This window comes from Paenibacillus sp. MSJ-34 (assembly GCF_018918005.1).
Lineage (GTDB): Bacteria > Bacillota > Bacilli > Paenibacillales > Paenibacillaceae > MSJ-34.
The window spans coordinates 1-110219 of record NZ_JAHLPR010000013.1; the positions used below are offsets into that span (position 1 = coordinate 1).

The following is a 110219-nucleotide window of genomic DNA, read 5'->3' on the forward strand; positions in this document are numbered from 1 at the left end:
ATTGATACACCAAAAAGCTTTCGACCTATGATCTGCCCATATTAATTACCCCAAAAACGGATACAGTTTGCAACTCTATTTTCATTTATGGCGATGGTCGTCAGGCCATGGGGGATTTGTATGAAATTTCGAACATAATCGACGGACTGAACTCACACGCCGCTCGTTTTGTATGATATTTCGGCTACATTTTGTCATCCCTATGCCGAGTCATCATCCCAACCCGGTTTAAATTTAATGCAACGCCATTGGCAAATAGAGGAACGTATGTCCGCGTCACCTGCCGGAAGGTGGCGATATATCACAATGTTAGCGCACCACACCCGCGTATCACAGCACCATCACACCGCACCGCACGTTTCGCACCGCTACGCATCGCAACGTGACTCACCGCATCAACCTGCCGCGGCATGCTTAGTACCTGCCGCCCAATCGCAGATCGAATGATTCGACCCCACCCGTCACCCATCCTTCGCCATCCTATGTTTCCCGTACAGCGTCATGCGAACCCAGATGACGTTCAGCAGCAGGAACACGCCGGACATAATAAAGATGCCCTGAATGCCGATCCAGCCGGACAACGCCCCGGCGACGATCGGGCCGACCATATTGCCGAGGCTCAGCGTGCTGCTGTTAAAGCTGTATGCCCGGCTTTCCATCCCGTCCGGCGTATATTTGCGGATGAGAGAGTTGACCGTCGGAAGCAGGCCGCCCATGAAGACCCCGAGCAGGAAGCGAACGATCAACAGCTGCCAGACCGCCCCGACGAAGGCCTGCGGAATAATCGTCACGGCCGCGCCGATCAAGGAGAAGGTCAATATTCTATGCGCCCCGATTTTATCGCTCCATCTGCCAAGCAGCGGCGAGGCTACCATGTTGGACATCCCGGTAATCGAGCTGACAAAACCGGCGAGCAGCGCGAGATTTTCTTTCGAGCCGTGCAATTGCTGCACATAGATCGGAATCAAAGGAGCGGGTCCTTGCATCGCGAATTGAATGAGAAACGTAACCGCCAACAATGCCATCAAAGGCTTCACTTTGCTGAGCTGGGCAAATCCCGCCATCACCGATATTTGCGGTTTATGCACCGCTTTCTCGCGGTCGAACGATTCTTTTACCGTCAATAGAGCCAATAATGAGGCTAGAGACAAAAGCGCCCCCGTTATGTAAAAGATCGGACGATAGCCGACGGCATCCGCGAGCGCCCCGCCGATAAACGGGCCGAGAATGGTGCCGGAGACCGCGCCGGATTGCATAATGCCCATCGCGAAGCCCATCTTCTCCTTCGGAGTCGTGGCCGAAACGAGCGAGATCGCGGCGGGATTGAATCCGGAAATCGTTCCGTTGAGCATGCGCAGAATGAGCAGGTGCAACGGCGTTTGCGCAAATCCCATGAGCACCATAACGAAGGACATGCCGAATCCGGACCGGAGCAGCATAATTTTGCGCCCGTATTTATCCGCCAATTTCCCCCACAGCGGTTGAAATATAAATGAAGTAAAAAAATTGCCCGCAAAAATAATACCGGACCATACCCCGATTTCATGCAAATCGGTCAGCCCGAGATCTTCCTGCAAATATAAAGATAAAAACGGCATAATCATCGTCATCCCGGCCATGACGAGAAATTGCCCGAACCATAATACGATCAAATTGAGCTTCCATCTTTGCAAAGTGACCGCCACTTCCTTTCCGTGTTGACTGATCATGACGATAATTATATTATATCACAGTCTGCGACTTCATCTTTCCAAGGCGTTTGTGATATCCGTCACAAGATTGTCAAAGGAAGCAGGCTTATTCATGTTGTTGGGGGATCGGAAAATAGGCATAATGTATTTTAGGGAAATGGTACGAGGTGCAAAATAAAGAAAAGAGGTACGACGAATGGCTTATAACGATCGATTTATTCGCGCTTGCGGCAAACAAACGGTGGATAAAATTCCGGTATGGTACATGCGTCAGGCCGGCAGATACGATCCAGACTATCGTAAAATCAAAGAAAAATACAGCTTGCTCGAAATATGCCGCCAGCCTGAACTGGCCGCGGAAGTTACGCTAATGCCCGTCCACAAATTAGGCGTCGACGCGGCGATACTATACTCCGACATTATGAATCCGGTTGCTTCGCTAGGCGTTGATTTTGATATTGTAGCCAATATCGGACCTGTCATACATAATCCGATTCGTTCGGCGCAGGATGTCGCCAATTTACGGCCGATCGATGTGGAAGGAGATTTGGGACATGTCATCGAGACGATACGCATATTGGATCGAGAACTCCAAGTCCCGCTCATTACGTTCGCCGGCGCTCCGTTTACGATTGCCAGTTATTTGATCGAAGGGCGCCCGTCCCGGAATTATATTCGTACGAAAGAAATGATGTACGGCGCGCCGGACATTTGGTTTGCGCTCATGGACAAGCTCGGCGATATGGTGATCCAATACTTGCGGGCGCATGTCGCCGCGGGCGGCAAAGCGTTCCAATTGTTCGACAGTTGGGTCGGCGCATTGGCTCCGCATGATTTCGAGCGTTATGTTTTGCCGACGATTACCCGGATTTTTACGGAATTGCAGCATTTGGACGTGCCGAAAATTTATTTTCCGGGCGTCAGCTCGGGCGAATTGCTTCCGTCCTTGCGGAAGCTTGAGGCCGACGTGATCGGGCTGGATTGGCGCGTGTCGATTCGGGAAGGGCGGCGGAGATTGGACAACCGGTTTGCCGTGCAAGGCAATTTGGATCCGCTCGTCTTAACCGCGCCTCAATCTGTCATCGAAGAGCATGCGCGGAACATTATCGATCAAGGCGTCGAGCAGCCGGGATTTATTTTCAATCTGGGTCATGGCTTGTTCCCGGAAGCGTCCTTGGACAAATTGCGGGAACTGACGGCATATGTTCATACTTATTCGGAAACGGCTTTGAAACAAAACTAAAGAAAGAGGGATGGAAATGGCGCATACGAAAATCGGCGTACTGGTAATGTCGTACGGCACACCGGAAAGCATGGATCGGATCGAAGATTACTATACTCATATTCGGCGCGGAAATAAGCCTTCCCCCGAGCAGCTGCAGGAGCTAACGGACCGTTATGAAGCGATCGTAGGCGGCGTTTTTCCGTTAAGGGAAAATACGGACAAGCAAGTTGCGGCTTTGGAGGAAACGTTAAACCGCGGGCGGGGGGAAGGAGACGTACAATTCGTTTGCTACCAGGGCTTGAAACATGCCAGTCCGTTTATTGAAGACGGCGTGGAGCGCATGGTGAAGGACGGTATTCGCGAGGCGGTTGGCGTCGTGCTTGCGCCGCATTATTCGGTCATGAGCGTAGGGGCGTACAACCAGCGGGCCCAGACGAAGGCGGACGAACTCGGATTGAAAATATCGTTCGTGAAGAGCTATCACGACCATCCGAAGCTGATCGAAGCGCTGACGCGGCGGGTCGAACATTCATTGCAGCAATTCGAGCGGCAAGGGGAGGCGCGCGATCAAGTTCGCGTCCTGTTCAGCGCACATAGTTTGCCGGAGAAAATTGTCGAGATGGGCGACCCCTATCCGGAGCAGCTATTGGAAACGTCCCGCCTCATCGCGGATCGAGTCGGGTTGCCGCAATGGCAGTTTACGTGGCAAAGCGCCGGAAGAACGGCAACGCCGTGGCTCGGTCCGGACGTGCTTGATACGATGAGCGCGCTCGCCAAGGAGGGGACGAAAAACATTCTCGTTGCCCCGATCGGGTTCGTCTCCGACCATTTGGAAGTGCTGTACGATCTGGATATCGAAGCGCAGGCAATGGCAAAAGAGTTAGGCATCAAATTTGCGCGGACGGAGTCTTTGAACACCGATCCGTTATATATGGAGACGTTGGCCGATGTTGTAAGGCAGCAATGGGAAGGGAATGAGTAGACCATGGCGGAGCAAGCGCATCGTTTTGTCGTCATCGGCGGAGGAATCAGCGGATTAACCTCCGCTTTTTATATCAATCAATATTGCAAACGGCATCGGATTGCGGCCGAAATTACGCTCTTGGAAAAAGGGAGTGCGCTCGGCGGCAAAATCAACACGCTGCATCGCGACGGCTTCGTGATCGAGAAAGGCCCGGATTCGTTCCTGGCGCGCAAACAAGCGATGATCGACCTCGCGCGGGATCTCGAGCTTGAGCATGATTTGGTCGCAACGAATCCGGAAGCGAAAAAAACGTATATTTGGCATGAAGGGAAGCTTCGAGGAATGCCTCCGGGACTCGTGCTCGGCATTCCGACGGAAATCGGCCCGTTTATGCAAAGCGATCTCGTCTCGATGCCTGGCAAGCTGCGCGCTTTAATGGACTTGTTCATCCCGGCGCGCACTTCGGATTCCGGCAACGGACCGGAGGACGAATCGCTCGGAGCGTTTATTACCCGCCGCCTGGGCGGCGAAGTGTTGAAAAATATTGTCGAGCCGCTGCTCGCCGGCATTTATGCGGGCAATACGCATAAGCTCAGCCTGCAGGCGACGTTCCCGCAATTCCAAGAAGCCGAAATACGATACGGCAGTCTAATCCAAGGAACGAGGATCAATCGGCAAAAACCTGTGATCCCGGAAGGCCAGCCGGAAATCGCCAAGAAAACGGTGTTCTTGACGTTCCGCCAAGGGCTGCAAAGCATCGTGCACGGCTTGATACGCGAGTTGTCGGCATCGTCCGTTCGGTTATGGACCGATACCGCGGCAGAGAAGCTGCAGCCATTATCCGAAGAGGAGGGGCGCGGCTATCGCCTTGAACTGGACGACGGACGCCGGCTCGAGGCGGATACTGTGATTGCCGCGACGCCCGCGTTTGTAACCGCGCCGTTATTGGCGCCGCATCTCGATGTGGATACGTTGCAGCGGATCAATTACGTGTCCGTCGCTAATGTCGTCTTGGCCTTCGAGCGGGAGGACATCGCCCAAGTGTTGGACGGCAGCGGCTTGCTCGTGCCGCGGGGCGAAGGTCCGGCCATTACGGCCTGTACATGGACGTCGGCCAAATGGCTGCATACGAGTCCCGACGACAAGGCGCTGCTGCGCTGCTATGTCGGCCGCGACGGCGAGGAGCACTACGTCGATCTGCCGGACGAAGAGCTGATTGCGCTCGTGCGCAACGATTTGCGCCATATTATGGGCTTGACGGCGGAGCCGCTATTTACGGAAGTGACACGATTACGGCGTTCGATGCCGCAATATCCGGTGGGACATATTCAAGCTCTCGCCGCTTTCCGTTCGCAATTAAGCGGGACGCTTCCCGGCGTCTACATTACCGGCGCGGGATACGAGGGCGTAGGTTTGCCCGATTGTATTCGTACGGCGAAAGAAACGGCGGAGCAGGCGGTGAAACAAGCGGCGGAACGGGCGAACGCTTAAGCGTACGTGGACGCGTGATTAAAATTTATCGCTCGGCAATATCGGAGGGTGTTCTATTTATCGGGACAATACTGGTATAATGGAAATAATATGCTTTCTATCCATTGAGAGATAAGGAGATGCCATGTATAGATCCCGTTCGGAAGCGTTCCGGCTTCAAAAACAAAGGCAGAGACGCAAAATTCGCAAGCTGCTCTTGCTGAATCTGTCGATGATCTTTCTCATCGTCATATTGGCCGTCTTTTTATGGCAACGCAGCGACGGCATCAATGCCTTGCCGACGCAGCATCCTTCCGGCTCCGGCGCGAACGGCCCGCAGGCGGAAGGCAGTTCCGGCCCGCCGTCCGGGCAAGCCGAAGAAGAACTCGGCGGAGGGGTCGACGAACCGTCCGGAGAATCGGAAGCGCCGGCGGCAGAGGCCGAAACCGAAGACGAGCCGATCAAACTAACGTTTACCGGCGACGTGTTGCTCTCGGGCAAAATCGACAAGCTGATGCGCGAGCATGGATACGATTATCCGTACCGCTATGTGGCGCCGATTTTTCAACAAGACGATTTAACCGTTGTTAATTTGGAGACGCCGGTGACGGAACGCGGCACGCCGGCCGTAGATAAAATGTTCGTGTTCAAATCGTCGCCCAAAGCGATTCCCGCATTGGCCGAAGCGGGGGTAGACGCCGTCAATTTGGCCAACAACCATATATTGGACCAGGGAGTCGAAGGGCTGTTCGATACGATCGATGCGTTGGACGAAGCCGACATCAAGCATGTCGGAGCGGGGAAAGACGCGGATAGCGCATTCCGTCCCGTTTATTTCGAGCGGAAAGGGATGAAGATCGCGCTGCTGGGCTTTTCGCGCGTCGTGCCGGAAGTAAGCTGGAAGGCGAGCGCCAAGCGCCCCGGCGTTGCGGAGACGTACGATTCGACCCGAGCGGTCGAGGCGATCCGCGCGGCGAAGGAAGAGGCCGATATCGTGCTGGTCATGGTGCATTGGGGCGAGGAAAAGAAAGATTTGCCCAATAAATTTCAAAAAACGCTTGCCCATCAGTATATCGACGCGGGAGCGGATTTGATTATCGGCAGCCATCCGCATGTGTTGCAAGGGTTCGAGCAGTATAAAGGCAAATGGATCGCCTATAGCTTGGGCAATTTTATTTTTACGAAATCATCCCACCCGAAAACATGGGAAACGGCGATTATGCATGCGGAATGCTCGAAAGACGGGAACATCTCGCTCAGGCTGACCCCTTACCATGCCGAATTGGGGCAAGCGGTGCCGATGGACGAGGAGACGGGAAAAGCGTTGCTGCGGCGCGTGTCCGACATTTCATTCGGCGCCAAAGTGCGTGATGACGGAACGATTGTTGCCTTAAGCGACAGCGGCCGATAAAACAGCAGATCTAGATCCCTTCTGCGGCAGCGGGGGTCGATCGGGACAGGAAAGGTGAATACATAACATATGGAACAGATTCGAAACGTATATTGCGTCGGAAGAAACTACAAACTGCACGCCGCCGAGCTTGGCAACGAACTGCCGAAGCAGCCGATGATCTTTATGAAGCCGACTCATGCGGTCGTTCCGCTTGACCAGGCGGAGATCGTCTTGCCGTACGACCGCGGCGAAGTGCATTACGAAGCGGAACTTGTTATCCGTATCGCCCGCGATTACCGCCCCGGGGCGGGAGCGGACGAACTGATCGACGGGCTGGCGCTCGGCATCGACTTCACGCTGCGCGACGTCCAAACGGAATTGAAGCGACAAGGCCATCCCTGGATGGCGGCGAAAGGATTTATGAATTCGGCCCCGGTTACGCCGTTCATCTCGTTCCCCGGGATCGATCGGTTAAACGAGACCGATTTCACGCTGCGGCTCAACGGTGAGGAAGTGCAGCGCGGCAACGCTCGCGATATGATTTTCAGCGTACAGACGGTGATCGATTATATCGCCGGGCATTACGGCATCGGAGCGGGGGACTTGATTTTTACCGGAACGCCGGCCGGGGTCGGCCGCGTTCAAGCCGGAGACAAGTTCGAACTGTATTGGGGGAGCGAACGGCTGGGCGCTTGTATGATGAAATAAGGGGGGGACGCGATGACAACTTGGCTGATCGGTTTCGCCTGCAGTTTGGCGGTTTCTGGCGCCGCTTATTGGAAGCATGCACTCTCCCGGTCCGGCGCGATGGCGGCAGTTGTGATGGGAACGGTTTATTACGCGGCAGGGAGTCTCGTTTGGTTCGGGACGCTCCTTGCTTTTTTCATCTCTTCCACCCTTCTGTCCAAATGGAAAAAACGAAAGAAAGAGCGTTATGAAGCCGCATACGAAAAGACGGGAAGGCGCGACGCGGGGCAAGTGCTCGCAAACGGCGGCATCGGCATGCTGTTATGCGTCGTGTACGCCTTATTCCCTCATCCGGGCTGGCTGTTCGCGTTCATCGGCGTGATGGCGACCGTAAACGCGGACACATGGGCGACCGAAGTCGGGAGTTTAAGCCGGGCACGGCCGCGCTCGGTGCTTACTTGGAAGCCGATCCCTACAGGCACGTCGGGAGGAATATCGGCGTTAGGCACGGCGGCGTCTGTTCTCGGAGGAATATGGATCGGCACGATTGCCGATGCGCTGATCTGGCTCGAATACGGGGATGCGTTCCGCTTATCGTTCGTTTATGCCGGGGCGATCGCGGGCACATGCGGCGCATTCGCCGATTCGCTCTTGGGCGCCGCTTGCCAGGCGATGTTCCGCTGCGAAACATGCGGCAGGACGGTCGAGCGCCGGAACCATTGCGGCAGGCCGACCGTCCTTGTGCGCGGAGCCCGCTGGTTGAACAACGATTTGGTCAACGCGGTAAGTTCGTGTCTTGGCGGCTTGATCGGATTCGTTTGCGGCGTGTTGATCTAACGGCTCCGATCATTGACGCAACCTTCATAAAAGGATAATATTGCTATAAATCTAGTAATATAATAGAAATGGGATTTGCTAGGGTGAGGGGACGGGAGTCGTGAATCAAGCGCAAACGGAATTTCGTTTTCAAAAATACGTATATCACGGGACGTCGTCCGTTTATCTCGAGTCTTTCGCAGCCAAACTGCTCAACTCGGAGAAATGGCTGCCGAACCGCGATTTCGGATCGGCCTTGTACACGACGATCAGTTTGGAGCAGGCGGAAATTTGGGCGCTCCAAACTGTACAGAAAATGGGTTTCGATGATACAATAGATATGAAGCCGTGTGTATTGAAGATCGCCATCGATGCGGCCCGTTTGCGGGAATTATCGCCTCGAATGCTTGTTTTCATGGGCGATTCCATCGAGTGGGCGCGATTTATATACAGACATCGCGTCAATACGGATCGTTCATCCGATCCGTGCGGAACCGATCATCCCGATTTGATCATCGGACCGATGGGGGACAACGATACCGGGGCGATTGTCAAAATGGGCCAGTTGTCGGGCAAAGACGACCGTTGGTTCTACGATCAAATTATAAGGGATAGAAATCATCGGAAGTTGGATACGCTACAATTAGGCAATCAAATCGCGTTTTGCAGCGAGGCGTTATCGCCTTGTTTACACATAGCGGGATATTATCTATTCGAATACGGAAGGTGGGAGTACCATGCAACCGGGCGAAAAGGCATACGAACAACTCGATTATTACGAACAAGGAATCGTTAACAATCTCATGTCTGCCTACGGGCATTCCGCAGAGGATGCGCTGCGGATCGTCAATGAATATTTGCCAGTCCTGCATGCGCTGGATCGTTACGACAACACGGAAACTTATGCGGAGCGATTCCATTCCGCCTTTCAACGGAACGTCTCGGGGAAGAACTGGCTTGCCCGCATCCGCAAATTGTCCGCGGAGTTGAACCGCAGCGGCGATTATCGAACGAAAATCCAGTAAGCGAGAATACGATTGAAAGGACGCCGTCAGGCGTTTTTTTATTGGCAGCGTGCCGGAAATCAAATTTCCCCACGAAAGGTTGTTTAAGCTCTGTCACTAACAATTTAATAGAACTGGGTTATGAGGGATTCGGAGAAATTGGTGTGGGGAGATTAATCCTTAACCTGAGCAAAAGGGATTTCCACAAAAGGGGGCGGAAGAAGGAAAGCGCCCGGACCGATGCTGTGACGAAAATCATTGCGGCGCGGACGGAATGAAACGGTTTTGTGAACAATATGTATAATTTTGTCCTAAAGAATTGCTTTTCGGTGCATGGAAACGTACAATCAGGATATCCGTACCAATTGCAGGGAATAACGGATATGTTGTTGACGCCAGAATGGAGGGAAAAATGAATATGTTTAATATTTTTTATCAATCTCACGCAGGTTCGTGGGCCATATTGATTGTGCTGTTTCTATTAAGCTGCATCTTTCAACGGCAAAAGGTTACCGGAATTTTGTTGAAAATTTTTTACTTGATTATGCTCGTGTCGGGAATCGGTATGCTCGTAATGTTGAAATTCCCGCTGATGTACGTAATCAAAGGCTTGTTGGCGATTGTGGCGATCGGCATGATGGAGGCGATTATGGGCCGCTTGCGCAGAAAACAGCCGACCGCCGTTTTTTGGGTGATTTTAGTCGTCGCACTCGCATTGGTCATATTGCTAGGTTTCAAAGTTTTGCAATTTTAACAAAATTATTGATTGTAATGAGATGCGGGGTTTGACGGAATATGATCAAAAAAATGTTCTATCTGTTTTGGACGACGATGGCGCTCGGGATCGGCTCGGGCGTTTTGGTGTGGGCTTTGCTGCGGTCGATCGATCCGACGTTTATTTTTCTGGACGATAAAATAAGCAAATATGAAATTTCCTCGCTGTTTTTAGGGGTTGCGACCATTACGTTAATTAGCGTAATCGGTTTTATCGCTTTTTTGTTCGGCAGATTTTATATTATCGGCATTTTGCGCAACCGGCTAAAAGCGTGGAATTTTATCCAAATCTTTTTTATCGTGCTGACGTTGTTCGACCTGTTCTACATCCGTTTGAAAAAGTTCTCGAGCGGAGAGGAAAGCCTTGGAGCTTATATTTGGCTGCCGCTCGTCATTCTTCTTGTCGCCGTAGCGGTCACCTATTGGAAGGTCCGGCTCACCAACAAGCACGCGATCTTGCCGACGCTCTTCTTTATGATCGTTATTACGACGCTGGAACTGCTTCCTTCGTTATCGGTCAATCGTATCGAATATATTGTGTACATGCTCGTTCCGCTCGTCGTATGCAATGCGTGGCAAATTCTTACGCTGCATAAATTGGTAGGCGAGAAAGCATAACGGCATCGCGCGCCAACCTTGACCTAACCGGGCTTCCGCCGGCTGAAGTCAAGGTTTTTTGCGTTGTCCCGTTTATGTTACAATGAGAGAATACGACTTTATTCAAGTAAAAGTAGGGATTATAATATGAACTTATTGACGATCGAACATATATCGAAAAGCTATGGCGACAAAATATTGTTCCAAGACGTATCCTTCGGCATAGCGGAGGGAGAGAAGATCGGCATTATCGGAGTGAACGGAACGGGCAAATCGACGTTTTTGAAAGTGATTGCGGGCTTGGAGCCTCCCGACAGCGGTCAAATTTCCGTAGGAAATCGGGTGCGCATTCAATATTTGCCGCAACAGCCGCAATTCGATCCGGAGGCGACCGTCCTGCGGCAAGTGTTCCAAGGCGATTCGCCGCAAATGCGCGCGGTGCGCGAATATACGGAGACGTTGGAATTGCTCGCATTGAATGAAAACGACAAAGCGCTGCAGGAGCGATTGGTTTATTGGAGCGGTGAAATCGACCGCTATGACGCTTGGCAGTTGGAGAGCGAAGCGAAGACCGTGCTGACGAAGCTGGGCGTAACCCGTTTTGACGCGCGGGTCGGCGAGATGTCGGGCGGACAGCGGAAGCGGGTCGCTCTGGCCGCGGCGCTTATTCAGCCGTCGGATTTGCTCATATTGGACGAGCCGACGAACCATATCGATAACGCCTCCGTCATTTGGCTGGAGCAATATTTGCAGAAACGCAAAGGCGCGCTGCTCATGATTACGCATGACCGATACTTTTTGGACCGGGTGGCTGGCCGGATGCTGGAGCTGGATCATGGGCGCATGTTCAGTTACGAAGCGAATTACACCCGATTTCTCGAACTGAAGGCGGAACGGGAGGAGCGGGAAGCGGCGTCCGAGCAGAAACGGCAAAATTTGCTGCGAAACGAGCTGGCATGGATACGCCGCGGCGCGAAGGCGAGAACGACGAAGCAGAAAGCCCGCATCGACCGCTTCGAGCAGTTGCAAGCCCAAGAGACCGCCCATCGAACCGATACGCTCGACGTCTCTGTCGCTTCATCCAGGCTCGGCAAAAAAATAATCGAAATCGAGCATCTGTCCAAGAAGGCGGGCGATCGGACGTTAATTCGCGATTTCAGTTATATCGCGGTAAGAGACGACCGGGTCGGCATCGTCGGGACGAACGGAAGCGGCAAGACGACGCTGCTCAACATGATCTCCGGCGCCATGCCGGCGGATAGCGGTTCGATTGCGATCGGGCCGACGGTGAAGCTCGGCTACTTCTCGCAAGAGCATCAGGAACTGGACGAGGACTTGCGCGTGATCGAATACGTACAGGAGGAGGCCGAAGTCGTCCATACGGCGGACGGATCCGTCATTACGGCAGCGCAAATGTTGGAACGGTTTCTGTTTACGAGAGCGATGCAATGGACGAAAATCGCCAAATTGTCGGGCGGCGAGAAACGCCGGTTAGTACTGTTGCGGGTATTGATGAGCGCGCCGAATGTGCTGCTGCTCGACGAGCCGACGAACGATTTGGACATTCAGACGCTCGCCGTGTTGGAGGACTATTTGGACGAGTTTCCCGGCGTTGTGTTCGTCGTATCGCATGACCGGTACTTTTTGGACCGTACGGTCGATAAAATCGTCGCCTTCGAGGGGGACGGGGTTCTGCGAACGCATGTCGGCAATTATAGCGAATATGAACAATATGCCGGCAAACTTGCGGCGGACGCGGTGCCATCCGATAAAGCATCGGCCGGTGCGCCAAACGGCAAACCTTCCCGTCAAGAGCGGGAAAAGCAGGAACGACTGCGCTTTACCTATCAGGAACAGCGCGATTTCGAACAAATCGACGGCTGGATTGAGGAGACGGAACAGAAGCTGCGCGATATTGCGGAACAGATGGAGGCGTCGTTCAGCGACTCCGTCCGGCTGCAAGAGCTGGTGCAAGAACAAGAGTCGCAGGAACAGAAGCTGGAACAACTGATGGAGCGCTGGACGTATTTAAACGAATTGGCGGAAAAGATCGCGCAATCCAAATAGCCGGGAGAGCGACGTTGGCGGTAGAGGATACCAATTATTCCACTGGCGTTGCATTGAATTTTGCTAGCTGGGACGGTGTCGTTACATTTAACGGATTTCCAAGGTCTTATTTTTCAAATTTCAGTCGATTTTCGGAATTAACGGATTTTCGAACCGTTAACATGCCGCGGCCGGCCCGGAAATGCTATAAATAATCGTCCAGCACCATCACTTCACTGCAATCATCTGATAGACCTCCCGGAGATCGCCCGGAAGCGATATTTCCGCGCTGCGCATTTGCGAGGAACCGTCGCCGTCGAGGAATATGCCTTCTTTGCCGAGATCCGGGGCGATTCGTTCCAGGATGGCGGTTCGGAATTGTTCGGCGGTGCATGGGGTAGGGGAGACGATCAAGTACAGAGATCCGGCCTCGTCATATATCATTCCTGACCGCATGTGGAGGCTGTCGGCGAGAGGCAGCCCTTGTGCCGCCGCCTCGCCGGTCCAGGATGCTTCATCTTGTAAATTCATGCTGACGCCTCCCTGCGCCCAATAATTCGCTTGATCGGTGACAAGCAGTTCGTCGGCCGAACGGACAGCCTGAACCGACAGCCGATTGGCTGCGGCATCCCATACCAAGGTTCCGCGGGCATATTTGACGTTGAACCAACCGGAGCCGTATTGGCCTGGCTCCCCCTTAACAGGCCTATGATTTTGTACGGCGATGGAGAGAATGTCGCCCTCATAGAAAAAGCCGCCGTTGATTCCATACGATTTCGTTTCGGCAACGTTCGCGGCGACCGCTTGAAGCTCGATCCGGTCAGGCGTCGTTCTCATATAATGGAGGCGGACTCCGTTCGATGCGGTCGTACCCGCGTACGTATAAGTGCGAGGGGGCTCCGTATCGGCCCGGATCAGGCTAAGCGTCGCGAGCAAGCAAGCCGCAACGGCCAATGCCATCCGCCGTCCGGCTTTGCGCCGCCGAGTCGCTGCGGATAATTCCATTACGCCTCTTGCGCGTAGGCGGCAAGCAGGCGCGCCGTATTGGCGATCGCCTGAATATGCGTCCGCTCCATCGCATGCGAAGCGTGCACCCCCGGCCCGATTAAGGCGGCGCGGATATTATGTCCGGCCCGCAGCGCGGCCGAAGCGTCGGAGCCGTAATGCGGATATATATCGACGGCATAGGGGATGCCGTCTTGCTCCGCCAGCGAGACGAGGCGGCTGACCATATCGTAGTCATACGGTCCGGAAGAGTCTTTGGCGCAAATGGAAACATCGAGTTCCGTCGTCGTCAAATCGTCGCCGATCGCGCCCATATCGACGGCGATCAGTTCGGTAATTTCCCCGGGAATATAGGAGGCGCCGTGCCCGATTTCCTCGTAGTTCGTAATGATCGCCCGCAACGTTCTCGCCGGCGTCCAACCTTCGCGCCGAATCGATTCCAACAAGCCGAATATGGCGGCAACGCTCGCTTTGTCGTCCAAATGGCGCGATTTAATATAGCCGTTCCCGAGCAGGACGGCGCGCGCATCGAATGAGATGAAATCGCCCGGCCGAATGCCAAGCTTTGCGACATCTTCCTTGGTGCGGACCGGTTCGTCGATTCGAACTTCCATATTCGCTTCCTCGCGCTTGAAGTCGCGGGCGTCCGTATAGACGTGCACGGAAGGATGCGACGTTAAGATCGTGCCTGTGTACGTTCTGCCGTCGCGCGTGTGAATGAGGCAATATTCATTCTCAATGGATTGCATCATATAGCCTCCGACAGGCGTTAAACGCAGCGTTCCCGTCGCGTTCACGGAGCGGACCATCGCGCCCAGCGTGTCGGCATGCGCCGTCAATCCAAGCGCCCCTGCATGGTCCCGCCCGGGCACCGTCACGATGATTCCGCCTTTATGCGTCATTTCGGCTGCAAATCCGAGCCGCTCGGCTTCCGCGCCGATCCGTTCCATAATCCGTTTCGTATAGCCGGTCGGACTCGGTATGTTCAATATTTCTTCCAGAAACGATAGTATGTATTCACGATTCATTTGCGGATTCATTGCCCTTCTCCTTCTTGGACTGTTCTGCTTCTTCGTCCGATTGCTCTTTCGGATGTTCGTCCGATTGCTCATCCGGGAAGCTGTAACCGGTCGCCTCCAGAACTTGCTGCAATTTCCCTTCCGCGAGCTTCCATTTTTTCTGCAGCTTATATTGCAGAAAAATGCCGTACGACCCGACGATCACGCCGCCCAGCAGCGTGCAGCCCAATATGAGCAGTATAAGCGGGAGCTGTACGTTGCCGAACAACAGATTCACCCGAACCGGTTCGACGTTGATGACGGCGAATACCGCCGTAATGAGCGCAAAGATCAATCCCGCAAGCAATGACCATTGAATTCTCATAATAACCATGCCTCCTGTCGCATAAAATCCCTTGCCGGAAGACAAGGGACCGAATTTCATCCGCTAGCCGCGTTACGTGCGCGAATATGGTTGAATGTGTTCATTATATCATAACCGCAAGCCTGACGAATACGGTTTTCATCATAAATAGACCCTATCCGCGAACGGGAATTCGCGGATAGGGCAACCGTTTCGAAACATTATTGCACCAAATTCTCCATATCTTCGATCAATTGCTCGAATACGCCCATCGCTTCGCGAATCGGTTCCGGCGTGGACATATCGACGCCGGCGCGTTTCAAAATATTGATCGAATAGTCGCTGCCGCCGCTCTTCAAGAAACCGAGATAGCGTTCCACGGCCGGGGCGCCTTCCTCCAAAATTTGTTTGGCAAAGCTGGTCGCCGCCGAGAAGCCGGTAGCGTATTTATACACGTAAAAGCTGGTATAGAAATGGGGGATGCGCGCCCATTCCATTTCAATGTCTTTGTCGACCGTCATTTCGCTGCCGTGATATTTCACGTTCAAATCGTAATAGATTTTCGACAGTTCCTGCGGCGTCAGCGATTCGCCTTGCTCAACGCGTTCGTGAACGATTTTCTCGAACTCCGCGAACATCGTTTGGCGGAACACCGTTGTGCGGAATTGGTCCGCATAATAGGTGAGCAAATACAGCTTCGCTTTCGGATCGTCCGATTTTTTCAGCATATAGTCCATGAGCAGCGCTTCGTTCAGCGTCGAGGCGACCTCTGCCAGGAAAATCGTATATTGCGCGTCGCGATAGCCGAGATTCGTATCGGAATAATACGAATGAAGCGCGTGACCCATTTCATGCGCCAGCGTGAACATGCTGTTCAAATTGTCTTTATGGTTGAGCAGCACGTACGGATGCGTGCCATAGGCGCCCCAACTGTAGGCGCCGCTTCGTTTGCCTTCGTTCTCGTATACGTCGATCCAGCCCTCGTCGAATCCTTCCTGCAAGTGCTGCAAGTAATCGTCTCCGAGCGGCTTCAGGCTTTCCTTGACCGTTCGCTTCGCTTCTTCATAAGTAATATCGAGCTTGTATTCCTCGACAAGCGGGGCGAACAGGTCGTACATATGCAATTCGTCGACTTTCAGCAGCTTCTTGCGCAGTTTCATATAGCGATGCAGCAGCGGTAAATGATCGTGGATCGTATCGATCAAATTCGTATAAACTTCTTTCGGAATATTGTCGCCGAAGAGCGACATTTCAAGCACCGAAGGATATTTGCGCGCACGAGCGTAAAAAATATTTTTCGTTACATTCGCGTTTAGCGTTGCGGCGATCGTGTTTCTCTGCTTGGCATAGGTGGCGTAAACGGCCTGGAACGCATTTTTGCGCACCTCGCGGTTGCGGCTCTCCAAAAATTGAATGTAGCTGCCATGTGTCAGCTCGACTTCCTTGCCTTCTTCGTTTTTTACTTTCGGAAACTTCATGTCCGCGTTATTGATCATGCCGAATATCGTGTTCGGCGCCTGGGACATATTGCCGACTTGCGCGAGCAGCGCTTCCTCCGCTTTGGACAATACATGCGCTTTTTGCCGCTTCATTTCCGTTAAAGTCAGCCTATATTCGCTAAGAGAAGGATCGTTAATGAATGAATCCAGTTTCTCGTCGGACAGCCCAATAATTTCCGGGGTAATAAAAGATAATGCCTCGCTTACTTCGACGCTCAACCTTTTCGCTTTATCCGACAACGCTTGATATGTAGGTTCCGCGGTGTCCTCGTGATGCCGCATATTGGCGTATACGTACAAACGCTCCGTATGAAGCGATATATCGTCTTCCAAGGAGAAGCATTGTTTGACGGCTTCGGAATCGGACAGCTTGCCTTGAAATTCGGCGATTTTCCCAAGCGATTTTTTGACGATTTGATATTCTTGATCCCATTCTTGTTGATTCGCGAACAAATCTTCCAATTTCCAGCGGTGTTCCGCCGGCACTTCTGTACGTTTCAGGACTTGGCTCATAGATATCCTCCTTAAATTTGGTTCGATGCGGTCTTGGGCGGTTTCGCCGCGAGCGGCCGAGGGCAACCCGTTTTGCAACAAGCTAACGACTAGCAATAGATAAATGGTTCGGCGCACTGGAATCTCCTATGTACAATTTTGTCCATAGTATGACCCGGCAAGCCGAGATTTATCAAATATTTCCGGCGCCTGCATTCAAAAAGCTGTATACGATAAGAAAAAAAGCGAATGCGACCAGCACCAAAGCGATAATCGAGATTCCGCGCCGCATCTGCGGCGGAATGGAATCTTTCTTCATGACGACGACGGCGCCGAGCGAAAAAGCCAAAATGATAAATATGATTAGAGTAGTACTGTTATCCAACGAACTCACCTCTCGTCACGCGGTTATACTTGTTTGAAGGCGTCCATGATGTCTTGCCATTCTTGCGGACGGTCCTTAAACTCTTCCTTCGGAAACCGGTTGTTTGCCCATTGCATTAACGCGGGCCGGCTTAGAAACGTATGGCATTCCTCGCCCCATTGATCCGATATTTCCCGCAAAACGATATATTTGCCCTGCACTTCGACGGTCATCATGTTCCATTTGTCTTTTTTATATATTTCATGTTTTTTGATCATAACAGGCACTCCGTTTCCCGAACTCGAATCGATCATTTCTTTTTGTGTAAAATGATAACTCACCCTAAGTAGGAAAGCAAATGAATTTCGCGGTTTTATGATTGATGAATCGGATAGAAAATGGTATTTTGAAATGAGCGGACCGGAATCGGCGACCGAAGCGAGGATCCGGGCCGGCTGAGCAGAGTTGAGTTGAGAAAAGAAGAGGAGAGATGAGCATGGGAAAATTGCGAGAGTATGAGCAAGTCGGCGTTGCGGTGACATGCCGCTCGTTTGACGAGTATGCGAGCATGTTCGCGCTGCGGGAGACGGATTTGAGCCAAGGCCCTATATTAGATGTCGCGGGCGGAGCTTCCTCCTTCGCGGCGGAGGCGAACCGGCGCGGTTATGAAGCGGTAGCCGCCGACCCGTCGTACGTACGCGACGCAGACCAATTTCAGAGCGAGACGCTGCGGGAAATTGAAGAATCGACCGCCAAATTGAGCCGGATTCGTGAGCAATACGATTGGAGCTACTACGGAAGCCTTGACAAGCACCGCGAAGGCCGGTTGCGTTCCGCCCGGATATTTCATGAAGATTATAAGCCGGACGTTGCGGCTGTTGGGGACGGCAGGGGAACGTCCGGTTCCAAGGCCTATGTCGCGGCCGCGCTGCCGGAACTGCCCTTCGCGGACGATTCGTTTTCGCTCGTGTTGTGCAGCCATTTCTTGTTTCTGTATGCGGATCAATTCGGCGAGCAATTTCACCGGGAGGCGGTACGGGAATTGGTACGGGTATGCAGGCCCGACGGCGAAGTGCGGATTTATCCGCTTCTGTCGCTCCGGTGGGAGACGTATCCCGGATTGGAATCGCTCGCGGAGGAGCTGGTCTCGGCGGGGCATCGGGTCAACCGGATGAAGAGCGCCCTTCCGTTTATACCCGGCTCGGATGAAATGCTCCGCATCGGCAAGCGTGGCGGACAAGGCCGTTATAAATAATCGCGGAGGACCATTGCTTTTCATGGGAAATAGAGGTATAATATTGATATTCGCCATAGATGGCGATATTTTTAGGAGGTTGTTCATTTGAAAGGAACAGTTAAATGGTTTAACGCTGAAAAAGGCTACGGATTTATCCAAGTAGAAGGCGGAGACGATGTATTCGTTCACTTCTCGGCGATCCAAGGCGAAGGTTTCAAAACTTTAGAAGAAGGCCAATCGGTTGAATTTGAAATTACAGAAGGTAACCGCGGACCTCAAGCTGCTAACGTCATTAAGTTATAAGAAACAGCTCCGGGTGAACCGGGCCCGCTTATAAATAGTGTCATAGCAATCGGGAAATAGCTCTCAGATATTCTGGGAGCTATTTTTGTTCTATCCGCCCGGCGGAAGCGGCGATAAAAATCCCCGCCGACTCATTCGTCCGACGGGGAACCCGCAATTAATCGACAATTTTTAAAATTTCGCTTACTTCCTTGCGCGGCAGCTTGTCCGGGTGAATAGCCGGGTAACCGAGCGCTATGACCATATTGATTTGGCGATCGTCCTCAATGTTCAAAAACGACTTGAGCTGCGGTTCCGCCAGCAATACCGGACCGGTCATCGGACAGGTGGCGAGCCCTTTGGCATAGGCGGCAAGCATCAAATTTTGCGCGGCCAGACAGCTGCTTTTGATCCCTTCCTCGAGCCAAACCGCTTCGTCGACGAGACCGATCGGATCGAATATTCGATCGCGAAATTTAGACGTATACGGCGTTGCCAAACAAACGATCAGCGCCGGAGCGTCGGAGAATGCCGTCGCATAAGGGCCGAACGATTTCGTCAGCAGCTTCGCTTCCCGACCGAGCCCTCTCGCTTCGGCTTGAGCGGCGCGCAGATGAAGCTGTTCCCATGTCATTTCCTCGATCCGGCGAATTGTATCCCGGTTGACGACGGCGACAAATTCCCAAGTTTGCGAATTCGTGTCGCTCGGGGCGTAACGCGCGCAATCGATGATGTCTTCGATATCCGCAACGGAAACCGCCTTGTCTGTAAATTTGCGTATACTTCTGCGTCCTTGCAGAATCGTTTTTAACTCTTCAAAATTCATCGTTTCCCCGCCTTTTATTACTTGGTCCTAAAATGTACTCTCATTATACCCTGCTGAAACCGAATTGAAAAGAATAATCCGATTATATTTTTTCCCTGGCAAACAAGTGGCGTCCCATAAACCCGGCCGCGGCCAGGAATGCAAGCACCATCGCCGTCGAGTAGAACGTATCCTTACCGACGGCACCGTACAGCGCGCCGCCGAACATGCCGCTGATCAATCCGGATACGCTGGACCACATCACGGTGTATAGGGCCAAGCCCGTCGATCGGTACTCGATCGGAATAATTTGCGTAATATATCGTACGGAAGTGAAATAGGCGACTCCGAACGTGACGCTATGCATCGATTGTATGGCAATCGCCCGGTACGGATCTTGCGTCAGGCTCATCAGCAAAAAACGGAGGCCATACATGACGGCGGCGAAAGCAAGCAACGGCAATTCCTTAAACTTTTGGCCGTATTTGTTCAGCAGAAGAAAGATCGGTATTTCGCTAAGCGAGGAAACCATCAGCGACCATCCGATGACGCTTTCGTTCGCCCCGAGGTGGCGGAGCGACAAAGAGAAGAATGCCTCGTTCATACGATGGGCTATCGCAAGGCATAGAATAAACGCGAAAAACCAGATCACTTCGCGTTGACGCAATACGTTGAGCAGGCCTGAAAACTCCACCTTTTTGGCCGATCCGCTTTTATCTTTGACCGTAAAGACGATGGACAGCGAAATGGCGGACAGCGCGATGCTCACCCAGATGGTCGTATGCGAACCGAACTGCTGGAACAGAAATCCGAAGATGACGGATGCGCAAGCGAAGCCGATCGAGCCCCAGACGCGGATGCCGATAAAACTTTTGCCGTAACGCTGCATCGTCAATATCGCAAAATTGTCGGATAACGGATAGATCGGATAGAAGAAAAAATAAAACAGCATGATGACGATACATACGACGGCGAAAGCGGTCGATTGGCTCAAAAGAACGCCCATCAGCAGCTGGCCGGCCAAGAGCAGGATGAGCACCTTTTTGATCGTCCGGTACCGGTCGCTCGCGAGTCCCCATAACAGGTTGGAGAAGATGGATACAAGCGGGCCGAGCGAGTAGAGAAAGCCGATTTGAACGCTCGAAAATCCGAGACGGTCGTAATATAGAGGGAAAAAATTGGTCACGAGCGATGTTGACATAAAAATAGAAAACATGAAGGCGCTAAGCCAATACGTTTCCGGCGCGCCGCCGCTCATGATTCGGGCGTCCGTGTGCTGCTGCAATGATGGCTGTGACAAAGCTTGATGCTCCTTTCGTTTGACAAGCGATTCCGATCGCGCCGCCCTTAAAAAAAGAGAAGCGCCGAGACGGCCGCTTGTAATGAAAGCCATATTTATCATGATGAACAAGGCGGGCTATGCCCGTATCTGAAGGCTTATCGCGAATTGTGACGCAGATGACATTCAAAGTAGACCCGTTCCCTTATAATCATAAAAAATAATAACTATAGTATACCATGTCCCGCAGTCTCGATGGCGGAAATTTGTCACTTTTACAGGGGTAGATTTCAGAACTGCGGAATGATAGAGTAAAACATGGAATGTATGCGAAAGGCGGAGAGGATATGAATTATGCGTTTCAAACCGACGAACGCCTAGGAATTCCGCTTCCGGTTCTCCATATGGAGTGGGAGCAATATTCCGAGAAGGAGCGTTCCGATATTATATATAAGTGGGAAGTGATACGGGGGCGCATACCGAATCGGGTAGCCCAACTGGAACGTATCATTAATGAGAAACAGGCTTTGCTGTACGAAGAAGAGGATTTCCCGACTTCGTGCCGGTTGAATTCGGAAATTGCGGAACTGGCAAGCTGCATCAACGATTTGCATCTTTGGTACCGCGTCAATCAGGACGTTGCCGCCAAAATTCACCGGTAAGCGCGGAACGGCCGCTTCCGGGCGGGGGAATAGGACCGACAATTTGTGCTATGCCGAGGATCGTAATATAATAAGAGGAAGATCGTGATCACCTCTAATTCAAAATGTGGAGGCACTCATCATTGAACGTTAAAGCTACCCGTCGCCAAGTTCCGCAAAATCCGATTGCGCTGATGTATCGCGTTTACAAGCATATTTTGCCGGAAGTGCGGTCGGAGCTCGATCGAGTCCGGCAGGACGCCGCATCGATTCCCGATCCCGAACTGCGCAAACAGGCGCTTGCCAGTATCGCGACGAAGCAATTCCATTGCCAAGGAGGGGCCGTTTATGCCTCCGCCCGTTTGGACGAGCGTAACATTCTTATCCCTCTTATTGTCGCATTTCAAACGATAAGCGATTATTTGGACAATTTATGCGACCGCAGCACGTCGATGGATCCGGTCGATTTCCGCCGCATGCATCAATCGATGCTGGACGCGATCGATCCGGACGCTTCGCTCTGCGATTATTACGAGTTTCATGCCGAACGCGACGACGGCGGGTATTTGCAGCGCCTCGTCCAGACATGCCGCCGCTGCATCGCCATGCTGCCCTCGTACCGTCATGTGATGCCGTACGTCCGGGAATTGGTCGGCCTATATGTCGATTTGCAAGTGTATAAGCATATTCGGCATGATTTGCGCGAACCCGAGTTGTTGCGCTGGTGGGAGACGCATCGCCAGAAAGCTCCTCATTTGTTTTGGAACGAATTCGCCGCGGCGACCGGTTCGACATTGGGCGTGTTTTTTCTGTTTCAAGCGGCGGCCGATCCCGATTTCGACGAAGCGGCCGCGCGGCAGTACAAAGATTGTTATTTCCCGCATGTCTGCGGCCTGCATATTATGCTCGATTATTTAATCGACCAGGAAGAAGACCGGGTGGGCGGCGACTTGAATTTTTGCAATTATTACGAGAAGACCGATACGCTTGTGGACCGAATCGTATATATCGTCGACCGGGCCATTCAAGATGTGGCGTTCCTGCCGGCTCCGCGTTTTCACCGCATGATTATTGAAGGGCTTCTCGCGTTATATTTGTCCGACCCGAAAGTCAGCTCGCAACGGGATGTGAAAACCGTCTCCAGGCGATTGATGCAGAACAGTCCGGTGACTAGACTATTTTTCTGGTCCAACAGCCTTTGGATACGTAAATATATGTAATTGATATTATAGGAGGAAATCAGATGTCAGCAGTCAAAAAAATTGCCGTATTAACGAGCGGAGGAGATTCGCAAGGAATGAACGCAGCTGTTCGTGCGGTCGTGCGCAGCGGTTTGTTCTATGGTTTAGAGGTTTTTGGGATTCAACGCGGATACTACGGGCTCATTAACGACGATATTCGTCCGATGGATTTGCGCAGCGTCGGCGACATTATCCAGCGCGGCGGAACGGTATTGCAATCGGCCCGCTGCCAAGAATTTACGACGCCGGAAGGACAGCAGAAAGGCGCGGATATTTTACGGTCGCACGGCATCGACGGCTTGGTCGTTATCGGCGGCGACGGTTCGTACCAAGGCGCGAACAAGCTGAACAAGCTCGGCATCAAAACGATGGGCTTGCCGGGAACGATCGACAACGATATTCCGTGCACCGATTTCACGATCGGCTTCGACACGGCGGTAAGCATTGTGGTGGATGCGATCAATAAATTGCGCGACACGATGAGCTCGCATGAGCGGGTGTCGATCGTGGAAGTCATGGGCCGCCATTGCGGCGATATCGCCCTTTATGCGGGATTGGCGAGCGGCGCGGAGACGATCCTTGTACCGGAAGTGCCGTTCAGCCTTGACGAAATTGCCGCCCGGATGAAGCAAAACTTCGATCACGGCAAACGCCACAGCATTATTATCGTTGCCGAAGGCGTAGGCCGCGGCGAAGACATCGCTCAAGGCATTATTTCGCGTTGCGGCATCGAGCCGCGCGTCACTGTGCTCGGCCATATCCAACGCGGCGGTTGCCCGACGCATAACGACCGGATTCTGGCCAGCCGGTTGGGCGATTTTGCCGTAAGAAAATTAATCGAAGGCTACTCGGGCCAAGCTTGCGGCATCATTAACGGCGAATATGTAATGACGGACATCGACAAGGTCGTCCAGACCAAAAAGACGTTCAATATGGAGTTATACGAGCTTGCATCCCGGCTTTCGCAATAATCGCACCAATGTAACAAGCCTTACGGGACGCCATATGGCGCCTGTAAGGCTTGTTTGCGGCAGCGGTTACGGGCTCATTCGCTCAATCGCCTGCAAAATTTCGTCGGTCGGCCGCAGCCCTTTCTCCGCATAAGCGATATTTCCGTTCAAATCGACGGCATAGACCGTGCGCTGCTGCGCGATCAGACCGAGCATTTTGCCGATGCCGTACATTTTGCGTATTCGGTGATCCTTGTCGACGATGAGGGGGAAATCGTACCGATGTTTGGCCGCGAATGCTTGATGCGATTCGATCGTACCGGGATTCACGCCGAAAACGACCGCCCCGTACGCCTCGTACCGGGCTTTGGCATCGCGTACGGCGCATAATTGTTTCGTGCAGCCGGGCGTATCGTCCATCGGGTAAAAAATAAGCACGATCGGCCGTTTGCCGGCATATTGCTCGAGATCCACTTCGCCATGCGTGCTTTCGGCTTTAAATAGAGGCGCTTTGGCCCCGACGTTCAACATCCGTTTCACGCTCCTTTCTATTTATTGTAGTCGGGATACCGTAAATTTGCAAAATAATCCATTCGGAAAGGGGAACCTCCCATGTTTTTATATCGAATCGAAATCGAATTGGAAGATCAAACCGTCGTATTGGCGGTCGCAGCGGAGGAAGACGAGAAGGCGTTCGGCTACGTGGAATCCCATCTCGACCGTCATTTCGTGAAATCGCCCGCGGTGAAGCAAGCGAGCATACTCGAGAAAAAACGAATCAGTCCGGGCGCCGGATATATTATCGAGACGAATCGGTTATAATGGGCAGCGCCGAAAAGGGAAAAGTGTTTATGAGCAAATGCAAAAATCCATTAATTTATTGGCAAAAATCGCTTTAGGAGCAAATATCCAGCAAATCCGGCTCGTTTCTTCGATTTTACTATAATCCTGCTCAGGTATGCGAACAATCGTACGAAACAAGCCGGGCACGCATCGAATCCGTCGACTTAGTTCGAAATTTCATACATACTCGCCGATTTGAGCCCTATTCCCGCAACGGTGTACGAATAATCGTACGAAACAAGCCGCGCACGCATCGAATCCGACTATTTTCGGCTGTTGACGTCGATTTTACGTCTATTTTATAAAAATAGATGGATTTATGCAGTTAGTCGGGCTAAATGCGCCCAAATCCGCTCATCTAAATGGATTAATGCAGTTACATAACGGGGTACTCGCGACTCTGATATATGCGCGAACGAAACACCGTCAGGACGAATGCCCTGACGGTGTTTTGATCATTACATGTTCTTTTTCTCTTTCTCATCGGGGGCGATAAGCTTGTAATCGACATTTTCCGTATAGCGGTTGTTGGCATTCCATAGCAAAAATTCCTCGATGCCCGTATCTTTCAGAGCGCGGAGCTGCTCCTCCAGTTCGTGCTTGCCGTATTTGGTATAATGGCCTTTGCCGAGCCAGCTTGCCGTGAAATCTTGAATCCATGGGCGGATAATCGGTTTTTTATCCTCCACCGGATCAAGCTTCTTATGCGTGTCGATCATCGAACCTTTAATGACCTGGTAGGGCGCAAGATCGGGCTCCTTAGCGCCGAACCATCCCGTCGTATAATGGCTCGGGTAAACCATCGGGCAAATGACGTCGACGTTCTCCGAAATTTTCACGAAATCTTGGCCGATTCCTTCCGCGGCGGGAACGGAGGCGGCGTAACCGAATATATCGACCGATACGCGTATGCCGAGCGGAGCGAGCTCTTGCTTGGCGTATTGGACGAATTCGGTAACGGCGTCGACGCGCGATTTTTCATTTTTGTCGTACAGCAAGGAATCCGCCCGTTTCTCGAATCCTTCCGGAAAACGAACGTAATCGAATTGCACTTCCTTAAATCCGAGCTTGGCCGCTTCCTTGGCGATCGCCACATTATATTCCCATACTTCGCGCTTATACGGGTTCACGAAGCTTTCCTTCTTGTTATTCGCCCAAACCGAGCCGTCGGCGCGGCGGAACGACCATTCCGGATGCTTCTTCGCCGTGACCGTATCCTTGAACACGACGACTCTTGCAATCGGGTATACGTTATGTTCCTTCAACGTATCCATTAATTTATGGATATCTCTTATGTAGGGCTTGGGCGTACCGCTTTTTTTCAATTCCTCGTTATCCGTCATGTATGTAATATATCCGTTGTCGTCCTTAATATCGATGACCATGGAATTCAACTCGGTCGTATCGATCAGGTTCAATAACGATTTCATTCGCTCCCCGCCGGCGCTATGCGCGGTAACGTAAATCCCTTTCACTTTCGGGGCCGTCAATTGCGGATCGATCTTGAAAGGCAGGTTCGCGATTTCGCCCGGCTCCATTCCTTGCTGCGCTTGAAGCACGATCGAATGAAGCGATGCGGTAACAAGCATCGAAGCGGGGCTGTCGCTCGGCTGCTGCGAGCCGCTATAAGTCCCCATCGCCAATAATAATAGTGTCCATATGATGTTCATCGTTCGTTCTCCTCCGATCTCCTCATGTATTCGATTATATCGGAAAATGGCAGGCGTATACAGAGGAAAATTGCAGAAAACTGTAAAAGCTTGTCTATCGGTGCAAGCAACATAAAAATCCCCCATATCGAACCTTATGGTCCGACAGGGGGATTTCGATATTTCCAAAACCGCTTAGTGGATGCAGCCCGCTTTCTGATGTTCGTAAATGCTTTGTTGAATAATTTCCATCGCATCTTCCGGTTCGAGAATGTTCATCCCGTCTCGCAAGACGATCCAGCAATTCAATTCATTTTGCTTAAGGAATGGCAACATATCCGGACACCATTTCAATACGATCTCCGAAAGTTTTACCGTTTCATGTTCCACAAAGATCACCCTTTCCCTCGAAATATAATTATTACGATCGAAAAGCTGTACATCGTGAACTAAAGGGTAAATCGGAAGCGATATGCAAAATGGAACTTGCCTGCTACTTATTATACCATATTCGGTCGAAAAATTGTATACGCATATTCGGCGCGGAAGGAAGCGGACGGGAGGGAAACGTTATGTACCGCGCCTGCGGAACGAGCCGACGACGCCGACCGTTTCGACAATGTTGACGAATGCCTTCGGGTCGATCGTCTTGATGATGCGCTTCAGTTCGGCCAATTCGTAGCGCGTCGTCACGGTCATCAGCATATCTTTTTCTACATGGGTAAACGCCCCTTTTGTCTTAATGATCGTAACGCCGCGGGGCAATGTCAGCAGCTTCTCCAACATTTGCTCGGTGCAGTTTGTAATAATAAAAGCCGTTACTTTGATATGGCTTATATGAATGAAATCGATCACTTTGCTGGCGATAAAAATGGTCAGGACGGAAAATAAAGCCGGATCCCAGTTTTGCTTCAAGTAACCGAGCGCGATAATGACGACAAAATTCATAATCACGAGAATATTGCCGATCGGCAAATCGCGGTACCTTGTCACAATGGAGCCGATGACATCGAAACCTCCGGAAGAGCCTCCGACCCGCATCGATAGGCCGCTGCCGAAGCCGACGAGCACCCCGCCGAAGAGAGCCCCCAATATCGGCTCGGCGTTGAATTGGTGAACAGGGATGACTTGCATCAGCCAAGTCGTCGTAATAACGGAAACCGTGCTGAGCAGGACGAAGCGTTTGCCGAGCAGAAACCAGCCGACGGCGAGAATCGGAACATTGTATACGAAATAGAGGATGCCGATGTTCCAATCGGTGAAATAACCGGTAATCATTGCCACTCCGCCGACGCCGCCGCTAAGCAAATGATGCGGAATAATAAACAGGTTGGAGCCTGCCGCAATCGCCGCCGCGCCTATGATTACGGCGATATAATCCCAAATCCGTCTCACTTGAAATCACCTCGTCATTATTATTTAATATGCATGTCGCTGGTATTCCCTATTTAATTTGTGCTATAATGTATTGGATGTTCTTAAGTAGGGATTATTTTCCATATCCAATGTTTTTTAGGAATGTTTTTGTCAGCTGGTTCATGTATAAGAGTGCGGGTTTCTGTAATAAGACCAGTTTGTTGGGATAGCCTATAAATGTTTATCGCTACTTAAGGATACAGTCAAGAGGAGTGGATTGTCCACCACATAGCACATAGAAGGAGTATGAAGGTATTGAAAACATTCTCAGAATTCAGTCTTGAACCGAAGGTGCTTCAAGCGATTACAGAATTAGGCTTTGAAGAGGCGACGCCGATTCAGGCCAAGTCGATTCCGATTGCGCTCACCGGCAAAGATTTGATCGGACAAGCACAGACAGGAACGGGTAAAACGGCGGCATTCGGCATTCCGCTGATCAGCAAAATCGAAACGACGGAAGAGAAAATCGTGGCGCTCATTATGACGCCGACACGGGAACTGGCCATACAGGTGGCGGAAGAAATCGGCAAGCTTTCGCGCTTCAAAGGAATTCGCTCTTTGCCGATTTACGGCGGGCAAGATATCGTCCGTCAAATCCGGGCGCTGAAGAAGAAGCCGCAAATCATTATCGGAACGCCGGGGCGGCTTCTGGACCATATCAATCGCAAAACGATCAAGCTCGATGAAGTGCGCACCGTTATTTTGGACGAAGCGGACGAAATGTTGGACATGGGATTCATGGACGACATTCAAACGATATTGAGCCTGGTGCCGGAAGAGCGGCAAACGATGCTGTTCTCCGCGACGATGCCGCCGAACATTCAGAAGCTGGCGCAGCAATTCCTGAAAGATCCGGAGCATGTCTCGGTCGTGCCGAAGCAAGTTAGCGCGCCGCTCATCGATCAAGCGTACATCGAAGTGCATGAACGCCAGAAATTCGAAGCGCTCAGCCGCTTGCTCGATATGGAGTCGCCGGATCTCGCCATCGTCTTCGGCCGCACGAAGCGCCGTGTCGACGAATTGGCCGAAGCATTGCAAAAGCGCGGTTATTCCGCGGACGGATTGCATGGCGATTTATCGCAGAATCAACGCGACACGGTCATGCGCAAATTCCGCGACGGCAGCATCGACGTGTTGGTCGCGACGGATGTGGCGGCCCGCGGCTTGGACGTGACGGGCGTATCCCATGTCGTCAACTTCGACTTGCCGCAAGATCCGGAGAGCTACGTGCATCGCATCGGCCGGACGGGCCGCGCGGGCAAGGAAGGAACGGCATGGTCTTTCGTTACGCCGCGCGAGATCGACCATCTGCATTTTATCGAACGGGTAACCCGCCATCGCATTACCCGCAAGCCTTTGCCGACGCTCGCCGAAGCCATTGAAGGCAAGCAGCGCATGACGGCGGAACGGATTCTTGAAATTATCGAAAATGAAGACTACAGCGAATTTAAAGGCATTTCCATCCAACTGCTGGAACAATTCGATTCCGTACAGTTGTTATCGGCGGCGATGAAGCTGCTAACCGGAGAGAAGAAGGACGCGGTGATCGAATTGACGCCGGAAGAACCGATTCGCGTCAAACGCCGCAAACCGGACTTGCGCGCCAGCGGCCGGAAACCTTCCTTCGGGGGAAGAGACAGAGAGCGCTTCGGCGGGGGCTATAATCGCAGCAACCGCGACGGAGGCCGCGGAGGTTACTCGAAGAGCGGATACGGACGCGACGGCGGTTACAGCCGCGACGACCGCAAGCCGCGCACCGGGGATAACCGCAGACCTGCGAAACGTTACGATAAAACGAACGATTTTTAAGCCGCGCATCGGCATAAATACGAAAGAAGACGGAGTCCCGCACTTCGTCTTTTTTCGTGAGATGTAATTGAAAAAAGCTTGCCTGTTGAGTTATATTTATAAGTACATGTTATGTATGCTTCCGAAATAAGTTTTGTTGCGGACGAACCTTTCGGGAAGTATGGCTTACAAAACTTTCAGGAGGAGGATTACGTTGGAATTTAGAGGGATCATGGGCGGTTTTTACCGCATCTCGGAATGGATTATGCGATTATCGGTGACTAATTTGTTATGGCTGTTATGCTCGTCGCCGTTTTTATTTTTCGCGCTGACGAAATTGCTTGTTTCCCAAGCCGAATTTCACAATGAATCTCTTACGATGACTTGGGCGATGGCGATCGTCGCTCCGTTTACCTTGTTCCCGGCAACTGCGGCCATGTTTACCGTCGTTCGCAAATGGGTCATGGGCGAGACGGACGTCAAGCTGCTAGGCACGTTCTTTAAAGGGTACAAGCAAAATTACAAGCAAAGCATGGTCGGAGGAATTTTCTATACGTTATTGTTCGCGATTATGTATATCGACTATACGGTGTACATGACGCAACTGCAAAGCTTTCAAGCGGTCGGTTTCGTAATGCTCGCATTTTTGATCGTTTTGCTGGTCTCGATGTTCAACTTTTTTTCCATGGTCGTTCATTATCATATGAAAACGTTTCAGCTCGTGAAAAACGCCGTGCTGCTCACGATCGTGAAGCCTTTCCGGATTATTTTGACCGTCGTCGTGACGATTGCGGCGGGTTACATCAGCTTGCGCTTTCCGTTTCTGATCATCTTTTTCTTCGGCAGCGTCGTTGCGGCCGTTGCATTTTATAATTTTTATATGACCTTCTTGAAAATGCAGGAGCAACTGCAGAAGAAGGATGCGAACGAGGCGGACGGCGACGATCTGCCGCCGGAGCTGCTGCAGGAAGATAATGGGCGAGACCGTTAGTTTACTTTTCGGGCCGAACCCACTATAATAAGTAATACATCCTGCGATGTTCGTTTCGATTCCACGTTGTTTTGAACCAATGTTGGTTTCTTGGGAGTTCTATATTGCAACGCGGCTGTCACGCCCATACGATGGGACTTCAAAAGCGTTTCTGCGGACACCCACCTGCGAGAGCGGGTTCAGAAACATAAGAATCGGACGGCATAGGCGGGTTTTTTTGTGCAAATCCTCTTTTGTTCTGGGACGAACAGTGTTAAACTATGGATAGTATGTTTACGGAATCAGCAAAGGAGGAAATTCTTTTGTCACTCAAAAGAGTACTGGTCGGAATTATTCGCAGTTTTGATTCAACAAGCGACCGAGCGAAAGATCCGAAATTGAAAACGCATTATTACAATTTATCCAAAGATAGAGCGTGGGAAGAAGTCGGTTCCACTTTAAAAAAGATTCCCGGCTATAAACTGTTGCACGAAGTAGCTTCCGTCGGCGAGATTACGCTGGAGAAACGGACGATTACAGGCAGAACGATGGACATTACCGTCTCCGTCGTACCGGCCGGCCCGATGAAATCGGCGGTCGACATTTATTCGGCTTCCCGCGGGGGCATGGGCGACTTCGGTTCGAACTATCGCGTCATTATGGAGTTGTACTCGGTCCTGGACAAGAAGCTGGCCGTGTATAAAACGACAAATTAAACAAACGATAAGGAAAGCGAGGAAGGGGAAACCTTCACTCGCTTTTTACGTATGACTATATAGGTCGCAACCTTCTCGGTGCTGAAAAGTTGACTTTTTGAACTCTCATTATTCTAGGTTGTTCAAAAAGCTCAGCTGAGCTTATACAAGCGCTTTGACCGCTTCGATCGCTTTGTCGTAATCCGGATGCTCGGTCATTTCTTTCAACACTTCGACGTAGCTGATCTTGTCGTTCGCGTCGATGACGAACACCGCGCGCATGTCGAGCTGGAACTCTTTAATCAATACGCCGTACGCTTCGCCGAAGGAATTGGATTTATAGTCGGACAGCATGACGACTTTGTCCACTCCGGCCGCTCCGCACCAACGCGCTTGCGCAAACGGAAGATCGGCGCTGACGGTCAGAATGACGACATTATCGCCCAATTTGCTCGCTTCTTCGTTGAAACGGCGGGTTTGCGCGTCGCATACGCCCGTATCGATGGAAGGAACGACGCTGATCAACTTGATCTTGCCGGCGTAATCTTGCAACGAAGCTTGTTCCAGCAGATTTTTGTTAAGTTTGAAGTCTGGAGCTTGATCCCCAACCTTTAACTCGGGACCAATTAATGTAAGGGGGTTGCCTTTGAAAGTTGCAACGTTTGTACGTTCTTGTGCCATATTAAAAGCCTCCTTAAAATGATAAAGATTCGGTTACCAAATTTTATTATAGTCTTACCGAAAGCGGATTGTCCAATGAAATGCGATTTTTTTGCCCTGGTTTTAGGAGGGCTGCATCTAAAGTGAGAAAACGAACGGAGTGGTTTGATGATCTTTATACGTTACGAAAGCTTCCGCAAATATATACGGATTTACCCGGTCACATCGCTTCTATTGCTGGCGAACATCGTCATGTTTATCGTGCTTACGACACAGGGCGGTTCGAGGGACAGCGAGACGCTGGTTCGTTTCGGGGCGATGCTGAATGCCGGTCCGTACGCTGCCGAATATTGGCGCTATTTTACAGCGATGTTTCTACATATCGGCTTCGATCATTTGCTGTTCAACTGTTTCGCTCTGTTTGTATTCGCTCCGCCGTTGGAGCGTTTGCTCGGATCGGGGAAATATGCGCTGTTCTACCTCGTGAGCGGCCTTCTGGGCAACGTCGTCAGCGAATTGATGGCTACGGGGGTTCATATTTCCGCGGGCGCTTCAGGAGCGATTTACGGCGTTTACGGAGCATACTTGTTTATCGCTTTGCTTCAGCGCAATATGCTGGATCCGGGGTCGCGGCAAACCGTTTATACGATCCTTGTATTCGGGCTGATCTATTCTTTTATCGTAGCGAATATTAATCTATGGGCCCATGTCGGCGGGCTGCTGGCGGGATTCGTGCTGTACGCGTTGATGCGCGGGAAGGCAAGCGTGTGACGGTCGAAAAATATGGATTGAAAAACAGATAGAAGGATGATAAATTTATCACTGACTATGTCAATGTGGAAGATGTCATAGAACGGAGTGTACATTAAGTGGAATTAAGGCAGTTGCAATATTTCGTAAAGGTTGCGCAAAAGGAACATGTGACGCAGGCGGCCGAAGAGCTGCATGTGGCCCAATCGGCGGTCAGCCGCCAAATTCACCAGTTGGAAGAGGAGTTGGGCGTCAAGCTGTTTCTGCAAAAAGGACGAAACGTACAGCTGACGCCGGTCGGCCAATTGTTTTGCAAAAGAGTAGAATCGATATTGAAAGAATTGGACCGTACCGTCGTCGAAGTGCATGAGTTTCTCGACCCCGAATTCGGGGAAATCCGGTTAGGCTTTCCGCACAGCTTGGGCATTCATCTCGTGCCCGAAGTTGTGGCCGAGTTTCGCAAGAAGCATCCGAACGTGAAGTTTCGCCTGAAACAAGGGATATATCCTTCGATTATCCGCGACGTTATTTCCGGAGAAGTCGATTTGGCTTTCATCTCTCCGTTTCCCGATCAGCACGAGCATGTTACGGGCGAAATTATTTTAATGGAGGAGCTGTTCGCAATCTTGCCGCCGAACCATCCGCTCGCCGGCGAGGAATCGATCGAATTGAATCAATTGCGGGACGAAACGTTCGTTCTGTTCAGTCCCGGTTATTCGCTGCGGCCGATCGTGTGGAACGCTTGCCTGCATGCGGGATTTACGCCGAAGATCGGCTTCGAGGGAGAGGAAACGGATACGATTCGCGGCTTGGTTGCGGCCGGGCTCGGCGTAAGCCTGCTGCCGGAAATGTCGTTGTTTGAAACGAGGACGCTGCAGCCGATCCGGGTTCGCATCAGCAAACCGCGCGTGAGACGGCCGATCGGACTCATTCATCATACCCATGAGAAGCTGCCGCTTGTGGCGAGCGTGTTTCATTCGTTCTTGCTTGAATATTTCCGGAACGAAGAATTATGAAATAGCAACTGCAATAGAAATAGGGGCTCCGCTCAGTAGCGAGAAACTACTTGAGCGGAGCCCCTTATCGCGTCGTTCGGACTTTAATCGCGATTGTTCGTAAAGATCAAAATGTAGCGGATCAACTCGAGCAACGATAACAAAGCGGCGGCTACATAGGTCAAGGCTGCCGCGTTCAGCACTTTGGCAACGCCCCGTTCCTCGTCGTTCGTAATAAATCCTTCGGATACCATCAGCTCGCGCGCGCGGCTGCTGGCGTTAAACTCGACCGGCAGCGTCACGAGTTGGAAGGCGACGGCGGCCGAGAAGAAAATAATGCCCAGGCCGATCAGATTCAGCGCGCCGAAGATGAAACCTGCCAGCAGCAAGAACGGCGCGATGCCGGATGCGAAATTGACGACAGGGAACATTTTGTGGCGCAATACGAGCATCGGATACGATTGCTGGTGTTGAATCGCGTGGCCGACTTCATGGCAAGCAACCGATATGGCGGAAATGGATCTTTCGTAATAGACCGGCTCGGATAGACGGACAACCCGTTTGATCGGATCGTAATGGTCCGTCAATGCGCCGGGCACCGGCTCGATCGGCACGTCGTGAAGCCCGTTGGCGTCCAGCATGCGGCGCGCCGCATCGTATCCGGTCAATCCGCTATAAGTCGGCGTCTTCGACCATTTGTTGAATGTCCCTTTGACGCGGAATTGCGCCCAAAGAGATAGGATGAAAGCGAGAATAATGGGAATGTACATCCAGTTGGCAGACACGATAATTCCTCCTAAAAGTTTTGTAAGCGATACTTCCTGACCAACTTCGTACAAAACTGGCTTCGGAAGCACGTTAACCATTACATAAACGGGCCTTTGCCTAGCAAAAGCAGCAGCGCTTCGATTACGGCCGCGCTTTGCGGCGTTAAGTTCTTGAACAAATGTTTCGCTTGCCGGGGTTTCATCTGATCGATAATCGGGCTTAATTCCTTCACTTCCCGTTCCAACTGCTGCATATGCATCTGCAAAGCCGTAAACCGCTGCGACATTTGTTCCTCGTCCGTCACTTTATTCCATTCGTTCAAGTTGTCCCTGATCTCGTCGAGGGAATATTTCTCGGACTTCATTTGAATAATACGTTTCAGACGGAGCAAGGTTTCATCGTTGTACAAACGATAATTTTTCAAGGAGCGCTGCGCCGGAGCGATCAAACCGAGCGAAGTGTAATAATCGATCGTCCGTTCGCTGACATTCGCCAGTTTCGCCAATTCGCCAATGCGGTACAGGTTCTCTTCCTTCCTTTTTTTCATCGACCCCACCTCACTGTTTCGACTAAGCTTTTTTTCGGTTATCATTATGATACTGAATTCAAACCGTACAGTCAAACGTAACGCTTTTTGTTCAAAAAAAAGGAGCCTTGCGGCATCCCGGAGTTGTTACTTTACTTCTTTGGCCGGTTTGATGAGGAAGAACGTCAGGCCGAGCGCGATAAACGAAAGAATCGAAACGGTGATAAAGATCTTCTGATTCGATATGCCCATCATCCATCCGAACAAGGGCGGGCCGAACGCGACGCCGAGAAAGCGCAGGCTGCTGTAAAGCGATGTAATCATGCCGCGCTGCGACTTCTCCACCGAGCCGGTGATCATCGTGTTCAAGCAAGGGAGGAGAAATCCGGTTCCAATGCTGCTGATCGTAAGCAGCCCGATGAATACGTAAATGTTCCGGAAGAAGAAGATGGACAATCCGAAGGCCAACGTCATCATGGCCAGGCCGATATTCATGAGCCAGCGCATAAGCAGCCCGTTCTTCTTAATGACGCTGCCGGTAATGTAGGCGCTCGTCACCATCGCCAGCAGTGGAATGGCGAGCACGAGACCTTTGACGACGCCGTCGATATTGTAGGGCGGCTTTTCCAATATATTCGACAAATAGAACAAGATGCCGAACAAAATAAATAACGCCAACGCTCCGGCGAGAAACGAAGTGATGAGCCAGCGGCCTTTTTCGCGAAAAATATCGCCGATCGTCTTGACGTACGTGCCGAGCGGCATCGGATCTTTTTGTTTTTTGGGTTCTTTGATGAGCCAGATGATTGCGACTAGCGATAGGGCGCAAAAGACGGGAAAAGCGAAAAACGAAGCGTACCATACGATTAAGGCCAGCAGCGAGCCTAGAATCGGACTGATGACTTTCCCTGCGCCGTTGGACGCTTCCGTTAATCCAAGCGCCTTGCTCTCCGTCGCGTCCTTGTACATATCGCCGATGAGCGCCATCGCGATCGGGGCGGTGCCGGCCGCTCCCAAGCCTTGAATGGCCCGGGCCGTGATCAGGACGGCGTATGAATTCCAAACCGCTCCGAAACCGGCCAAAATGCCTGCTGCGCCGTAGATGATCAATGCGGGAATCATGACCGCCTTGCGGCTGAAACGGTCGGATAAGTATCCGGCGATCGGAATGACGATACCGGCCGTTACGGAAAACAATGTAATAACCAAGCTGCTCTGAAATTGGGATATGCCCATATGCCGCTTCATGTCCGGCAATATAGGAACGAGCATGGAGTTTCCGAGCACAAGCACGAGCGGGACGGAAGCCAAGGCAATAAATTGCCATACGAGCCCTTTGCCGGCTCCTTCCGGTTCCGCCGACGATTCGGACCGGGACGTTTGGTTCTCCTCATTCCCTGCGTCGATGTCGCTTTCGAACGATATCAGAAGTTTTCTTGATTTTGTTTTCGCCATGACTCAGACCTCTCTTGTTGCTTTCTTCATAAGCATACATTTACTGTTCCCGCAACAGAGGAACGGCATTCTTCAAAAAAGTTTTGGCAATGTTTGAAAAGATCATGAAGTAAAGGGTACAATAGTAAATAAAAAAGCGTGAAGAGGAATGGCGATGAAACGAAATGTATTGATCGTATTGGCAATCGTGGCTTTGGCGTGCGTAGCGTTCGTCCAGAACAAAAGCGGGCTTGAAGCCAAGGCGCTGCCGACCGAGACCGGACCGCAAAAGGATATGCTGGCCCCGTCGTTCAGCTTGAAAGGGCTTGACGGCGAGACTTACAACGTTGGGGGCCGGAGCGATAAAGTGCTGATGCTTAATTTTTGGGCGTCATGGTGTTCTCCATGCAAAGCGGAAGCGCCCGATTTGAAATATTTGTACGAGAAATACAAGGATCAATTCGATTTATATTCCGTCAATGTAACGAAATACGATAAGCCCGACAAAGCGAAGGCGTTCGTAGACGAGTACGGCTTGACCAATCCGATCTTAATGGATGAGAACGGGGATGTGTACCAAACGTATCGCGGCATTGCTTTCCCTACCAATTTTTTGATTGACAAGAACGGGGTAGTTCGCGAGGTGATCGTCGGAATAAAACCGGTTAAAGAACTTGAGCGCATCGTGCAAAAATTAATAAAAGAGTAAAAAGAAAAAACCTTAAGGAAGGGAGCGGCTTCCTTAAGGTTTTGCTATTGGTGCGGCTTAATGGTTTACCAAACCAAGGCGCAGCGTGTCGTCGGATTTGACGAATTCGTTCTTGGTTTGGCCGAGCATCGCGTAACGGAAGCTGTCCACGAGCGCTTCCCAACTCGCTTCGATAATGTTCGTCGATACGCCGACCGTATTCCAGGAATTGTGGAAATCGGTCGATTCGATCAGCACGCGCACTTTGGCGGCCGTCGCATCCTGGTCGTCCATGACGCGCACCTTGTAATCGGACAAGTGCATATCCTTTAACGAAGGGTAGTATTGCAGCAGCGCCTTTCTGAGCGCGTTGTCGAGCGCGTTGACGGGACCGTTGCCTTCGGCGGCCGTATATACGCAGTCTCCGTCGATATTAATTTTGACGATCGCCTCCGACAGGAAAGGACGGTCATGCGATTTCTCGACAATTACTTTGAACGATTCCAAGGTAAACACATGCTTGATTTGCCCGCTCGCTTCCCGCAGGAGAAGTTCCAGCGAAGCGTCGGCGCCTTCGAATTTATAGCCTTGATGCTCCAAATCTTTAATTTTTTCCATAATTTTCTTCGTTTGCGCATTGTTCGAATCGAGCTTGACGCCGAGTTCCTGCGCCTTCGATACGATATTGCTTTGGCCGGCCAACTCGGAGATTAATATCCGCTGCTTGTTGCCGACTTTCTCCGGCTCGATATGTTCGTAAGTGCGCGGATCCTTCATAATGGCCGAGACGTGAATGCCGCCTTTGTGGGCGAATGCGGCATTGCCGACATAGGGTTGGTTAACCGGCATATGCACATTGGCGATTTCGCTGACGTACCGCGCAACGTTCGTTAATTGGGCCAACTGTTTTTCATCGATGCATGCGTAGTTCATTTTCAATTGCAAGTTCGGAATGATCGAGCAGAGATTGGCGTTTCCGCATCGTTCGCCATAGCCGTTGATCGTGCCTTGCACTTGGCGGGCTCCCGCCTGCACGGCCGCAAGCGTATTCGCAACCGCCAATTCGCAATCGTTATGCGTATGGATCCCAAGTTTGATCTTTACTTCATTCGATACCGTCGTGACGATCCGGCCGATCTCGCCAGGCAGCGTACCGCCGTTCGTATCGCACATGACGACCCAATCCGCCCCGGCTTCCTGGGCTTTGCGCACAACGGAAAGCGCGTATTCCGGATTGTTCTTGTATCCGTCGAAGAAATGCTCCGCATCCAACATCACTTCCAGCCCGTTCTGCTTCAAGAAAGCGATGGAATCGTAAATCATGGCCAAGTTTTCTTCCAGCGTCGTTTGCAGGGCGGTATGCACATGGAAATCCCATGATTTGCCGACGAGTGTGGCCGCTTTCACGCCCGATTCGACGATGCGGTTCAAATTGGCGTCCTGATGGGCGAGCGTGTTCTTGCGCCGCGTGCTGCCGAAAGCGGTTAATTTCGCCTGCAGCTTCATTTGCTGCGCCCGTTTGAAAAATTCGATGTCTTTACCGTTGCTGCCCGGATTGCCGCCTTCAATATAATGAACACCAAGAGTGTCTAATTTTTGTGCAATTTTCAGCTTGTCGTCCGCGGACAAACTGATGCCTTCGCCTTGCGTGCCGTCCCGGAGGGTGGTATCGAAGATCGCGATTTCGGTTGGCATATTGGACCTCCTTTGCTAGTCTTACATTTCATTCAAATGTATAATGAACTATTATAGCACTTGTTTTATGGAAAGTAGATAGTTCGTTCAAATTTTTTCATAAAACGGTACGGGGGGGAGACCAGGGCGATGAAAGTAAACGATTATTATCCGGTGCGCGGCCGAGTCATACTGCACGTCGATATGAACGCGTTTTACTGTTCGGTGCACGAGGCGGAACAGCCTGAATTGTACCGCGGCAAACCGACGGCGGTGGCCGGCAGCATCGAGCTTCGCAAAGGCATCATCGTAACTTGTTCGTATGCGGCGCGGCGCTTCGGCGTTCGGACGGGCATGACGGTAAGGGAAGCGTCCAAACTATGCCCCGAGCTGATCATTATCCCTCCCGACTTCCATTTGTACCGGCGTTATTCCAAAGCGTTCATGACGATCGCTTATTCCTATACGCCGCTCGTCGAAGCGACGTCGATCGACGAATGTTATATGGATATTACAGGCTCGAAGCAATTCGGCACTCCGTTGGAGATCGCTTCCGAATTGCAAAACCGCATTCGCCTCGAGTTGTCGTTGCCCTGTTCGATCGGAGTGGCGCCGAACAAGCTTTTAGCCAAAATGGCTTCGGATATGAAGAAACCGAACGGCATTTCCGTATTGCGCAAACGCGATATGGCCGGATTGATGTGGGACAAACCTTGCGGCGAAATGTTCGGCATCGGGCATAAAACGGCCCAGAAGCTGAAAAAGCTGCAAATCTACACGATCGGCCAGCTTGCCGCCGCGGACGAGAAGCGGCTTATCGACGCCTTCGGCGTCGTCGGCACGTGGCTGAAGCAGGCGGCGAACGGGATCGACGAAGCTCCGGTCAATCCGCTGCGCGAGACGAATAAGTCGATCGGGCATACAACGACGCTTCCGCAAGATATTAGCCGTCCGGAAGACGTCAGCCGCGTGATGCTGAACTTGGCGGATCAGGTGGCGCGCAGGCTGAGAAGACAGAAGCTGCTTGCCAAAACGGTGCAAATTACGATTCGGACGCCGGAAATGAAAACATTGACGCGTTCGGAAACGCTGCAGACCTTAACCGAGTCGGCGGATGATATATACAAAACGGCATGCGCTCTATACGAGCGCCATTGGCCGGAGCAGCGTCCGGTCCGGCTGTTAGGAATTACGCTGCAAAATTTGAAGCCGAAAGCCGAATCGGCGATTCAACTCGATTTGTTCGACTTTGAGAAGCAGCCGAAAAGAGAGCAATTAAACGAAACGATGGACCGGATTCGCGATAAATACGGGGAAAATGCGATCGTGACGGCCGGAATGCTGGGCGACGATCCCTCCGCCTTGCTGCGCAACGATAAAGTGAGAGGCACCTCGCTGCAAATGGATTTCATCCGTAACGAGAAACTGGACACGGAAACGTAAACATGTTACCTTGAAAAAGGTTTGAACTTGCCTATTATTTGTATTATATTGATGGTGAGGCTTCCAAGAAGGGTGTTCATACAATCAGGAGGGAATATATTGTGGCAAAATTTACATGGGTAGACAAAGATACATGCATCGCTTGCGGCGCTTGCGGCGCTACGGCTCCGGATATATACGATTATGACGACGAAGGGCTCGCGTTCGTGATTTACGAAGGCGACGACAATCGCGGCGTAACGGAAATTCCTGAAGATTTGTACGACGATCTGCAGGACGCATGCGACGGATGTCCGACGGATTCCATTAAAATTTCCGACAAACCGTTCGAATAATAGCCCGGTTATCATACGCATTTATCATCCCTTTGTTTCTTTCGAGAAACGAGGGGGTTTTTTATTTGGCCCTTTTATCCGATAAATGAAGTAAACACCGAATCATCGGAATAAGAGGAGATCAAGCGATGAACAGCTTTTTATATTTGAAAAAATATGTGCAAAGCCATCCCGAAAACCGCATGGCTTGGTATTTGCTCGGCAAAGAATACGAAGCGGCCGGCGCGCTCGGCAAAGCGAACTATTGTTATAATCAGGCGGGACAAGTGTACGAGGCGTTCGAATCGACGCAAATTCCCGCCGATTTGCTGCTGGGCTACGAAGAGCGTCTGCGGCGGAAAATGGAGCGCATGCAGGACCGGAAGAAGCGGAGACGCTTCGTTTTGCTATTGCTGGCAATATTAGCTTTAATCTGCCTGCCTTCGGTAAGCGAGCAGCCTGACCGTACCGTTACGGCATTGCCGGAAACGAAGCCTGCGGGCGCGAATCGGCCGGCGATCTATATCGCCGATATGCAGCGTTCCGAATGGACCAAGGACGCGCTATATCAAATGCTGCTGTCCCGAACGCCGTCGGAATCCGCTTTGCTGGTGCGGCTGAATAGCGAAGACGGCTGGCTGCTATGGGATCATCGGCCTGACGTCGCAGCGTCGATGGAGCGGGAAGAGGGAAGCGGGGCGGTCCGCCTGCAATCGTATGATCCCGCGGTTTGCTTATGCGAACCGGCCGAACCGGCCGCGTTCGAAGATATGGCGGCGCAATGGGCGGTGCGGCAGGAGCATCGGCTTGTGCTGCGATCGGCGATACTTAGTTTCCAAAGGGAGCATGGCCGATTGCCCGAATCTTTGGAAGAACTGACAGGGCCTTATCCGCATAATACAATGTCGGGCATTACGCCGCCTATGCATACGATGTTCGCGTCGATCATCGCCGAGTTCGCGCGGCCCGGTAACGGATCGAGCGATTCGGTTCCTAGCGGAAATGCTGCCGCCGATCCGCAAAGCGCCGGGACGGAACAAGCCTTGCTGCAAGAACCGTTGCGAATTATTGTGGATAAGAACAATTACCGGCTGGCGGTCGTTAGCGGCAACGTGATGCTGCGCAATTATCCGATCGGTCTGGGAGGTTCGAAAACGCCGGAAGGATCGTTCGTCATTACCGAAAAAGTCGTCAATCCGAACGGATCCGCAACCGGCGAATTCGGCAGCCGCGGAATGACGCTTTCCGATACGGATTACGCGATTCATGGGACGAATGAACCGGATAGCATCGGTCTGGACCGCTCCTTGGGATGTGTGCGCATGGGAAGAGAGGATTTGGAAGAATTGTTCGACCTTGTGCCGATCGGCACGGAAGTGATCATTAAAAAGGGAGTTCTGCCGGATCAGGAGAACGTTCCGAAACAACGTTTCCGGAGCGAGCAGCAGCATGACCAGACGAACCCCCATAAAATCTATAGATGGTTATAAGTTCTATGACCCGTTTGAAAATACAAGGAGAAGCGTAACGACAATAACGAGCGCGGCAAAAATGCATCCCACCCAGATGAGCGCTTTCTTGTTTACCTCTTCCTTCGGTTTTTGGGCGATGGTAGGTGGCTTTCTTTTCGTGGACATAATAAACGACCTCTTTCTTTCTAAAATAAAAATAGGCTTACCCCTATTGTAATCGTTTTCCGCTTTATTTTCTACAATGGCTTGTGCGAAAGGGCGGACTTTTCTTTTTTGACGGAAAAAGATAAACTGGTTAATGGAGAAAAACTTGCTGGCTGCAATTTTTGGGAACGGAGTTGGAGAACGTTGCTTTACCAAAATATACTTAAACCCCTTTTTTTTAAAATGGATCCTGAGAAAGCGCATCATGTCGTGATAGGAGGATTACATACAGCGTCCAAAATTCCGGGAATGATTCCGATGCTGCGCGGAATGTACCATGTGAAGGAAACGGAGGATCTTGCCGTCGATTTATTCGGACTTCGCTTCCCTACCCCGATCGGGCTTGCCGCGGGATTGGATAAGAACGCTATCGCGGTCGAAGGCTTCTCTGCGATCGGTTTCGGTTTTATGGAAGTTGGAACGGTCACGCCGAAAGGCCAGCCGGGCAACGATTCGCCGCGTTTGTTCCGATTGACTCCCGACGAAGCCTTGATCAATCGAATGGGATTTAATAATGAAGGCGCCGAGGCGATGGCGCGGCAATTCGCCCGCTACAGGGAAAGGAAAATTCCCGTAGCGATCAATATCGGCAAAAATAAAGCGACGCCGAACGAGCAGGCGTTTGCCGATTATCAATCTTGTATTCGGACATTATACCAATATGCGGATTTTTTCGTGGTCAATATCAGTTCGCCGAATACGCCGGATTTGCGGAATTTGCAGCATGGCAACGAATTGCGCGAACTGCTTCAAGCCGTTACAGAAGAAATGGACCTGCAGCGGAAGCGTCATTCCGATTCGGACAAAGCGGTGCTCGTGAAGATTGCCCCCGATGTGAACGACGCGGAGTTGGAATATATGATCGTCACCATCCAGGAAAGCGGCGTTTCCGGTATTATCGCGACCAATACCACCATTACGCGCGACGGTACGACGCATCCTAACGCCAAGGAAACGGGCGGATTGAGCGGGAAGCCGCTGCGGGAACGGTCCACGGAAGTGATACGGCGAATTTATCGCCAAACGGAAGGAAAGCTGCCGATTATCGGTTCCGGAGGCGTATTCTCCGCCCGGGACGCATATGAGAAGATACGTGCCGGCGCAAGCCTGGTTGAAATCTATACGGCGCTAATATACGAAGGTCCCGGCATAAACCGCGAAGTTCATCGCGGGTTGAGAGAATTGTTGCAGCGCGACGGCTTTCGCCATATCTCCGAAGCTGTCGGCGCGGATGTCCGAGGGCATTAACTGCGATTGTACGTAGTGAGGTCTATTTGAGGTCGGGAGGTATCATGAATGGACGGAAGAGATTGGGGTACGTTTTTGCTGCCTTACGAACAAACGGTGGAAGAATTGAAGGTCAAGTTCAAAACATTGCGCGCGGAATTGAAAAGACGCGAGGAATACGCCCCGATCGAGTTTGTGACGGGCAGGGTGAAAAAAATTTCGAGCATCCTAGAAAAAGCGAAACGATTGAACGTATCGATGGAAGATCTCGAGATCGGAATCGAGGATATCGCCGGCATTCGGATTATGTGCCAGTTCGTCGAAGACATTCATAGGGTGGCGGAATTGATTCGCGCGCGGCAAGACCTGAAATTAATATACGAGAAGGACTATATTACGAATTATAAGGAAAGCGGTTATCGCAGCTTCCATATGATCGTTGAATATCCGGTTCAAACCGCTTTAGGGTTGAAAAAAGTATTGGCGGAAATTCAAATTCGTACATTAGCCATGAATTTCTGGGCGACGATCGAACATTCGTTGAATTACAAATACAAAGAAAGCTTGCCCGATGAAATGCGCGAACGGCTGAAAAAAGCGGCGGAAGCGGCTTTTATTCTCGATAATGAAATGTCCTGCATCAGGCAAGAAATTATGGAGGCGCAAAAAAGCTTCGACGAACGCTCGAATCTTACGTCGAGAGTGTTGAATTTGATCCAAGTTCTATATTACTACCGCAGAGTCAACGAGGCCGCCCAGTTCCAGCAGCGCTTCAACGAATTATGGGAGCGGGACGACAATGAAGCGTTAAAAAAATTGCACGCAGAACTATTGGACGTTGTCGATGCTGCGAATAAAGGCAGGCGAAACGATGACGTATGATCCGTTGTTTGTTCAATTCATCGTATATTTTAACGTAAAACGCGATTACTTCGAATGCCACGAAGTGATGGAGGAGCTTTGGCTGGAAGAAGGGCGGGACTTATTGTATCAGGGGCTTCTGCAAGTCGCCGTCGCTCTGTATCATCACCGCAACGGCAATATCTCAGGCGCAACGAAATTGTTCCGCGGCGCCGTCGAGAAATTGGAGCGGTATCCTGAACGAATTCTAGGCATTGAATTGGGCCTGCTGCTGAACGATGCCCGTGCATACCTTGCCAAGCTGGAGCGATATGAAGAAGCTCCGTTCGCGCACTACGACCTGAACATCGTCATCGCCGATCCGCTGCTGGAACAAAACGTGCGCGCCACGGCGCTCGAAATGGAATGAACAAAAACAAACCGTTTCATCTTGGATGAAGCGGTTTGTTTGCGTTTGACGCCGCTTTGCTGCAACATGCTCGGACCGGGCGTTTTTGACATCATAACTCTGACCAATACGCCAAAGCGAATACCACGTGGCGGAGGGGCGATCGTTTCTTGCTGGAATGAACAGCATCAACACTATAACAAAGAACATATTGCAAAAAACGTGGCTCTGGACGATGGTTTCTTTATTTTTGAGCTGCTGAGTTTGATACATATATGACCGGAATTTAGGGTTAATGTCGTAGCTTGGCTAATGAGCGGGTTTTTAAGGAGGATTATGGAGACGGTTATATGACGCTATTGTTCCTCATTATGGAACTATCGTTCTTCATTAAGAAAATTAACTTTCACGATTATGGAACTTACTGTTCTTCATTATGAAACTTAACTTTTCTCGATTATGAAACTTACGTTCTTCGAAATATATGCACTTTATTCAGAAGGTAAAAAAATGAGATACATTTATCGAAACCGGGTCTTTTGCTGCATGAAAAATGTTAAAAAATTGATATAAAATATTGATGTTAGAACATATGTTTGGTATAATGGGTACAAGGAAGTTTATAAGGAGGCGGTCGGATTGATTTCCGTGGCGGAATTTATGAGGCAGTTTGAGGATGAAGACGCTTGCCGTACATACCTGTTCCAATTGCGCTGGTCGGAAGGTTTTTGCTGTCCCGGGTGCGACAGCCAACGGTATTGCGAGCTTAAGGGACGTCGTTTCTACCAATGTCTGGACTGCCGTCTGCAGGTTTCCGTGACCTCGGGGACGGTCATGCATCGCACGAAGCTTCCGCTATCATCCGTTGTCCCGTATGAACGAGAAGGAAGCGGAGCCTATTGTCGAACAAGCCAAAGCAATAATGGCAGGCAACGCCATGCAATTTATTCGATCCGTTTATCGCAGCGTGGCCCCCCGATACTTGCAAAGTTACGTGGACGAGTACTACTTCCGAAGAAACCGCAGCGGTCATTTCCGGCAACTTTTAATGAAGTTGCTGAAGGACGGTTTCCGTGTCACGATGCCGTTCTACGCTTATACCGGCGTCGGCATAACACCGGTATAAGTCGATTGAGGGCGGAAGATCCGATTGACCGGCGCCTGCTCCAAAATATGAGCCGACCAACCCGCAACCCGGCTAGCGGTAAAAGTGGCCGTGTACAATGTATCCGGCAAGTTGACGGCCCGGAAGACGGCTGCCGCATAAAATTCCACATTCGTATACAACTGGCGGCCTGGTTTGTATTGCTCCAGCAACGTTAAGGCTGTATTTTCCACATGTACGGCAAAATCGAACCATGCATCGTCGCCGGTTAACTGTTCGGCGATCTCTCTCAACGCTTCTGCGCGCGGATCCCGCGTTTTATAGACCCGATGTCCGAATCCCATGATCCGTTCTCCATCTTCAAGCTTGCGCCGGAGCCAATGCCCAGCGTTTTCCTTCGCACCGATATCGTTCAGCATTTGAATCACTTCAAAGGGCGCTCCGCCGTGCAGCGGTCCTTTCAACGCGCCGATCGCTCCCGCGATGGCCGATATAAGGTCCGATTGGGTAGACGCGATCGTTCTGGCCGCGAAGGTGGAGGCGTTCATTGCGTGTTCCATCGTCAATACAAAATAAGCGTTCAATGCTTTGACGTGAGCCGCCGACGGATTCTTGCCGCTTAGCATATATAAATAATTCGCAACATGCCCTAAGGCCGGGTCGGACGGTACGACGTCGGTTTTGCTTACATGGTGATACCTGCAAGCGACGATCGACGGAATAGCGCCGATTGCCCGAATCGCTTGCCCGTCGTCGGGCTCCCATTGATATTCGCTTGTTCCTAGAGCGGATACGGCCGTTCTTAGGACGCTCATCATATCCATATCGTCAGGCAATCCGCGAATCAAATCGATCACATAGGCGGGCAATTCCCGGTTCGCAGCGAGGAGCGATGCAAACCTTTCCGATTCCTCGCGATTTGGCAAACAGCCGTAAATTAGCAAATAAACCGCATCTTCATAACTATAGTTCAGGGCAAGCTCCTTCGCCCAGTAGCCGCGATAAACGAGATATCCGTTGATGCCGTCAACGAGGCTTACATCCGTTTCCGCAGCGATGATCCCTTCCAGTCCGCTCACTTTCGGCATATGAAAAACCCCTTTTTCCTTGAAGTTAATAACAGTTTACAATAAGATAAAGATTAAGAATATTAAATTAATCGAATTACTTTGATCATGAAGTGTTATCAGTAAGGAGGGCCGTTCGATTGCAAATCCAATGGTTGAAAACATTTGTAGCTACCGCTCAATATGAAAATTTTCGCCGCGCCGCCGAGAAATTGTTCGTAACGCAGCCGACGGTTACCATGCATATTAAGCATTTAGAAGAGCTGCTTGGTACGGAATTGTTCGAACGAAGAGGGCGCAACGTACATATTACGCATGCCGGCCGGCGGTTTTTGCCTTATGCGGAGCAAATGTTGAGCAATTTCGAAACGGGAATGCATGAGATCGAAAGCTGGCGCCAAGGCTTTACCAGAAAAATTACGATCGCCGTCTCTCCATTGGTTGCCGCTTCCACGCTGCCTCTCATCGTGCGCAAATATTTGAAGAGTTACCCTGATATCGAGATTGCAATCAAAGTGATGGAATCGGTGGAAATCGGCGAAGCGGTCGCGAGGGGAGCGGCGGATATTGGCTTGTCCCGCATGCGCTCCAGCGAGGCGGGTTTAACCGTTCGCAAACTGAACGACGACCCTGTCGTTCTCGTCGCTCCGGGCGACGCAACGGACGAGAAAGGGACGAGTGTGCCGTTGGAACGGCTGCTGCGGCGTTATTTGATATTAACGCATAATCATCCCGAATATTGGGATGGGCTTCTTAACGAGATACGCATCGATTACCCGCGGATTCGAACGATGACGGTGTCCCAAGTGTATATTACGAAACGTTTTATCGAAGAGGGGTTAGGCATTTCTTTTCTGCCAAGCTCGACCGTAGTGGAGGAGATCGAGCAAGGAAAAGTCGTGGAACTTCGGACGGACGAGCTGTCTTTGCCGGTTGCTTCGACCTATTTGATTCATCAGTCGGAGACCGAGGAGGTACAGCATTTTTTGGGGTTTATTATTGATTTTTATGATAAAATAGTCGATGACCCGTTAGGCTGGAGGTGGATGCAGAGTCATGAAGGCGAAACAGCGGGTGGACAAGATTTTAGGTAATATGGGGTACGGAACCCGCAGCGAAATAAAAAAATGGGCCAAGCTAGGCAAAATATCGGTCAACGGTTCTATTGTCAAAGATAGCGGATATCAAGTAGATCCTGCCGCGGATTTGATCGAATTGGACGGCGAAACGGTCCGTTACCGCAAATATATATATATTATGTTGAATAAACCGCAAGGCGTCGTATCGGCAACGGAAGATTTGCGCGACCGTACGGTGCTTGATTTGCTTGATGAGCAGTGGCGGGCTTTCGAGCCTTTCCCCGTAGGTCGATTAGATAAAGATACGGTGGGGCTTTTGCTTATTACGAATGACGGCAAGCTGGCGCATGAATTGCTGTCGCCCCGCAAACATATACCGAAAACGTATGCCGCCGAAGTAACGGGAATCGTCGATTCGAACGATGTGGAGGCCTTCGCGGCCGGGGTTGAGCTGGACGACGGGTATGTTACGAAGCCGGCGCAGTTAAAGATCATTCGTACGACGAACGACGGCGAACCGCATTCCCGCATCGAATTAACGATTACCGAGGGCAAATTCCATCAAGTGAAACGAATGTTTGAGGCGGTCGGCAAAAAGGTTGTCTTTTTAAGACGCATTTCGATGGGGCCGCTTCGGATCGACGAATCGTTGCAGCCGGGCGAGTACCGGGAGTTGACGGAAGCGGAATTACAGTTATTGACTCAAGTTCAAGGCAATCAAAAATAGATACAGATAGGGGTATGGAGATGAACAGATACAAGATGGTAGCGCTGGATGTGGATGGAACGCTGATTAACGACGACCATGAGATTACGCCGGATACGATGCATTCGATACGGCGGCTGGCCGAACAAGGTACGGAAATTGTACTTTGTACGGGCAGAAGTCCGAGCAGCACTCTCCCGTTGTTGGAACTGATCGGCATTGACGGAACGATCATTACTCATAACGGGGCGGCCACGGTCGAATCGCGCACGCGCCGCGTTCTTTATCAGTTTTCCTTCGCATTGGATCGAATTGCGCCATATCTCGAATATTGCAGACGGCATCATATTCATTTTGACGTGAATACCGCATTCGATCTTTATGTGGAGGACGCAAGCGTGTTGACCGATGAAGCGTTGGAAATGTACGGCCGGTTTTATATCGAGCCGCAAACGTTGCCATCTGCGGAACAATTGGGCGAGACGATTGTGAAGTTTACCGTGTTTGCCGAGAAAGATGAGCTGGATCGCGTTGAAAAGGAATGGGAACAATGGGATAGCGGCTTGCATATGATCCGCAGCGGAGACTTTTTTATCGACGTAATGCATGGCGAGGCGTCGAAAGGAAATTCCTTGCGCGAATGGGCCCGGATAAGAGGGATTGAACGCAGCGAAGTGCTGGCTATCGGAAACTATTATAACGATATTACGATGCTGCAATTTGCCGGCGTCGGCATTGCGATGGACAATTCCCCGCTTGAGGTGAAAGAGGCGGCGGACGATGTTACCGCAACGAATAACGAAGACGGCGTACATGCCGCTTTGCTGAAATATTGCTTATAATCGCGACATACCCCGGCATACTCCCGATGGAATAGGAAATGATAAGGAATATCATCATTCATTCGAAAGGGAGGGACATGCGCATGGTCGAGATTACGGTTCGGCCAGACATTAGAGCGGCTGGAGGAGAAGCGTCCGATTTGCTGCTGGACGGCCGATTTGTCGGCACGATGACGCTAGTATATCAAGAAGGAAATCGACTGGCAGGTGCTGTTCAACTCGATAAGGATTCGCTGGCAGCGCATGAAAGATCGCGTGTCATGAGCTTCGTGGAACAGCATGTGTTTCATCTAAGCGAAGCGCTGCGTACGGATGAATGCGAAGTCATTGTAACTTGCAGCACGTACACTCATGTTATCAACGGCAATCGCGAAGGGATCGAAACGACGTTCGATACGAATGATGCGTTCTCCTTCGCCGACGGCAAGTCGGCAATCCGGAAGGAACGACGGACGTACGGCGAAACGGACGATTTCGGTTTTCGCTTGCAATCGGTTAGCGCGGGGCGCAATGTGTCCACTTACGAAATTGTCGATGAGGACGACACGATCGTGGCTGCCGCCACAATCAAGCAGTTTGGCGCCGATATCGTCGGAGAGCTGCGGTGGCCTTATATGCCGTCCGAGGAGGAGATCGATTGTGCCGCCGATTTGCTGATCCGCGATTTCGACGATACGTTGATCGATACGATCGTCCTGGATATTAAGGTGGAGGACGATATCGTCGAGACGATCGAGCTTACGCATGAATCGCTGCTGGACGAGGAGCGTGAACGGACGACGGACGGGCCGTATTTCGAAGAAGACGGATTATTTCGCCGCTTCGCTTTGGCTGAAGAAGACAGTCCGTACGATGTCGAATTGATCCGTGACGACGGGGATGTGCTCACTTATCATATTTATGGCGCGAAAACGGGCGCATTGCCGCTCGGCGAAGCGACGATCGATATTAGCGGCGAGCAATTGTCGGGTTTTATCGACTTTCATACGCCGGGAACCGGAGAAGAGCGCGAAGTCATCGCCGGCAGGCTGCTGCTGGAGTTGGACAAAGAGAAACAATTCGATTCGGTTCACCTGACGATGCTGTTTAAAAACCAGTTGATCGACGAAATGATGTTTCAACAAGACACGATACATTAAATAAAACCTGAGGGGATCCTCAGGTTTTTGCTTGTGGCGCCGGTTTGGCCGTCGTGGGACGATAGTAGTGCTGCGGCAAACCGCTATAGATTTAGCTGCGAAGCCCTTTGGGATAATGGTTTTTCAATTGGCCGCCGCTCGCTTTGCCCCAGCCGAGCGGCAAGCCGTTCACCGCGACGAGCGCCCATCCCTTGGCGTCTGCGGCGACAGGCAGCGTTTCGCCGTGCAGAAACGCTTGCACCTCGGGAGCTTCGGGCGCGTAGTCAAACACGAGCCGCGCTTGCTCCGCGGCGGCGGCGACGGCTAACGCGTGGGCGGGCTCCACGCGGTTTTTCCGCACCGCCGCGAGCTGCAGCCCCGCGCGCGGCATTCGCAAGCCGCGCAGCTGCGCGGCGGTAAGGCTGCCGCCTGCGGCGCGCGGCAGCAGATACAGCGCTTCTCCGAAGAGAAGCGCTTCGCCCTCGCCCGGCGCAAAGCCGGGCAGTTCCTCGCGCGCCCACGCGAGGAACATGTCCAGCGCCGCCGCTGCGCCGCCGGCGGGCCGGTCATGGCCGCGGCTGCGCCCGCGCCGCGGCGCTTCCGCGGCAGCGACGATGCCGCCGCCCTGTCGCTTCTCGAGCAGCGCGACAAAATGGCCCTCGCCGCGGTGCGTATGCGGCCAAATGCGCTCCGTTCGGACGAGCGCAAACTCCGGATGCTTCTCGAGCAGCTTGGCGATCGTTCGCTCGTTCTCCGCTTCATTGAACGTGCACGTCGAATACGCGAGCGTGCCGCCCGGTTTGAGCATCGTAACCGCGTGCTCGAGAATATCCCATTGGCGCGCCGCGCACATGGCGACATGAGCTTCCGACCATTCTTCAATCGCATTCGGATCTTTGCGGAACATCCCTTCACCGGAGCATGGAGCATCCAGCATAATGCGATCGAAGAATAACGGAAACCTCGCCGCGAGCTCGTCCGGCCCCGCATTGGTGACGATCGCGTTGGCCACGCCCATCCGCTCCGTATTTTCGGCCAAAATTTTCGCGCGCTGCGGATGGATTTCATTGGCTACGAGCAACCCTTTGCCTTGCATTTTGGCGGCGATATGCGTCGTTTTGCCGCCCGGCGCGGCGGCGAGATCAAGCACGATTTCACCCGGCCGGGGGGCGAGCAGTTCCACAGCCGCCATGGCCGACGGCTCTTGAATGTAGTACAAGCCGGCGGCATGGTACGGATGTTTCCCGGGCCGGAGCTCCTCCCGATAATAATAGCCGCTTTCGCACCAAGGCACCTGCTCCAAGTAGAAAAGCCGTTTGACTTCTTCGGCCAGGGAATCTTGCCCCGATGTTTTCAAAAGGTTCAACCGCAGCCCATACGTGCGCGGTTCCGTATAACTGTGCAAGAAACGTTCGGCTTCCCGGCCCAGAAGCGACTTCATCTGGCGAATGTAAGCTTCCGGAAGCGTAATCATAGAAATCTTATTACCCCTTTATCACTAACATGAATACTGATTCGATTTCAGCAGTGTAACATAAACGGCCGGCAAACTCAAAGGCAGGCGGGGCGGCTGGGGCAGCTGCAATTATCCTTTCGCCGCTTCCTTCGGTTTGCGCCGCATTTGCGTATAGGATGTGACTTTGTTTTTGCCGGTTGTTTTCGAATGGTACATCGCTTCGTCGGCTTGTTTAATCAATTGCTCCGCGGACATTCCTTTTTTCAAGACGCTGTATCCGACGCTGACCGTAACGATCGTCTCCTCTTCCACGCGGCTGCGGATTGCGTCCGCGACTTGATCGATTTTGGCGCGGCGATCCACGACGAGCGCGACCAATTCTTCTCCTCCGTACCTGCCGGCTATGCCGATGCCTTCGGTTTCTTCCGTCATGACGGACGCCACCTTTTTCAGCACCTCATCCGCGCGGTCATGACCTTGCGTGTCGTTTAATTTTTTGAAATTGTCGATATCGCAGAAAATGACAGACACCCGCAAGCCTTCGTTCACATACCGGTTTAAGGCTTTGTAGAAATAGCGCCGATTGAACAGGCTCGTCAAACCGTCCGTAATGGAGGAACGGTAGATCGATTGCAGCAGTTCCACAATTCGGTCGAACAGAATGAAAAACAATATCGTATAATACAAAATAGGCGTAAAATTTTCCAGCGCTTGCAGCACCGTATGGGAAGTATCGAAGACGTAGTAGTTCGCAAAACGGATGATGAGCATAAAAGAATAGACGGCCAAACTCAATGCGTACTTAAGACGCTGGCGAATATAAGGCCCGAACATGATCGCAAAGAACAGAAGCAGCAGCGCATGGTACAGGTTGAGCGGAAGGCCGGCCATCCACCCGCGATCCGGACGTTCCGGAAACAGCGCCGGGTCGAAACTTGCCTGCAGAATGGCAATGGCCAGCAGGAAGACGAACATGAGCACGATATATACGGAGTGCTTTGGTCTCATGCGATGGTATAATTGGTAGACCGCAAAGTTCAGCAAAATAAAGGAAGCCATCTGCAGTATGCTGGAAACGTACCGGTATATCGCGGGATACGATTCCGTTTGCGACAATACGAAATGGATGTTCAATCCTTGGTATGCCATAATAATGAAAAATGCGAACAATAAATAGATATACGATTTTTTTCTTTGCTTGCTGTACAGTCGAATCGACATCAACATCATGATCAGCAAAATGTAAAAAGCGGACAGGGCGGAGAAAATTTGGCCTGTTGCGCCTGTAAATACCGGCGGTATGGAAGTTGTCATGGTCGTCTCGCTCCATCTTTCGTTTTCAAGTCGAGCAATCGTCTCTTAAGAATCAAGACTTTAAACTTTGCGGAAAACATATGTTCTAATGTATCATAAATGTGTGCACAGGAGAAGCGTCGGGGGGACATAACGATGAAATTATTGCAAGCTTTATTTTTTCCGCCGGAGCAACCGGGCGGAGTATCCTCCATGGTACCTTACATATTGGAGCGATTTCAAAATTCGAATTGGGACATGGATCTGTTCTCGATTCCGAAACGCGTCCGGGGCAAAGGGCAAGACGAGGTTCGTTTCGCTACGTTCGATTGGGAGGAATTCAAGCACAATCCTACGGTGCAAAAATATATTCAAACTTTTCGCGACTATAGTTGGTGGGCGAAGATGCGGATCAATACAAAGTACGACTTGATCCATGCGCATCATCCGATCCCGGCGCTCGTGATGAAGCGGTTGTTTCCGGACACGCCGCTTATCGTCACGATCCATTCGAGCTTCGAACGGGAACTGGTCCTCAACGGGAAAATAAAGGAAGGCGGGGCGGAGCACCGGTTTTTGACGTCATTATACCGGGAATTGGAGCATTGTACGGATCGCGTGCTGACCGTGTCCCATTCCTTCCGTCAATATTTAGCGCCTTATATGGATCGTCCCGAAGAGGTTACGGTCATTCCGAACGGTTTCGACGAAAAACGGTTCAAGCCGGTGGAGCGGCAAAACGAAGTGCCGCAGTTGATTACGGTATGCCGGTTGGTGCCCGCGAAAGGGCTTGACGTGTTGCTTGAGGCATGCGCGGAATTGAAAAAACGGGGGCATCCGTTCGTGCTTCATTTAATCGGCGACGGCCCGATTCGGACCGATCTTGAAGCTTTGGCGGTCGAGCTTAACATTTACGATGAAATTATTTTTTACGGGTACATGCTCCATCCGGAGCAATTTATGCCGTTTGCGGATATTTTCGTGCTTCCGTCCCGCGCCGAAGCTTTCGGATCGGTGTTTGCCGAAGCGGCGCTTTGCCGGTTAGGGTTGATCGGCACGGATGTCGGCGGCATTAGCGAACAAATCGAGGACGGCGTCAACGGGCTGCTCGTTCCGCCGGACGACAAAAGCGCGCTATGCGACGCGATGCAGCGGCTGATCGAAGATGCGGAACTGCGCAGCCGGCTCTCGTATGCCGCTTGGGAAAAAGCGAAAGAAACGTATTCCTTGACCCGGGTCATTAACCAGCTGCGAAACATTTATGCTCAATTCATGCAGGGGTGAAGCCGGATGAGTACGTTTCGGTTTATTCATGCGGCCGATTTGCATTTGGACAGCCCGTTTCGCGGCATGGCGAACGTTCCTGAGGACGTTCTCGGCCGGTTGAGGGAGTCGACGTTTGCCGCGTTGCGGAATTTGGTCGCTTTGGCGATACGCGAGAACGTCGATTTTGTCGTGCTGAGCGGCGACATCTACGATGCCGCGGACCGTTCTCTAAAGGCGCAGCTTCGGCTGCAGCGCGGTTTGGCGGAACTGGCCGAGCACGGCATCGCCGTGTATATCATTCACGGCAACCACGATCCCGAGAACGGGTTGAAGGCAAGTTTGCAATGGCCGGATAACGTGTTCGTGTTCGGGTCGGCGGAAGCGGAGTGCCGAATCGCCCGCCGGCGATCGGACGGAGAGCAGGTCGCGGCGATTTGCGGCGTTTCGTACCCGCAACAAGCGGTACGGGACAATATGGCGCTGCGCTATCGCCGTCTTGCGGGCTCGGATTTGTACCATATCGCTTTGCTGCATGCGAATGTCGACGGAAACCGCAACCACGACAATTACGCGCCTTGCGGCATGCGGGATTTGCTGGCGTCCGGCTTCGATTATTGGGCGCTCGGCCATATTCACATACGGCAAGTGCTGCACCGGGAGCCGTATATCGTCTATCCCGGCAATACGCAAGGCCGCAGCGTCAAAGAAACCGGCGCGAAAGGCTGCTATATCGTTACGGTAAACGAACGGAAGGAAACGTCTTTGGATTTTCATCCGCTCGACGATGTGCGCTGGTTCGCGCAAGACGTCTCGATTGCAGGAGCCGGAACGGAGCAGGCATTGTTGGAACGGCTTGAAGCTGCGGCGGAAACGGTGCGCGAACAAGCGGACGGCCGTCTGGCTGTCGTACGCTTGACAGTTGGCGGCCGGGATGCGCTGCATGCCCGCATCGAAGGGAGCGCGCTGCTGGAAGAGATGCTGCAGCATTTGCGAGATAACGAATCGATGCGGCCGGAAAGCGGCGGGGCCGTATGGTTCGATTCGATCCGCGTGCAATCCGGGCTGCCGCTCGACGAGGAAGCGCTGCTAACGCAAGACAGCTTCCTCGGCGAATATTTCCGCTTGGCCGGGCGGACCGCATCCGATCCGGAGCTGTGCGAAGACGTGCTGCGCGAAGCGCTCGCGCCGCTGCTGGCGCAGCCGAAGCTCGGGCCAATGGCGTCCCGCGCCGCGGAAGCGGAGCGGGACGATTGGTTGCGGCGCGCGCGGGAATTGGCTGCGGTGCTGCTCGCGGAACCGGACGAAAGCGGGGGAAATGCACGATGAGAATCAAGGAATTGCATATTCACGGGTTCGGAGCGCTGCGCGACGTTGAATTGCAATTCGGCGGCGCGCCTGTCACGATTTTATATGGGGAGAATGAAGCCGGGAAAAGCACCATGTTCGCTTTCATACGAACGATGCTGTACGGATTTCCTTCGCGTCAGGCGGAAGAACGATTCGAACCCTCTGACGGCGGAACGCATGGAGGGCGAATGATTGCTGAGGACGGCCGCGGCCGCCTCTGGACGATCGAGCGCAACGGAGCGGGTAGTTCGCGCATCTCGCTTATAACGCCGGGCGGGGAAATGCGAACATGTACTCAAGCCGAATTGGAACGCGAACTGCTCGGCGGTTTATCGGCAGATTTGTTCCGGCAGTTGTTCGCCGTCTCGCTAAGCGAACTGCAGCAAATCCGGACGCTGCAGTCGGAAGAGGTGAGCGGCTTCTTGTTCCACGCCGGACTGGGCGGCGGGGGCGGCATCGTTCAAGCGGAGCGGAAGTTGTCGCAGGAAATGGACAAGCTGTTTCGCCCGCGCGGGCGCACGCAGGAAATCAATCGCGCGATGCAATCGATCGAGGCGTTGGATAAGGAAATCCGGCAGAGAAAGGCGCTCATCCAGCAATTTAACGATCAATCCGCGCTCGTGGAACGGGTGGAGGGCGAATTGGCGGAAGCGGAACAAGCGCTAACCGCGCTGCGTGCGCGCGAAGCCGAATTCGCACAGGCGCAAGGATACCGCGATTCGTGGCTGGAAAAGCGGGCGATCGAACGGGAATTGGCCGCGCTTCCCGCCTTCCCTTCGTTTCCCGAAGATGCATTGTCCCGCTGGCAAACGCTGCAGCAAGAGCAAGAGCATCTGGAGGTACGCGGCAAGCAGCTAGATCTGTCTATAGCGAAAATAGACGAGGAACTGGCGTCATGCTCCTACGATGAGAAGCTGTTGGAACAACGGGAAGAGATCGATGGCAGGTTCGGCCAATTGGACGCAGTTGAGGCGCGCCGGTCGGAAATGCGCGAGTTGGAGGCGGAACTCTCCGCCGAGCGCAATCAACTGGAACGTTTGCTGCGGCTGATCGATCCCAGGTGGACGGCGGACGAATTGCGCCGGTTCTCGCTTGGCGCCGGAAGCCGCGAACGGGTGCGGGAAGAGCAGGAACGGAATCGGGCGTACGCGCGAAGGAGCGAATGGCTGCAGCATGAATGCAGCCGATTGCGAAGGCAATGCGACGCGGCCGGCGAAGAAACGGACGAATTGCGGCGGCGGCTCGAGCAAGCGGAGGAAGAGCGGAAGCTTCGCTTCGGCCATATCATTCCCCGGACGAAAGAGGAAGGGGAACGGATATGGGCGGAACTGGTGCGCGAAGCGGAGCGGTGGCGCGAACGCCGTCTGCTGCGGCAAACCGAACGGCGGCAAGCGGAAGCGCAGCGATCCGCGCAGGACGCGGCGGCGGAGCAAATGAGGAAATTGCGCCGCGCCACATTGATCGCGGCCGGCGCGTTAACGGCGATCGTGCCGTTTCTGTTATGGCGGATCGGGCAAATATGGGAGGCGGCGGCTATTCTCGCAGGACTGCTCGGATTGGACGCATACCTCTATTTGTCGGGCCCAAGAGGCAAGGAACGGCCCGGCAAGGGAATGCGTCGAGCGGGCAGCTTTGCGGGGGGCGAAGCGGATGAGAACGAACCATCGTCCTTGTCCGGCATGGACGACTTGCGTATGCTCGAGCTGTTCCGTTCCCTTGTTCGTTCTCCGGCCGGTTACCGCGGCCAGCCCGCGATCGGGGAAACCGCGGTTTCCGCCGTCCGGGAACATCCGGACGTAACGGATGCGGATTTCGAAGAGCGAATCAACGCCTTGCGCCCAATGATGGACGAATGGTTCGATTGGCATCGGGAAACGGAACAGCTCCGGGCCCGTTACCGCGAGAGTGCGCAGGCGGAAGAAAGTTTGCGGCGAGCGCTCGAGGCGCTGGAACGCGAGCGGGAAGAGGAGGCGCGCGCCGCCGGCAAACTGGCGGAGGCGTGGGACGAATGGCTGCGGTCGCAATCGTTGCCGGAAGGGCTGTCGCCGGAGGCCGCGCATGATATATTCCGAACGGCGGAGCAGGCGATGGAACTGCTTCAGCGCATGGAACAGCGTCATGCGAAGAAGGAAGCGATATCCGAACGGATCGCCGTATTCGAGGAAGCTTGCATGACGTTATTGGCTGCGCTCGAACGAAGCGATCCGGAGGGCGATGCGAGCGGAGATCCGCCCCCATTCGCGGATATTGCATACGAGTTGAAGCGGCAGAAGAACAGGCTCGAACGTCATGAGGCGGCGCGGCAGCGAAGCGCGCGTTTGAACGAACGGCGGACGGAGCTGGCGGAAGAACGGGAGGAGATCGCCGCCCGGCTCGGACAAGCGCGGGAGAAAACCGAGCGTTTGTTTGCTCTTGCAGCGGCGCAAGACGAGGAGCAGTTTCGCCGCCATGTAAGGCAGGCGGAGCGTAGAGTTCAATTGGAGCAGGCGCTGCGCCACTTGGATATCGCAACGGCTCATTCCGCATCCATAGATCGGCTCGCGGAAGTGCTGGAGCGGTATGATGCGGACCGTTTGGGCGAAGCCGTCCGGCTCGTCAGGCTGGACATTTCCGCAGCGGAAGCCCGGATCGGAGAACTGCAGGAACGGCGCGGACGCTTGCTCGGCGAATTGGATCAACTGCGGGAAGCGAGCGAGCATGAAGACCATTTGCAGCGGAAGGAAGGGGAACTCGCGGTTCTGCATGAGAAGATCGGCCGCTACGCAACCTATGCGATCAGCTTGGAATGGCTGAAACGGACGAGACGCATATACGAGGAGGAACGGCAACCGTTTGTTTTGCAAACGGCCTCGGCTTACTTTGCGGCGATGACGGAAGGGCGCTACCGGCGCGTATTCGCTCCTCTCGGCGAGAAGCGAATGGTGGCGGAACGCGAGGACGGCGCGCTTGCGGACAGTTCCCTGTTAAGCCGGGGCACGGCGGAGCAGCTCTATTTCGCGATGCGGCTCGCTTTGTCCGACGCCTTTGCGGCACATCCGCATATGCCGCTCATCCTTGACGATATATTCGTCAATTTCGATTTGAACCGGTTAAGCCATACGTTTGACGTATTGAGTTCAATGCGCGACCGGCATCAAATCGTTATGACGACATGCCATGAGCATGTCGTGCGGACCGCGACGGAGCGGATTCGCGATGCGAATGTGATTGCGCTATCCGAGGGGATCGGCCGATTTCCGCTGCTTGGACACGATCATGACGAGCCAGACGAGGCTGAACAATCCGAATAACGGATAAAGAATCGACAGAAGCGAACTGAATCCGAATTGGCTGATCGTATAGCAGACGAGCATAATGCCCGCCGTAATCCATTGCGGATGCGCTTCAGGCAGCCAGCGCTGCCTGATTTGCAGCGTTACGCCGAAGATGTCGGCTACATAGGTAGTGAATATTTCCAGGAAAATAAGAAATAGATAAATAAACTGCACGATGTGTCCCAATTGGTAAGCGATGCTGCCCATCGGGATTTCGAACTGCGTAATGCCGGGCATATAGGCGGAGAGCGCAAAATGACCCGCCAGCAGCATCAGGCCGATGCCCAAGCCGCCCAGCCATCCGCCCCAGCGTATGACCGCTTTATTCGGCATGGCGGCGCCGACGGGAACGAGAACCGCTTGAGCCATCGCCAAATTGAAGGCGGTATATAAGAAAGGCGCCGCCCATGTGGCGCTCCAGCTGCGATCGCTGATCAATGTAATCCAATGATGGGAATAAGGGGATCGCATCGTATTCAGTACGATCAGCACGGTAAACGTCAGCATAAGCGGCACGACGACGGAATTTAAGGCGAGAATCGACTTGATTCCTTTGCTCAGCAATATATAGGAACAAAATAGGGTGAACAACAGCCCTGTCTGATAATGAATGTTGAAATGCTCCACGAATAACGAGCCCGCGCCGGCCAGCATGACGCTGTTGACCCCGATCAAGATGATCATTAAAAAAAGGCTGATCCAACGTCCGCCCTGTTCGCCGAATAGATGCTTGTTCAAATCTTCATACGACTTGGCCCGAATATCGAAGGATAGGAGCATCACCTTCGTTCCGAGCCAAATGAATAACAAGGTCGCGGCAATAATCGTCAAGGGGGCCCAATTGCCGTATTGGGTAAAAAATTGCAATATCTCCTGCCCGGTGGCGAACCCGGCTCCTACGACCGTTCCGATATATGTAAATGCGATTTGCAGCACTTTGACGACATGCTTCATCTTTTCCTACCCCCTGAGCTCACGGTTTGTACCCTTTATATTGCGTGTTCAAAAAGTCGGCTTTTCAGCACCGGGAAGGTTGCGAGAACCGGAAGCCCATGCTTCCGTAGCGAGTTTTGCCGCACAAAATTTTCCTTTTTGAACAACCTCTTATAGTACAAGGTATGTGAGTAGGGGGTGGGACATGACTTAAAGTGGCGATCTTGATAAGCAAAAAGGAATCCGCGCCATTTACGCGGATTCCTCAACGACAAATAGTTTGATCGACAGAATCGTTTCCGTCTTCGGATCGATGTCCAGCTTGAGCAGCGAGTCTTTCGCATTGTAGCTGTATACGAAACTCGTGTCGGAATCGGGTTTGCCAAGCGCTTTAACGGCGGCTTGTTCTTGATCGCCGATCTGCAAACCTTGCAAGCCGGTGACGATATCGGCACCGCTCACCTCGATGAATTGCACCGTATCGTCTTTATGAAACCCGATATGTAGTCCGTCGTATTCATAAATCGTCATGGACGGCTCGTCTTCAAGGGTGTATTGCTCGACCGGATTGCCGAGCATCTTCACAACGGCGTCCTTCTTCTCGAACAAAGCGATGCCGCCTAACTTCGGGCGGTCGGGATCGAACGAGCCCGCTCCCGTTTTCTTCTCCGTTCCGGTTTGCTCTTTCGCCGTTTGATCCTTATCTTTGCTGGCCGAAATTTCAAGCGGTTCTTTCACTTTATTGGTATCGGTTTTGAACGGGAGCGTCGCATCCGATTGGAACGCGGGAACGGAAGAGGTTGCCTCTTGATCCGGTCCGGCGGAATGTTGTTCAAGTTCCTGCTTGTTCCCGCATGCCGCAGCCAATACGGCGATAACCGTCAGCAAGGCCAGAATCGTTATATAGTTACGCTTCATCTCGGTCACCTCAATGTTAAATTTTGCATTATACATATTATTAACGGTTCAAACGGTCAAATAGTTTCGTTTTTGGCGGCAATATTTTTCTTGATCGAAAGATCGTTCGTATGGTAATTTCAATTAAAGGATTTGCTTGGAGGTCGTAACATGGAATTGTTGAAACAGAGAATTTTGAAGGAAGCGGTAGTTTTGTCGGACCAAGTGTTGAAATTGGACGCCCTGCTCAACCACCAGGTAGATCCGAAGCTGACGATGGAAATGGGCAGGGAATTCGCCCGCCGGTTCGCGGATGCAGGGGTAACGCGAGTTGTAACGATCGAATCGTCCGGCATTCCGGTCGCTTTTGCCGTCGCGTACGAGCTTGGCGTTCCTATGGTGTTCGCCCGCCGCAAGAAGGCGCTGATCGGCGAGCATGACGCTCTGCACGAACGCGTTCCATCGTTCACGAAAGGAATCGTCACCGATATTATGATATCCCCGCAATTTATCGCGGAGGATGACCGGCTATTGCTGATCGACGATATTATCGCGAACGGGGACGCCGCGCGGGGTCTGCTTAAAATTATCGAACGGCGCGGAGCCGAATTGGTCGGCATGGGCATCGTTGTGGAGAAATGTTTCCAGCCGGGGGCCCGCATGTTCCGCGAACAAGGCATTCGTTTGGAATCGCTCGTCAAAATCGCTTCGCTTGAAGGCGGCCAAATTCGGTTTGAAGTGTAGCAAATTTTGCCTGCGGTATTCCAATCAGTCCCTTTGCACCCGGTTTGCTTTTCGCTTATAATAAGGGTAAGTTTGAGGGGAGGAGGCAAAAATAATGGGGAAAGACCTAGTTTCTGTTGAGTTTTTTATGCAAAAGTTGTCAGATGCCAAAGTTCATTTTGAACGCGCCTTGGATTGCAAACATACTGAATTCGATGACCTTTACCCCTATATGATTGAACATCCTCAGTTTTTTTGGTACAAACGGTATGTAGCTTGGTCGGAGCTGCTTACGATCGTCAAATTATGCGAGGAGTTGGACGTATCGTGGTCGGAGCAGTTTACGCCGCAACAGATCGATTACATCCGAAATCGTGTCATGTCGGCCAAAGTACTCGATTTTTGGTTCGAAACGAACGATACGAAAGAGCATGTGGAACAGTAACGTCCTTGCCGAGTAGGAAGGATAGGCTGTATTTGTGCTAGAGGATATCAGATAGGTTCTGTGCAAGGTTTAAGCAACAATCGGTTGTTACAATCGCACATCGCATATACAAGCAAGCGAATAGGCCTGAATGGATATCATTCGGGCCTTTTTGCATCATCATACCATTAGGAGTTGGAGGATATGATCTCGGAAGAGCAATTGGACGCTTACCGGCAAGCGGGAACGAAAATTAGAGTTGTACGCGACATTTTGGAAAGAAACGACGTGATCGGAATTGTCGTGGCATGGGACGACGAGCATGCGCTGATCCGCCGCCAAAATCGGAGAGTCGTGCAAGTGAAACGGACTTATCTGTTCCAGCCGTTCGACGAGGAGCGGCAGAATCCTATTATATAAACGATCTCGCACACGTATAAAAATGAAACTTTAAGCCAAGCCTTGCGTAACATAGTGATAAGTCGAATTGTGGAGGGATATAGCAATGAAATGCCCGATATGCAACGATGTGCGCATGCGCGAAGTGGAAAAGGAAGGAATTATGATCGACGTTTGTCCGGAATGCAAGGGAGTGTGGCTCGATCGCGGCGAACTGGAGAAGCTGATGAGCGATGTGCGGGAAATGCGTCCTGCCTTCAATTCCTGGTATGACGAACAATATGAGCGTCGAGACGACAGCTATGAACGGCGGGAACCTTATCGCGATCATGATAAGCATTACGACTCCCATCCCGGATATTCCAAGCATGGCTATAAGAAAAAGAAGAAGTCCGTACTGGACGTCTTCGGAGATTTGTTTGATTGAAATAGAATGAAGCCTATATCGCGAAATTTATTTCTAGCTTTTTGTTGACATTAGGTAGTAGTCCGTGATATATTATTCTTTGTCGTTAGATAAATGCGGTCGTGGCGGAATTGGCAGACGCGCACGGTTCAGGTCCGTGTGGGCTAACCCCCGTGGAGGTTCGAGTCCTCTCGACCGCACCATTTCAACAATGACAGGTTTCTGATCTGCGTTTTCTGGCAGAGCGGAAACCTTTTTGTTATTTGCGCGCCTAGCCAAGTTAGGCACAACTAACCGGTGTGAGTCCGGTCGAGGTAAGAGCCAAGTCGCCTCGCAGCTGACAGGCAATTGGTGGAGAGACCCTAAGGTTGAAGCCCTGTGACAAAGTAACTCTCAAGAGAGTGCGAGCAAATCAGCAGGCCGTAACATCAAGTGAATCATGCCGCATCGTCAAAAAGAACCTGCAAAGGACAAGAGAGAGCCGAGCCTCGGAACATTGGGCGAAGGCCATGGAACGCGTGAAGCTCTTGGAAACGCAGCGCGGAAGAACTCTCCGGTGAATGGGGTTGGAGAAATCAGCCCCATTTCGGAAATATTTTTTTCCAATTCGAAACGGGGTTACAATAAAAAATACTCCCACAAAAGTAGGAGGAAAGGAGGTTTGGTGGTACAAGGAAATCCTCGTCCCATCTGCCTCGGCCAATGCCGAGAGACTATTAAATACAAGGTAGTGGATATATTAGAGAGTCACATGATGCCAGATCATGTGCATATGTTAGTAGCGATTCCACCAAAAATCTCATTATGGGATATCTGAAGGGAAAAAGCTCACTGATGATATTCGAGAAGCATGGCAGTGTGAAGTATAAATATGGCAATCGAAAATTTTGGGCGGAGGGATACTACGTCAGCACAGTAGGCTTAAATGAAGCAACCGTCGCAAAATATATACGTGAACAAGAAGCACATGCACAGCGAATTCACACAGGAATTAACTGGAACGGATGGTGGATGCCAAACGCGACTGGGAAAAGCTAACTTTTAAAAATTGGTTTAAATGATGAAATGGTAAAATGAGTAAACATGAATTCGCCGTGGAAGCACATGGCCAAGCAGTTGATAAACTAAGTGTAAAAGAGTATGAAGATCCATTTATCAGAAACAGTAGCAAGAAGAAGTAAACCAGTTTAACTGGTAAGTGAAAATGACAAATTACACTGAGCCTGAACAATTTTGTTGTCAGGCTGGCGTCTTTAGGCGCAGTTTGGCAACAGGGGGTTATACCCTAAGAGCAAACCACCCGTTGGACGGGTGATCATGATTTTATTAGAGGAATTACAATTTGACAGGAGCGTCCCGTATTCGCTATGATAAAGATGCTTGATTTGGGCCCAAGAATCAAAGGTGGTGCGAAAGTGGCTACATTAAAAGATATTGCTGAGAGAGTGGGCGTCTCCATATCGACCGTATCGCGAGTGCTGAACGACGATGACAGCAAGATCGTTAACGCTGTTACGAAAGAAAAAATCCTGATCACCGCCGAAGAGCTCGGTTACCGAAAGAAAGGGTGGTCAAGGCGGTCGATCGTGGATAGGGGCATAGAGCCTGTTGTTACAAAGCGAAAGCGAGTCGGGTGCATTATTTCGCTCCCCCAGGAAAATTATTCGTACCCGTACTTCTCGCTGGTGTTGAAGGGCATAGAGAAAGGCTTGGCCGACAGAGGCTATGGGCTGGCTTTCATTCATACGAGGGACGAGCTTCGTGATCCTTCGGTACAGCAGCAGGTCATTCAAGAAAGCCAGGTAGACGGCGTGATTATTATCGAGGGCATCGACACGCCGATCTACGCGTCTCTCAAGAAGCACATCCCGACCATTGTCGGTGTCGATGTGAATGATCCGAAGATTCCTACAGTTTCTTACGATAGAGTAGCCGCATCTCAAGCGGCGGTTCGGCATCTGATCAGCCAAGGACACCGGAAAATTGGCTTTATCGGCGGCTTGGGGTTGTCGGGAGACATCTATCGTGAGAAGAGATTTCGAGGCTATCACAACGCTCTGCTTGAGGCCGATATCGAACTGGAGCGAAGGTGGATTTTGAACGCGGAGTGGCAGATTGAGACCAGCTTCGAATTGATGAGTCGGTTGGTGAAGGAGACGCCGCGAGCGGAATTACCGACGGCCTTCTTCGTGGCGAGCGATGTGATGGCAATCTCGGCTATGCGCGCGGTTACGGAAGCGGGTTTGCGCGTTCCGGATGACATGGCTTTCTTTGGGGTCGATAATATTGATATTTCCCAATATACTTCCCCGCCGTTGTCGACGATACATGTTCCGAAATATGAGATCGGCCAAATGGCGGCTTACTTGCTGTCCGACCGCCTGGAAGGAAGGATGAACTTCCCGATCAGAGCGTTACTTCCTTACGACTTGAAGATCAGGGGTTCTTCGACAAGAGTTTAGTGTAGACGGTAACGAGTTTTTTCCGAATAGGCGACGATGAAGGAACTGTTCTCCCGATGTGGGAGGACGGTTTTTTTTGTTTGCGCGTCTAGCCAAGTTAGGCACAACTAACCGGTGTGAGTCCGGTCGAGGTGTAAGAGCCAAGTCGCCTCGTGGCTGACAGGCAGTTGGTGGAGAGACCCTAAGGTTGAAGCCCTGTGACAAAGTAACTCTCAAGAGAGTGCGAGCAAATCAGCAGGCCGTAACATCAAGTGAATCCTGCCGCAGCTCCGGTGTATGGGGAACGGCATGTTGAGAAAGTTGTGTCTGGAACTAGGGAAACCCTACCTCGCACGGCAACGTCGTAAAGAGCGACCCTATAAGCCCGAAAGGTGAAGTGGCGAGCTGCGAGAAGGGTGGCGGAGGGGGTTGTAGTATCCGTGAAGCAAAAGGACAACACAACCTTGTGGAGGAAAGAGCCCCTGCTTTGTTCACGTACTGGAGGAGGTAAGAGTCAGTGAATGCCCAAAAGGCTAACCAATGAACGGCTCGATGCTTTGATGCTCCAAGAGAAGGTATATGGCCTCCGCATCATAAGCAGCGTCGAGGAGCATTTTGTCTACCGTGCTCATGACCAGACTGACGGCATCATGCTGCGAGGCAGGCTGAAGTCGCGGATACAAGGGCAAATCGTGCTTACTGTCCGCCGCAGAGATCATATACAGGTGGTAACCGTTAAAGTATTTTTCTCTGGCGCTGTCCCAACCTGAGTTGCAGTTGGGCTGGGAGTAAAGACGAAGATGGTTGCAATCGGCTATACCGCGGGCACGACGCATCATCCATTGGACCAGGCGTTCGACTCTTCCGGGTGTGGTTGTCGGGGCTTTCTCGTATTTCTTCTTGCCTTCTTTGGCCTTCCCCTTGCGTTTGCGCTGTTTCTTGGTGTGATAAGGGTCATACCCCTTCACGCGATTTTTTGGATGTTTTCGGAAAATGTCAAGTGTTTTTTCGAAAAATCAGCCACATTTTACAAATATTTTTTCCAATTCAAAATGGGGTTGAAATCATGACCACCCGTTGGACGGGTGGTCAATGATTAACTCTGTGAATAATCATTTTCTCATTGACATTTTTGCCCCAAAGAATATAAGATCATATTAGAAAAATATGGGCGAAAAATTACGTAAAATATTGGGCCCAAAAATAAGTTTCGCAAAGGGGGTTAGCGATGAGCAAAGTGGATGTAACGAATAACCCGAATTTTACTATACTAATTTGGAGGTTAGGCTATGAAAAAAGTATTCGGAATGCTTGCGATCCTATTAATCGTTAGCCTGGTGATGTCAAGCTCGTTCGATGTCGCGAGGGCGAATAGAGGAGTAGCCCCGCTTGTATTGCAAGCGCTTAACTATACGGAGAATCCTGTTGATATTCCGAATCCGGACAGGGGCTTCTATAGACCCGAAGAATATGTAATTCCGGTCACCAGTGGAACAACTCCAGACATCCCCGACTTAAAGGCCACTATAACAGGTACCCAGGTCTCTGTCGATGCTCGCATCGTTTATTTGGAATTTAACCTAAAAAACTTTTCATCGAATGCTCCCCTCAACAGAAAACCCCTTGGACCCTGGAGTGCTGAGGGTGATCTTGCGCCAGATTATGGAGAAACTCAACCTTTAACACCCGCTGCGCTTGATTATGTAAGGGCAGTACTTCAAAAAGTAAGAGACAGCGAAGCTGTTGCCATTGTGAAATTTAATTATGACGGACAGGGCTACACTTATGCTGATACTGGAGATTATGACCAGATCATTCATGATTGCGAACCAGGGGCGCCAAAAGGTCGGCTTTGGTACGAATCAGCAGAGCTTGAGGAAGATCGCGTGGAAGAGGAATCTGATTTGAGCGGCATACCAGGTCATGAGGACAAAAACTGGGTACAATATCATCTTTGGCAGCTTGGAAATGTTTTCAGCGAATTCGAAGATAGCATAATGGTTGTTAAAGGGGGGATCTTTGGCCCATGGGGCGAAATGCACTCATCATCCTATTCCAAAACTCCGGAAGGTTACGCCTGGCTTTTGAATGCATTGCTGGACTATGTTCCCGATTCGCGTTCGATTTTAGTACATGCGGGCGGAGTCATGGCATGGCATAACGAAACGTATGGAACCGATTATAGCTTTACGAATCCAATGCCAGCCCCGGCACGCGGAACGCAGGCGCAACGTTTTGGTATGTTCAACGATAGTTATTCGCGGGGTTTGGACGACAAATGGTATAATGACAATGGCTCGCTTTCCGAAGGGTATGCTTTAATTGGAACTGGGGATCCGGATGATTTTGATCGCAACGTTGTTTTAACGTGGATGAGAAATCAAAATAACTTCTATGGCGGTGAAACAGTTAGCCCTGGTGAACCCGATAATATCTATTCCAATCTTCCGAGTGTTCTTTATGAATCCGCTTATGCACAAGCCACTCATTTGAATACAAGTTATAACAAGGACACTTATCAACTTTGGGGTGACTTTGTTTATAATGAAGAGAATGTTACGGCACCGTTTACGCTTCCACACGATGGAGTGACTCGAACGGTAATCTTTGATCCGGTTTATGACGGCAGAAGCGGAATGGAATATATACGTGACAGACTGGGCTACCGGTTAGTATTGCGTGAGGCTAATGTGAGCGAATGGGTAGAGCAGAACGGTACCCTGAGGTTCGAGGGGAAGATCCAAAACGTTGGTTTTGGTAATGTCGTAAACAAGAAGAACGTGTCGGTCATTCTAAAAGCCCAGGATGGCTCTGAAACTTACACGGCACTTACGAACCTTGACGCAAGAGATTGGCGGCCTGATTTGGACAGCAGGGCAGACAATACCGCTGCATGGCGTGATTTGAACTTCTCTATTCCTATGAGCGCATTTGGTGAGGTGCCTCTTGGTGACTATGATATTTATTTGAAGATCAATGATCCGAAAGAAACGAGCGCGAACAAGCGTAGTATACAGTTTGCGAACCACGATATTTGGGATGCTTCCCTCGGTGCAAACTTAATGGGTTCGACTAAAGTGAATGCTCCATGGATTAATAGTGGCGGCGGTGATGGCGGCAGTAGTGATGGTGGTAGCGTCGATAGCGGCAGCGTCGACAGCACACGGCCTCAGACAACTGTTCCGGCAGGGGACGGATCAGTTTCAGTCGTTTATGCGCAAACCGGTGGGACGGTGACGCTTACTATGCCGACCAGTAAAGTAAATGAAATAATCTCGAATGTCAAAAAAGGCACGGCGACAATTGACCTTTCCAAAGTGTCCGATGCGACAAACGCGGCTATGCCGAAAACCGCATGGACGGGTTTCGCAGATGCGGGGCTTGCCGTGGAAATTAAATTCCCACAGGGAACGGTAACGTTTGATAAAGATGCGGTTGCTTCGCTGGCGGCACAGGCAAACGGAAACCATGTAATGGTGAAGGTAAGTGGGGTTAGCCAATCGAGTTTGACGGCGGCGCAGAAGGCAGTCATAAACTCCGGCGATTCGGTGTTTGATGTTTCTGTTTCTTCGGGTTCACAGGCAATCCAGAACTTTGACGGCACCATCACTGTCACTGTACCCTATTCCGGGAAAACTCCCGTTGCGGTATGGTATTTGAACGATAAGGGAGAGCTTGAAAAGCTGGATGGCGTATATGACTCTCCGACGAAAGCCGTTACATTTACAACCAACCATCTTTCGTTGTATGTAGTAGGACAGGACAAGAAGGTGGAAATACCTTTTGTGGACGTAAAAGACAGCGATTGGTTTTTTGAGGCTGTTGCGTATGACCACGGCCTTATGATTGGTACGGAAGTTGACACGTTCAGTCCCGATATGACCGTTACGCGGGGGATGGTTGTGGCCGTGCTGTACCGTCTTGAAGGGAGTCATGACGCGAATGGTCTTCCTAATCCCTTTAACGATGTGGCGGTTGGAAAATGGTACAACGACGCAGTGAAATGGGCGGCAAATAACCGTATTTTATTAGGATACGGCAATGGTAAATTTGGCCCGGAGGATACAATCGTACGACAGGATATGGCGCGTATTCTCAACAACTATGCAAAAGCAAACGGCAAGGGGGACAACTTATTTGATTCGGAAGGCAATGCGACCCGCGCGGATCTGGCCGCTATGCTGATGAAGCTTTTGGAAGCGTCGACAGACAAATAAACGACAGCCGATCTCATTAAACGCAATATCATGTGTAGAGTAGAGGGGCGAAATTTCATTGGAGGGCGTGAGCCCTCCTCTTATTTTCCTAACTTCCTTCCCCAAACCGGATATAAGAAAACAACTTTCTCGGAAATAACAATTTTCTCGTTGACTTTTTTGCCCCAAAAGATATAAAATCATGTTAGAAAACTTTGGGCATATATTGGTGAATTTTGCGTTATTTTCGGGCCCAAAAATATGTTTTGCGAAGGGGAGCACCAATGAACAAAGTAACGATTATAGGCGCAGGAAGTAGTTTCACTAAGGATATCGTCGTAGATATGATCAACATTCCGAACCTGGGCGACGAGGTGACGGTTGGTTTGATTGATCTTGAGCCGGATCGCTTGGAACTGGCTAGACAATTGGTGGAGAAGGTCGTACTCCTTGCTGGGAGGAAGTGGAACATCGCCGCTTCGACGGAGCGCAAGGAAGTGCTTCCGGGCTCGAACTTCGTCATCAACCAGATTGAAGTTCATGGCCTACAGACCGTAAAGTACGAATACGAAATTCCTTTGAAATACGGGGTCAAGCAATGCATCGGCGATACGCTTGGGCCGGGGGGACTGTTCAAAACCTTGAGAACGCTTCCAGCGTGGCTGGACATTATCCGCGATATTGAAGCCTATTGTCCAGATTGCGTCATTCTGAATTATACGAATCCGATGTCCGCTGTTACGCTTGCCACCGTCAAAACGACGGAAATTCCCGTGGTCGGGCTGTGCCATTCCATTCAGAACACGTCAACACAGCTCGCGAAGTATTTGGACGTTCCATACGAGGAATTGAAATGGAGAGCGGGCGGCATTAACCATATGTCCTGGTTCGTAGAGTTGTCGCGGAACGGACGGGATTTGTATCCCGAGCTCAAAGAGAGGATGAAGAATCCCGAGTTGCTGAGGAAGGATCCGGTAAGATTGGATGCCATGAAGTACCTGGGAGCATTCGTATCCGAATCGAGTGGTCATTTCTCGGAGTATATTCCTTATTACCGCAAGCGCGAGGACTTGCTAGAGCGGCATTGTGGAGTCGGCTATAACGGCGGTACCGGATTCTACGCCAACAACTGGCCAATCTGGAGACAAGAGAACGACGAGCAGATTCTACGCCGGATCTCTGGCCAGGAAGAGATCAGCTTCGAATCCTCCAATGAATACGCGGCCGTGATCATTGATGCGATGATTAATCATACGCCTAAGGTCATTTATGGAAACGTTGCCAACACCGGTTTGATTGACAATCTTTCGAATGATGGAGTCGTCGAGGTCGCATGCCTGATCGATCGTAATGGCATTCATCCGACGCACTTCGGTAAGTTGCCTGAACATCTGGCGGCCCTGTGCCGAAGCAATATGGCCTTCTTCGAGTTGGCGGTCTCCGCCGTGCTGAATCGTGACAAGGAAGCGGCATTGCATGCGTTAATGATCGATCCGCTTACGGCTGCGGTATGTTCTCTCGACGAGATTCGCTCGATGTTCGACGAATTGTACGAGGCGGAGAAGCCTTTTATCGCAGAACTACACTAATCGCCGGCAACAAGTATGTCATTCATATAGCAAATTCATTAGGGGGAATGTTTTTATGAAAAAGACGATTTTATTGCTCATGGCTCTGATGCTAATGGGAAGTCTGGCGCTCGCCGGTTGCTCGGGCGGCAATAATGCGACAGGGGAGTCGGGGGGCAAGGATGGAGATAAGCCGATCAAGTTGGTCTGGTGGGTTCACGAGAGTCCTTCGTTCGTTGAGGCCAACAAAAAGCTGATTGAAGATTACAAGAAAGTGAAACCCAATGTGACGATCGATCTTCAAATCTTCCCATACGATGCGTTCGTTCAGAAGATTAGAGTGTCGATGAATACGAAAACAGCTCCGGATATTGTACAAATGTTCGGAACCTGGGTAAGGGAATATGCGAAGAACGACTTGCTGGAGCCGGCGCCAAACGGAGCTGAGCTCGAAGCCGAAGTCTATTCTGCAGCTATCGGCGGATTCCAATACGATGGCCAAGTGTATGGCGTGCCGCACGAATTCAATATGGAGAACGGGGCAGCGCTACGGTACCCGAAAATGTTCGAAGAAGCCGGTATTGATAAGGATCCGACGACCTGGGCGGAATTGATAGAAAACGCTAAAACATTGACCAAACGCAAGGGTGATAAAATCACCGTCCGGGGGCTAGACATCACCTCCAAAGACAGCGTTGTATTCTATTTCCTGTCACTTATCCAGCAGCAGGGCGCCGATTTCTGGAATGAGGATCGCACGCAGGTGAACTTCTCTACACCAGAAGCGGAGAAAGCCATGCAAGAGCTGGTCGATCTGGTCAATGTACACAAAGTCACTGACCTGACTAAGTTCGGAACACCGGAAGAGCCTTACATGGTCTTCTTCAAAGGCTTGTCGGCGATGACGACGGCAGGGCCATGGACGATTGCGGAAGGCTATAACACGTTTAATGTTCAAGATTTCGATTACATGCCAATCCCTTCCTACGGAGACGGTCCACCAATATTCAGTGCCGAATCCGGCTGGGGAGAAGTCGTATCCAAAAATAGTGCCAATGCCGAAGCGGCCTGGGATTTCGTGCAATTCATGATGGAGGAGGAGAACGCGTTCGACTGGAATCTCCGTACCTCGTCTATTCCGGCGAATAAGCGTGTCGCTGAGGATCCGAAGTATTTGGAGAGCGCTCCGGCCGTGAAAGCGGCGCTCGATGTTCTTCCTCACGGCCGCTGGATCGGGCCGCTTGCCGACCGGGATTACTTCTTCCAAGTGATCACCGATGTGTACGCGGAGATCACCAATGAAAAAACGAGCTTGAAGGACGGTTTGAAAAAGGCGGAGGACGAAATAAACAAGATGCTGAAAGCCAAGCAGTAATTGATGATGAAGCAGCGGGAGGCAATCGAAGCCGCGCCTCCCGCTGCTTCGATTTGGAGGAGGTTCGCAGATGTCGAAACAGCAAGTATCCGAGCGGAGATTCGTCGCCTTTTCACTGACGCCAATTGTTCTTTTATTTTTGGTGTTCTCCGTCATTCCCATCGGAATCGGCACCGTGCTGATGTTTTTTGATTATTCGCCCTTATCATCTTCTGTTCCATTCGCTGGCTTGACGAATATACGGGAGCTACTATCCGATGAGATGTTCTATAAATCGCTGCGAGTTACTTTCACTTTCGTGGGGGTGGCCATTCCGGCGAATATCGCCTTGACGTTGCTCATTGCAATAGGTATTAACAAGATTCGCAGCCGTTTTTGGAAAAACAGCTTTCGCACGATGTTTTTCCTTCCCGCGATCGCGCCGTTGGCTGGCTCTGCCATCATCTGGACAACGATGTTCAACGCGGATAGCGGAGTCGTTAACATGGCTCTTGATATGTTCGGATTGCCTTCGGTCGATTGGCTGTCGAATCCTTCTACGGCGCTTCTGTCCATTATCATTATGACGTTATGGGCCGACGTCGGTTATAACATCGTGTTGTTCATGGCAGGCATCGACTCCATCCCCGAATCGCTTTACGAAGCGGCGGAGTTGGACGGAGCCTCTCCTTGGCATGCGTTCTGGAGCATCACGCTTCCCATGCTGAGCCGTACCATGCTGTTTGTGTTCATTATGACCAGCATCTCGTATTTCCAGATGTTCCCTCAATTCCAGATTATGACCAAGGGCGGACCTCTGTACGAAACCTATGTGCTGGCTCTTAACATCTATGATCAAGCCTTCACGTACATGAATATGAGCTACGCTTCTGCTATGGCATTCGTCATGCTGATCATTATCCTCGTTCTGACCCTGATCGAGATGCGGATCGGTAGATCAAAGTGGGAGCATTAAGGAGGACGACATGCGGACGAAAAAATGGAAATGGTCGTATATGTTGTTATTTACGACTTTGTTGATCGGTTCTTTGCTTATGTTCGTGCCCTATCTGTGGATGGTATTGACCTCTTTCAAGAGCAATGCGGAAATATTGACCGCCTCCAATCATCTGCTACCTCAGGAGCCGACGCTGTCGGGCTACAGGAAGGTGCTTGGAGAGGTGCCTTTTTTCCGCTGGTTCCTGAACAGCTTATCGACTTCGGCTATTGTCACGATTGGTGCGGTGTTCACCAGCGCATTGGCAGGCTATATCTTCGCCAAATTCCGTTTTCGGGGTAAGCGCTTGTTGTTTGTCATTATTCTGGCTACAATGATGGTTCCTTTTCAAATCGTGATGGTACCGACTTATATCATCATATCCAAGCTTAACTTGGTTAACGATCTGGCGGCGATCGTCATTCCTTATTTGGTGAGTGCATTCGGCGTTTTTCTGGCGAAGCAGTTCATCGAGGCGATTCCGAATGAATTAATCGAAGCCGCACGCATGGACGGAGCATCCGAATTCCGTACGTTCTGGTCGCTTGTCCTTCCGCAGATCAGGCCAGCGTTGTCGGCACTTGCAATTTTCTCTTTCATGACTTCATGGAACAACTACTTATGGCCGCTGATTATATTGAATGAAGAATCAAAAATGACCGTTCCGCTGGCGCTCGTGTTTTTCAACGGGCAGAATGTCGTGAACTATAACGTGGTTATGTCGGCGGCGGTATTGATCATGATTCCTGTGGTCATCATCTTCCTAATCTTCCAGAGACAATTCATCAAAGGACTGACGATGACCGGGTTTAAATGAAATCGGTCGATCGTTCGTCCCTGTTCGAAGGGAGCTTGACGCATGATTATTCAGAAAGAACACATGACACGGGAAGCAAACTTGACTTTGGCGATGCACGGGCTGTTTATTTTCGGCAGCTCGGCATCCCTGACATTCTTCAACATTTATTTTCTGCGGTTGAGCGAATCGTTTGCATTAAATCTGATTTACAATGCGCTCTTCTACGTATTGACGCCGCTCGGGTTTTGGATCGGGGGCTGGTTCGCGAAGCGGTATGACAGGCTACATACCCTCAGAATCAGCCTAGTTCTGCACATGGTGTTTTTCGTGCTCATCCTGATGCTAGGTGACGGGATTATCGACGTTTACGGAGCGATTGCGCTTTGCCAAGGGCTTGCTGTTGGATTCTACTGGGCCGGCATTCTGGTACTGCTGTACGATGTGTCAGCCAAATTGAATCGAGTTCGATATATCGGCATTAGCACGGTGACACTGACCGGGGCCGGCTTGATTGGCCCGCTCTCGGGTGGATGGTTGATCGGCAGAAGCGAGAATCTGACCGGCTATCTGTATGCCTTTTGCTTGACATTGGCCGTGTTCGTGGCCGTGTTTGCGATATCTCTCCTTATCCGTAAGAAGCCCTCCAGGCGGAGGCGTTATCTGCTTGGTTTAACAGGTGTGATGGCCCGTCGAAACCCGCAGTGGATGAAGTTTCTAGGACTGTGGTTTTGCACCGGATTCCTGGAAGGACTAACACTTTTCATTCCGGCGTTGGTGCTCTACGAGGTGTTCGAACGTGAGAATGTCGTTAGCATCGTACTGGCGGCGACATCGCTCGTCTCGGTGGCGTCCAGTTTTTACATGTCCCGCAGGGGGACGATGGAACGCGCTCCCGTCTATATGCGGGTGTGCTCTCTCGGCATCGCGCTGAGCGCGATTCTCCTGTCCGGTGGGATGGGGACGGTGCAGGTGCTCGTGTTTTTGGCCGTTGTCGCCTGTCTAAATCCAGTCTATCACAATACATTTATGTCCCGTTTTTTTGCTGAGACGGATAAGCTTCCGCTGAAGGGGGCCTTTCGAATCGAATCCGTCGTTCTGTATGAATCGCTGTTGAACTTCGGCCGGGCCGTCCCCTTGGTCGTTCTGCTTCCATTCGCCGATTCGCTGCGGACAGAGGCGCTATGGATCGCTTTTGTTTGCGCGGGAACCCTGCAAGGTGTTGCGGTGTGGCTGATATTTCGAAAGACGAAATTTCCACGAACTAGAGAGAGGGAACTGACATGAGCAAAATTGTCTACATTGTCGGGGAACTAAATCCCGATGCCATATTGTCTTTGGCCGAACGTGAAGCCGGAGCCGAACAAGGAAAAGCTGATTGAGCATTTTTAGGTCTTGAAGTAATGCGCGGTACAACTGAAAACGGTAACCGTATTAACTACATAACACAAACAAAAAACGGAAAAATTTTGCGTTCCTCCACAGTTTATCTAAAAGATATCGATAAAAAAATGTTGGAGCTCTTTGTATTAATTTAGATATCAGATTTCTTGACGGCAGAAAATACGTTATGAAGCATCACCAAGCACTCTTTCGAACAGGAAGTAAAAGAAGTGTTTGTCAACGACGTCCATGAATCCGGCAAGCCTGTGTCGCACATGACGAAGGAAGATAAAACTAAGGCAATTCAATTTTTAGATCAACGAGGTGCTTTTTTAATTAAAAAAGCTGGGGATCGCGTATGTCAGTTTTTTGATATCTCGAAATTTACCCTCTATCAGATACTGGATGAGGTACGAGCTATAAAAATAAAAGGAGCAACAATCATGATTAAGGACTTAGACACACCTGCGGTAATTGTAGATCTTAACATTATAGAGCGAAATATAAGTAAAATGGCTGAAATTGTGCAAAAAGCGGGAATTAAACATCGTCCGCATATCAAAACACATAAATCAACATTTTTAGCAAGAATGCAACAAAATGCAGGAGCAAAAGGCATTACTTGTGCCAAACTTGGCGAAGCGGAAGTATTTGCTGCAGAAGGATTTGATGACATCCTTCTTGCCTTTCCTGTTGTTGGAGAGAAGAATTTAGCCCGCTTTCAAGCACTTGCCGAAAAGATCGACATTAAAACTGTGATAGACAGTCGGGAAGTAGCGGAAGGACTCTCCAATGTAGGAAAGAAACTTGATAGAAAGATTCCGGTTTATATAGAGATAGATGGCGGTATTCACCGTTGTGGGCGTCAGCCAGGAGAAGATACCGTTCATTTTGCGGAAAGTATTCGTAACCTTCCCGGTATTGATATTATGGGCGTTCTTTCTTACGCAGGACAAATTTATGGAATGAATGAAAAAGAAAGTATCCAAGAGATGGCAAAAGAAGAATCTAATACGCTATCCGCCACAGCAGATGCCCTCCGGCAAGCTGGGTTTAATATCAAAGAAGTAAGTGGTGGTTCATCCATTTCATCCAAATTTGCAGAGTATATGCATGGGGTAACAGAGGTCCGTGCTGGAAATTATATTTTCCACGACCAAGCACAACTTGCAACAGGAATGGTTTCGATTGAGGAATGTGCATTAAGAGTTATTGTAACCGTTGTTAGTGCTGTAGCACCTGGACAGGCTGTAATTGATGCAGGTTCAAAGACACTTACCTCAGATAGTGCTTCGTTCGCCAAAGGTTATGGTTATATTATCGAACATCCAGATATTGAAATTTACAAGTTAAATGAGGAACATGGTTATCTCCGCTTTGATAAATCAATTAAACTATCAGTCGGGCAGAAATTAACCGTGATTCCTAATCATTCCTGTATGATTCCAAACCTCTGCGATGAACTGATTACAGTATGTGGAGAAGAAGTGGTTTCGTCTTTCCCGGTTAGCGCCAGAGGAAAGAATAAATAATTGTAAAAAATGAGAGGGGATAATTATGTTTAAAAAACAGTTAAAGAAAATATAAATATTGGTCCGATTCATGCTCTTGATGTCTCAGCTATAGAAGCAGATAAAACGGTGGATGAACTTCTTGTAAAGGTCGGATTATTTGAGAAAAAAGAGGTCGTATCCAACACAGCTTTCGGGTGGTCAGCAACAAAGAATTGCCATTGCAAGAGCACTTGCTATGAAACCGAAAGCAATGCTTTTTGACGAACCAACATCCGCTCTGGATCCAGAACTTGTGGGAGAGGTTCTTTCTGTTATGAGACAGCTTGCAAAAGAAGGTATGACGATGGTAGTCGTCAAATATTTTCTTCCCCATCTGAAGAAAGGACCAAACAATTCCTTCGCTCTGTGTTAGAAAAATAATCAGGAATTCTTTTCAAAGCCTTATCCTGTTCGCACCACAGTACAAAGTGGTCTTCCCAATATATTAGTTGAAATTGATGTGATTGCAGAAATTACTGAATAAGCAAGAGAAAGAGTCTCATCGGCTTAATGGATTCTCTTTCTTTATGAAAGATGGGAAAGTATGGACGTTGTAACATTTGGGGAAACAATGGTTCTTTTTTTTAAGTATTCAATGATTACAGGCCGCATTTGCGGCTTTTTTTCTAGAATGGCAGTGCCGGCAGGAAGTATTTTTGAAAGGATTTATCCATATTTTCGAAAGTGCAGTAATATATCATCAACCGATTGCTCCGGCGACTGTTCTGAGGTGTCCAACCAATATCCGATTTTAGGAGTTTCTTGTAAAAAATCAGAATACAGCTGTTCTACCGTAAAGCCAGTGTACCCGACTTTTCCTCGTGATTTTTCCCGCTCTTTTACCACCTCAACCGTTGGACACAACACAACTAACTGGACCGTATAACCCTTTAACTGTTCCAGCATATAGGATAATTCCTCTCCATAGTAATTGTCCTGCAAAACAACAGAAAATTCATTGTCATAATAGGTCTTAGCTGCCTGTGCAGTTAAATGATAACGCAAATATAGCTGGCGGATTGCCTCTTCGGACGGCTCAGCGGACATATCTTCACGGCCAGAAACAATCATTCGGCGGAATACATCGCCACGCAGATGAACACCTTTTCCCATTTTGGAAGCTAGAAGCTCCGCTACTGTTGATTTCCCTGAGGCCATGACGCCTGTAATTAAGTAAATCGCTTTTTCCATATCAAGTTAACTCCTTTTTTATAAAAGCTTATTAATTGACTTTTTAATTATCTCGGTCATCGAATGACCTTGATGCGTTTCCACTTACCTTGTTTATAGCGGAATAGGAAAAACACAGCCCGTACGACCCAGTCAATAACTGAAGCCAACCATACGCCCAGCAGATCAAGACCCAATCCCCAAAAACAGGCAAACACATAACTCAATGCCACCCGGCAGATGAGCATCGAGCACTGCGAAACCGCCATAGTATAAAAGGCATCGCCTGCGGCACGTAGGGAGTTCGGCAAGGTAAATGCCAAAGGCCATATAAAAATAATACCAATGGAACACAAACGAAGGATATCGACAGCCATTGCCTCCGCTTCGAGGCTAAGGTTAAACAAGGCGACCAGAAAACCAGCTGAAAAAAAGAGCGAAGTCCCCATCGCTGCCGTGCAAAGGTAGGTAGCCATTACTAAGCGCTTGGTGTAGTAGACGGCCTGCTCTATTTCGCCGGCTCCTATGCATCGACCGATAACCGTGATAACCCCCAAACTTATAGCCATACCGGGTACATTGATTACTCCACCTATACTGTTTGCAATGGCATTAGCTGCCACGGCAGAGGTGCCTAAAGTTGTAATCAAGCCAAGTACCAGCAACTTACCAACCTGCAGCATACCGTTTTCCAAACCGTTGGGGATACCGATGAACAAAATACGTTTGACCATATCTCCCTGAAACCGAAACCGCAGAATATCCGCCACTCGAACGCCATAATCATAACGGTTGAGCAGGGTCATGATGATAACTGCCGCAGCTATGCGGGAAACCAATGTGCCGATGCCTGCCCCGGCAGCCCCCATGTTAAAGCCGTAGATTAACAGGGCATTGATTGAAATATTGATGAGGTTAATGGTCAGTGTACAATACATAGACACCTTGCTGTTTCCCATAGCCCGGAATAAGGCTGCTCCGGCGTTATAAATACCTATAAATGGGAAAGCAGAAGCAGTTAGCAGGAAGTAAATCAAGGCGTTATCCATGACAGCAGGTTCTAACCTTCCGAAAATCAAGGACAAAATGTGTTGCCTGAAGATTAACGCCACCGCGGTCAGCAGTATGGAAACGAAAATCATAATATACAATAGTTGAGAGGAAGCGGTCTTAACATGATCTGCATCACGGCGACCAAGATATTGAGACACCACCACCGCACCTCCGGTGGACAGAGCAGCATATATCTGGATGATGAGGGTGTTGATGGTATCCACCAGCGAGATGCCAGACACGGCTGCTTCACCAGCGGTGGTGACCATGATGGTGTCCACCATCCCCACCGTCATCAATAGGAGTTGCTCAACGACTAGTGGAACGATGAGCCGGAACAGGGCGCTACGAGTAAAGAGCGGCTTAACGCATGTCAAGGTTTCATCTGACATAGATCCGCACCCTTTACGAAAGATTATTTACCATTAACCATTTTTTCAACCTCATTACATAATTGTTCCAATTTGTAGATGGACATTATAATATCCTCAGATGCCAAATAGAAAATTTCATTTACTCGGTTGCGATAATCTATCGGAGCTATCGTAAAACTGCCAATTCGTAAAGTCGCCTTTTTTTCATTCAAACAGTAAATATCGTTTGCAGCAAATAAGACTTGATTTAATGCAGATATAGATCGGAATAAGTGTCCAATTATATAATATAGATCTTTATCCCTTGAATAGTTTTTTGCAAGCGAACAGGAAAATTTAGTTTCGAACAGAAAAAAAGAAATGAGGGCCTCTTTTAAACTGTCTGGATAAATTTCCGCTTGGCTTTTTAACTCTGTAATATCGTGATCTCTTGCATAAAGAATTTTGCCGTACGCCAATTCTCCACGATACATAACATTTATATACGCATGAGGATGTCCCGGCTGATAATGAGAAGATATTACCCCTCTGTCTGTTTGAGCAACACATTCTTTCACTCTCTCCATGTCGCGCAGTATAAAATCCACGTGATATCCGTCTATGATGAGCCACCCGCCGCCGTTCACCCAGTTTCCCCATTCTCCCTCACGACATATCAAGTTTTCTCTATGGGTATCGTCTAACTGTTTTGCTATATTGTTCAATTGATCAAAATCAATCGGTCTTTCGTAGTAGATCCCGATATCAATATCGGAAGTTTCTGTTGCCGTCCCTGTAGCTCTTGAACCCCCTAAAGCAATGCCTTTTACGAATGGACATTCTTGCAGTTTAGTTGCGACTCTTTTTATTATATGCTCCACCATAGCTGATCCACCTCCACTGATAAAAACCATATTATTCTCAGGTATAAGCGAGAAAATTTTAATTATACGATTACGAGAGCCTCTTTTAAATGATACTTGTCGTATTTTTTCATTTCAATATACTAAACACTTCGGTGGTATTTTGTATAAAATAAGGGGTTGCATCTCTGCAACCCCCTGCCATTACTTTTGATAAATAATTTTCCGAATAGTATAAACGGATAGACAATATTTATTAGCAAGATATTCAATAGTAAATCCATTGTTATATTCTTGTAATATCTTACAATTTCTTTGGTGTAATTCTATCCGATAACCGGATAATTCTCCCCAACGTTTTCGCTGCTTATGACTAGAAGGGACATAGATATATCCTCCTTGGATATAGTCTTGCAACTCTTTAAGTAATGCGTCGGGAAGAATTGCTTTTGCATTTACATATTTCATACAGGCTTCCTCCTTGATTATAAAAATCAAGTAGCAAAGCCAGTGTAACTGTTAGCGATTATTATTACTCCATGCAAGCATCGCTAATTACTGGCTTTGCATGGAGCCAAACTTGGCCTTCTACAAGCATAATATCCCTCCTTTCAATCGTGAGGTATGATCCGGAACTGAATACATTATAACATTACAAACGAAAAAATGGCTTACGGAATCCATGTAAGAGAAATATCATAATCAACTCTCTTTACACACGATAATGCGAGAGTAACCACGACTACTTGCGTTTGCTCGGAGCCATCCCGATTACGTACGGAGAGGGGCTTGTCGAGCGGGTGCGGGCTTCGGTCAAATTGGTGCAGGACAGGAACCGTATTTGCACTTTCATCACTTACGACCTTGTTACTGCTGCCCTTACCTCGGAAGGCCCCGCAAGAGGAACATAAACGATTATCGTATTCCCCATCCATCTTTTGATCCGAGTGTGTTCCTAACGAATCTAGAATGCTCATTTTTTGCTTCTAATATCTCTTTCTTTATTAGCGGGAATGCTTTTATGGAAAATCGCCAAACTGGGATTCGGGGAACGGAGCGCAGGACATTGAGATTGGCGAAAATCTGTCCAAACCGGGCATAACCGGACAGGATTTTCTTCTAGAAGCCTGGTATGCTAAGCACAGGGGGGATTCTTGTGAAAGGGATCGAGTCTTTGCAGATGGCGATCGATTTTATCGAAAGCCGTTTAATGGAGCCTGTAACTGTTGAACAGATCGCAAAACAAGCGAAGATGTCGCCGTTTCATTTCCAGCGGACATTCGCTGTAATGACCGGTGTTACGGTGGGCGAATATATCCGGCGACGACGGCTTACACTGGCTGCTTACGAATTGTTGAGAGCCAATATTAAAATCGTCGATCTAGCTGCCAAATACGGTTATGACTCGCCCGAAGCGTTCGCCAAAGCTTTTCGCAGGCAGCACGGACTGCCCCCGAGCGAAGCGAAAGCGCGTGGCACGCTGGTCGCTTACAACCGTCTTACGATCCAGGTGAATGTAGGAGGTACCGAGCCGCTCAATGTCCGTATGGTGGAGAGAGAAGCGTTTCAAGCGGTAGGCATCTGGCGAAAAATTTCGTTGGAGAACGGCGCAAGTGAGGAGCGGATTCCCGCGCTATGGGACGAAGTGAACGCCAGCGGTTTATGCGACAGGCTGTTCCAGTTGAACAATGGCAAACTCACAGGTGTCTTGGGTATCGGCATAACTGATCCCGAACGGGATGCCGGACTTATGATGGACTATTGGGTGGCTGCGGAATATGTCGGGCCCCCGCCGGAAGATCTTAAGAGGATCGAAGTCCCTTCCTTCCGGTGGGCTGTATTTGGGGTGACCGGACCACTGCCGTACGCTTTCCGAAGAACGTGGAAACAAATATACGGAGAATGGTTTCCGTCCGTCGGCTACACCCAAGCCGGTCCTGTAGAGCTTGAGTTCTATCCGGATCATCATCCGGCAGCCCCTGATCATTACGCTGAGATTTGGATACCGGTCATGTAAAAAGAAATCTGTAAAAGGAGGTTGTATCAGACTATGACAACTTGGAAGACCGCTCTTCACTTCCCCTACATCGGCTCAGGTCCTTACTGCTATACGAATTCAATCGCGATGATGTTGGGTGAGCGCTCGCCCCAGACGGCGGTCATCGAATTCGCCACAAGCAGCCCGTTTGGCATGCAACTGATCGGAGGAACCTTACCGTTCTTTAGCCATAGGGGTGGCTATATTAGAAGCCTGTCTGCTCTGGGACAGAAGAAATCATTACAGAGGATTGCTAGTATCCCGATAAAGGAGAAACAAATGACGCGAGAGGGCGAATATATCCTATCTTACCGTTGATTTTTCCTGTTCCTAAACTAAGAGTTCATTGAACTAATTGCTCATTTTCGCGAAAGAGATCGACAGAATAATAAAGGGAGGGATTAATAAATGAAAGATCAGGCACTTGAATGGGCAACCTTCGCGGACAAGGTTGTTCGCATAGCCGGAAAAAAAATTATCGAAATACGGAGAGAGTCTCGCATAGAGGTAGCATATAAAAACGCAGGAGAACCTGTAACCTCAGCAGACCTTGCCTCTGATCAGATAATTCGTGAAGCAATTGCTAGTTCTTACCCTAAACATGGTATTCTCTCTGAAGAAACCACCGATGGAGTATGGGCTAAAAATATCTTTGAAGGTCCCCTTTGAATTATTGACCCGTTGGATGGTACGGTAAACTATTCACGTAATCTTCCCTATTTTGCTATCTCCCTGGCCATTGCCGTAGATGGCGTTGTATGGGCAGGGGCTGTGCATGCGCCAGACTTTGGAGTAACCTATGTAGGTATTCGAGGAGGAGGTTCTCGTTGTAATGGCGAACAAGTTCATGTTCATTGTTTTGAAACCTTATCGGAAGCAGTAATTGGCACCGGATTCCCCCACGATAAAGAAAAAGTGTACCCAGCGATTGCAAGAGTGAATCTCTTAGCCACCCACTGTAGAGACATCCGCCGTTATGCTGCTCCTACAATAGATATCTGTTATGTAGCATCCGGCCGCCTGGACGCGCATACAGAAAGTTTAGCTCCGTGGGATGTCGCAGCAGCAGGTCTCATTGCCCGTGAAGCTGGAGCAATTACCGGCCACGTCGGAGCTGTCCCTGCAGAAATCCCATCTGAATTATACGGAGAAGAAATTGTTTGTGCGAATCCTGGCATATTTGATGAGCTTCTCACTTTACTGCGTTCAAGAAATTGATTAGAACTAGCTGCTAGTGAGAAATCTTACTTACGTAAGTGGATGGGTTTTAAGTTATGACATATTGGCCACCTCTAAAGAGCCCGGCCTTTATACTTTCCGTTATTGATTTTAAGGAGGACCTCATCATAAGGAATTGTAATAAAACAAAATTATAATGCTGAAGGTAGATAACCTGTTCTATTGTTTTATTCTATTCGTATTTAGATCGGCACCCTACAAGTGCTTTCAGGAATAAAATTCTTAGATGAATTCACGTCATTTGGAAAGGGCAGGCGGAATACTGCCGAACGTAAGCCGCGCAAGCGCGGCGGCAACGCGAAGCATCGTGGTATCAGCAACGACCTAGTCTGTATACTGGTTGCCCGAGACCGTCAGAAGATGACATTCTCGGGCGTTCTTGGACGTGGGCGCATCCGTATAAAGAAGCTGGATGAAGCCATTGGAACCCACCTGTCGAGTTCAAACGTGCTTTGCACGGATTCGGATATGTAGAAATCATAAAAGAGCAATGATATAAACCTTCCAACATAATTATACAAAATTTCCAACGTATTTTGGGGAATTTTTGTAATTATCATTGTCTGCCATAACCATACAATAACTGGTTGCATCCCTAAGCCTTAAGGCCAAACAAAAAGCGGATCGGCTTTACTCGGCGAACAAGCTCATAGGTGGCTACACTTGCGGCCAACGACAGAAACAGGATCAGCAAATAAGCAATGAAATCATTCGGGACTCCCTTAAGAATATAGTATCCGATCATCACCAGGTAGGTTTGATGCAAAATATAGACCGGAAAACCAGCGGGGGTAAAATAGACCATCATTTTCGATTTTTTATTCAAATGCTTTCTGCCAAACCCGAGAATGGCAAGCAAAGCTACCCAATAAATCAGTGAATGGAGCAGAGTACAAATAAAGCTAGTTTGCATTCCGACGGTATAAATCTCGACCAGGAGAACGAACGCTCCGCAAAACGCGGCCGCCAAATAATATTTTCGATAATGCGAGATGGTGTCGATGATCGCATCTCGGGTTGCAAGCAGAAAACCTAAGAAAAAATATCCCGCATACAGAAAAATGTTTTTGCCGCTTATGTCCGGCAAAGAGGATAGCAAGGCAAGGCCTATAAATGGCCAGAGTACGCCGATCGGATGGTTCATCCACTTCGGCGAGTACTCCTTGTTCAGTAAGAGCCGCATGAGCGGCAGCAGGCCGAGGGAGATAAGGAATAGGAATAAGATAAACCACAGATGGGCCGGCGAAATGCCGCCAGCATATTCGGACCAATCAGATAGATCAGTGAAATAATGAATAAGGAAGGTTCCGTAACCTTCTTGTTCGTTCAGATGGAACCTTCTCGCATAATACCCTTGAGGGGGCACGATGACCAAAACACCGATAATGAACGGAACAAGTAACCGAAGAAAGCGCTCTTTCACAAAGACGGACGCCGTTCTTCTCCGAAGCGCATAAAGGCTCGACATACCGGCCAGTAGAAACAGCAGCGGCATGAACCAGAAAGAGGAATGAACGAGAAGGCTGGCCATAATATACGGTTCATGTTTTATATAAAACGGATTGATATCATCAAAAATTCTGGCTGTATGGTAGGGAAACAAATACAAAATGCCGATATTCCTCAACCAATCGATATAATCTTTGCGCACGTAACAGAACGCCTCACTTTCTGGAGACAGACATCCGGCCCGATTCGGACTGCATGTCAATTGTATTCGGTGATGCCGTATTGCTATCAATTCTGCTTATTAGCTTTCCGCTTGATTTGAGATTGAGCTTAATATCATTGTGGAACTCATAGTCGATCGCTCCGGATGTACTGGAAGAATTGGCGTTGATCTGTTCCAGCTTGTCGCTAAAGACGAGACGGCTGCTTCCGCTTTCCGCTATGGTTTCAACCTCAGCCTTATCTCCCAAACCTTCTGTGGATTCAATATATATATCCGCATTTTCGACGTTGATACGAAGAGTGTCTATCCCGGATACCATAGAACGACTCGCGCTCAATAACAAAGTCAGGTACCTCCAGCCTACAAATAAAGCAGTAGCTATTGCAACAAGCCCGATTGCCGCGATGATTTTCCTGTAAGTTTTCATTCACCGTTCCCCGTATTCCGATTCCATATTTTTGATTATTGAATGAAGTCCATTGGAGTACATGCCGAGCAATTGATCCATCAGTTTGTTGAACGAATCTCCTTCCTCACTGTCCCGAAGAATCAGACACATCCCTTCTATTAGCGAGGAGGAAAACATCTTTGCCACAGCCGCTTCATATTCGGTCAACGTTTCGCTTCTCCTGGCTTTTAAAATCATGCTTTCTACAACGGAGAACGCAAGCTCGATCAGATCGGTCTTCACATGACTGTATTTGGTCCCTTCACTGCGGATAAAAATAATGGACATTTCCGCGGTGAACGTCTTGAACAACTCGATCAGCGTCGCTTCGATATTGCTGAAATGCTTCATTACGTCATGGGTATCCTTCACATAGCTGAGGTTTAATTTGTGCCTCATTTCGGCCATGTTTGCTTCGTACCGTTCATAGACAGGCTGCACAAGCTCATCGAACAATTCATCTTTGTTTTTGTAATAACGATAAATATTTCCAATCGCGACCCCGGCCGTCACGGCAATCTTTTGCATCGAAGTCTTCGTATAACCCTCCTTTTTGAACTCCTTCAAAGCTGCCAAACGTATTTTGTTGCGAATTTCATCTTTCAACACTTGCATGATCATCATCCTCGACTGTTTCTAAAAGTGAATATTAAATTCGCTTTTGGAGTATTAATAGCATCCGAGATAACGTCTTGCAACCCGTCTAAAGTCTAGGATGCTAAATTCAAAAAATTGGAGCCTTTGCTCTGGCAAAGAATTAGGGTGAACGGAACAGAAGGATATGTAGAAATGATATTAGAGTAAAAGTTTCTCAAACCGAATGGGCATTTTTCCGATACGTTGCGCCAGGAGGTAAGGTTACTAAAGTGCTTTCTTAATGCTGATCCGCATATCAAATGCGAGCAGGCTCTGTACAAGAAGCCCAAGCTCAACTGAACTGCTTCGTGCAAAGTTAGGATGAAGTTGATCGTCCGTTTACCTTCTGTTTACCTGCATTTCATAAAATTAAGGAGAACAATCGTGATGGAGGGGACGCATGATTCCGCGTTAGATGTTGCTCGTGCCGGGGGCAGGGGCGGAACGATCCTCTTCAGTAACTGATTGAAAATGAAGGAGGTAGTTTGGAAATGAGCAAGATCAACAAATCTGTTTGGCCCGGTTATGTAGGGTGTCTTTTGGCTGTTATGTATGCGGTTATAGTCCGATTTTATCAAGCTGCGGGCGGAACCATCGGTTTACCGGGCAAACTTGCCAACCCCGAAGGTTTTCAAATGGCAAGCTATATCGCCGGCGTGGCGGTCATGCTTGCCGGCTTCTTCTTGTTAGGACTCGTTAAGCCATGGGGGAAGACCGTACCGCACTGGGTTCCCTTGATCGGCGGAAGAAGCATCCATCCTCTTCTCTTTTTGGTCCCCACGCTCATAGGCAGCGCCTTCGTGACTGCCCATGGAGTCAGCGGGGTCATCACCAAAATTCTCCATATGGCAGGTGCCATTACAATCCATTTCCCTGGTTGGAGTGTGATTGATATCCATGGATTAATTGTTTGGGATCTTCTGTTTTACGAGCCGTGGTTTATTGTCATGGGGATTTTGGCAAGTCTGGCGGCGTGGAATTATGCCTATGATTTTCAAATGTTGCGTCCATTCCTGCAGCGATGTGGTATCCTTTATATATGCTTCGTTATCCTTATCACGGCGCTATTTGTTATCGCCATTATATTCGATATCCTTAAATTTTAATCAGAGACGGGAGGGGGGCGGCATGCGGAATGAATCGTTGTTGTTGGTCGACGACGAGGTAGGTATTCTGATTATGCTTGAGAATCTTTTTCGTAAAGAGGGATATACCCGAATTACAAAAGCCGGCTCCGCCGCCGAGGCGATCATGGCTGTACGGACAACACGCTTCGACATGATCATTCTGGATGTCATGCTTCCGGATATGGATGGATTTACTTTGTGCACGGAGCTGCGCAAAACCGTTACAACCCCAATTCTTTTTCTAACCGCCCGTTCTAGCGATATGGATAAGTTGCAGGGGCTGTTCCTGGGTGGAGACGATTATGTAACGAAACCGTTCAATCCGCTCGAAGTTGTCGCACGGATTCAAGCTCATTTGAGACGGAGCGCCTTGTATACCTCCGAGGTCGTATGCTCGGAGGAATTGTATCGATACGATACGTTTACCGTTAACCGTTCTACGGGACAGCTTATCGTAGGCAATGTGGATACGCCTTGTCCGGCCAAGGAACTTGAGCTTTTGCTTTATTTTTGCAAACATCCGAACCGTGTATTCACCGCTCAGCAACTATATGAACAAGTGTGGGGCAACATGGTGCAAGGGGATGAGAAAACGGTCGTGATCCACATTTCCAGACTCCGAAAGAAGTTGGAGGTGGATCTTTCCCGTCCTCAACTGATCGTTACACTTCGAGGAATCGGATATAAGTTCGTTCCACCCTCAGGAGGTTAGTCCGTGAATTTTATGATTCGCATAGCGCTGCAACTCTTGACAGTTTTCTTTGTCCTGTTAGTTTGCATTCAAACCATCGTGATCGTATTGGCCTGGTTGTTTTGGCCGCAATTTTTGTTAACCGGAAATAGTTCGGGTCATTACGGAATTATTGTGGTGACCTTGTGCGCCCTGCTTTTTCTTCTGACCTTGCTTCTAATCGGGTGGTATCTGGGGAAGCCGGTTTATTTCATGATGGTTTGGATCAGACACCTGGCAAACGGACAATATGATGCTCCCCAGCGCTGGAACGAGATCCACTCTCGCAAAAAAGGAACACTAAAGTTACCGTATGCAGTCTACAAGGAATTGTTCGAGCATTTAGGGATGCTTGCAAACACGCTTCGAACAAACGAGAGGGCGCTCCAAGAGTCGGAACAAATAAAACAAGAATGGACTCGAGGGATATCGCATGATTTAAAAACGCCGTTAACCTACATATCCGGGTATTCCGCCATGTTGATCAATTCGGAATATCAGTGGAGTGCGGCGGAACAGAGAGAATTCCTGTCTATCATTCAGCAAAAAGCGGCTCATCTGCAAGAACTGGTGCAGGATCTTAATGAAACGATGTATGGGCAGATCCCTCTAAAAGCCGAGGAGGCAGATATCGTCGAACTTGTGCGGAGAACGATGGCGGATGTCAGCAGCGCACCTTGGGCGACAAATTATTTCTTTGTGATGGATCCGGAACCATGTCGGATTAAGGTAACCTGCGACCCGAAGCTGATGACACGCGCTATCCGTAATTTGCTCGTTAATGCCGTCGTCCATAATCCCGAAGAGACCGAGATTGCGGTTCGTATTTCGCAGTCCCATGATCGGACGGCGGAGATCCGGATTGAAGATAACGGGGTCGGATTCAGCGAGACACTTGTTCAAGGCGATGCAGATAGAACATCTGCGGAACATTCAGGCTTGGGACTCATCATTGCCAAGAAATTCATTGAAGCAAACGGCGGAAATTTTACTGTCAGCAGCAGACCGAACGAAGGGACGACACTTTCGATCAGGCTGCAAGTGGCGCAACGTTAGAGTGAAATTGAGGCTAAACAAACTGGCAGTATACTGCAATTAATCATGAAAAATCGTAGGCTCTGTGCTATCATAAAAGCCATAATAAATTGCGATGAAGAGAAAAAATACGAAGGCTCTTATGTCCAGAGAGCAAAGGAAACGCTGAAACCTTTGCCATAATCCCTTTGTATGATGTCGTCTCGGAGCTTTTGATCGAAAGTCGAATCGAGATTTGGTTCGATGAGTAGGCTCAAACGGAATGGCACACGTTATCGTGCTGTAGGTAAGGGAAAACCTTACCTCATGAGGCTGGAATCGTAAGGTTCTTGGCAAATCAGGGCCGATGACACATATTCGAAGGGCGATTATAGAATCGTTGCCAGGATTAATTGAGAGCATCAAGGGCGACGAACGAAACGTAATTTTAACCCTTGCACGAATGTGGCTGACAGTAGCTGTTGGTGAAATCTCATCAAAAGATATAGCTGCAGAATGGGCTATACCTCAGTTGCCAAAAGAGCATGCGACTTTACTCAACCTAGCAAGAAAAGCCTATCGCGGAGAGTATGTTGATAAGTGGGAAGGACTGGACAGCGAAGTAAAAGCACTCGTTAATCATATGAAAAAATGTATAGAGTCTTACTATAGCATCTGAACATGCTTTGAACTTAAAAACATGTAAAAATAAGAAGAGATTGTGATTAAACAAATGGGTGCGATAATTAGAAAATTGAGCAATAACTAACGGATGGTGGGTTTTGCTTTGTTTTAGATGAGGCGATTGGTGGTCATCTATCGGACTCAAACGTGCTTTGTACGGATTCCTGGCGGGCATTCAGCTCCTATACGAAAGCAAAGGCTTGGCTCATTACCGATTTAAGTCCGACGGAAAACAACGTGTCAAAGGCGTGTACCACATCCAAAACGTAAACAGCTATCATAGCCGCTTGAAGAAATGGATGGACCGCTTCAATGGTGTTGCAACCAAATATTTGCAACATTATTTGGCTTGGTTCCGTTATATAGACAGCAAGGAATATGAGAATACCTCATCGAATAAGAAAAATATGTTGGTCAAATCGTGCCTGTTTACTGTCACCGACACGAACACAAGCTTCGGTTTTCTGCTTATTCTTGTTAAGCTAACTGGCAGGATACTTCAAGTGATACATTGAAATATTAGAGCGTTTTGAGAAAATGTATGTTAGGAGGTGATGAAATGGGGCTATCTAACGAAATATTAAATTCATTTAATCTTTGTGGGGATATTATTCCATTGACTGGTGGGCAGAATACAGCAGTAAGAGTTAGTAATGCTGTATTAAAGCCTGTGGATGACATAAATCATTGTGAATGGTTACTTAATATTATTTACAATTTAAATCCTCAGGGCTATAGGTTATCTAAGCCTATTAAAAGTAAATACGGTGCTTTTGTGTATAGAGGATGGGCTTGCACTCAGTATGAAATGGGTAAGGATACGAAAGGCCGAATAGAAGAAAAACTTCATGTATCGAGGTTATTTCACCGAGATTTATCTTCAATTAATTTTCATGACTTCCCTTATACTGAAAATCCTTGGTCAAAGGGTCATCGTGTAGCATGGCAAATAGATGAATTGTCAAGGGCCTTGCCAAGAGAGACGCAAGAAATTATTATTCCTATACTTAGAATGGTAAGCCTAAAAGAGCAATATAATATGCAGATTGTTCATGGCGATTTGTCGGGCAATATTCTTTTTGACGAGGCTATGAGTCCTCTAGTAATTGATTTTTCCCCTACAATTGCCCCAGTAGAATATGCAGAAGCCATTTTAGTTTGTGATTGTATAGCATGGCAAGGAAGCAAGGTTTCTGAGATAGACCTGCTACCAAATGATAAACTGTATAGAGAAATGATAATACGAGCTATAATTTTCCGTTTAACGGTTTCTGCAATTTTTTCAAAAGGTAATTTTGATAAATTTTCGAAAGAGTATGAGGCATTCAAACCCATAATTGAGTATATCAAGTAGAGTTTATTAATTGAGGGGACAGGTACGATAGCTTAGAAAACCGCCTTTTCAACAAGGTGGTTTTCTTATGGTCAAATATCAACATTAGAATTTAACATAGCCTATAGAAAAGAGCCGTCTCTGTAACGTCTCGATCAGTTCTTTCTGTCCCAATCGACGAAATAGACGCCAGTCCAGAAAGGATTTCAAAAATTGCGGACGAAAAAAGACGATACCAACCAATTGATGTATTCTGCTCTGCTTCGAGATGGGGAAGCGGGTAACCATCATTGCAGTCCTGGCCCGAACTAATTACGAAATGACGCGCATGGAATGGCCGGCGGGAATTCCACTAGGGATTACAGAAGAATTGTTGGAAAGTCTCCAGAATTCCGGCGATAAATCCATGTATGTGAATACAACTGCCGATCGATACGAAGGCAAGATCCGATCCCACCTATATCTCAGAAGGGTGACAGACAAGCTGAGGCTGAGCTGATTCAACGATATGAGCCGCTAATCAACAAGTATTCGTGACAAAATGGGAGACTCAACGAAGATTGCAAGCAACAATTGATTCTGGAATTCATTTTAGCTGTTCGTCGTTTCGAACTCAATCGGTATTATCATTAATTTTAATCGCCCTTCAATTGGCTTGGTAGGCTAAATGAAAGGCGATTTAACTATACTAAGTTGACGAAACGAAGGATTTGCTTATATATTCCTTAAGTATTTGTTGATGCACTTGATTGTTCACATTAGAGTCAAAAAGATCATGGGAGCTATCCCCAAAGATAATGTTCTGGTTCGTCATTTGGCGCAAATAAGGTTTTAAATTCTCAGGAACAAACATTCCTATGGAATGGACAGGCAAGTGTTTACAACGCTCCAATGCCCTATAAAATATAGGCAGTTCATAATCAATCACGATAAAGTTGTAATCCTGATTGAATTCTTGGGTTAAGTAAAAATCTACATTTCCCATCACATAAGCATTCCCGGATTTATCCGGGTCAAACAGATGGATAATATGAGACAAATGCTTGCTGGTATTGGCTTCTACATAACAAGCGGTTCCTCCGCGCTCCTGAATCCAGAAAATCAGGTTCATTGCAGTTGTGGTAACACCTGTTCGACGGTCACTTCCTGCAATGGCAATACGGATGTTGTTACAAGTAAACTGATACTTTTCTTTATCGGCCTGCAAGGAAGGATTGACTTGTTCCATCCTCGGCGAGGGAATGGACGGAATAAACCGCTGCATACCTTGCTCGGATAAGCACTCCTTGATTTCTTCCAGCATCAGTTCAATGCTCTCTGCTGTTACAACGTTCGTGATTCTGGCCTGGATTAATTGATGCAGAAAGGGGCTGCTCTCCGGCAGCCCTTCGGCAATGACAATGATCCTAATATCATACATGGTTTGGAACGATAATAGCGCTTGGATCATTTCTTCATCAGATTCAAGCACCGCTTTCCGATCAATAACAACGTATCGAACATGGCTAAAATGCCGCATATCCTTCACGACAAAGGGGAGGAGCGAGAACTGGCCGACAAGTTTTTTGACGGGTAGTTCCTTCTCTATTTCTACTTGATCCAGTAAATTGACGTTTGCATTACTGGTCAGATACAGAATCATGATGGCCATCCTTCTTTCATTAGCAGTAGGATCGCGCCTACAATCACGATGGTAATATAGAAAAAAAGCTCAATGAGCTGCTCTTTTTGTTCATCAATTATCGTCCTCCCGCCGTTCCCATATAGCCGAACTTGTACTCGGGAATTTCAAAGTGGACATGCATTCGTTTGGAACCGACCATGAGCAATGCATGTTCGCGCTTTTTCGCGGCTAGCAATTCTTCTTCCGCTTCTGTCAGGTTATACAATTCCCGAGTCTCTTGCAGATTTTTTCCATCGGTTCCCATCATGATTTTGATACAAGGGATATCCAGCAGGGCTTGACCGTACATTTTAACCTCAGGAGCGACCTATGGAGAAGGTTAAAGAGTCTCAACGCGATGCAGATATGGATACTTTAACTTCCGATGTCATGAATACGATTGAGAACGAGGCAGAAAATGCTTTTGAATTTGGAATACAACTTATCGTTAAAGGATTGAAAAAATAGAGCGGCCGGAGGGAACCGTGTCGAATGTTCGCAGTGAACGTCCATCGTCGTAATTTTAGATAACGGGATTGGCTACCCTGCTAATTTAGAATCACTGCCCGAATACATTAAAAGCCTATACCTTGTAGATCAAGATGCTAGTAACGTGCCAGCTCCTTGATAATGGAGCACCTTTAGATTTCATTCAAGGCATGTTAGGACATGAAAAAGCATCAGCCACTCAAAAATACGCCCAGCTGCGCGGAGAACGCCGACGAGAACTTTACCGCCGGTTCTTTTAGCATAATCTGTACTATTGAGTAACGGCGGTATGCTCTTAAGACCGCCGTTACCCTACTAAAGGGCAGACATGTTAGTTTGTCTCGAATTCGTACTTCATCATTTGAACTTGTTCAACCGATCTCTTGTTGAACAACATCGGAAATGGTCAAACGACCGCCGCTTTGCGAGACACGGAATGCTACCTCAAAAACCTCTGTTTACATTCTTACGACCGCCGCTAACCATCTCCGGTGTCATATCGACACTAACTCCATACCAGGATCTCCAACCTGATTGGAAGCGAGGAAACAATCGAATCCACCGCCGCTACCAAGGTCTAATATCACTTTTCCCGTTGCAATACGGCAAATAGCTTGCGGATTAACACAACCAAGTCCAAGGTTTACGCCTGTGTAAAGGACCTTGCCGGATGCCCCGAAGCGTGAATATGGTGTTAGATGAAGTATTCAGCCCTCTTAATATAATTCCATTGACCATAGTCTAATTAGACTGTATAATATTTTCAAGTCTAATTAGACCATAATAGTGATGAAAAGGAATGAAGAGTAAATGATAAAGTCATTCTTAATGTTGGGGCAGTCGAATATGGCGGGTCGAGGATTTTTGCATGAAGTCGATCCTATCTATAATGAAAAAATAAAAATGCTGCGCAATGGACAGTGGCAGATGATGACAGAGCCGATTAATTACGACCGTCCGGTTTCCGGTGTAAGCCTGGCGGCGTCTTTTGCCGATGCCTGGTCGAAAGCCAATCCCGATGAAGAAATTGGTTTGATTCCTTGTGCGGAAGGCGGCAGTTCCTTGGATGACTGGCATCCGGAAGGCATCCTTTTTCAGCATGCTTTGTCCGAAGCCCGCTTTGCCCTGCGGTCCAGTCAAATCCAAGGAATCCTTTGGCACCAGGGTGAGAGCGATAGTTATGGTTCACTACATGAAACATATTACGAGAAATTAACCCTTATCATCGAGATCCTAAGAAACGAATTGAATCTTAATGAGGTACCTTTGATCATTGGCGGACTTGGTGATTTCCTTGGGATGACCGGTTTTGGACAGCACGCGACAGAGTATCGACAGGTCAATGAACAATTACAGCGTTTCGCCAATGAACAGCGAAATTGTTATTTTGTAACAGCGGCAGATTTGACCGCGAATCCTGATGGCATTCATTTAGACGCTGTTTCGCAACGCAAATTCGGCTACCGCTATTTCGAGGCTTTTTCGAAAAAGTGTCATGTCATGGAACCCATCCCTGGGGAGGAGCAGTCGCTGAAAGTGAAGCGAAACTATTCGAAAACAGAACAGATTTACCTTCATAGCATGGATTTGGCTTCGGATAAAATCACGTACGCAGAATTCGAGGCGCTGATGGCGAAGGTGATGCAGCCTTGATTCCCTTACTCATCCTTGGCTTGCTCATCCAAAACCCCGGCGCTCACGGCTATGAACTGCTGGCCTTAATGGAAAAACGCCATTACAAATACATTGTAAATTTCACAAAAGGCTCGTTTTATTACAATCTGCAGCAACTTGAAGAAAAAGGTTGGATTGAACAGATTCAGCAGAATTCTTCAACCAGTGGGCGCGAAACTCGGAACTTTAAAATCACCGAATCGGGAATGGCTGAATTCGAAAAATTAATGGTCAAATACGGCACCAAATCGGAATATGTGAACCTGCAATTTTATGGGGCGCTGCTCTTTGCTGATGAATTCGACAAAAACAAATTGCTGGAACTGATCCAATCGCAAATAGACCAGACTAAAACCCGAATCGCCCTCCTTGATGAATACCTGTCCAACACACAAGAACTTCCCGGCACAATCGATTACTACCGCCGAATGAACGAAAATTCCCGTTCCCATCACTTGGTTAACTTAGAGTGGTTTGAACAATTGAGAGCAGAAATAGAGGGACATATTGCATAATAAAAAAAAAAGAAGCTTTGGTGTAAGCGCGAACGTTTGGACGTACAAGCTCAGATCGATACAGTCCAAACCAAGCGTTTGAGGCTTGAGATCGAGCACAGAATCCAGAACGACCCGGAGTATGTTTGAATCGCTCCGGTAACTTTATCGCCGTCAGCAATCTGTTCAGGTCGAACAACTGGAGTCTCCTTTTTAGCAATAAGAATTTCCTCGTTTTGATGCTGTTTCTCAAGTTTTTGAAGCTCCATAATAATGTCATTTCGCTTGCCTTGCGAGAACATCTTTCGAATAACGAAGAGACAGCACCTTGGCTTTTTCAGATGGAAGCATTTCGCTAAAGGAGCGCTGCAGTACATTCGTCTCAACCACATACATGAGCGCTTCTTCATCGGTGAGATTTTCCTTTATATGGTAATTGTTCCAAGCCGATCAGTTGAGCTGCGTTCATTCGGTTATGCCCGGCCAGCATTTCGAAGTCGCAACCATTTACATCCGTCTCGATTTTTCTAACGATGACGGGTACTAGTACACCGTTGCTTTCGATGCTGTTTGCCATATCCGTAAGCCGTTCGCCGTCGTATAAGCGAAATGGGTGATCTTTGAAAAATCCGATTTTATTTATCGGAATATATTGGATGATAGCTGAGCAAGCTCTGGCTATAAAAGTTGGCTTCTCCGACTTTGACCGACATCGGGATTTGAGAATCGAATATGCGAATGATCTCCCCATAATGATCCTGAATCAGGTGGTAGGCTTCTTTATACAGGTTGGTTCGGATATCGCACATAGTCATCAGGATTCCTTCAATATTGATACGGGGATTAATCCGCTTCTTGACTTTAACGATGATATTGAGTAGTTGCGTTAAACCGGTGGCGGACCATAGTTGCGGATTAACCGGAATGAGCACACTATCGCTGGCCGCAAGTGCATTTATAGTTAAGAGGCCCAATGATGGATTGGTGTCAATTAGAATAAAGTCGTAGTTTTCCTTCATTGGTTCCAGCAACGCGGCGAGCGTTTTCTCGCTGCCCATTTCATCCCGAAGCTTAATTTCCGATACGGACAGTTCGATGTTGCTTGGAATGAGGGCGATATTGCCTTGAGAATGAAGGAACTCCTCTTCCGCTGGAAGCGGCTTTTCGGTCATGATGGAATCCAGAAGGGTGCACATGCTAATGGATAGTTTATCCGGCTGTTCGATGCCGAAGCACAGAGTTAGATTGCCTTGCGGATCAAAATCAACCAGCAACACTTTTTTTCCTTCATAGGATAAGGCATGAGCAAGGTTGTAGGCGGTAGTGGTTTTGCCTGTACCGCCTTTTTGATTGGCAATCGTAATCGTCGTAGCTTGGGTTGTTTTCATTAGAAACCCTCCCTGGAGTCAAAGCTTCGCTTTAATTGTCAATGGTAGGGAGGGGTTGGGTTCTTGAATCGTTCTCTTCTCGCAAACGTCCAAATTCTGCGACTTTTTCGCCTCATTTCGGAATGCCTTACGGTGCTTGAGTTTCAACAAAAAACCCGTCAAAAACCTTGATTTTACAAGGCTTTTGACGGGTTCTAAATTCCTCATCCTTGACTTAGATTCCGCTTGTGTTACAATGACGTAGAAGATTCAGGTCCGTGTGGGCTAACCCCCGTGGAGGTTCGAATCCTCTCGACCGCACCACCTGAACGAGCTCTTGGATTTGTCCTTGCGACGATTCAGGAGCTTTTTGTATTCTTGGGATTTGAAATGTGTTGCTCATGATTTGAGCTGACGAAATCTTTGAGCTGTAGTCAAGATGAGCATAAATGTTACCGTCGTTTAACAATGGTGAATATATGGGATATAGCTTGTCTGCTCACACCGAACTGGTCTGCAATTTCTTGATCAGTCTTATCTAAGATGGGATCAAAAAAGCTTCAAGCCATGCAGACATATCGTTCGTTTTCCGAATGATAGTCCTGCTTCCTTGAAGCTTTCTGCTAGTTCATACCATTCAATAACCTGTTTCGCTCCACATCCAGTTGGTTGATTCGTTTTACATATTCGCTTGGATTGCAGCCATACTGCTTGCGAAAGGCCGTCGTGAAATTGCTGGCGTTACTATAACCAACCGAAGCAGCGATTTCACCGATGTTCAACTGTGCTGCTTCCATATACAAAAGGGCCTTCTCCATCTTTTTTTGACGCACAAGCTCAAAGATCGTCATGCCAAACAATTCACGGAATCCTTTTTTTAGCTTGTATTCATTCATTCCAACCCGCTTGGCTAACTCCCGGATAGATAATGGATTTTCGAAATGATACTGCACTAACTCCCGGGTTTGCTGCAATTTGGCAATATCATCACGGCGAAGTGGCATGCTTCCGCCAACAGAACCGTATTCGTCCGATTCGCCAAACAATGCGATAAATTCAAGCGCTTTGCTTTCCATATATAGCCGTTTCATCGTTCCTAGATGTGTGCAATGGATCATGTCGGAAACACATCTTTGGATGGCTGGAGTTTCTGGGTAACGATCAATTTTTCCACGATAGTGTCTAAGCCAGGTTTCCATTTTTTGTTTCTCTGTCAAATCTCCTGCATAATACAAAAGCTCGTCCGGGGTGAACCTGATTTCCAGCAACTGATTTCGGATGCCAGCTTTTTTCTCTTCGTAGACCCGAACATCTTCCAGAAATGTAACATTTCCTGTTTTTGAACTTATAAGGCTTCTCTTACCGTTCCATTCATAATTCATTTCTCCACTTACGCAATAACTCAATTCAAACAACTGGCAGGATTCCTGAAGCTGAAGTTTCATATCTTCTTCGAATGTGATATCCGTTATCATGATCTCCATACCCGGACGAATTCGCGTCCTTGTCACGTATCCCTTACCTATATGAGAAGGAATGGTAAGCCTCTGTTCCCAATTGGTTTGCTGAACCTGCCCCTCTACCATTCTCGTAAATTGATCAAATAATTCATGAATCGTGGTTAAATGTAAAATCATCGTTAATGTCACCTCTTGACATTCATATAAATGAATTCTACCGTATCCCATGATTTATTTTCAACCGCGTCGCGTCAATGGTGATGCGGTTGTTCACAGCCGATTGCTTGAAAATTTAACAAATCCGAATCATCCGATAAGATCGGTGCAAGCTACATTGCTTCAAGTTTTTTCTCCCTTAATAAGGAGTAGGTCTCCCTCAACAGGTAGAGAAAAAAATCAATGTGAAAGATAATAATATTTGCCGGAATGATTGGCCTGAACGTATACGGCAATTTTACCTTATCAAAGGATCTACAAAATCATCGAACCGAAACAAGGATTAGTTGTTTGGATAAGAAGGATGCAATAAAATCATATGCCAACAAACCCTGTAACTCTAGCATTTGAGGAGGAAATACAATTGACAAATCATCACTCGACTTCATTACTAGCAGACGAAAAACTTGAGCTGCAGGCTGATCCGCGCCGTTGGTATGCGCTGGCGGTTATTCTGCTCCCTATATTACTTAATTCATTGAACACCTATATGATTCAGGTCTCGCTTCCGTCTATACAGAAAAGTCTGAACGCCAGTTTTTCCGACGCCCAGCTGATCGTCGCTGGCTTTTCTCTCAGTCTGGCTGTAGCACTCATTGTCAGCGGGAAACTGGGCGATATATACGGCAGAAAACGGCTGCTGCTTATCGGGGTGATCGGCTTTACGATTATGGCAATGCTAGGTGGATTGACTTCGAATCCAACTCAGCTGATTGTCATTCGGATTGTACAAGGGCTCACCGCGGCACTTATTCAACCTCAGGTGTTATCCATGATGCAGGTTAATTTTCTCCCGCGGGAAAAAGGCCTTGTATTCAGTATTTACGGCGCATTGATGGGATTCGGGTTCGCATTTGGTCTCATCCTGGGAGGAATTCTGGTCAATTGGAACGTGTTTGATCTTGGCTGGCGGACCGTATTTTTTTTCAATGTTCCCTTCGGTATTCTTGTTCTTCTGTGCTTGCCGCTTCTGCCGGAGTCGAGCGGCGGGCGGGCGCAAAGAATCGATTGGACCGGTACCTTTTTAATCATGGGCGGTTTGTTTCTGCTTGTTTATCCATTATCTGAGGGGCAAAAACAGGGTTGGCCGCTTTGGATATGGGGTTGTCTGATCCTATCGCTTCTACTGCTGCTTGCCTTTATCGCATTCGAGATTCGCAAACAAAAAGCGGATGGGGCCCCGCTTATTGATTTAACCATTTTCAAACAGCGTTTATTCGGGGTGGGGATGACTTCAGTTGTTTTGACTTACCTCAGCATGTTCTCCTTCTTTTTCCTCTTAACTTATTATTTGCAGTTCGGCCTGCAATTTGATGCACAAGGGACGAGTCTCGCTTTTCTGCCTCTGGGCGGCGGTGTTTTCCTGACTTCTCTACTGTCATCACGAATTATTAGCAGATGGGGGATGATTGTGCCGAGAATAGGGGCTTTGGCAACAGGAATATGTTTTTTCTTATTCATTGTGTTGCTTCGTATTGATGCGGTACATCTGTTGAGTATTCAATACATTGTGCTTTTGCTTGTATATGGTTTGGGGCTTGGTCTGGTCACAACGCCTCTCACTCGAGTCGTACTGGGCACGGTTCCGTTGAAGGATGCAGGTACAGGTTCAGGTTTGTTTAATACGTTTATGTATTTGTCCAATTCACTGGGAGTAGCGTTGATCAGTATTTTGTTTTCCGCTTCACTGGGACAGACTTTGGGACGTGCTGTCTTGTCGGACTATGCGAGGGCGTTTTCTGTCTCTTTAGCCGTATGCGGAGTATTTGCTCTGGCTGCATTTGTTTGCCTTTGTTTCCTGCGTGATCGGAAAGAATAAAGGACCGAAAGCTAACGAGGCAATACCACTGGCCTCCTTATCCTTCTAGTGCTGAAACAAAGGAAATGGTAATTGAGATGGAGGGTTCCGAAGAGCAATTCTAATGAAGCTCCAATAAAGAATGAGCTACAACGCGAGTTTGATCAAGAAGAACCATACGCTGTTGTCGTCAGCGATTTGAGATACGTACGAGTAGCCGGTAAATGGCGTTACGTTATTGAAAAATAACTTCAAACCCATATATACTGGGGATAATATATTTGATTGGAGTGATAGGAATGCGGCAACTCAACCACATTCGAAAGGAGCATAACATGAACAAAGAAAAGAGGATTTTAATAAATGGATATTATGAATATAGGGATTCTGGCGCATGTAGACGCCGGAAAGACAAGTCTGGCTGAACGTATTTTGTTTGATACGAATGTCATCGACGAGTTGGGACGGGTAGATCAAGGAAACACGCAGATGGATGCCATGGAGTTGGAACAGAAAAGAGGCATCACGATCAAAGCCTCCGCCGTTTCCTTTAATCTTGATGGTTTGAAGGTGAATTTGATCGATACGCCGGGCCATGCGGATTTTATCGCCGAAGTAGAGCGGTCCCTCAGCGTATTGGATGGCGTTATTCTGGTTGTGTCTGCCGTGGAAGGGGTTCAGGCGCAGACCAAAATACTGTCTTCCGTCTTGAAGAAAATGGGGATTCCCGCGATTTTGTTCGTGAACAAAATTGATCGGATTGGCGCTCAAGGCGAGCAGGTGGTCGAACAGATCCGCGAAAAGCTTTCACCGGACGTGATCTCCTTATGCCGGGTTGATGATGCGGGCTCGAAGCAGGCGTCCGTTGTTGAAAACCGTTTTGATTGGAACACGCACCCTGCGTTTGTGGAACAATGCATCGAGCTTGTGGCAGCTTATGACGAGCAATTGCTGGAGTCATATGTCAACGGCGAAACGCTGATGGAAGAACAAGTGGAAGCATCATTCAGGCATCAGGTAAGGCAAGGGAACGTCCATCCGGTATACTTCGGGTCTGCCGTGACGGGAGTGGGCGTTGCTGGTTTGCTTGCAGGCGTCGCGCGCTGGTTTCCGGTGAATGATCAGCCGGAAGGACAGTTGCTGTCGGGGGTCGTGTTTAAGCTCGAAAAAGGAGCGTCCGGCGAAAAGATTGCTTATGTCAGATTGTTCTCAGGCTGCTTGAACATAAGGGAACAAGTGAAGTTGCAACGGAAAAGCAAGCAGGGAGAATTCGCAACGCGCATCAGCAAAATCAAAAAACTTCATGCGCTGATGAACGGAAAATCCGTTCCAGCTTCTAAGATTACCTCTGGGGATTTGGCTAAAGTATGGGGATTGGAAGACGTTCGGGTCGGAGATATCATCGGTGAGCAGACAAGTCTGATCAAGCACTTCAGCTTTGCCGTTCCCCAGATGGAGACACGGATTGAAGCGGCGGACCCAAGCAAGGCGCATCAGTTGTACCGGGCGCTCATCAGTCTGGCGGAGGAAGATCCGTTGATTCACGTAGTGAAAGATGATTTTCATCAAGATCTGTATATCCGCATTTTCGGCGAAGTGCAAAAAGAAGTGATTGAAGCGGCATTAAAAGAGAATTACGATGTGGACGTCCGCTTTTCGGAGACGAGAACCATCTGCCTGGAGAAACCGAAAGGAACGGGTCAGGCGGTGGAGATCATATGGGAGGCGGGTAATCCTTTTTATGCGACAGTAGGGTTAAAGGTCGAACCAGGCCTGCCCGGAAGCGGAGTCGTCTACGGCATGGAAGTTGAATTGGGCTCGCTGCCGCTTGCCTTCCATAAAGCCATTGAAGAGACGGTCTTCCATACTTTGAAACAAGGCTTGTATGGATGGGAGGTCACGGATATCGTCGTGACGTTGACGCATACCGGTTATTTCAGCCCGGCATCGGCGGCAGGCGATTTTAGAAAGCTGGTCCCCCTTGTGCTTATGCAAGCGCTGGCGGAAGCGGGTACGGATGTTTACGAACCTATTTACAGATTCGAATTGACGGTGCCCGAAGCGATGATGAGCAAAGCGGTATTCAAACTATCCGCCGTCCAGGCGGCGGTTCATGAAACGAATGTGCAGAACGGCATGTCTCATATTAGAGGCACCATTCCCGTAAGCGTAACGGAGAGCTTTAAAAGAAGCTTGCATTCTTTCACCCAGGGCGAAGGTTTGATAATGGTTGAACCGGCCGGATCCGTTAGGGTGAAGGACGGCGTGCCGACAAGAGCTCGAACAGATTATAATCCGTTAAATCGGAATGAATATTTACTTCATGTTCTTCACGCTTATTGAGGCCATGTAGCTATCTTGGCTGGCTTTGACAATGATATTTTGAAAGTAAACGCTACGAAATTAAAAAAAACCGAATGCATAGTTCCAAAAACATTGGAACTATGCATTCGGTTCTCAGTTGGTAAAGGATTATAGGATTGCATACGATATCAGTAGAAAACTGCTACTGTTTGATGTTTTTCTCAGTGGTAGTTGCCTTCATTACGAGTACATTTCCGTTATCTTAGTGACAGCTTCTTTAGCGATGATTAATTTATCACAATTCAGAATATCGTATACATTAATGGAATCAGCTACGACGGTTTCTACACCAGGTATGTTGTTGGCGCTCTTAATAACAAAGTTATCTATCAAAGGTGTAACTATTAGTACCTTTCTATCTGCCCCGAGAGCATTAAGCATAGCTACGATAGACTTTGTCCTGTAATTTTCTAACTTGATCTCGTCGACGACAATGAATTCTTTGTTCTGTACTTTGCTAGACAATGCAGATTTTATAGCAAGCCGCTTAACCTTTTTATTGAGTTTGTAGCTGTAGTCACGAGGTTTAGGAGCAAACACAACTCCTCCACCACGCCAATGCGGCATACGAATCGAACCTGCTCTAGATTTATCAATTTTATTCTGCTTATACGGTTTTCTGCCACCGCCTCTAACTTCACCACGTGTTAATGCAGATTGTGTTCCACTGCGAACATTTGCCAGATAATTTATAACTGCATCATGCATAACCGATTCATTGGGAATAATCCCGAAAATGGATTCTTCAAGTTCCATTTGACCGACATCAATACCTTCCATGTTAAAAATAGTGACATTCAACAATATTCTCTCCTCCAGATCCTAAACTTTCACGATATAGGTACCCACATCACAGTAAAAGCTTCATTATATAAGAAAACTAGTTGGTTTGACGCTCTTAGTATATTTACAATAGCATCCATTATTAAAACCTCCGTTTGTCCTGCGACATTTTAGAAGAACCCTTAGTTATAAAGGTAACAGATAGAAATCACTTACACTATATACAAAATGGTTCTGTAATGTCTGGTATAACCTTTAAGAAAAATTCCCTAAAGGTAGTTTAAAAAAAGATGATCCCGTGTAAGTACAGGGATCATCTTCTGACAGCGTAGTGTTTTTATTTCGTCCAAAATTACGATCATTATTTGTTATAAATTATTTTTCTGATAGCGTAAACAGAAAGGCAGTAAGATTCTGCAAGTTCTTGAATCGAAGTACCAGAAGTATATGCTTGTATTATTTCACGATTTCGCCTATCGATCTCTTCCCGAATACCGGATAATTCTCCCCAATTTTTATGATGATCTTTTATTGCTGGAATGTAGAGGTATTCACCTTGTACAAAATTTTGCAATTTTTCTACCAATTCTTTTGGGAGAATTACATTAGCATTGATATATCTCATGAAGACTCACTCCTTGAATAAATATAATCTCTCAAGCAGCAAAGCCAGCATGATTGGTGATGATGTTATTCCATGCAAATATCACCAAATAACTGTCTTTGCATGGAATTGAACATGGGTGATTGTAATATTCTTATGAGACAAAATTCATTCTCCTTTATAGATATGTTTTCATTTACTTTAATCCTACTTGGTGTGTCCGTATAGTTGACCGCATGCTGCATGAATGTCCGTTCCGAATTGTGTTCGCACAGTGACTTTGATTCCCTTTGACTTTAAAATACTGACAAACCTTTGAACCCGGTCTTTGTCCGATTGATGAAAGCTTTCAGGCGTCACGTCGGTTGAATTGTAGGGGATCAAATTGACGTGATATAAATGTTCCCAAGGACCTCTGTCTTTTAACAAAGCAGCAAGGGCTTCCGCATGTTCATTTGAATCGTTTTTTCCACGAAGTAATATATACGCAATATATACTTTTCTACCTGTATCACGAATATGCTGATCCAACTTGTTCAACACATCATGAAGCGGAAATCGCTTGTTAATGGGCATTAGCTCGCTCCGCTGTTCGTCGAACGGAGAGTGCAGTGAAAAGGTCAGGTTAACCTGTGGAAATTCCTTTGTCAGACGATCGATACCCGGCAAAATTCCAATGGTGGAAACTGTAATTCTTCGATGGCCCAAGCCAAAAGTTCGTGAATCTGTTAGAATCTTAAGCGTGTCGAAGATATTAGGATTGGCTAGCGCCTCTCCCATGCCCATAAACGAAACACTATCCAAGGCTTCGCCGTTTAAATGAAAGTATAACAATTGATCGGTAATTTCATCAGCAGTTAGATTTCGTTTCAGTCCGATTGTACCTGTAGCGCAAAAGCGGCAACCATATCCGCATCCGCACTGGCTGGAAATGCAGTATGATTTCCAGCCTCGCTCATAGCTTAGTTGAACTGCTTCTACATGTTCACCGCCCTCAATGGCAAAAAGCACTTTATTCACTTGTCTGGATGTCATTTGTTTGACAGGGGTTAAGTTCAAAACGTGTTCGCCAAGCCTCGTCATTAATTCGTTTCTTATCCCCTTGGGCAGTATGGTCATTCGGTCATATTCACCAATTCTTTGCTTGAAGATCGCGTCCGCAATTTGTTGGAACCGATATGCGGGTTGTTTCAATTCTGTCAATATGTGTTGAATCATTTCGTATTTCGAAGTTGATTTCATGTTTTTTCTCCTCTTGAGCCGGAGAAAATGCCTTTAGCACCCTTTGTCGGTGTTTAACATGTACATTAACCAACCATAGTAAAACCACGAAGCTTGCAGCCAGAATCGCTACGTGCATCTATCGATAGATGGATAATGCTCCGGCATCCGTTTAGTTTGATCGTGAACCGTACCAACGGACAATGAACGGTTCACATGAACATTTACAACTTCAAACATCTATTTCAACCTCCTAATCTAAAAAAGCATAAAGTTACATTACAGTTCCACGATTTTGGTGGCGATATTTTTACAAAATTCGCTATCGTGCTCTACAAAAAGTATTGCCGGAGAATGTTACAGCAGTAGTTCTTTTGTTGATAATATCTCTCCATAAACAATAATGAGCCACAAGAAAGTTACCTTTCTTGTAGCTCAAATAAACAAATACTAAAATCTAACCCAATGAAAGGATTAGATATTGTTATTTTATTTGAGTGAAGAGAATAGTAACTTTCTTGCTCAACAAAGAATAAAACAGTTTTTGTTTTATCATTCGTAAAATAAGCAAGAAATATTACATTATTCTCAACATCTCCCTTAGATTAATTGCTTGCGTTGTAACACAACCCATTTCACATTTCAACTTTGTATTTCATTAAGGGGTCCAAAAGGGGGATCGCACATTGTCGTCAGGATGCCTTCAATCGAAATGCGGGGGTGATTCTGCAAAAACCTTCCTCTCGGCAGCATCAAACTATTTACTCTCATATTTACTTCGGTATTCGAGAGGACTCATGTTATAAATCTCCTTAAAAGCGGCCCCGAATTTACTTTGGCTTTTATACCCGACTGCCGAAGCGATATCCCCGATGCTTTGTCGAGTTTGCAGCAGCATAGAAGCAGCCTGCCTGACACGATGCTCTTTCATATATGCCGCGATGGAAACGCCGTATACTCCTTTGAAAGTGGCCTTTAGTACAGTAGGACTGATACAGTATTGCTGTGCTAGTTCCTCAATCGTAAATCTTCGATCTATTTCTTCTGTCATTTTCTTTTTAATTTGTTTGATCGTATCAACTTGCTGTCGGGCGTAAAATTTCTTTTGATTCTCACCGGCTACATCAAAATAATAAAGATAAAATAAAACTTCTAATACTTTGAGCCGGTAATAAGCGGTTCTGGCCTCGATAGGAACCGAATACATGCCACAGAAGATATGCTGAATCTCTTCCTTTGCTTGTATGAAATAGCACTCATCGTTTACAAAAAAACGATTAGCGAGCTCCGAAACATCAATAGGGAAATCGGGCAAATATTCCGCTAACTGTCCTGTCAACTTTTCCAAATCAATCGTAATGTTGATGCCTTTATAGTGGCCCAATGGAAGTTCAATGCAATGACTGTGGTTGCTCATCGTGTTCATCAACAAATCGCCTTCGCCTATATATTGCAGGCACCCGTCTTTCATTCTGCACTCGGCTCGTCCTTCTTGACAGTGATTTAATTCCAGCATATTGCGCTTCGAGTGAAGCGTTGGTATGTAACGGCTTGTCTGAAAGTGAAAGCTGATCACTTCAACACCGGGCAGTACGGAATAAACCGAGGCATTTCCTTGCCCATCCTTAGGATCCAACCGATAAACAACATGGTCATTGTCTCGTGCTATAATCGTGCCTGTACTGAAATGTGAAAAAGCAGATGCATCCATCGATTTGTTTCTCCCCGCTATTTTTGGTTCTATTTCTCCATCTTACTATACACTTTTTTATAGACAAATTTATAGACTTCTGGGTTATTCCAAACCGTCGAACTTTTAGCCCAATCGGTCTTACTTTCCCAATTTTATTGAAATCAAAATACGGAGTGGATATACTTTAATCAATCAAACAATCATTTGATTGATATAAGGTTTGATTGTTATAAAAAATCTCGATATTTGAAAGGAGTAATTTTCATGAAAAAAACTTATAAACTGAAAAATCTGGATTGCGCGAATTGTGCGGCGAAGATCGAAAATGGCATTCGCAAGCTGGCCGATGTTACCGAGGTTAAAGTTAACTTTATGGGTCAGAGAATGATTCTGGAGGCTCCGGATGATAAATTCAACGCTGTTCTTGAAGAATCCAAGAAGGTGATTCGAAAACTTGAACCGGATGTATCCATTGAGGCTTAGGCCGGCAGATACACGTTCCTCGATTCGGTTCATAACGAATGAACAAAGGTAGCCACATTCAAATCGCATTATTTGAGTCTGCAGTGGTTGTGATGAAACAGCCGCTGCTTTTTCAAATAGGAGGAGGATAAAGACATGTCAAAAAAGGAAGTAAAACAGTTGGTGCGTATCCTTATTGCAGCTGTCGGTTTCGTAGCGGCACTACTGTTAAAGTTAGAGGGCTTAGCTGAATTCCTGCTATATCTCGCTACATATCTCATCGTTGGAGGAGACATCATTTGGAAAGCGGTAAGAAACATTTCTCGAGGACAGGTCTTCGACGAAAACTTCCTGATGTCAGTGGCCACGATCGGAGCATTCTTCCTTGGCGAGTATTCGGAAGGTATTGCCGTTATGCTGTTTTATCAGGTGGGCGAGCTGTTTCAATCCTATGCCGTTTCCAAATCCCGCAGATCCATATCCGAACTGATGGATATTCGTCCCGACTATGCCAATGTGCTAAGAAATGGGGAATTGATACAGGTCGACCCGGAAGAAGTACAAATCAATGAAATCGTTGTGGTGAAGCCCGGCGAGCGTATCCCTTTGGATGGAGTGGTGACAGAAGGCTTCTCCGCAATCGATACTTCGGCTCTTACGGGAGAGTCTGTTCCGCGGGAAGTGCAGGCTGGAGAAAATGTGATTAGCGGTTGCATCAATCAAACCGGTAAACTGACCATTCAAGTGAACAAAGAATACGGCCAATCTACGGTAGCGAAAATACTGGAGTTGGTTGAAAATTCTTCCGATAAAAAGAGCAAGAGTGAAAACTTTATCACAAAATTTGCCCGATACTATACCCCGATCGTTGTTTTCGCGGCGGTCATTTTGGCCATCATTCCACCGCTGATCACAGGCCAGTCATTCGGTATGTGGGTTGAACGGGCCCTGACCTTCCTCGTCATTTCCTGTCCTTGCGCTTTGGTTATCTCGGTACCGCTCAGCTTTTTCGGCGGAATCGGCGGGGCATCCAAATCCGGCGTTTTGGTGAAGGGAAGCAACTATCTTGAGGCTTTGGCCAGAACGGAGATGGTCGTGTTTGATAAAACAGGTACGCTGACAAAAGGCAGCTTCGCGGTCAGTGAGATATATTCCGACAAATTAACCGATCAAGAGTTATTGGAATTGGCAGCATATGCGGAGGATTACTCCAACCATCCCATCGCGCAGAGTATCAAGAAGGCGTTTGGAAGAACGATTGATTCCTCCCGTATCAAAGAGATCGAAGAAATCGCCGGCTATGGCGTCAAATCTGTGATCGACGGCAAAGTCGTGTTGGCCGGCAACGCCAAACTCATGAAACGTGAACGCATATCCTACAAAGATAGGAAGCTTGTAGGGACGGTGGTTCATCTGGCCGTAAACAATGAGTACATGGGATATATCCTCATTGAGGATGAAATGAAGGAGGACGCCCCACACGCTATCGCGGCCTTGAGATCGGCAGGAATCAAGCAGACCGTCATGCTGACCGGCGATGCCGATGCGGTGGGCAAAAAGGTTGCCGCTGCGCTCAAGCTAGACAAAGCCTATACTGAGCTATTGCCTGCGGATAAAGTTGAACGCATGGAAGAATTAATGAAGCAGAAAAGCGCCAACGGGAAACTGGCTTTTGTCGGTGACGGCATTAATGACGCGCCCGTTCTTGCCCGCGCAGATATCGGCATTGCTATGGGCGGCTTGGGATCCGATGCGGCGATTGAAGCAGCGGATGTTGTGATCATGACCGATGAACCGTCCAAAATCGCCGCAGTGATGAAGATAAGCAAAAAGACGCTCCGTATCGTCAAACAAAACATTATTTTTGCTCTGGGTGTCAAAGGAATTGTACTGGTTCTGGGAGCGCTTGGCTTCACAACGATGTGGGGAGCTGTATTCGCTGATGTTGGAGTATCCGTCATTGCCATTATCAACGCAATCCGGGCACTCAACGTTAAGAAATTCAATACGCCGATACAACCGGCCCGAAAACAAGGGGAAGGAAGTCGGCAAAGAGCCATGGCATAAGTCGAGGGGGCGTGTATGGTAACACGCCTCCTTTTTATCGATTCACCTGATATCTTGTCAAAGGCACCCACGCGGAAACAAACGTATATAATGTCACACGGACATTAATATATGTTTAGATTTACCACATATAAGTCCAGCGGTAAGATGTCAAGCCCCTGATTCATGAGAATTGGAAATTTACTTTAAGGAACAGGTCAATGAGTCAGGAAAAAAGACAACACCAAACTAAACCCAGTTCAAAAATCGAGT

101 protein-coding genes, 1 tRNA gene, 1 other RNA gene and 9 pseudogenes are annotated in these 110219 nt (G+C 49.0%); 72 read left to right on the top strand and 40 right to left on the bottom strand.

Translation table 11 applies throughout. The annotated features are described in order from the left end of the window. Positions 1-461: 461 nt before the first annotated feature. Positions 462-1673: an MFS transporter gene (locus KQI79_RS08475; RefSeq protein ID WP_253298022.1), complete on the bottom strand. Its 1212-nt coding sequence runs from the start codon at positions 1671-1673 to the stop codon at positions 462-464. 214 nt (positions 1674-1887) lie between these two features. Between KQI79_RS08475 and hemE the strand changes: the two genes are divergently transcribed. The 11 genes from hemE to KQI79_RS08530 all read left to right on the top strand — a co-directional run bounded on the left by hemE (position 1888) and on the right by KQI79_RS08530 (position 12688). Continuing rightward, positions 1888-2934, top strand: a complete 1047-nt coding sequence (hemE, locus tag KQI79_RS08480) for a uroporphyrinogen decarboxylase (protein WP_216537806.1) — start codon at positions 1888-1890, stop codon at positions 2932-2934. Positions 2935-2950: 16 nt separating this feature from the next. After that, positions 2951-3898 carry a ferrochelatase gene (hemH, locus tag KQI79_RS08485; RefSeq protein WP_216537807.1) on the top strand — a complete coding sequence of 316 codons (948 nt, stop codon included), beginning with the start codon at positions 2951-2953 and terminating at the stop codon, positions 3896-3898. 3 nt (positions 3899-3901) lie between these two features. Next, positions 3902-5371, top strand: coding sequence for a protoporphyrinogen oxidase (gene hemG / locus KQI79_RS08490; protein ID WP_216537808.1), 1470 nt, complete (start codon positions 3902-3904; stop codon positions 5369-5371). A 124-nt stretch (positions 5372-5495) separates the two neighbouring features. Further along, positions 5496-6761, top strand: a complete 1266-nt coding sequence (locus tag KQI79_RS08495) for a CapA family protein (RefSeq protein ID WP_216537809.1) — start codon at positions 5496-5498, stop codon at positions 6759-6761. Between the two features lie 69 nt (positions 6762-6830). Further along, the gene (locus tag KQI79_RS08500) at positions 6831-7451 is read left to right on the top strand and encodes a fumarylacetoacetate hydrolase family protein (protein WP_216537810.1); all 621 of its coding nucleotides are present in this window, start codon (positions 6831-6833) and stop codon (positions 7449-7451) included. A 12-nt stretch (positions 7452-7463) separates the two neighbouring features. Continuing rightward, entirely contained in the window at positions 7464-8267 is an 804-nt protein-coding gene (locus KQI79_RS08505) for a DUF92 domain-containing protein (RefSeq protein WP_216537811.1), read from the top strand. Positions 8268-8367: 100 nt separating this feature from the next. Further along, positions 8368-9042 (top strand): DUF3990 domain-containing protein, encoded by a 675-nt coding sequence (locus KQI79_RS08510; RefSeq protein WP_216537812.1) that lies wholly within the window; start codon positions 8368-8370, stop codon positions 9040-9042. Beyond that, positions 8984-9271 carry a hypothetical protein gene (locus tag KQI79_RS08515; RefSeq protein WP_216537813.1) on the top strand — a complete coding sequence of 96 codons (288 nt, stop codon included), beginning with the start codon at positions 8984-8986 and terminating at the stop codon, positions 9269-9271. Before KQI79_RS08510 ends, KQI79_RS08515 begins: the two co-directional genes overlap by 59 nt. A gap of 397 nt (positions 9272-9668) precedes the next feature. Then, complete coding sequence (locus KQI79_RS08520; RefSeq protein WP_230190660.1) at positions 9669-10004, top strand: DUF1516 family protein; 336 nt, start codon at positions 9669-9671, stop codon at positions 10002-10004. A gap of 41 nt (positions 10005-10045) precedes the next feature. After that, positions 10046-10642: a KinB-signaling pathway activation protein gene (locus KQI79_RS08525; RefSeq protein ID WP_216537815.1), complete on the top strand. Its 597-nt coding sequence runs from the start codon at positions 10046-10048 to the stop codon at positions 10640-10642. A 126-nt stretch (positions 10643-10768) separates the two neighbouring features. Further along, complete coding sequence (locus KQI79_RS08530; RefSeq protein ID WP_216537816.1) at positions 10769-12688, top strand: ABC-F family ATP-binding cassette domain-containing protein; 1920 nt, start codon at positions 10769-10771, stop codon at positions 12686-12688. 207 nt (positions 12689-12895) lie between these two features. Here KQI79_RS08530 and KQI79_RS08535 read toward each other — a convergent pair whose 3' ends face one another. The 6 genes from KQI79_RS08535 to KQI79_RS08560 all read right to left on the bottom strand — a co-directional run bounded on the left by KQI79_RS08535 (position 12896) and on the right by KQI79_RS08560 (position 17667). Further along, positions 12896-13672 (bottom strand): hypothetical protein, encoded by a 777-nt coding sequence (locus KQI79_RS08535; protein ID WP_253298023.1) that lies wholly within the window; start codon positions 13670-13672, stop codon positions 12896-12898. Further along, positions 13672-14712, bottom strand: coding sequence for a M42 family metallopeptidase (locus tag KQI79_RS08540; protein ID WP_216537817.1), 1041 nt, complete (start codon positions 14710-14712; stop codon positions 13672-13674). The genes KQI79_RS08535 and KQI79_RS08540 overlap by 1 nt, the downstream gene beginning before the upstream one ends. Further along, a complete protein-coding gene (locus KQI79_RS08545) occupies positions 14690-15055 on the bottom strand; it encodes a LapA family protein (RefSeq protein WP_216537818.1) in 366 nt (121 codons plus the stop codon). The genes KQI79_RS08540 and KQI79_RS08545 overlap by 23 nt, the downstream gene beginning before the upstream one ends. A 200-nt stretch (positions 15056-15255) precedes the next feature. Next, positions 15256-17046, bottom strand: a complete 1791-nt coding sequence (pepF, locus tag KQI79_RS08550; protein ID WP_216537819.1) for an oligoendopeptidase F — start codon at positions 17044-17046, stop codon at positions 15256-15258. Between the two features lie 172 nt (positions 17047-17218). Continuing rightward, positions 17219-17410: a hypothetical protein gene (locus tag KQI79_RS08555; protein ID WP_216537820.1), complete on the bottom strand. Its 192-nt coding sequence runs from the start codon at positions 17408-17410 to the stop codon at positions 17219-17221. A gap of 23 nt (positions 17411-17433) precedes the next feature. After that, the gene (locus KQI79_RS08560) at positions 17434-17667 is read right to left on the bottom strand and encodes a hypothetical protein (protein ID WP_216537821.1); all 234 of its coding nucleotides are present in this window, start codon (positions 17665-17667) and stop codon (positions 17434-17436) included. A 218-nt stretch (positions 17668-17885) separates the two neighbouring features. Between KQI79_RS08560 and KQI79_RS08565 the strand changes: the two genes are divergently transcribed. Beyond that, complete coding sequence (locus tag KQI79_RS08565; RefSeq protein ID WP_216537822.1) at positions 17886-18644, top strand: class I SAM-dependent methyltransferase; 759 nt, start codon at positions 17886-17888, stop codon at positions 18642-18644. A gap of 87 nt (positions 18645-18731) precedes the next feature. Then, positions 18732-18929, top strand: a complete 198-nt coding sequence (locus tag KQI79_RS08570; protein ID WP_216537823.1) for a cold shock domain-containing protein — start codon at positions 18732-18734, stop codon at positions 18927-18929. Between the two features lie 157 nt (positions 18930-19086). On the opposite strand, the gene KQI79_RS08575 is transcribed toward KQI79_RS08570, so the two are convergent. Then, complete coding sequence (locus KQI79_RS08575) at positions 19087-19734, bottom strand: nitroreductase family protein (protein ID WP_216537824.1); 648 nt, start codon at positions 19732-19734, stop codon at positions 19087-19089. An 82-nt stretch (positions 19735-19816) separates the two neighbouring features. After that, on the bottom strand, positions 19817-21115 hold the full coding sequence (locus KQI79_RS08580) for an MFS transporter (protein WP_367398153.1): 1299 nt from the start codon (positions 21113-21115) through the stop codon (positions 19817-19819). A 224-nt stretch (positions 21116-21339) separates the two neighbouring features. Between KQI79_RS08580 and KQI79_RS08585 the strand changes: the two genes are divergently transcribed. The 3 genes from KQI79_RS08585 (at position 21340) to pfkA (ending at position 23845) form a co-directional block, all read left to right on the top strand. Then, positions 21340-21654 (top strand): hypothetical protein, encoded by a 315-nt coding sequence (locus KQI79_RS08585; RefSeq protein ID WP_216537825.1) that lies wholly within the window; start codon positions 21340-21342, stop codon positions 21652-21654. Positions 21655-21758: 104 nt separating this feature from the next. After that, on the top strand, positions 21759-22853 hold the full coding sequence (locus tag KQI79_RS08590; RefSeq protein WP_216537826.1) for a tetraprenyl-beta-curcumene synthase family protein: 1095 nt from the start codon (positions 21759-21761) through the stop codon (positions 22851-22853). Positions 22854-22876: 23 nt separating this feature from the next. After that, complete coding sequence (pfkA, locus tag KQI79_RS08595) at positions 22877-23845, top strand: 6-phosphofructokinase (protein WP_216537827.1); 969 nt, start codon at positions 22877-22879, stop codon at positions 23843-23845. 66 nt (positions 23846-23911) lie between these two features. Here pfkA and KQI79_RS08600 read toward each other — a convergent pair whose 3' ends face one another. Continuing rightward, positions 23912-24355 (bottom strand): peroxiredoxin, encoded by a 444-nt coding sequence (locus tag KQI79_RS08600; protein WP_216537828.1) that lies wholly within the window; start codon positions 24353-24355, stop codon positions 23912-23914. A gap of 81 nt (positions 24356-24436) precedes the next feature. On the opposite strand from KQI79_RS08600, the gene KQI79_RS08605 reads away from it, so the two are divergent. Further along, positions 24437-24646 (top strand): DUF3906 family protein, encoded by a 210-nt coding sequence (locus KQI79_RS08605; protein ID WP_216537829.1) that lies wholly within the window; start codon positions 24437-24439, stop codon positions 24644-24646. Between the two features lie 479 nt (positions 24647-25125). Here KQI79_RS08605 and KQI79_RS08610 read toward each other — a convergent pair whose 3' ends face one another. The 3 genes from KQI79_RS08610 to KQI79_RS08620 form a co-directional block, all read right to left on the bottom strand. Beyond that, complete coding sequence (locus KQI79_RS08610; RefSeq protein WP_216537830.1) at positions 25126-26337, bottom strand: putative glycoside hydrolase; 1212 nt, start codon at positions 26335-26337, stop codon at positions 25126-25128. Positions 26338-26511: 174 nt separating this feature from the next. After that, positions 26512-26715, bottom strand: a complete 204-nt coding sequence (locus KQI79_RS08615; protein WP_483311373.1) for a hypothetical protein — start codon at positions 26713-26715, stop codon at positions 26512-26514. 171 nt (positions 26716-26886) lie between these two features. Beyond that, positions 26887-27711, bottom strand: a complete 825-nt coding sequence (locus KQI79_RS08620; RefSeq protein WP_216537832.1) for a YitT family protein — start codon at positions 27709-27711, stop codon at positions 26887-26889. A gap of 276 nt (positions 27712-27987) precedes the next feature. Here KQI79_RS08620 and cshA point away from each other — a divergent pair, with 276 nt between their 5' ends. From cshA to KQI79_RS08640, 4 genes are all read left to right on the top strand, one after another. Then, positions 27988-29541 carry a degradosome RNA helicase CshA gene (cshA, locus tag KQI79_RS08625; RefSeq protein WP_216537833.1) on the top strand — a complete coding sequence of 518 codons (1554 nt, stop codon included), beginning with the start codon at positions 27988-27990 and terminating at the stop codon, positions 29539-29541. A 193-nt stretch (positions 29542-29734) separates the two neighbouring features. Further along, positions 29735-30511: a YesL family protein gene (locus KQI79_RS08630; protein WP_216537834.1), complete on the top strand. Its 777-nt coding sequence runs from the start codon at positions 29735-29737 to the stop codon at positions 30509-30511. A 35-nt stretch (positions 30512-30546) separates the two neighbouring features. Next, positions 30547-30729, top strand: a non-coding RNA gene (ssrS, locus tag KQI79_RS08635) — 6S RNA. An 84-nt stretch (positions 30730-30813) separates the two neighbouring features. Then, entirely contained in the window at positions 30814-31206 is a 393-nt protein-coding gene (locus KQI79_RS08640) for a DUF1499 domain-containing protein (RefSeq protein WP_216537835.1), read from the top strand. 141 nt (positions 31207-31347) lie between these two features. On the opposite strand, the gene tpx is transcribed toward KQI79_RS08640, so the two are convergent. Next, on the bottom strand, positions 31348-31866 hold the full coding sequence (gene tpx / locus KQI79_RS08645; protein WP_216537836.1) for a thiol peroxidase: 519 nt from the start codon (positions 31864-31866) through the stop codon (positions 31348-31350). 147 nt (positions 31867-32013) lie between these two features. Between tpx and KQI79_RS08650 the strand changes: the two genes are divergently transcribed. Then, entirely contained in the window at positions 32014-32616 is a 603-nt protein-coding gene (locus KQI79_RS08650; RefSeq protein WP_216537837.1) for a rhomboid family intramembrane serine protease, read from the top strand. Between the two features lie 98 nt (positions 32617-32714). After that, a complete protein-coding gene (gene gltC / locus KQI79_RS08655) occupies positions 32715-33611 on the top strand; it encodes a glutamate biosynthesis transcriptional regulator GltC (RefSeq protein ID WP_216537838.1) in 897 nt (298 codons plus the stop codon). Positions 33612-33694: 83 nt separating this feature from the next. Here gltC and KQI79_RS08660 read toward each other — a convergent pair whose 3' ends face one another. The 3 genes from KQI79_RS08660 to KQI79_RS08670 form a co-directional block, all read right to left on the bottom strand. Further along, positions 33695-34360, bottom strand: a complete 666-nt coding sequence (locus KQI79_RS08660) for a zinc metallopeptidase (RefSeq protein WP_216537904.1) — start codon at positions 34358-34360, stop codon at positions 33695-33697. A gap of 95 nt (positions 34361-34455) precedes the next feature. Beyond that, entirely contained in the window at positions 34456-34905 is a 450-nt protein-coding gene (locus KQI79_RS08665; RefSeq protein ID WP_216537839.1) for a MerR family transcriptional regulator, read from the bottom strand. A 126-nt stretch (positions 34906-35031) separates the two neighbouring features. Next, on the bottom strand, positions 35032-36339 hold the full coding sequence (locus tag KQI79_RS08670; protein ID WP_216537840.1) for an MFS transporter: 1308 nt from the start codon (positions 36337-36339) through the stop codon (positions 35032-35034). A 154-nt stretch (positions 36340-36493) separates the two neighbouring features. On the opposite strand from KQI79_RS08670, the gene KQI79_RS08675 reads away from it, so the two are divergent. Continuing rightward, the gene (locus tag KQI79_RS08675) at positions 36494-37027 is read left to right on the top strand and encodes a TlpA family protein disulfide reductase (RefSeq protein ID WP_216537841.1); all 534 of its coding nucleotides are present in this window, start codon (positions 36494-36496) and stop codon (positions 37025-37027) included. Between the two features lie 57 nt (positions 37028-37084). Here KQI79_RS08675 and cimA read toward each other — a convergent pair whose 3' ends face one another. Continuing rightward, positions 37085-38701, bottom strand: coding sequence for a citramalate synthase (gene cimA, locus KQI79_RS08680; protein WP_216537842.1), 1617 nt, complete (start codon positions 38699-38701; stop codon positions 37085-37087). A gap of 129 nt (positions 38702-38830) precedes the next feature. Here cimA and KQI79_RS08685 point away from each other — a divergent pair, with 129 nt between their 5' ends. From KQI79_RS08685 to KQI79_RS08695, 3 genes are all read left to right on the top strand, one after another. Further along, complete coding sequence (locus KQI79_RS08685) at positions 38831-40123, top strand: DNA polymerase IV (protein ID WP_216537843.1); 1293 nt, start codon at positions 38831-38833, stop codon at positions 40121-40123. 101 nt (positions 40124-40224) lie between these two features. After that, complete coding sequence (locus tag KQI79_RS08690) at positions 40225-40458, top strand: ferredoxin (RefSeq protein ID WP_216537844.1); 234 nt, start codon at positions 40225-40227, stop codon at positions 40456-40458. Between the two features lie 128 nt (positions 40459-40586). Continuing rightward, positions 40587-41927 (top strand): L,D-transpeptidase, encoded by a 1341-nt coding sequence (locus KQI79_RS08695; RefSeq protein ID WP_216537845.1) that lies wholly within the window; start codon positions 40587-40589, stop codon positions 41925-41927. 3 nt (positions 41928-41930) lie between these two features. Here the strand turns inward: KQI79_RS08695 and KQI79_RS08700 are convergent, their stop codons facing one another. Next, on the bottom strand, positions 41931-42269 hold the full coding sequence (locus tag KQI79_RS08700) for a hypothetical protein (RefSeq protein ID WP_216537907.1): 339 nt from the start codon (positions 42267-42269) through the stop codon (positions 41931-41933). On the opposite strand from KQI79_RS08700, the gene KQI79_RS08705 reads away from it, so the two are divergent. The 5 genes and pseudogenes from KQI79_RS08705 (at position 42258) to KQI79_RS08720 (ending at position 45715) form a co-directional block, all read left to right on the top strand. Then, positions 42258-43361, top strand: a complete 1104-nt coding sequence (locus KQI79_RS08705) for a quinone-dependent dihydroorotate dehydrogenase (RefSeq protein ID WP_216537846.1) — start codon at positions 42258-42260, stop codon at positions 43359-43361. The two genes, KQI79_RS08700 and KQI79_RS08705, sit on opposite strands and share 12 nt — an antisense overlap. A 48-nt stretch (positions 43362-43409) precedes the next feature. Continuing rightward, positions 43410-44222: a GTP diphosphokinase gene (gene yjbM / locus KQI79_RS08710; RefSeq protein WP_216537847.1), complete on the top strand. Its 813-nt coding sequence runs from the start codon at positions 43410-43412 to the stop codon at positions 44220-44222. Beyond that, the gene (locus tag KQI79_RS08715; RefSeq protein ID WP_216537848.1) at positions 44212-44610 is read left to right on the top strand and encodes a DUF309 domain-containing protein; all 399 of its coding nucleotides are present in this window, start codon (positions 44212-44214) and stop codon (positions 44608-44610) included. Before yjbM ends, KQI79_RS08715 begins: the two co-directional genes overlap by 11 nt. 639 nt (positions 44611-45249) lie before the next feature. Further along, positions 45250-45387: pseudogene (locus KQI79_RS28185) on the top strand (transposase); the annotation flags it as partial. Between the two features lie 139 nt (positions 45388-45526). Then, a complete protein-coding gene (locus tag KQI79_RS08720; protein ID WP_216537908.1) occupies positions 45527-45715 on the top strand; it encodes a hypothetical protein in 189 nt (62 codons plus the stop codon). Here the strand turns inward: KQI79_RS08720 and KQI79_RS08725 are convergent. Further along, a complete protein-coding gene (locus KQI79_RS08725) occupies positions 45685-46782 on the bottom strand; it encodes a citrate synthase/methylcitrate synthase (RefSeq protein WP_216537849.1) in 1098 nt (365 codons plus the stop codon). The genes KQI79_RS08720 and KQI79_RS08725 overlap by 31 nt on opposite strands. 119 nt (positions 46783-46901) lie before the next feature. On the opposite strand from KQI79_RS08725, the gene KQI79_RS08730 reads away from it, so the two are divergent. From KQI79_RS08730 to KQI79_RS08745, 4 genes are all read left to right on the top strand, one after another. After that, a complete protein-coding gene (locus KQI79_RS08730) occupies positions 46902-47855 on the top strand; it encodes a LysR family transcriptional regulator (RefSeq protein ID WP_216537850.1) in 954 nt (317 codons plus the stop codon). Then, positions 47818-48567, top strand: a complete 750-nt coding sequence (locus KQI79_RS08735; RefSeq protein WP_216537851.1) for a pseudouridine synthase — start codon at positions 47818-47820, stop codon at positions 48565-48567. The genes KQI79_RS08730 and KQI79_RS08735 overlap by 38 nt, the downstream gene beginning before the upstream one ends. Positions 48568-48587: 20 nt before the next feature. Continuing rightward, positions 48588-49388 (top strand): Cof-type HAD-IIB family hydrolase, encoded by an 801-nt coding sequence (locus KQI79_RS08740; protein WP_216537852.1) that lies wholly within the window; start codon positions 48588-48590, stop codon positions 49386-49388. 83 nt (positions 49389-49471) lie between these two features. After that, positions 49472-50527, top strand: coding sequence for a hypothetical protein (locus KQI79_RS08745; protein ID WP_216537853.1), 1056 nt, complete (start codon positions 49472-49474; stop codon positions 50525-50527). 91 nt (positions 50528-50618) lie between these two features. Here the strand turns inward: KQI79_RS08745 and KQI79_RS08750 are convergent, their stop codons facing one another. Beyond that, the gene (locus tag KQI79_RS08750) at positions 50619-51980 is read right to left on the bottom strand and encodes an RsmB/NOP family class I SAM-dependent RNA methyltransferase (protein ID WP_216537854.1); all 1362 of its coding nucleotides are present in this window, start codon (positions 51978-51980) and stop codon (positions 50619-50621) included. A 111-nt stretch (positions 51981-52091) separates the two neighbouring features. Further along, entirely contained in the window at positions 52092-53276 is a 1185-nt protein-coding gene (locus tag KQI79_RS08755; protein WP_230190644.1) for a GGDEF domain-containing protein, read from the bottom strand. Between the two features lie 135 nt (positions 53277-53411). Here KQI79_RS08755 and KQI79_RS08760 point away from each other — a divergent pair, with 135 nt between their 5' ends. Genes KQI79_RS08760 through KQI79_RS08770 form a run of 3 tightly spaced genes read left to right on the top strand, consistent with a single transcriptional unit; the run spans position 53412 to position 59158 of the window. After that, the gene (locus KQI79_RS08760; protein WP_216537855.1) at positions 53412-54539 is read left to right on the top strand and encodes a glycosyltransferase family 4 protein; all 1128 of its coding nucleotides are present in this window, start codon (positions 53412-53414) and stop codon (positions 54537-54539) included. 6 nt (positions 54540-54545) lie between these two features. After that, positions 54546-55847 carry a metallophosphoesterase family protein gene (locus KQI79_RS08765; RefSeq protein ID WP_216537856.1) on the top strand — a complete coding sequence of 434 codons (1302 nt, stop codon included), beginning with the start codon at positions 54546-54548 and terminating at the stop codon, positions 55845-55847. Further along, positions 55844-59158 (top strand): AAA family ATPase, encoded by a 3315-nt coding sequence (locus KQI79_RS08770; RefSeq protein ID WP_216537857.1) that lies wholly within the window; start codon positions 55844-55846, stop codon positions 59156-59158. Before KQI79_RS08765 ends, KQI79_RS08770 begins: the two co-directional genes overlap by 4 nt. On the opposite strand, the gene KQI79_RS08775 is transcribed toward KQI79_RS08770, so the two are convergent. Then, complete coding sequence (locus KQI79_RS08775) at positions 59081-60136, bottom strand: YkvI family membrane protein (protein WP_216537858.1); 1056 nt, start codon at positions 60134-60136, stop codon at positions 59081-59083. The two genes, KQI79_RS08770 and KQI79_RS08775, sit on opposite strands and share 78 nt — an antisense overlap. 231 nt (positions 60137-60367) lie before the next feature. Next, positions 60368-61033 carry a DNA uptake lipoprotein gene (locus tag KQI79_RS08780; protein WP_216537859.1) on the bottom strand — a complete coding sequence of 222 codons (666 nt, stop codon included), beginning with the start codon at positions 61031-61033 and terminating at the stop codon, positions 60368-60370. A gap of 150 nt (positions 61034-61183) precedes the next feature. Between KQI79_RS08780 and KQI79_RS08785 the strand changes: the two genes are divergently transcribed. From KQI79_RS08785 to KQI79_RS27985, 17 genes and pseudogenes are all read left to right on the top strand, one after another. Continuing rightward, on the top strand, positions 61184-61756 hold the full coding sequence (locus KQI79_RS08785) for a xanthine phosphoribosyltransferase (protein ID WP_216537860.1): 573 nt from the start codon (positions 61184-61186) through the stop codon (positions 61754-61756). A 94-nt stretch (positions 61757-61850) separates the two neighbouring features. Beyond that, entirely contained in the window at positions 61851-62180 is a 330-nt protein-coding gene (locus tag KQI79_RS08790) for a hypothetical protein (protein WP_216537861.1), read from the top strand. Positions 62181-62363: 183 nt separating this feature from the next. After that, positions 62364-62579: a hypothetical protein gene (locus tag KQI79_RS08795; protein WP_216537862.1), complete on the top strand. Its 216-nt coding sequence runs from the start codon at positions 62364-62366 to the stop codon at positions 62577-62579. Between the two features lie 85 nt (positions 62580-62664). Beyond that, a complete protein-coding gene (locus KQI79_RS08800) occupies positions 62665-62985 on the top strand; it encodes a TFIIB-type zinc ribbon-containing protein (protein WP_216537863.1) in 321 nt (106 codons plus the stop codon). Positions 62986-63080: 95 nt separating this feature from the next. After that, positions 63081-63167 (top strand) — tRNA-Leu (locus tag KQI79_RS08805). A gap of 458 nt (positions 63168-63625) precedes the next feature. Next, positions 63626-64002, top strand: a pseudogene (gene tnpA / locus KQI79_RS08810) (IS200/IS605 family transposase). Between the two features lie 377 nt (positions 64003-64379). Further along, the gene (locus KQI79_RS08815; RefSeq protein ID WP_216537864.1) at positions 64380-65426 is read left to right on the top strand and encodes a LacI family DNA-binding transcriptional regulator; all 1047 of its coding nucleotides are present in this window, start codon (positions 64380-64382) and stop codon (positions 65424-65426) included. A gap of 500 nt (positions 65427-65926) precedes the next feature. Then, entirely contained in the window at positions 65927-66175 is a 249-nt protein-coding gene (locus KQI79_RS08820; RefSeq protein WP_216537865.1) for a hypothetical protein, read from the top strand. 519 nt (positions 66176-66694) lie between these two features. After that, entirely contained in the window at positions 66695-69622 is a 2928-nt protein-coding gene (locus tag KQI79_RS08825) for a DUF4832 domain-containing protein (protein WP_216537866.1), read from the top strand. Between the two features lie 263 nt (positions 69623-69885). Then, positions 69886-71190, top strand: a complete 1305-nt coding sequence (gene melA, locus KQI79_RS08830) for an alpha-galactosidase (RefSeq protein ID WP_216537867.1) — start codon at positions 69886-69888, stop codon at positions 71188-71190. A gap of 55 nt (positions 71191-71245) precedes the next feature. Continuing rightward, positions 71246-72544 (top strand): ABC transporter substrate-binding protein, encoded by a 1299-nt coding sequence (locus KQI79_RS08835; protein ID WP_216537868.1) that lies wholly within the window; start codon positions 71246-71248, stop codon positions 72542-72544. Between the two features lie 70 nt (positions 72545-72614). After that, entirely contained in the window at positions 72615-73499 is an 885-nt protein-coding gene (locus KQI79_RS08840) for a carbohydrate ABC transporter permease (protein ID WP_216537869.1), read from the top strand. Between the two features lie 10 nt (positions 73500-73509). Continuing rightward, positions 73510-74337: a carbohydrate ABC transporter permease gene (locus tag KQI79_RS08845; RefSeq protein ID WP_216537870.1), complete on the top strand. Its 828-nt coding sequence runs from the start codon at positions 73510-73512 to the stop codon at positions 74335-74337. 42 nt (positions 74338-74379) lie between these two features. After that, positions 74380-75603, top strand: a complete 1224-nt coding sequence (locus tag KQI79_RS08850; RefSeq protein ID WP_216537871.1) for an MFS transporter — start codon at positions 74380-74382, stop codon at positions 75601-75603. 113 nt (positions 75604-75716) lie between these two features. Beyond that, positions 75717-75854 (top strand): annotated as a pseudogene (locus tag KQI79_RS27465) (hypothetical protein); the annotation flags it as partial. 75 nt (positions 75855-75929) lie between these two features. Continuing rightward, positions 75930-77231 (top strand): alanine racemase, encoded by a 1302-nt coding sequence (locus KQI79_RS28190; protein ID WP_367398151.1) that lies wholly within the window; start codon positions 75930-75932, stop codon positions 77229-77231. A gap of 33 nt (positions 77232-77264) precedes the next feature. Continuing rightward, positions 77265-77574, top strand: a pseudogene (locus tag KQI79_RS27985) (ATP-binding cassette domain-containing protein); the annotation flags it as partial. A gap of 344 nt (positions 77575-77918) precedes the next feature. Here KQI79_RS27985 and KQI79_RS08870 read toward each other — a convergent pair. The 4 genes from KQI79_RS08870 to KQI79_RS08885 form a co-directional block, all read right to left on the bottom strand. After that, on the bottom strand, positions 77919-78443 hold the full coding sequence (locus KQI79_RS08870) for an AAA family ATPase (RefSeq protein ID WP_216537872.1): 525 nt from the start codon (positions 78441-78443) through the stop codon (positions 77919-77921). Positions 78444-78499: 56 nt separating this feature from the next. After that, complete coding sequence (locus KQI79_RS08875; protein WP_216537873.1) at positions 78500-79867, bottom strand: MATE family efflux transporter; 1368 nt, start codon at positions 79865-79867, stop codon at positions 78500-78502. A 23-nt stretch (positions 79868-79890) separates the two neighbouring features. Then, positions 79891-80712 (bottom strand): nucleotidyltransferase domain-containing protein, encoded by an 822-nt coding sequence (locus KQI79_RS08880; RefSeq protein WP_216537874.1) that lies wholly within the window; start codon positions 80710-80712, stop codon positions 79891-79893. Between the two features lie 183 nt (positions 80713-80895). After that, the gene (locus KQI79_RS08885; protein ID WP_216537875.1) at positions 80896-81159 is read right to left on the bottom strand and encodes a CD3324 family protein; all 264 of its coding nucleotides are present in this window, start codon (positions 81157-81159) and stop codon (positions 80896-80898) included. A gap of 688 nt (positions 81160-81847) precedes the next feature. Here KQI79_RS08885 and KQI79_RS08890 point away from each other — a divergent pair. From KQI79_RS08890 to KQI79_RS27480, 4 genes and pseudogenes are all read left to right on the top strand, one after another. Further along, positions 81848-82708 carry an AraC family transcriptional regulator gene (locus KQI79_RS08890; RefSeq protein ID WP_216537876.1) on the top strand — a complete coding sequence of 287 codons (861 nt, stop codon included), beginning with the start codon at positions 81848-81850 and terminating at the stop codon, positions 82706-82708. 33 nt (positions 82709-82741) lie between these two features. Next, positions 82742-83047, top strand: a complete 306-nt coding sequence (locus KQI79_RS08895; protein ID WP_216537877.1) for a hypothetical protein — start codon at positions 82742-82744, stop codon at positions 83045-83047. A 90-nt stretch (positions 83048-83137) separates the two neighbouring features. Next, positions 83138-83947, top strand: a pseudogene (locus tag KQI79_RS08905) (inositol monophosphatase family protein). Positions 83948-84178: 231 nt separating this feature from the next. Further along, positions 84179-84433 (top strand): annotated as a pseudogene (locus KQI79_RS27480) (IS1595 family transposase); the annotation flags it as partial. A gap of 130 nt (positions 84434-84563) precedes the next feature. Here KQI79_RS27480 and KQI79_RS08910 read toward each other — a convergent pair. Genes KQI79_RS08910 through KQI79_RS08920 form a run of 3 tightly spaced genes read right to left on the bottom strand, consistent with a single transcriptional unit; the run spans position 84564 to position 86703 of the window. Further along, positions 84564-85619, bottom strand: a complete 1056-nt coding sequence (locus KQI79_RS08910; protein WP_216537880.1) for an acyltransferase family protein — start codon at positions 85617-85619, stop codon at positions 84564-84566. Positions 85620-85632: 13 nt separating this feature from the next. After that, a complete protein-coding gene (locus tag KQI79_RS08915) occupies positions 85633-86067 on the bottom strand; it encodes a hypothetical protein (protein ID WP_216537881.1) in 435 nt (144 codons plus the stop codon). Beyond that, on the bottom strand, positions 86068-86703 hold the full coding sequence (locus tag KQI79_RS08920; RefSeq protein WP_216537882.1) for a TetR/AcrR family transcriptional regulator: 636 nt from the start codon (positions 86701-86703) through the stop codon (positions 86068-86070). It lies immediately after the preceding gene. 512 nt (positions 86704-87215) lie between these two features. Between KQI79_RS08920 and KQI79_RS08925 the strand changes: the two genes are divergently transcribed. The 6 genes and pseudogenes from KQI79_RS08925 (at position 87216) to KQI79_RS08945 (ending at position 91633) form a co-directional block, all read left to right on the top strand. After that, complete coding sequence (locus KQI79_RS08925) at positions 87216-87830, top strand: DUF3995 domain-containing protein (RefSeq protein ID WP_216537883.1); 615 nt, start codon at positions 87216-87218, stop codon at positions 87828-87830. 22 nt (positions 87831-87852) lie between these two features. Beyond that, complete coding sequence (locus KQI79_RS08930) at positions 87853-88563, top strand: response regulator transcription factor (RefSeq protein WP_216537884.1); 711 nt, start codon at positions 87853-87855, stop codon at positions 88561-88563. A 12-nt stretch (positions 88564-88575) separates the two neighbouring features. Further along, a complete protein-coding gene (locus tag KQI79_RS08935; protein ID WP_253298034.1) occupies positions 88576-89637 on the top strand; it encodes a sensor histidine kinase in 1062 nt (353 codons plus the stop codon). A gap of 322 nt (positions 89638-89959) precedes the next feature. Further along, positions 89960-90274, top strand: a pseudogene (locus KQI79_RS08940) (DUF4111 domain-containing protein); the annotation flags it as partial. A gap of 113 nt (positions 90275-90387) precedes the next feature. Next, a pseudogene (locus KQI79_RS27485) lies at positions 90388-90794 on the top strand (IS1595 family transposase); the annotation flags it as partial. A gap of 44 nt (positions 90795-90838) precedes the next feature. Next, the gene (locus tag KQI79_RS08945; RefSeq protein WP_216537886.1) at positions 90839-91633 is read left to right on the top strand and encodes an RIO2 family protein; all 795 of its coding nucleotides are present in this window, start codon (positions 90839-90841) and stop codon (positions 91631-91633) included. 667 nt (positions 91634-92300) lie between these two features. On the opposite strand, the gene KQI79_RS27490 is transcribed toward KQI79_RS08945, so the two are convergent. Both KQI79_RS27490 and KQI79_RS08960 read right to left on the bottom strand, forming a co-directional pair. Beyond that, a complete protein-coding gene (locus KQI79_RS27490; RefSeq protein ID WP_253298025.1) occupies positions 92301-93254 on the bottom strand; it encodes a hypothetical protein in 954 nt (317 codons plus the stop codon). Between the two features lie 97 nt (positions 93255-93351). Further along, positions 93352-93585, bottom strand: a complete 234-nt coding sequence (locus KQI79_RS08960) for a hypothetical protein (RefSeq protein ID WP_216537887.1) — start codon at positions 93583-93585, stop codon at positions 93352-93354. Between the two features lie 20 nt (positions 93586-93605). On the opposite strand from KQI79_RS08960, the gene KQI79_RS08965 reads away from it, so the two are divergent. The 3 genes from KQI79_RS08965 (at position 93606) to KQI79_RS08975 (ending at position 95953) form a co-directional block, all read left to right on the top strand. After that, entirely contained in the window at positions 93606-93743 is a 138-nt protein-coding gene (locus tag KQI79_RS08965) for a hypothetical protein (protein WP_216537888.1), read from the top strand. An 831-nt stretch (positions 93744-94574) separates the two neighbouring features. Continuing rightward, complete coding sequence (locus KQI79_RS08970; RefSeq protein ID WP_216537889.1) at positions 94575-95417, top strand: sialate O-acetylesterase; 843 nt, start codon at positions 94575-94577, stop codon at positions 95415-95417. Further along, the gene (locus KQI79_RS08975) at positions 95414-95953 is read left to right on the top strand and encodes a PadR family transcriptional regulator (protein WP_216537890.1); all 540 of its coding nucleotides are present in this window, start codon (positions 95414-95416) and stop codon (positions 95951-95953) included. Before KQI79_RS08970 ends, KQI79_RS08975 begins: the two co-directional genes overlap by 4 nt. A gap of 385 nt (positions 95954-96338) precedes the next feature. Here the strand turns inward: KQI79_RS08975 and KQI79_RS28200 are convergent, their stop codons facing one another. From KQI79_RS28200 to KQI79_RS08990, 3 genes are all read right to left on the bottom strand, one after another. Next, positions 96339-96683, bottom strand: coding sequence for a ParB N-terminal domain-containing protein (locus tag KQI79_RS28200; RefSeq protein WP_216537891.1), 345 nt, complete (start codon positions 96681-96683; stop codon positions 96339-96341). Continuing rightward, positions 96568-97320, bottom strand: a complete 753-nt coding sequence (locus tag KQI79_RS08985) for a ParA family protein (RefSeq protein ID WP_216537892.1) — start codon at positions 97318-97320, stop codon at positions 96568-96570. Before KQI79_RS08985 ends, KQI79_RS28200 begins: the two co-directional genes overlap by 116 nt. A 602-nt stretch (positions 97321-97922) precedes the next feature. Then, positions 97923-98936 (bottom strand): AraC family transcriptional regulator, encoded by a 1014-nt coding sequence (locus tag KQI79_RS08990; RefSeq protein ID WP_253298026.1) that lies wholly within the window; start codon positions 98934-98936, stop codon positions 97923-97925. 403 nt (positions 98937-99339) lie between these two features. Between KQI79_RS08990 and KQI79_RS08995 the strand changes: the two genes are divergently transcribed. Next, entirely contained in the window at positions 99340-100794 is a 1455-nt protein-coding gene (locus KQI79_RS08995; protein WP_253298027.1) for an MFS transporter, read from the top strand. A 342-nt stretch (positions 100795-101136) separates the two neighbouring features. Beyond that, positions 101137-103116: an elongation factor G gene (locus KQI79_RS09000; RefSeq protein ID WP_216537895.1), complete on the top strand. Its 1980-nt coding sequence runs from the start codon at positions 101137-101139 to the stop codon at positions 103114-103116. 201 nt (positions 103117-103317) lie between these two features. Here the strand turns inward: KQI79_RS09000 and rplD are convergent, their stop codons facing one another. The 4 genes from rplD to KQI79_RS09020 form a co-directional block, all read right to left on the bottom strand. Next, the gene (gene rplD / locus KQI79_RS09005) at positions 103318-103941 is read right to left on the bottom strand and encodes a 50S ribosomal protein L4 (RefSeq protein ID WP_216537896.1); all 624 of its coding nucleotides are present in this window, start codon (positions 103939-103941) and stop codon (positions 103318-103320) included. 340 nt (positions 103942-104281) lie between these two features. Beyond that, on the bottom strand, positions 104282-104545 hold the full coding sequence (locus KQI79_RS09010; protein ID WP_216537897.1) for a CD3324 family protein: 264 nt from the start codon (positions 104543-104545) through the stop codon (positions 104282-104284). Between the two features lie 186 nt (positions 104546-104731). Next, positions 104732-105766, bottom strand: coding sequence for a Cfr family 23S rRNA (adenine(2503)-C(8))-methyltransferase (locus KQI79_RS09015; RefSeq protein WP_216537898.1), 1035 nt, complete (start codon positions 105764-105766; stop codon positions 104732-104734). A 736-nt stretch (positions 105767-106502) separates the two neighbouring features. Next, positions 106503-107456: a helix-turn-helix domain-containing protein gene (locus tag KQI79_RS09020; protein ID WP_216537899.1), complete on the bottom strand. Its 954-nt coding sequence runs from the start codon at positions 107454-107456 to the stop codon at positions 106503-106505. 246 nt (positions 107457-107702) lie between these two features. Between KQI79_RS09020 and KQI79_RS09030 the strand changes: the two are divergent. Further along, positions 107703-109967, top strand: a pseudogene (locus KQI79_RS09030) (heavy metal translocating P-type ATPase). Positions 109968-110219 lie beyond the last annotated feature (252 nt).

Excerpts from the sequence above, each read along its gene's own strand:
- KQI79_RS08670 (WP_216537840.1), bottom strand. The coding sequence starts at position 36,339 with ATGGCGAAAACAAAATCAAGAAAACTTCTGATATCGTTCGAAAGCGAC.
- KQI79_RS08530 (WP_216537816.1), top strand. The coding sequence starts at position 10,769 with ATGAACTTATTGACGATCGAACATATATCGAAAAGCTATGGCGACAAA.
- KQI79_RS08565 (WP_216537822.1), top strand. The coding sequence starts at position 17,886 with ATGGGAAAATTGCGAGAGTATGAGCAAGTCGGCGTTGCGGTGACATGC.
- KQI79_RS08765 (WP_216537856.1), top strand. The coding sequence starts at position 54,546 with ATGAGTACGTTTCGGTTTATTCATGCGGCCGATTTGCATTTGGACAGC.
- KQI79_RS08500 (WP_216537810.1), top strand. The coding sequence starts at position 6,831 with ATGGAACAGATTCGAAACGTATATTGCGTCGGAAGAAACTACAAACTG.
- tpx (WP_216537836.1), bottom strand. The coding sequence starts at position 31,866 with ATGGCACAAGAACGTACAAACGTTGCAACTTTCAAAGGCAACCCCCTT.
- KQI79_RS08610 (WP_216537830.1), bottom strand. The coding sequence starts at position 26,337 with ATGAACATCATATGGACACTATTATTATTGGCGATGGGGACTTATAGC.
- KQI79_RS08925 (WP_216537883.1), top strand. The coding sequence starts at position 87,216 with ATGAGCAAGATCAACAAATCTGTTTGGCCCGGTTATGTAGGGTGTCTT.
- KQI79_RS08750 (WP_216537854.1), bottom strand. The coding sequence starts at position 51,980 with ATGATTACGCTTCCGGAAGCTTACATTCGCCAGATGAAGTCGCTTCTG.
- KQI79_RS08965 (WP_216537888.1), top strand. The coding sequence starts at position 93,606 with ATGGAGAAGGTTAAAGAGTCTCAACGCGATGCAGATATGGATACTTTA.
- KQI79_RS08960 (WP_216537887.1), bottom strand. The coding sequence starts at position 93,585 with ATGTACGGTCAAGCCCTGCTGGATATCCCTTGTATCAAAATCATGATG.
- KQI79_RS09000 (WP_216537895.1), top strand. The coding sequence starts at position 101,137 with ATGGATATTATGAATATAGGGATTCTGGCGCATGTAGACGCCGGAAAG.
- KQI79_RS08840 (WP_216537869.1), top strand. The coding sequence starts at position 72,615 with ATGTCGAAACAGCAAGTATCCGAGCGGAGATTCGTCGCCTTTTCACTG.
- KQI79_RS08870 (WP_216537872.1), bottom strand. The coding sequence starts at position 78,443 with ATGGAAAAAGCGATTTACTTAATTACAGGCGTCATGGCCTCAGGGAAA.
- KQI79_RS08880 (WP_216537874.1), bottom strand. The coding sequence starts at position 80,712 with ATGGTGGAGCATATAATAAAAAGAGTCGCAACTAAACTGCAAGAATGT.
- KQI79_RS08930 (WP_216537884.1), top strand. The coding sequence starts at position 87,853 with ATGCGGAATGAATCGTTGTTGTTGGTCGACGACGAGGTAGGTATTCTG.
- pfkA (WP_216537827.1), top strand. The coding sequence starts at position 22,877 with ATGTCAGCAGTCAAAAAAATTGCCGTATTAACGAGCGGAGGAGATTCG.
- KQI79_RS27490 (WP_253298025.1), bottom strand. The coding sequence starts at position 93,254 with ATGATTCTGTATCTGACCAGTAATGCAAACGTCAATTTACTGGATCAA.
- KQI79_RS08575 (WP_216537824.1), bottom strand. The coding sequence starts at position 19,734 with ATGAATTTTGAAGAGTTAAAAACGATTCTGCAAGGACGCAGAAGTATA.
- KQI79_RS08515 (WP_216537813.1), top strand. The coding sequence starts at position 8,984 with ATGCAACCGGGCGAAAAGGCATACGAACAACTCGATTATTACGAACAA.
- cimA (WP_216537842.1), bottom strand. The coding sequence starts at position 38,701 with ATGCCAACCGAAATCGCGATCTTCGATACCACCCTCCGGGACGGCACG.
- KQI79_RS08790 (WP_216537861.1), top strand. The coding sequence starts at position 61,851 with ATGGGGAAAGACCTAGTTTCTGTTGAGTTTTTTATGCAAAAGTTGTCA.
- KQI79_RS09020 (WP_216537899.1), bottom strand. The coding sequence starts at position 107,456 with ATGGATGCATCTGCTTTTTCACATTTCAGTACAGGCACGATTATAGCA.
- KQI79_RS08800 (WP_216537863.1), top strand. The coding sequence starts at position 62,665 with ATGAAATGCCCGATATGCAACGATGTGCGCATGCGCGAAGTGGAAAAG.
- KQI79_RS08525 (WP_216537815.1), top strand. The coding sequence starts at position 10,046 with ATGATCAAAAAAATGTTCTATCTGTTTTGGACGACGATGGCGCTCGGG.
- KQI79_RS08600 (WP_216537828.1), bottom strand. The coding sequence starts at position 24,355 with ATGTTGAACGTCGGGGCCAAAGCGCCTCTATTTAAAGCCGAAAGCACG.
- KQI79_RS08715 (WP_216537848.1), top strand. The coding sequence starts at position 44,212 with ATGACGTATGATCCGTTGTTTGTTCAATTCATCGTATATTTTAACGTA.
- KQI79_RS08545 (WP_216537818.1), bottom strand. The coding sequence starts at position 15,055 with ATGAGAATTCAATGGTCATTGCTTGCGGGATTGATCTTTGCGCTCATT.
- KQI79_RS08720 (WP_216537908.1), top strand. The coding sequence starts at position 45,527 with ATGCAATTTATTCGATCCGTTTATCGCAGCGTGGCCCCCCGATACTTG.
- KQI79_RS08785 (WP_216537860.1), top strand. The coding sequence starts at position 61,184 with ATGGAATTGTTGAAACAGAGAATTTTGAAGGAAGCGGTAGTTTTGTCG.
- KQI79_RS08560 (WP_216537821.1), bottom strand. The coding sequence starts at position 17,667 with ATGATCAAAAAACATGAAATATATAAAAAAGACAAATGGAACATGATG.
- KQI79_RS09010 (WP_216537897.1), bottom strand. The coding sequence starts at position 104,545 with ATGAGATATATCAATGCTAATGTAATTCTCCCAAAAGAATTGGTAGAA.
- KQI79_RS08845 (WP_216537870.1), top strand. The coding sequence starts at position 73,510 with ATGCGGACGAAAAAATGGAAATGGTCGTATATGTTGTTATTTACGACT.
- KQI79_RS08770 (WP_216537857.1), top strand. The coding sequence starts at position 55,844 with ATGAGAATCAAGGAATTGCATATTCACGGGTTCGGAGCGCTGCGCGAC.
- KQI79_RS08970 (WP_216537889.1), top strand. The coding sequence starts at position 94,575 with ATGATAAAGTCATTCTTAATGTTGGGGCAGTCGAATATGGCGGGTCGA.
- KQI79_RS08760 (WP_216537855.1), top strand. The coding sequence starts at position 53,412 with ATGAAATTATTGCAAGCTTTATTTTTTCCGCCGGAGCAACCGGGCGGA.
- pepF (WP_216537819.1), bottom strand. The coding sequence starts at position 17,046 with ATGAGCCAAGTCCTGAAACGTACAGAAGTGCCGGCGGAACACCGCTGG.
- KQI79_RS08735 (WP_216537851.1), top strand. The coding sequence starts at position 47,818 with ATGAAGGCGAAACAGCGGGTGGACAAGATTTTAGGTAATATGGGGTAC.
- KQI79_RS08725 (WP_216537849.1), bottom strand. The coding sequence starts at position 46,782 with ATGCCGAAAGTGAGCGGACTGGAAGGGATCATCGCTGCGGAAACGGAT.
- KQI79_RS08755 (WP_230190644.1), bottom strand. The coding sequence starts at position 53,276 with ATGACAACTTCCATACCGCCGGTATTTACAGGCGCAACAGGCCAAATT.
- KQI79_RS08685 (WP_216537843.1), top strand. The coding sequence starts at position 38,831 with ATGAAAGTAAACGATTATTATCCGGTGCGCGGCCGAGTCATACTGCAC.
- KQI79_RS08605 (WP_216537829.1), top strand. The coding sequence starts at position 24,437 with ATGTTTTTATATCGAATCGAAATCGAATTGGAAGATCAAACCGTCGTA.
- KQI79_RS08875 (WP_216537873.1), bottom strand. The coding sequence starts at position 79,867 with ATGTCAGATGAAACCTTGACATGCGTTAAGCCGCTCTTTACTCGTAGC.
- KQI79_RS08495 (WP_216537809.1), top strand. The coding sequence starts at position 5,496 with ATGTATAGATCCCGTTCGGAAGCGTTCCGGCTTCAAAAACAAAGGCAG.
- KQI79_RS08885 (WP_216537875.1), bottom strand. The coding sequence starts at position 81,159 with ATGAAATATGTAAATGCAAAAGCAATTCTTCCCGACGCATTACTTAAA.
- hemH (WP_216537807.1), top strand. The coding sequence starts at position 2,951 with ATGGCGCATACGAAAATCGGCGTACTGGTAATGTCGTACGGCACACCG.
- KQI79_RS08985 (WP_216537892.1), bottom strand. The coding sequence starts at position 97,320 with ATGAAAACAACCCAAGCTACGACGATTACGATTGCCAATCAAAAAGGC.
- KQI79_RS08945 (WP_216537886.1), top strand. The coding sequence starts at position 90,839 with ATGGGGCTATCTAACGAAATATTAAATTCATTTAATCTTTGTGGGGAT.
- KQI79_RS08915 (WP_216537881.1), bottom strand. The coding sequence starts at position 86,067 with ATGAAAACTTACAGGAAAATCATCGCGGCAATCGGGCTTGTTGCAATA.
- KQI79_RS08775 (WP_216537858.1), bottom strand. The coding sequence starts at position 60,136 with ATGAAGCATGTCGTCAAAGTGCTGCAAATCGCATTTACATATATCGGA.
- KQI79_RS09015 (WP_216537898.1), bottom strand. The coding sequence starts at position 105,766 with ATGAAATCAACTTCGAAATACGAAATGATTCAACACATATTGACAGAA.
- KQI79_RS08740 (WP_216537852.1), top strand. The coding sequence starts at position 48,588 with ATGAACAGATACAAGATGGTAGCGCTGGATGTGGATGGAACGCTGATT.
- KQI79_RS08745 (WP_216537853.1), top strand. The coding sequence starts at position 49,472 with ATGGTCGAGATTACGGTTCGGCCAGACATTAGAGCGGCTGGAGGAGAA.
- hemG (WP_216537808.1), top strand. The coding sequence starts at position 3,902 with ATGGCGGAGCAAGCGCATCGTTTTGTCGTCATCGGCGGAGGAATCAGC.
- KQI79_RS28200 (WP_216537891.1), bottom strand. The coding sequence starts at position 96,683 with ATGGGGAGATCATTCGCATATTCGATTCTCAAATCCCGATGTCGGTCA.
- KQI79_RS08895 (WP_216537877.1), top strand. The coding sequence starts at position 82,742 with ATGACAACTTGGAAGACCGCTCTTCACTTCCCCTACATCGGCTCAGGT.
- KQI79_RS08820 (WP_216537865.1), top strand. The coding sequence starts at position 65,927 with ATGCCCAAAAGGCTAACCAATGAACGGCTCGATGCTTTGATGCTCCAA.
- KQI79_RS08825 (WP_216537866.1), top strand. The coding sequence starts at position 66,695 with ATGAAAAAAGTATTCGGAATGCTTGCGATCCTATTAATCGTTAGCCTG.
- KQI79_RS08590 (WP_216537826.1), top strand. The coding sequence starts at position 21,759 with ATGTGGAGGCACTCATCATTGAACGTTAAAGCTACCCGTCGCCAAGTT.
- KQI79_RS08695 (WP_216537845.1), top strand. The coding sequence starts at position 40,587 with ATGAACAGCTTTTTATATTTGAAAAAATATGTGCAAAGCCATCCCGAA.
- KQI79_RS08520 (WP_230190660.1), top strand. The coding sequence starts at position 9,669 with ATGTTTAATATTTTTTATCAATCTCACGCAGGTTCGTGGGCCATATTG.
- KQI79_RS08540 (WP_216537817.1), bottom strand. The coding sequence starts at position 14,712 with ATGAATCCGCAAATGAATCGTGAATACATACTATCGTTTCTGGAAGAA.
- KQI79_RS08660 (WP_216537904.1), bottom strand. The coding sequence starts at position 34,360 with ATGTACATTCCCATTATTCTCGCTTTCATCCTATCTCTTTGGGCGCAA.
- KQI79_RS08580 (WP_367398153.1), bottom strand. The coding sequence starts at position 21,115 with ATGATAAATATGGCTTTCATTACAAGCGGCCGTCTCGGCGCTTCTCTT.
- KQI79_RS08780 (WP_216537859.1), bottom strand. The coding sequence starts at position 61,033 with ATGAAGCGTAACTATATAACGATTCTGGCCTTGCTGACGGTTATCGCC.
- KQI79_RS08585 (WP_216537825.1), top strand. The coding sequence starts at position 21,340 with ATGAATTATGCGTTTCAAACCGACGAACGCCTAGGAATTCCGCTTCCG.
- KQI79_RS08920 (WP_216537882.1), bottom strand. The coding sequence starts at position 86,703 with ATGCAAGTGTTGAAAGATGAAATTCGCAACAAAATACGTTTGGCAGCT.
- KQI79_RS08795 (WP_216537862.1), top strand. The coding sequence starts at position 62,364 with ATGATCTCGGAAGAGCAATTGGACGCTTACCGGCAAGCGGGAACGAAA.
- KQI79_RS08535 (WP_253298023.1), bottom strand. The coding sequence starts at position 13,672 with ATGGAATTATCCGCAGCGACTCGGCGGCGCAAAGCCGGACGGCGGATG.
- KQI79_RS08850 (WP_216537871.1), top strand. The coding sequence starts at position 74,380 with ATGATTATTCAGAAAGAACACATGACACGGGAAGCAAACTTGACTTTG.
- KQI79_RS08665 (WP_216537839.1), bottom strand. The coding sequence starts at position 34,905 with ATGAAAAAAAGGAAGGAAGAGAACCTGTACCGCATTGGCGAATTGGCG.
- KQI79_RS08990 (WP_253298026.1), bottom strand. The coding sequence starts at position 98,936 with ATGATTTTACATTTAACCACGATTCATGAATTATTTGATCAATTTACG.
- melA (WP_216537867.1), top strand. The coding sequence starts at position 69,886 with ATGAACAAAGTAACGATTATAGGCGCAGGAAGTAGTTTCACTAAGGAT.
- hemE (WP_216537806.1), top strand. The coding sequence starts at position 1,888 with ATGGCTTATAACGATCGATTTATTCGCGCTTGCGGCAAACAAACGGTG.
- KQI79_RS08835 (WP_216537868.1), top strand. The coding sequence starts at position 71,246 with ATGAAAAAGACGATTTTATTGCTCATGGCTCTGATGCTAATGGGAAGT.
- KQI79_RS08935 (WP_253298034.1), top strand. The coding sequence starts at position 88,576 with ATGATTCGCATAGCGCTGCAACTCTTGACAGTTTTCTTTGTCCTGTTA.
- KQI79_RS08505 (WP_216537811.1), top strand. The coding sequence starts at position 7,464 with ATGACAACTTGGCTGATCGGTTTCGCCTGCAGTTTGGCGGTTTCTGGC.
- KQI79_RS08650 (WP_216537837.1), top strand. The coding sequence starts at position 32,014 with ATGATCTTTATACGTTACGAAAGCTTCCGCAAATATATACGGATTTAC.
- KQI79_RS08675 (WP_216537841.1), top strand. The coding sequence starts at position 36,494 with ATGAAACGAAATGTATTGATCGTATTGGCAATCGTGGCTTTGGCGTGC.
- yjbM (WP_216537847.1), top strand. The coding sequence starts at position 43,410 with ATGGACGGAAGAGATTGGGGTACGTTTTTGCTGCCTTACGAACAAACG.